The following is a 115,343-nucleotide window of genomic DNA, read 5'->3' as shown; positions in this document are numbered from 1 at the left end:
TACAGACCATGCCGTGGCTCAGTCTTTCCCAGAGGCGTATTCTGCGGGGAAGAAGGCTGGAGTTAAAGTTATATATGGTGTAGAAGCAAATCTAGTTAATGATGGTGTACCGATAGCATATAACGAAGCGCATCGTTTACTTGCAGAGGAAACGTATGTTGTTTTCGACGTTGAGACGACAGGTTTATCAGCTGTATACGATACAGTTATTGAGTTGGCTGCTGTAAAAGTAAAGGGTGGCGAAATTATTGACCGCTTTGAATCTTTTGCAAATCCGCATCAACCATTATCGGCGACGATCATTGAATTAACAGGTATTACAGATGATATGTTAACTGATGCACCTGAAGTGGACGAAGTGTTTAAAAAGTTTGAGGAATGGATGGGCGACCATACACTTGTTGCCCATAACGCGAGCTTTGATATGGGCTTTATTAACGTAGGTTTTAAAAAGGCTGGACTAGAAAAAACGAATAACCCCGTTATTGATACGTTAGAACTTGCACGATTCTTATTCCCAGAAATGAAAAATCATCGATTAAATACGATGTGTAAAAAACTTGATATTGAATTAACACAACATCACCGTGCGATTTATGATACAGAAGCGACGGGATATTTACTTGTGAAAATGTTGAAAGACGTAATTGAAAAGGGATTTGAATATCACGATCAATTAAATGATAGCATGGGACAAGGGGATGCGTATAAGCGTGGCCGTCCAAGTCATATGACGTTACTTGCCACATCAGATGTTGGATTGAAAAATTTATATAAACTTGTTTCATATTCTCACCTTAATTACTTTTACCGTGTACCACGTGTGCCGAGGTCACTATTAAAAAAATACCGTGAAGGAATTTTAGTAGGAACGGCTTGTGATAAAGGTGAAGTGTTCGAGGCAATGATGCAAAAGGCACCTGAAGAGGTAGAAGAAATTGCCCAGTTCTATGATTACATTGAAGTAATGCCTCCAGAGGTGTTGCGTCATTTAGTAGAACGTGAACTTGTTCGAGACGAAGGTCAATTAAAAACAATTATTTCTAACTTAGTAAAACTAGGTGAGACGTTAGATAAACCAGTTGTTGCTACAGGAAACGTGCATTATTTAGACCCTGAGGATGCAATGTATCGTAAAATTTTAGTCAGTTCGCAGGGCGGAGCCAATCCGTTAAATCGACATTCATTACCGCCAGTACATTTCCGGACAACTGATGAAATGTTAGAATGTTTTTCATTCTTAGGTGAAGACAAAGCGAAAGAAGTTGTTGTAACAAATACACAAAAGATTGCGTCATTAATTGGTGATGTGCATCCAGTAAAAGACGATCTATACACACCGAAAATTGAAGGTGCTGATGATGAAACGCGTGATATGAGTTATAAAATGGCGCGTAGCATTTATGGTGAAGAGCTACCGGAAATTGTAGAAGCACGTTTAGAAAAAGAATTAAAAAGTATTATTGGGCATGGATTCGCCGTAATTTATTTAATTTCACATAAGCTTGTGAAAAAATCGTTAGTAGACGGATATCTAGTAGGTTCGCGTGGATCGGTAGGATCATCATTTGTTGCAACGATGATGGAAATTACAGAAGTAAACCCATTACCACCACACTATGTATGTCCGAAGTGTAAGCAATCAGAATTCTTTAATGATGGTTCTGTAGGCTCTGGTTTTGACTTACCAGATAAAGAATGTCCTGCTTGTAATATTCCATATGTAAAAGATGGACATGACATTCCGTTCGAAACATTCCTTGGATTTAAAGGAGATAAGGTACCCGATATCGATTTGAACTTCTCCGGGGAATACCAACCACGTGCCCATAACTATACGAAAGTACTGTTCGGTGAAGACTATGTATATCGTGCGGGAACGATTGGTACAGTTGCGGAAAAAACTGCTTACGGATATGTAAAAGGTTATGCAAATGATCATAACTTAACGATTCGAAATGCAGAGATTGATCGCTTAGTAGCAGGGTGTACCGGTGTAAAACGTACAACAGGACAGCATCCAGGCGGTATTATCGTTGTGCCAGATTACATGGATATCTTTGATTTCTCACCAATACAGTATCCAGCTGATTCAATTGGTGCTGAATGGAGAACAACGCATTTTGATTTCCACTCGATTCATGATAATTTATTGAAACTTGATATACTAGGACACGATGATCCGACCGTTATTCGTATGTTACAAGATTTAAGTGGTATTGATCCGAAAACAATCCCAACGGATGATCCAGAAGTAATGAAAATTTTCTCTGGTCCAGAATCGTTAGGGGTAACGGAAGAACAAATTAACTGTAAAACAGGTACACTTGGTATACCAGAGTTTGGTACAAAATTCGTAAGACAGATGTTAGAAGAGACAAAACCGACGACATTCTCAGAGTTAGTCCAAATTTCTGGACTATCACATGGTACCGACGTATGGCTTGGTAATGCAAACGAGTTAATTTATAACGGTACATGTACGCTGAGCGAAGTTATCGGTTGTCGTGATGACATCATGGTATATTTAATCTATCAAGGTCTAGATCCATCATTAGCCTTCAAAATCATGGAGTCGGTTCGTAAAGGTAAAGGTGTACCGGAAGAATGGGAAGAAGACATGAAAAATAATAATGTACCAGGTTGGTATATTGATTCATGTAAGAAGATTAAATACATGTTCCCTAAAGCCCATGCGGCTGCTTACGTACTTATGGCTGTACGTATCGCATACTTTAAAGTACATTTTGCACTGTTATTCTATGCCGCATATTTTACAGTTCGTGCAGATGATTTTGATGTAGAGGCAATGGCGAAAGGTTCAGCATCTATACGTGCAAGAATTGATGAAATTGCTCAAAAGGGACTCGATGCTGCGCCGAAAGAGAAGAGTTTATTAACAGTACTAGAAATGACACTTGAAATGTGTGAGCGTGGATACTCATTCCAAAAGGTGGATTTATACCGCTCACATGCAACAGAATTTATTATTGATGGAGATACATTAATCCCTCCATTTAATGCAGTACCTGGTCTTGGCACAAACGCAGCTTTAAGTATTGTAGAAGCACGTAAAAATGGAGACTTCTTATCAAAAGAAGACTTGCAACAGCGAAGTAAGGTTTCGAAAACAATTATTGAGTATTTAGATAGCCAAGGTTGTTTAGGAGACTTACCAGATCAAAACCAGTTATCACTGTTCTAGTAGGTAGGAAAAGTCTTTGCAAATCAACATTTCCTATGATATACTATTAACCGAGATAACCATGTCATGTATATTGTGTAAAGAAAAGAGTGGGGAAACCCACTCTTTCGTGTTACTATCTATGTTTTATCTACGTAGATAGGTAAAAGATTTCTGTCGTATATACATATTTTGTTACAAGTTTTACTTCTTAAATTTGGTAATACTAAGACAGATAATCCCTGCTGAACAGCAGGGGCTTTTGTTAGCTAACGAGAAAGAATAAGATAGACCGTTTTTAAATTGGCGGGGTCTTCTTCTTTTAAATGGTACATGACGGCAGGAAGGAGGCTGTTTATGGATAAGAAAGTCACAGAAGTTGTAGAAGCATTTGCGCAGCCGATCGTTGAAGAGTTAAATCTTGAACTTGTAGATGTAGAGTATGTGAAAGAAGGACAAGACTGGTTCTTACGCGTATTCATCGATTCTGAAAAGGGAGTCGACATTGAAGAATGCGGAGCGGTAAGTGAACGTTTAAGCGAAGCTTTAGATAAAGAGGACCCAATTCCTCATCTTTACTTTTTGGATGTATCATCTCCTGGAGCGGAACGCCCATTAAAGAAAGAAAAAGACTTCCAGCAAGCGGTAGGAAAACAAGTGGCAATTAAAACATATGAGCCGATTGATGGTGAAAAGATGTTTGAAGGAAAACTGCTTTCTTACGATGGTACAACAATAACATTATTATTAACAATTAAAACACGTAAAAAAGAAATCCAAATTTCGATGGATAAAGTCGCAAATGCGCGACTTGCTGTTACGTTTTAGTTAGAAGGGGGATCTTCATGAGCACTGAGTTATTAGATGCTTTGCTCGTATTAGAATCTGAAAAAGGCATTAGCAAAGACATTATTATTGATGCGATTGAAGCAGCTTTAATCTCTGCTTATAAGCGCAATTTTAATCAAGCACAAAACGTTCGTGTGAGCTTTAACCCAGAAGTGGGAACAATTCAAGTTTTAGCACGTAAAGACGTAGTAGACAATGTGTTTGATCCACGTCTTGAAATTTCTGTAGAGGAAGCAAGACAAATTAATCCAAACTACCAAGATGGTGACGTACTAGAAATTGAAGTAACACCAAAAGATTTTGGTCGTATTGCAGCACAAACTGCAAAACAAGTTGTAACACAACGAGTGCGTGAAGCAGAGCGCGGTGTTATTTACTCTGAGTTTAGTGATCGTGAAGAAGATATTATGGTAGGTATTGTACAACGTCAAGATGCTCGTTTCATCTATGTAAGCTTAGGAAAAGTAGAAGCTTTATTACCTGTAAGTGAGCAAATGCCTAATGAGCAATACAAACCACATGATCGTATTCGCGTATTCATTACGAAAGTAGAAAAAACGACAAAAGGACCACAAATTTACGTATCACGTACACATCCTGGTCTTTTAAAACGTTTATTCGAAATGGAAGTTCCTGAAATCTATGATGGAACTGTAGAAATTCGTTCTGTAGCACGTGAAGCTGGCGATCGCTCTAAGATCTCTGTATATGCAGAGAACACTGATGTTGATCCAGTTGGTTCTTGTGTAGGACCAAAAGGGCAACGTGTACAACGCATTGTAGACGAATTAAAAGGTGAAAAAATTGACATCGTTCGCTGGTCAAATGATCCAGTTGAATATGTTGCAAATGCATTAAGCCCATCACAAGTTGTTAAAGTACTTGTAGATGAAGAAGAAAAAGCGACAACAGTAGTTGTTCCAGACCACCAGCTATCATTAGCTATCGGTAAGCGTGGACAAAATGCACGTCTTGCAGCTAAATTAACAGGCTGGAAAATTGACATTAAGAGTGAGTCTGATGCGAAACAACTGGGTATTGTAACAGAAGAAGATAGCGTAATCGCATTTGGATTCGATTCAGTGGAAGACGAAATCGAATAGAGGTGATGAGTATGAGCAATCGAAAAGTTCCGTTACGAAAATGTGTTGCAACGCAAGAAATGAAATCAAAACGAGAGCTCGTTCGCATTGTTCGTTCCAAAGAGGGAGAAGTGTCCATTGATTTAACTGGGAAAAAATCAGGACGAGGTGCTTACTTGTCGAAGGACAAGGAGAGCATTCTTCAAGCTCAAAAGAAAAATGTTTTGGAACATCATCTAAAAGCGAAAATCGACGGTTCTTTATATGAAGAGCTTCTTGAGCTTGTTGAGAAGGAGTCGAAATAAGTGTCCGATTGGAAATCGTTTTTAGGACTAGCAAACCGGGCTCGGAAAATTATTTCGGGTGAAGAACTCGTTTTAAAAGAAGTACGAAGTGGCAAAGCAAAACTTGTATTGCTATCTGAAGATGCGTCAGTAAATACTACAAAACGCATCACAGATAAAACTACGTACTACAACGTACCAATGAGAAAGGTCGAAAATCGACAACAATTAGGGCATGCGATTGGGAGAGATGAGCGAGTCGTTGTAGCTGTGTTAGATGAAGGCTTTGCGAAAAAGCTGCGTAGCATGCTCGATACAAATTACCGGGGGTGAAGGTATGAGTAAAATTCGAGTGCATGAATATGCAAAAAAACATAATATCTCAAGTAAAGATCTTATGACAAAACTAAAAGAAATGAATATCGAGGTTTCGAATCATATGACAATGTTAGACGATGAAGTAGTAAATAAATTAGATAATGAATATCAAACTGAAAAACCTTCTGTTGCAGATGAGTTTGAAGTAGAAGAAAAAGTTGTTCGCAGTAAAAAGAACAGCAATAAGAAAAAGAAAAAAGGCAAAGGAAACGAAGACAAACGTCAAGAGAACTTTGCTGGTAGACAACAAACTCAAATTGTAGAAACACCAGATAAAATTACTTTCTCTGGAAGCCTTACAGTAGGAGATCTTGCTAAAAAATTAAGCAAAGAGCCATCTGAAATTATTAAGAAGCTCTTCATGCTTGGAATTATGGCAACAATTAACCAAGACTTGGATAAAGATACAATTGAGTTAATTGCTAACGACTACGGTATTGAAGTAGAAGAAGAAGTAATTGTGAGCGAGACTGAGTTTGAAACATTCATTGATGAGCAAGATGATGAAGAGAACTTAAAAGAACGTCCAGCTGTAGTTACAATCATGGGACACGTTGACCACGGTAAAACAACATTACTGGATTCTATTCGTAACTCAAAAGTAACTGCAGGCGAAGCGGGTGGAATTACTCAGCATATCGGTGCATATCAAGTTGAAGTAAACGATAAGAAGATTACATTCTTAGATACACCTGGTCACGCAGCATTTACAACGATGCGTGCTCGTGGTGCACAAGTAACGGATATTACAATCCTTGTTGTTGCAGCGGATGACGGTGTTATGCCACAAACGGTTGAAGCAATTAACCATGCGAAGGCAGCAGGAGTACCAATTATTGTTGCTGTGAATAAAATGGATAAACCAGCTGCAAACCCTGATCGCGTAATGCAAGAACTAACAGAATATGAATTAGTTCCAGAAGCTTGGGGCGGAGATACTATTTTCGTACCAATTTCTGCAATTCAAGGCGAAGGCATTGACAACTTACTAGAAATGATCCTTCTTGTAAGTGAAGTAGAAGAATACAAAGCAAATCCAAACCGCTATGCAACTGGTACAGTAATCGAAGCACAGCTTGATAAAGGTAAAGGAACTATCGCGACATTACTTGTTCAAAACGGTACGCTTCGAGTTGGAGATCCAATCGTTGTTGGAACTTCATTCGGACGTGTTCGTGCAATGGTAAGTGATATTGGTCGTCGTGTAAAAGTTGCTGGTCCATCAACTCCTGTTGAAATTACTGGTTTAAACGAAGTACCACAGGCTGGAGATCGTTTCATGGCATTCGCTGATGAGAAGAAAGCTCGTCAAATTGGTGAATCACGTGCACAAGAAGCGTTAGTTGCACAACGTGGTGAGAAATCTAAATTAAGCCTTGAAGATTTATTCCAACAAATCCAAGAGGGCGATGTAAAAGAAATTAACTTAATCGTAAAAGCAGACGTACAAGGTTCTGTTGAAGCGATGGCAGCATCACTTCGTAAAATTGATGTTGAAGGCGTAAAAGTTAAAATCATTCACACTGGTGTAGGTGCGATTACAGAATCTGATATCATTTTAGCTTCTGCATCTAATGCAATTGTAATTGGATTTAACGTACGTCCAGATGTGAACGCGAAGCGTACAGCTGAATTAGAGAACGTTGATATTCGTTTACACCGTATTATTTATAAAGTAATCGAAGAGATTGAAGCAGCGATGCAAGGTATGCTTGATCCAGAATTCGAAGAAAAAGTAATCGGTCAAGCAGAAGTTCGTCAAACGTTTAAAGTAACAAAAGTTGGAACAATCGCAGGTTGTTATGTAACAGACGGTAAAATTACGCGTGATAGTGGCGTACGTATTATCCGTGACGGCGTAGTAATTTTCGAAGGACAACTTGATACGTTAAAACGTTTCAAAGACGACGTAAAAGAAGTTGCACAAAACTATGAGTGTGGTATTACAATTGAGAGATATAATGATCTTAAAGAAGGGGACATCATTGAAGCGTACATTATGGAAGAAGTGAAGCGATGATTATCGCTTCACTCTCATTCGAGTGTATGATTTACGATGTGCATTCTTTAAAAGAGAAACGTGCAATTTTACAACGTGTGTTAACTCGTGTGAAACAGCGCTATAATGTAGCTGTTTCTGAAGTTGGGCACCAAGATGTATGGCAACGTACAGAAATTGCAATTGTTTCCGTATCCTCAAATCGTGTTATCTGTGAAAAAGAAATGAATCGTGTACTTGAGTACATCGATTCATTTCCTGAAATTGAACGTACAATAACACATTTGGAATGGTATTGAATGAGGTGAAGAGTTATGAAATTACGTGCGAACCGTGTGGGCGAGCAAATGAAAAAAGAATTAGGCGATATTATCAGTCGTAAAATCAAAGACCCACGTATTGGATTTGTTACAGTAACAGATGTACAAGTGAGTGGTGATTTACAAATTGCTAAAGTATATATTTCTGTTTTAGGTGACGAAGAACAGAAAGAAAATACTTTAAAAGGTTTAGCGAAGGCAAAAGGCTTTATTCGTTCAGAAATTGGCCAACGTATTCGTCTTCGTAAAACACCGGAAATTACCTTTGAGTTTGATGAGTCTATCGGATATGGTCATCGAATTGATACACTTTTACATGAAATTAATAAAGACGGTAAACGTGAAGAATAATGGATAGACATTTGTCTATCCATTTTTTCAATGCAAAATAAGTTTTGGATATTTAATACGAAAGAATTATGATGAGGTGAACATATATGGAAGGTGTAGTATTATTACATAAGCCAAAAGGCATGACATCACATGATTGTGTATTTAAATTAAGAAAGATATTGCGAGAAAAGAGAATTGGTCATACGGGAACATTAGATCCAGATGTAACAGGAGTATTACCAATTTGCGTTGGAAGAGCAACGAAAATTGCACAATTTTTAACAAGTGAAACGAAAACATATGAAGGTGAAGTAACATTAGGGTTTTCAACGACAACTGAAGACGCTTCTGGTGAGGTTGTTGAAACGAAAAATGTAGATCGTACTATTACTCGTATGGAAGTAGAGAAAGTCCTTGCGGAATTAACAGGCACGATTGAACAAATGCCACCAATGTTCTCGGCTGTAAAAGTAAACGGGAAAAAATTATATGAATATGCAAGAGCAGGACAAGAGGTGGAACGTCCAGTTCGTACAATTACAATTCATGAATTCGTATTACTTGATGATCGTGAAGTTTTTGAAGGAGAAAATATTTCATTCCGTTTCCGTGTAACGTGTAGTAAAGGAACATATGTAAGAACGTTAGCTGTAATGATCGGGGAGAAACTTGGTTTCCCATCACATATGTCTCACCTTGTAAGAACGGCATCTGGTGAATTTTTATTAGAAGATTGCATATCATTTGAAGAAATTGAAGAAAACGTGCAAAATGGAACAGTAGAGTCTATCTTCATTTCAATTGATGAAGCATTAAGTAAGTTTCCAAAAATGGTTGTAGATGAAAAGCAAGCAGAGAAAATAAAGAATGGTATGTTCTTAAAGAATGAATTAGAAATAACAGCACCATTTATTACAGTGTTTGATAAAAATGATCGTTGCTTAGCAATTTATGAACATCATCCGAAACATCCTGGCATGTTAAAGCCGATGAAAGTACTTGTGAATAATCAAGAACTAAAGCTATAATGAATTATTGGAAGGATTATTACAGAAAAAGGTGAATTCAAGCGTGAAACTTATTCATTTAACTCATCCACATGAACAAAATAAATTAGAATTACCACCTACTGTAATGGCATTAGGATTTTTTGATGGCATTCATTTAGGACATCAATGTGTAATTCGAACTGCGAAAAAAATAGCGGACGAACGAGGATATAAAAGTGCAGTTATGACATTTCATCCTCATCCATCTGTTGTTTTAGGGAAAAAGGATGCGCATGTGGAGTATATTACACCAATGCGTGATAAAGAAAAAATAGTCGAAAGCTTAGGAATCGATATATTATATGTGATTAAATTTGATGAATCATTTGCAGGGTTATTACCGCAACAATTTGTAGATGATTATATTATTGGTTTAAATGTAAAGCATGTAGTAGCAGGGTTTGATTATTCATATGGACGTTTAGGAAAAGGAAAGATGGAGACTTTACCATTTCATGCAAGAGGGGAGTTTACACAGACTGTGATTGAAAAAGTTGAATTTCAAGAAGAGAAAGTAAGTTCTACAGCATTACGAAAGTTAATTCGAAATGGCGAAATGGAGCAAATTCCATCTATTTTAGGTAGAGCCTATACTGTAGCGGGAACAGTTATACACGGCGACAAACGTGGGCGTCAAATTGGTTTCCCGACAGCTAATGTAGGTTTAAGTGATGAGTATTTATTGCCACCTGTAGGTGTTTATGCAGTGAGATTAAAAGTTCACGATGAATGGTACGATGGTGTATGTAATATTGGATATAAACCGACTTTTAAAGAAGATGAGCGTCAATTATCAATTGAAGTGCACTTATTTGAATTTAACAAAGATATATACGATCAAAATGTTACAGTAGAGTGGCATATGCGTATAAGAGCAGAAAAGAAATTCAACGGTATTGATGAGTTAGTTGAACAAATCGCAAAAGATAAGAAAACAGCACAAGAATATTTTATGAGCGAAAAGAATATACTTGCTTTTTCAAATGAAAAGTAGTATTCTATGTTATGTACTTTATGACAACCATTGCTTGGCATTGCGACTCACCGACGCTTGCTAGGTAATTGGGGGTTTAATTAATAGGAGGTGAAATAGGATGGCTTTAACACAAGAACGTAAAAATGAAATCATTGCACAATTTAGAACTCATGAGACTGATACTGGTTCTCCAGAGGTTCAAATTGCTGTCCTAACGGAGCAAATTAACACTCTAAACGAGCACTTACGTACTCACAAGAAAGATCATCATTCACGTCGTGGTCTATTAAAGATGGTTGGTAAACGTCGTAACTTACTAACTTACCTTCGTAATAGCGATATCACACGTTACCGTGAATTAATCACAAAGCTTGGCTTACGTCGATAGTCAAAGAAGCGGGAATATTCCCGCTTTTTTGTTAGGTAAAAATATATCTTCTACGCTTTATAGCTTACTTAATTTTAGGCAATACTAGAGGTAGAATATTGTGATATACTATCCATTTACATAGAAGAATTGAATACTTTAAATTGAGAGGGGTACTTAAATGAGTCAAGAAAAGCAAGTCTTCTCGATAGATTTAGCTGGTCGCCAGCTAACAGTTGAAACTGGTCAGCTTGCAAAACAAGCGAACGGAGCAGTATTAGTAAGATATGGCGATACAGCGGTTCTATCTACAGCAACTGCATCAAAAGAAGCAAAAAATGTAGATTTCTTCCCACTTACAGTAAACTATGAAGAGCGTTTATATGCAGTCGGAAAAATTCCTGGCGGTTTTATTAAGCGTGAAGGTCGTCCAAGTGAAAAAGCAATTTTGGCAAGTCGTTTAATCGACCGTCCAATTCGTCCGCTATTCGCAGATGGCTTCCGTAACGAAGTACAAGTTGTCAGCATTGTAATGAGTGTTGATCAAGATTGTTCTTCTGAAATGGCAGCTATGCTTGGTTCTTCATTAGCGTTATCGATTTCAGATATTCCATTTGAAGGTCCAATCGCTGGTGCGACAGTTGGCCGTATTAATGGCGAATTCGTTATTAACCCAACAGTAGAACAGCAAGAACAAAGTGATATCCACTTAGTTGTAGCTGGTACGAAAGATGCGATTAACATGGTTGAAGCAGGAGCAGATCAAGTACCTGAAGAAACAATGTTAGAAGCAATTATGTTTGGTCATGACGAAATTAAACGTCTAATTGCATTCCAAGAAGAGATTGTACAAGCTGTAGGTAAAGAGAAATCAGAAGTGAAACTTTATGAAGTTGACGCTGATCTTAACCAAGCTGTACGTGAAATGGCTGAAGAAGATATGCATTCAGCAATTCAAGTACATGAGAAACATGCACGTGAAGATGCAATTAACGAAGTGAAAAAGCGTGTTATTGAGCATTACGAAGCGCAGGAAGCTGACGCTGATACATTAGGACAAGTAAATGAGATTTTATATAAAATTGTAAAAGAAGAAGTACGTCGTCTTATTACAGTTGAAAAAATCCGTCCAGATGGCCGTAAAGGTGACGAAATCCGTCCATTAGCATCAGAGGTTGGTATTTTATCTCGTACACACGGTTCTGGTTTGTTCACTCGTGGACAAACACAAGCATTAAGTATTTGTACATTAGGTGCATTAGGCGATGTGCAAATTTTAGATGGTCTTGGTGTAGAAGAATCAAAACGCTTTATGCACCATTACAATTTCCCATCATTTAGTGTTGGTGAAACAAGACCAATGCGTGGACCAGGTCGTCGTGAAATCGGTCACGGTGCACTAGGAGAACGCGCACTTGAGCCTGTAATTCCATCTGAAAAAGATTTCCCATACACAGTACGTCTTGTATCTGAAGTTTTAGAATCAAATGGTTCTACTTCACAAGCAAGTATTTGTGGTAGTACTTTAGCAATGATGGATGCTGGTGTTCCACTTAAAGCTCCAGTTGCAGGTATTGCAATGGGTCTAGTTAAAACTGGTGAGCATTACACAATTTTATCTGATATTCAAGGTATGGAAGATCATTTAGGTGATATGGACTTTAAAGTAGCAGGTACAGCACAAGGTGTAACTGCACTACAAATGGACATTAAAATCGATGGTCTATCTCGTGAAATTTTAGAAGAGGCATTACAACAAGCGAAAGTTGGTCGTGTGCACATTCTAAATCATATGTTATCTGTTATTCCAGAGCCACGCACTGAATTATCAGCGTACGCTCCAAAGATTATTACAATGACAATTAATCCAGATAAAATCCGTGACGTTATCGGACCGAGCGGTAAACAAATCAATAAAATTATTGAAGAAACTGGCGTTAAAATTGACATCGAGCAAGATGGCACAGTATTCATTTCTTCAATAAACCAAGAAATGAACGACAAAGCTAAGAAAATTATCGAAGATATCGTTCGCGAAGTACAAGTAGGTGAAATCTACGAAGGAAAAGTGAAACGTGTTGAGAAATTCGGTGCTTTCGTTGAATTATTCAGCGGTAAAGATGGATTAGTTCATATTTCTGAACTTGCACTTGAGCGTGTAGGTAAAGTAGAAGACGTTGTAAAAATCGGTGATGTAATTACAGTTAAAGTTATCGAGATTGACAAGCAAGGTCGCGTAAATCTATCTAGAAAAGTATTGCTAAAAGAAGAGCAAGAAAAAGAAGCTGCTAAAGAAGAAAACAAACAAGAGCAGCAATAAGTAAAAGCCAGTTTAACTGGCTTTTTTTGTTATGTAAAAATATGATTTATATATATTTTTATGTCAGCATAGGTATAGTTTTCATTATAACGCTCAAATTAACAAAGATAAGAAGAAAATGTTTTTATATAGTTAATTTGGGAGGGTTTATATGAAAGTTCGTATATTGGCATACATATGTATATTTTCTTTATATGTCAGTTTAGGCTCTTATTCTGTTTTTGCACAAGATAACTTGCATGAAGAAATTCAAAAGCATGCAAAAAAGTATGAGATTGCACCTCAAAATGCGATGATTGATAAAATATGGAAGGCAACACCTGGATATAATGGAAGACAAGTGGATATTGAAGCATCGTATAATAATATGAAGAAGCTAAAGGAATTTGATCAAAAATATCTTGAATTCAAAGAAGTCTCACCGAGTGTTCATTTAGAAGATTTATCACCCGCTCCAATTTATAGAGGCCATCCAAATAAAAAGATGGTAGGATTAACAATAAATGTGGCATGGGGAAATGAGTATTTGCCTCGCATATTAGAGATATTGAAAAAGCATGATGTGAAGGCCACTTTCTTTTTAGAAGGACGTTGGGTGAAAGAAAATTTACGATTTGCAAAAATGATTGTCGATGCAAATCAAGAAGTCGGAAATCATTCTTATACTCACCCTAATATGAAAACGCTATCGTCTGATGAAATACGAGAGCAGTTACAAAAAACAAATCGAATGATAGAAGTAGTAACGAATCAAAAAGTAAGATGGTTTGCCCCGCCGAGTGGAAGTTTTCGGGATGAAGTCGTGAAAATCGCTGATGATTTCCAAATGGGAACGATTATGTGGACTGTCGATACAATCGATTGGAAGCGACCTGAGCCAGATGTACTATTGCAGAGAGTAATGAGAAAAATACACCCAGGTGCTATCGTATTAATGCATCCTACTTCGTCAACGGCAGAAGCATTAGATACAATGATTAAAAAATTGAAGGAACAAGGATATAAAGTGGGGAATATAACAGAATTACTGGATGAAAAACGTGTGGATTAAATACATTTGCATGACATTCATCCTTAAACTTGTTATCATTAAATAATAGCACTTATTTAGAGAAACTGGCAGTAGGAGGAAAGTTTTTGATTAAAAAATATACTTGTAAAAATGGTGTAAGAATAGTTATGGAGAATATACCAACTGTAAGATCGGTTGCGATTGGTATTTGGATCCATGCGGGATCAAGAAATGAAAATGAAAAAAATAACGGGATTTCTCACTTTTTAGAGCATATGTTCTTTAAAGGGACAGAAACACGTAGTGCACGCGAAATTGCAGAATCATTTGATAGCATTGGTGGGCAAGTGAATGCTTTTACTTCAAAAGAATACACTTGTTACTATGCAAAAGTACTAGATGAACATGCTAAATATGCTTTAGATGTTTTAGCAGACATGTTCTTTAATTCAACATTTGATGAGGAAGAACTGAAAAAAGAGAAGAATGTCGTATGTGAAGAAATTAAAATGTACGAAGATGCTCCAGATGATATTGTGCATGATATGTTAACGAAAGCAACATATGAAACGCATCCACTTGGATATCCTATTTTAGGAACAGAAGAAACGCTTAATACGTTTACAGGTGATACGTTACGTCAATATATAAAAGATCATTACACACCTGAAAATGTAGTTGTATCAATCGCAGGAAATATTGATGAAGCATTTTTACAAACAGTGGAGCAATATTTCGGTAGTTATGAAGGAACAACAAACCGTGAACAAGTACATAGCCCAATTTTCCATTTCAATAAGGTAGCCCGTAAAAAAGAAACGGAACAAGCTCATTTATGTCTAGGATATAAAGGCTTACAAATGGGACACGAAGATATTTATAACTTAATTGTATTAAATAATGTTTTAGGCGGTAGCATGAGTAGCCGTTTATTCCAAGAAGTACGTGAGCAACGTGGATTAGCTTACTCAGTATTTTCTTACCACTCTTCTTATGAAGATACAGGCATGTTAACACTTTACGGTGGAACAGGTAGCCAACAATTAGATACATTGTATGAAACAATGCAAGAAACATTAGAGACATTGAAAAATACAGGTATTACAGAAAAAGAGCTTATGAATAGTAAAGAGCAATTAAAAGGAAACTTAATGTTAAGTTTAGAAAGTACAAATAGCCGTATGAGCCGTAACGGTAAAAATGAATTGCTTCTTCGTAAACATCGTTCACTTGATGAGATTATTGAAAGTGTAAACACTGTAACAAAAGAAAATGTGGACGGATTAATTCGCAATATGTTTACTGACGAGTTCTCTGCGGCACTTATTAGTCCAGACGGAAAACTTCCAAAAGGAATAAAACTATAATCAATTTTTACGATGTATCTGAAAATAACCTTCTTTCTTTTTAAATGAGAGAAGGTTATTTTTTTTATACATATAGAATAGGTACTAATTATAGACAATGCAAATGAAAAATTCATTAGGGGAGTGGAGTGTGTATGCGATTAAGTGAATTAAGTGGTAAAGAGGTTGTAGATATAGAAAAAGCGGAAAAAATGGGAGTCTTAGGTTATATGGATTTAGAGATTAATGAGAAAGACGGACAAATACAAACACTTATAATACCTGTAGGGAAGTGGGGAGGTTTTAAAAAGGAACCACAAGAAGTAAGGGTGGCATGGAGTCAAATAAAGAAAGTCGGACACGTGCTCCTTTGTGATAGTATAGATCGTTCAAATTCGGAGTGAAGGATGGCCATTTTGGTCATCTTTTTTTGTATCTACATAGAAACCTGATAAATCATATGTGCATTTGGATTTTCAATCACCATAAACTCGTACATTACATATGATGTGGAGGAAAAAGAAAAAGTAGGCACTTTTCTTATAAATGACAGAAAAAGAAGGTGAATTAGGGAATGTTGACTGAGATGCATATTGCTGTCATAGGAGGAGATGCAAGACAGCTAGAAGTAATTCGTAAGCTAGTTGAATTGGATGCGAAACTTTCTTTGATAGGTTTTGATCAGTTAGATCATGGTTTCACAGGGGCAGCAAAAGAAAGTATACAAAATTTAGATTTCACTTCTGTAGACGCAATTATTTTGCCGGTTGCCGGTACAAATGCCAAAGGAGAAGTAGATACTATTTTTTCAAATGAAAAAGTTTCAATAACGAAAGAACAAATTGAAAATACACCAGAACACTTTACTATATATTCAGGTATTGGTACACCTTACTTGGAAAATCTCGTATCTACTACGAACCGAAAACTTGTTAAATTATTTGATCGTGATGATGTAGCAATATACAATTCTATTCCAACGGTAGAAGGTACATTAATGATGGTAATTCAACATACCGACTATACAATTCATGGGTCCAATGTAATGGTTCTAGGATTTGGTAGAACAGGAATGAGTGTTGCGAGAGCATTTCAATCATTAGGAGCCCATGTCAAAGTTGGAGCAAGACGATCTGAACATATTGCACGTATTACAGAAATGATGTTTTCTCCTTTTCATATGCAAGACATAGAGAAAGAAGTAGGAAATATCGATATTGTAATTAATACGATTCCGCACCTCGTTGTAACAGCGAATGTTATTGCAAAAATGCCAGCTCATACGTTAGTGATTGATTTAGCTTCTAAACCAGGCGGTACCGACTTTAGATATGCAGAAAAAAGAGGAGTCAAAGCATTGCTAGCACCTGGATTACCAGGTATTGTTGCCCCAAAAACGGCTGGGCAAATCTTAGCAAATGTTCTTTCTCATTTATTAGCAGCAGATGCAATCGCAAAGGAGGAGGAAAAGAAATGAGTTTGAAGGGGAAACGAATTGGTTTCGGATTTACAGGTTCACATTGTACGTATGAGGAAGTTATGCCGCACTTAGAAAAATTAATTGCTGAAGGAGCAGAAGTACGTCCTGTTGTTTCATACACTGTTCAATCAACAAATACTAGATTTGGAGAAGGAGCAGAGTGGATTAAGAAGATTGAAGAAATAACAGGTTTTAAAGCAATTAATTCAATTGTTGGAGCAGAGCCACTTGGACCTAAAATTCCATTAGACTGCATGGTAATCGCTCCTTTAACAGGAAATTCTATGAGTAAATTTGCAAATGCAATGACAGACTCTCCAGTACTAATGGCAGCAAAAGCGACGCTAAGAAATGGCAAGCCTGTCGTATTGGCAGTTTCGACGAATGATGCTTTAGGATTAAATGGGGTAAATCTCATGCGCCTAATGGCCACAAAAAACATCTACTTCGTCCCATTCGGGCAAGATGCACCAGAGAAAAAACCGAACTCAATGGTAGCTCGTATGGAGTTGCTTGAAGATACAGTATTAGAAGCGCTGCAAGGGAAGCAATTGCAACCGGTGGTCGTAGAAAAATTCAGATATATGAATTAAAAAACGAAAAAAAACGGACAATTTTTGATGAAACCATCATTCTTACTGTAGAATATGATAAAATTAACGTTATTAAGATTAGAAGGGGTATTGTATACTCCTTCTGATTCTAAGTTATAGAAGGATTGGTATCTAGAAAGGGGCATAGTGATGGAAAAGCAAAAAACTTTTCATGTCGCTGTAGTTGGAGCAACCGGCGCAGTTGGTGAACAAATGTTAAATACTTTAGAGAAACGAGAATTTCCAATCGGGAAATTAACGTTACTTTCATCTAAACGATCTGCAGGTAAGAAACTTGTATTTAAAGGCGAAGAATTTACAGTTCAAGAGGCAACTCCTGAAAGCTTTGAAGGAGTAGATATTGCACTATTTAGTGCTGGTGGATCTGTATCGAAACAATTAGCGCCAGAAGCAGCAAAACGCGGTGCGATTGTTGTTGATAATACAAGTGCATTCCGTATGACAGAAAACGTGCCACTTGTTGTACCTGAAGTAAATGAAAACGACTTAAAAGAACATAATGGTATTATTGCAAATCCAAACTGTTCTACAATTCAAATGGTAGTAGCTCTTGAGCCAGTTCGTCAGCAATATGGTTTAAAACGAGTAATCGTTTCCACATATCAAGCTGTATCAGGTGCTGGTGCGGCAGCTATTGAAGAACTGCATGAACAATCACAAGCAATCTTAAATGGCGAAGAAGTTAAGGCAAATGTTCTTCCTGTATCAGGTGATAAGAAGCATTTCCCAATTGCTTTTAATGCGATTCCACAGATTGATAAATTCCAAGATAATGGATTTACGTTTGAAGAAATGAAAATGATTAACGAAACGAAAAAAATTATGCATATGCCTGAATTAGAAGTAGCGGCAACATGTGTACGTTTACCAGTTGTATCAGGACACTCTGAGTCTGTTTACATCGAAGTAGAAAAAGAAGGCGTAACAGTAGCAGAATTAAAGAGCTTACTTGCAAATGCGGAAGGTATTGTTCTACAAGATAATCCAGAAGAGCAGTTATATCCAATGCCAGCTACTGCAGTAGGTAAAAACGAAGTATTCGTTGGAAGAATCCGTAAAGATTTAAATAACGATAAAGGATTCCATCTTTGGGTCGTATCTGATAACTTATTAAAAGGCGCTGCATGGAATTCTGTTCAAATTGCAGAGCGCTTAGTAAAATTACAATTAGTGTAAACGGCTAAGAGAAGGTGCAAAATATGAAAATAATTGTTCAAAAATTTGGTGGCACATCAGTACGTGATGACAATGGACGTAAGCATGCGCTTCATCATATAAAAAAATCATTAGCTGCTGGTTATAAAGTAGTTACTGTCGTATCTGCTATGGGCCGTAAAGGTGAACCATATGCAACGGATACGTTATTAAGTCTTGTAAATCAAGAGGAATCTACTATTTCTAAGCGTGAGCAAGATTTATTATTATCGTGTGGAGAGTTAATCTCTGCAATTGTTTTCTCTAATATGTTGAATGAGAACGGTATAAAAGCAGCAGCATTAAATGGTGCACAAGCTGGTTTTGTAACGAATGATGACTTTACGAATGCAAAGATTATTGAAATGAATTGCGATCGTATACATGAAGAGTTAGAAAATGTAGATGTAATCGTCGTTACAGGATTCCAGGGACAAACGAAAAAAGGTGATACGACAACACTTGGACGCGGAGGTAGTGATACTTCAGCTTCAGCATTAGGTGTTGCACTTCATGCTGAATACATCGATATATTCACTGATGTAGAAGGTGTTATGACTGCGGATCCTCGTATTGTAAAAGATGCACGTCATCTTCAAACTGTAACGTATAACGAAATTTGTAACATGGCTTATCAAGGTGCGAAAGTCGTTCATCCACGTGCAGTTGAAATTGCGATGCATGCAAAAGTGCCACTTCGTGTACGTTCTACGTATTCTGATAGTGAAGGTACGCTTATTTCAGCATATGACGGTGCTACAAGAGGTCGTGATGTAGAAGAACGTCCTGTTACAGGCATTGCCCACGTATCAAACGTAACGCAAATTAAAGTGCTTGCAAAAGAAACGGCATATGATTTGCAACAACATGTGTTTAAAGAGATGGCGAACGAAGGAATAAGTGTTGATTTAATTAATATTTCACCTACTGGCGTAGCATATACAGTGAGTGATAATGTATCAAGTCATGCAGTTAAATTATTACAGAACCTTGGATATGAGCCAATTGTGACAGAACATTGTGCGAAAGTATCTATCGTTGGGGCTGGAATGGCAGGATACCCAGGGGTTACTGCGAAAATCGTTACAGCTTTAGCGGAAAAAGGTATTCAAATCCTGCAATCGGCAGATAGTCATACAACAATTTGGGTTCTTGTAAAAGAAACTGATTTAGTGGAGGCTGTAAATGCATTACATAGTGCGTTTGAGCTTTCAAAAGAAAAGCAACTGGAACAATAAGGAGTGAGACCATGATAGATTTTGGGACAATTGCAACCGCGATGGTAACACCGTTTGATATAAACGGGAATATCGATTTTGCAAAGACAACGAAATTGGTAAATTATTTAATTGATAACGGTACAACAGCAATCGTGGTAGGAGGAACGACAGGAGAATCTCCTACATTAACTTCAGAAGAGAAAGTAGCGTTATATCGCCATGTCGTATCTGTTGTCGATAAAAGAGTGCCCGTAATCGCTGGAACAGGTAGCAATAATACGCATGCTTCTATTGACTTAACTAAAAAGGCAACAGAAGTTGGTGTGGATGCAGTAATGCTAGTAGCACCGTATTATAACAAACCGAGTCAAGAAGGAATGTATCAGCATTTTAAAGCAATTGCTGAAAGCACGCCGCTTCCGGTTATGCTATATAACGTTCCAGGACGATCTATTGTACAAATCTCCGTTGATACAGTTGTTCGTTTATCAGAAATAGAAAACATTGTTGCTATTAAAGATGCCGGCGGCGATGTGTTAACAATGACAGAAATCATTGAAAAAACAGCGGACGACTTTGCGGTATACAGCGGTGATGACGGTTTAACGTTACCAGCTATGGCAGTTGGAGCGAAAGGTATCGTTTCGGTAGCCTCTCATGTTATCGGAAACGAAATGCAAGAAATGATTACAGCATTTCAAGCAGGAGAATTTAAGAAGGCACAAAAATTACATCAATTACTTGTAAGAGTAACTGATTCATTATTTATGGCGCCAAGTCCAACTCCAGTAAAAACAGCGTTACAAATGGTTGGATTAGATGTAGGTTCTGTACGTTTACCACTTCTTCCATTAACAGAAGAAGAAAGAGTAACGTTACAATCTGTAATGCAATCTATCCCTCGTTAATAAAAAATGACCTAGTGTAGAACTAGGTCATTTTTTATTATATGCAAATCTTTTCCTCTTTTTCTTACTTATATGTGTTCTTATAAGAATATTAATCGCTTCTTCATTATGTGTATAAGAAAATAATCGTACCCCTTTAACTGAGTCGAAAAATGATAGATATTATGGCATAAACGTAATAAACTACGGTGTCTGTTTTTAGAGAAATCCCCTCAAATGTGACGTAATTCATAAAAAAACTCCATTTTGTAAGTGTTTTTGTTGGATTCTAGAAAAATAAATCTTGAAACTCCCTATTATGAAATGAATTTAGCGTATGTATGGCTAGTTCTTCAAAATAATATGGAGTATAAAATCGGAGTAAATATAAAGGAAATACGTTCGATACTTTTGTTGTCATTCCGTTCTTTTCCTCTTTCTTTCGCACGATTTAACTTGTGTTCTATTTCTTGTATCAGGTATAATATGGCTAAGTAGCTTAGTACGGGTATGCTTAGCAAAATTGGGAAAAATTATAATTTAATTAAATTTTCATATCATATCGAATAAGATATTTGATTTATATAATGAAAGAGAGGTGAAACCTGGTTTAAAAAATAAACAAGGACATGATATCGCATAACGGTAAGGACATTCGTCTTGGACGGTGAAAATATGGTGGTTGTAGAGTTTCCCCTGGTGTCTCTGCAATTTTAGTGAAATCAGTGTTTGCAAGATTTTTAAACCAGGCAACAACATGAAGAGAAAAGAGAATGAGTCTGTTAAAGTATTTGCTCTTGGTGGAGTAGGTGAAATCGGGAAAAACATGTACTGTGTTGAAATTGATTCTGAAATCTTTATCGTAGATGCAGGGTTAATGTTCCCGGGAGATGAAATGTTTGGAATTGATATCGTTATTCCTGATATTACATATTTAGTGGAAAATCAAGAGCGAGTAAAAGGTTTATTTATTACTCACGGTCATGAAGATCATATTGGTGGAATTGTGTATGTACTTCGTAAATTATCTATTCCAGTCTATGCAACGAAATTAACAGTAGGACTTATACAAGAAAAACTTGGTGAAGCGGGCATGTTAGGCCGTGTAGACCTAAAAACAATCGATTCAAATTCAACAGTAGAATTTAACACTACAACGGTGTCATTCTTCGGAACGACACATAGTATTCCGGATTCTGTTGGCGTTTGTTTCCATACATCAAAAGGTGCAGTCGTATATACGGGAGACTTTAAATTCGATCAAACTCCAATTGGAAATAGTGGAGCAGACCTTGGTAAAATGGCACAAATCGGAAATGAAGGCGTACTTTGCTTATTATCTGATAGTACAAACGCAGAGCGCCCAGGCTATACAGGTTCAGAAAAAGAAGTTGGTGTAGAAATCTCTAAAGTGTTCTACGGCGCAGAAGGTCGCATTATCGTTGCTTCATTTGCATCGAATGTACATCGTATTCAACAAGTATTTGATGCAGCTGCTGAAACAGGGCGAAAAGTAGCAGTAGTAGGACGTAGTATGGTGAAAGTAGTAGACATTGCAAGACGTCTTGGTTATTTAGATGTTCCAGAAGGTATGGTTATTTCATTACAAGAAGTAGACAACTTCCCAGAGAAAAAGGTAGCTATTTTAACGACAGGTAGTCAAGGTGAACCGATGGCTGCTCTATCTAGAATGGCAAAACAAGCGCATAAACAAATTTCAATTCGTAAAGGTGATACTGTTATCATTGCTGCTTCGCCAATTCCGGGTAATGAAATATCTGTATCAAAAATTATTGATTTGTTATTTAGAGCTGGAGCTGAAGTTGTTTATTACGGTGAACGAAAAGTTCACGTGTCAGGTCACGGTAGCCAAGAAGAATTAAAATTAATGTTAAATTTAATGAAACCAAAGTACTTTGTACCCGTACATGGTGAGTTCCGTATGCAAAAAGCACATGCATATTTAGCTGAAGATGTAGGTATTACAAGAGAAAATATCTTTATCGTAGAAAAAGGCGATGTAATTGCTTTTGGTGACGATGAAGCAAACTTAGTCGGTAAAGTACAAGCTGGTAATGTTTTAATTGATGGATTAGGTGTAGGTGACGTTGGTAATATCGTTCTTCGAGATAGAAAGATGTTATCTCAAGATGGAATACTAGTAGTTGTTGTAACGCTTGGTAAAGATGAAAAGAAAATTATCTCTGGCCCAGAAATCATTTCACGTGGTTTCGTATATGTTCGTGAATCAGAAGCGTTAATTGAACGATCTACAGAGATTGTACGTATGATTGTTGAGCAGTCAATTAAAGAATATTCAATTGAATGGTCAATGTTAAAACAAAATATTCGTGAATTATTAGGACAGTTCTTGTACGAAGAGACAAAGAGAAAACCTATGATTTTACCGATTATTATGGAAGTATAAAAAGATCACCCTTATGGGTGATCTTTTTTCTTTTTAACCCTATCGAATGAAATTTATAACTTAAGAAATAATAGTTATATACGAGTGAAAGGGGATGCGAAATGACAGAACGTGATCGATATACAAATGAAGAAAAAGAAGCTGAGCCAAAAGAAGCTGGAAAAGAGGCTTCAATAGTTGAAAAAATTCAACAGCTTGGACAGACAAATGTACCACAGATGAATGAATCACGTATTCATTGTTTAACGATTATCGGACAAGTGGAAGGTCATGTTCAATTACCACCGCAAAATAAAACAACAAAATATGAGCATATCATTCCGCAAATTGTTGCGATTGAACAAAATCCGAAAATTGAAGGTTTGCTTTTAATATTAAATACAGTTGGAGGTGACGTTGAAGCTGGGCTAGCAATTTCTGAAATGGTAGCTTCACTTTCAAAACCAACAGTATCTCTAGTTTTAGGTGGGGGACATTCCATCGGTGTACCGATTGCTGTTTCTACTGACTATTCGTTTATTGCGGAAACTGCGACGATGACAATTCATCCAATTCGTTTAACAGGTCTTGTCATAGGTGTGCCACAAACATTTGAGTATTTGGATAAGATGCAAGAAAGAGTCATTCGTTTTGTGACGAAGCACTCGAAAGTAACAGAAGATCGTTTTAAAGAGCTTATGTTTGCGAAAGGAAATTTAACGCGAGATATTGGGACGAATGTAATTGGTGGGGATGCAGTAAAGTACGGTCTTATAGATGATGTCGGCGGTATTGGAAATGCGATTCGAAAATTAAACGAATTAATAGATGTTCGTGCGGAAGATAGTACAGAAGGGACAATGCTACAATGATTTTATATACAATTATGCCAGAGCAACTTGTGTATCCGGTCGATTATTCACAATGTGAAAGTCAAAAAGTTGTAAATATAAATGGTGTGGAATTAATGGTTTCTGAAGAGGAACATGGATGTTATTCTATTGTACGTGTGCTAAGTACGGACCCACTTCACTATTTAGAGTTTGAGCCCGGTCAGAAAATAACCTTTTAGCAAAAAGAAGGATTTTGTTTAGAAGCTATGGTATAATATAAAAAACAAGACGGTTGAGCAGCCATGAGTAGGCTGCTTTCTTCTGTTTATTTAGCATTTTACAAGAAGTGTAAAAATAGAAGATATAAAGACCAGAAAAATAGAGAAAACAGACATATAAATAGAGCGTTTTGAAGGGAGCTTTACTTATATGTAGAACACGAGGTGAAGAAATGGCAAAACAAAAGCAAAGAGGGACGAAGGCAAAGGCAAGACGTACGATAAAGCCAACTTTGTATTATGAAATCGTCGGTTTAACTCTTTTTGCACTTTCAATCATTACGATTTTACAGCTAGGCGTTGTAGGGAAATCGTTTGTGTTATTTTTTCGCTTCTTCTTTGGTGAGTGGTACATAATTGGTGTGTTAGGTGTAATAGCTTTATCGGTTTCCTTTGTTATAAAACGCGGATGGCCGAACCTTTTAAATAAACGATTAATTGGATTTTATTTAATTGTATTGGCGATATTAATGTTTAGTCATATTACATTATTTAACCTTCTTACAAAAGATGGAGCAGTGCAAAATACTTCTGTTATTGTGAGTACGAAAGATAACTTCTTTCTTGAAATGAAAAAGGGGCCAGATAGCGTTCATTTAGGTGGTGGTATGTTTGGTGCGCTTATGTTCGCAACATGTTACTTCTTATTTGACGAAGTAGGAGCTTATATCATTGGTATTATTCTAGTTATTCTCGGTATACTTTGTATAACAAATAAGCATATTGGAGAAGTGTTAGCTCCAGTTGGTAGAATTCTTAGAAGTCAGTTTCAAGTGATGCAAGGGGATTATAAAGATTGGAGAGCCAAAAGAACGGCTGAACAAACAGAAAAGAAAAAAACAACAAGAAGCACAAGAAGCAAACGTGCTGCAGAACAAGAAGAAATTATTGAGCCGATGGAAGAAATCTCAATTGATCCTCCGATTATTTCGAATTTCACTGAGAATTATCCTGTAAATGAAGAAGAGGATAAACGAATCGAAGTAGAGCAAGAAGAGTTGATCACTTCACCGTTTATTGAAGAGACTCCGCCAATTGAAGAACCAAAGAAAAAGCGTGGAGAAAAAATTGTTGAATCGTTAGAGAGTGAAGCGCAAGCACCTCCTATGCAATTTTCAAATGTAGAAAATAAAGATTACAAGCTTCCTTCACTTGATATATTAAAATTTCCAAAGAATAAGCAAGTTACAAATGAAAATGCGGAAATTTATGAGAATGCTCGTAAATTAGAACGTACATTCCAAAGTTTTGGAGTGAAAGCGAAAGTAACAAAAGTGCATAGAGGTCCTGCAGTTACAAAATATGAAGTGTATCCTGATATGGGGGTAAAGGTAAGCAAAATTGTCAGTTTAAGTGATGATTTAGCCCTTGCTTTAGCTGCAAAGGACATTCGTATTGAAGCGCCAATTCCCGGGAAATCAGCTGTAGGGATCGAAGTTCCAAACTCAGAGGTTTCGATGGTAACGCTGAGGGAAGTTCTTGACTCTAAGGCTAATAATCATCCGGAAGAGAAGTTGTTAATTGGTCTTGGCCGAGATATTACAGGTGAAGCTGTATTAGCCCGTCTAAATAAAATGCCTCATTTACTCGTAGCTGGTGCGACAGGTAGCGGGAAAAGTGTATGTATTAACGGTATTATTGTTAGTATTTTAATGCGTGCAAAACCACATGAAGTAAAATTAATGATGATTGACCCGAAAATGGTAGAGCTAAATGTATATAACGGTGTGCCTCATTTGTTAACGCCAGTTGTAACTGATCCGAAAAAAGCATCGCAAGCATTGAAAAAAGTTGTGAGTGAAATGGAACGTCGTTATGAATTGTTTGCTCATAGTGGTACACGTAACATTGAAGGATACAACGATTATATAAAAGAGCATAATAGTCAATCAGAAGCGAAACAACCCGAATTACCTTATATTGTAGTAATTGTGGACGAGTTAGCAGATTTAATGATGGTTGCTTCGTCTGATGTAGAGGATGCGATTATGCGTCTAGCGCAAATGGCTCGTGCTGCTGGTATTCATTTAATTATTGCAACGCAACGTCCGTCAGTTGACGTTATTACGGGTGTTATTAAAGCAAATATTCCATCACGTATTGCATTCGCTGTATCTTCTCAAACAGATTCTCGTACAATTCTTGACGGTGGTGGTGCAGAGAAGCTACTAGGTCGTGGAGACATGCTGTTTATACCTATTGGTGCATCGAAACCTGTACGTGTACAAGGCGCATTTCTATCAGATGATGAAGTTGAGAGAGTTGTAGAATATGTTATTGGACAGCAAAAAGCACAATATCAAGAAGATATGATTCCGCAAGATGTTCCTGATACGAAGCAGGAAGTAGAAGATGAATTATATGATGAAGCGGTTCAACTTGTAGTGGAAATGCAAACAGCATCTGTTTCTATGTTACAACGTAGGTTTAGAGTAGGTTATACGCGAGCTGCTCGCCTAATTGATGCAATGGAAATGAATGGTGTAGTAGGTCCGTATGAAGGGAGTAAACCGAGGGAAGTACTCATTAATGATGTACAAGAAAAAAGTTCTTAAAAAAAGCCTAATTGTTTTTACAATTAGGCTTTTTTATATAGTGTTTTTGTTATATACTATACTCAGTGATAAAGAAAGGGCTTACATTTAGGGGTGCCCTTTAGAATACGAATACTTTTAGTATGTTTTATGTAAATGTTCGATATTTAATGCAGAAAAATGTTAGATTTTGTTGACACGTATGAGAGCAAGTGGTAAGATTACTTCGAAAAGAATCACTGCCTCATATAATCTTGGAGATAAGGTCCATAAGTTTCTACCTGGCAACCATGAATTGCTAGACTATGAGGGGAAAAGTGTGTAACAAAGGATGTAAAGGATCTTTGTGCCGAACTTTTTCTCGAAATGAGGAATGTTTATGGTGCAAAGTTTTTTTTATGCAATAAAGAGTGAAAATTTTATTTTAAAAAATTATTATTATTTATTCGACAATTACACTTATTTTGGTGTTTAGTCATTTGTACTATGTTGTAAGTTGAAAAAAGAGAAAAGAAGTCTTACATCAGAGGTCGAATAATTGAAATGCGGGGGAGTCTTATGTCAGTAAAATCTGATAGTCGTCACCTATATCTACGGGTGATTGATCACATCAAAGAAAAAATTAAAGATGGCGCTTATAAAGAACGACAAAAGTTACCATCAGAGTTTGATTTAGCGAAAGAACTTGGCGTAAGTAGAGCGACTTTAAGGGAAGCGTTGCGTATTTTAGAAGAAGAAAATGTTGTCATTCGTAGACATGGTGTAGGGACATTTGTAAATGCAAAGCCATTATTTTCTTCTGGAATAGAACAACTTTCTAGTATTACAGATATGATTTCTAGTGTGGGGAAAACACCAGGAACAATCTTTTTATCATCATCTACTACAACTTTAACAGAAGAGGAAAAAGAGAAGTTTAATAGTGAAGATGGTTTTAATGCAGTGATGATTGAACGCGTGCGTACAGCAGATGGGGAACCTGTTGTGTATTGTATCGATAAACTTGCAAAAGAAATATTGCCAGACTTATCGGGTTACAATGAGGAATCATTATTAACGGTGATACATAATAACACGCATAAGCGCATAACATATGCGGTTGCTCACATTGAGCCAATTGGCTATCACCCTAAAATCTCACCAATTTTAGAATGTGAGCCTGAAACAGCACTGCTTGTATTAAAACAAATGCACTATGATCAAAATGATGAGCCAATCTTATATTCTATCAATTACTTTAGAGCTGATAAATTTAGCTTCCACGTATTAAGAAAGCGTATGTAGGTAAATTCCTTTTTAGGGAGGTGACAGCAAGAAGTAAGGAACAGCAGCGTAAGAATAAATAAATATATATCATTTTTGGAGGGGTTTCTAGTATGAAGAAAAAAGCAGGCCTTTTATTATCATTAACTTTAGCAGCAAGTACAGTTTTAGGTGCATGTGGTAACTCGGATAAGGCGAGCAGTGACAAGAAAGACACGAAAGACAATAAAGATTTCAAGGTTGGTCTTGTAACGGATGTTGGGGGCGTTGATGATAAGTCATTTAACCAATCTTCTTGGGAAGGGTTACAAAAGTTTGGTAAAGATAATGGTTTAAAAGAAAAGACAAATTATCGTTACCTTCAGTCTGAAAAAGAAGCTGATTATATTCCGAATTTAAAAAAATTCTCAAAAGATAAATATGATTTAACATTCGGAATTGGTTATAAATTAGAAGGTGCAATTAAAGAAGTAGCAAAAGAATCTTCAAAACAACAATTTGCAATCGTAGATACTGTTGTAGATGCACCGAACGTAACGAGCATTACGTTTAAAGATCATGAAGGATCATTCCTTGTAGGTGCGGTAGCAGCTATGTCAACAAAATCGAATAAAGTAGGATTTGTTGGTGGAATGAAAAGTGATTTAATTAGTAAATTTGAAAATGGATTTAAAGCTGGTGCAAAGGCAGTAAATCCAAACATTGAAATCGTATCTGAATATGCAGAAGCATTCGATAAGCCTGAAAAAGGTACAGTTCTTGCTTCAGCAATGTATGGTCAAGGCGTAGACGTAATTTATCATGCTGCTGGTGGTACAGGTAACGGTGTGTTCACAGAAGCGAAAAACCGTAAGAAAAAAGGTGAAAATGTTTGGGTAATCGGTGTTGACCGTGACCAACATCAAGAAGGTATGCCTGAAAATGTAACATTAACTTCAATGATTAAACGTGTTGATGTAGCTGTAGAAAAAGTAGCTAAAGAAGCAAAAGATGGGAATTTAAAAGGTGGGAAAATTGAAGAGTTTGGCTTAAAAGATGACGGTATTGGTATTTCAAAAACAACTGATAACGTGAAAAAAGTTAACCCTGAAATTTTAACAAAAGTAGAAGAGCTTGAAAAGAAAATTACAGCCGGTGAAATTAAAGTGCCAGCTACAGATAAAGAGTATAAAGAATACGAAGCTTCTCTAAAAAAATAAATAGAGAAATAGCAAAGGTTAGTTCATAGAACTAACCTTTGTATGTATAAAACTTCCGAATTGCTTAATAAGTTAATAGTGTAATAGGGAATGTTCCCTGTTAAAAGGAGGAACACAATGGAATACGTAATTGAGATGAATAACATTACGAAAGTATTCCCAGGCATTGTAGCGAATGATGATATTACGCTGCAAGTAAAGCAGGGTGAGATACATGCTTTACTTGGAGAAAATGGTGCAGGGAAATCCACATTGATGAATGTACTATTTGGTTTGTACCAACCAGAGCAGGGCGAAATTAAAATTAAAGGTAAACCTGTAAAAATCACAAATCCGAATATAGCAAATGACCTTGGTATTGGAATGGTCCATCAACACTTTATGCTTGTTCATAATTTTACAGTTACAGAGAATATTATTCTCGGAAATGAACCGAAGAAAAAAGGGAAAATTGCTGTTGAGGAAGCTGCTAAAGAAATTCAAAAACTGTCTGAACAATACGGTTTATCTGTAGATCCATATGCGAAAATACAGGATATTTCAGTTGGTATGCAGCAGCGTGTTGAGATTTTGAAAACTCTTTACCGCGGTGCAGAAATTTTAATATTTGATGAACCAACAGCTGTGTTAACACCGCAAGAAATTCATGAGCTAATTCAAATTATGAAAAAGCTTGTGCAAGAAGGAAAATCTATTGTTCTTATTACACATAAGTTGAAAGAAATTATGGAAGTTTGCGATCGTTGTACGATTATTCGTAAAGGAAAAGGGATTGGAACGGTTGACGTTGCAAATACGGATGAAAATAAACTTGCAGAATTAATGGTCGGACGTCAAGTGAATTTTAAAACAGAAAAAATAGACGCGAAGCCAAAAGAAGAGGTACTTTCAATTGCAAACCTTGTTGTTCACGATGCACGTCAACTACCTGCTGTAAAAGGCCTTGACTTAACTGTTCGTGCGGGGGAAATTGTTGGGATTGCAGGGATTGATGGAAACGGACAAAGTGAATTAATAGAAGCAATTACTGGTTTACGAAAAGTTGAGTCAGGTTCTATTGCAATTAAAGGAAAAGAAATAACAAATTGGCCTGTTAGAAGAATAACAGAAGAAGGAATTGGTCATATTCCAGAAGATCGTCATAAACACGGACTCGTTCTTGATTTTTCTGTTAGAGATAATATAGTTCTGCAAACGTATTATAAAAATCCATTTTCAAAGAAAGGGATTTTAAATTTCAGCAAAATTACAGAAAAAGCAAAGGCTCTTATTGAACAGTTTGATGTGCGTACACCTAGTGAGCAAACGTTAGCACGTGCTCTATCTGGGGGGAATCAACAAAAAGCAATTATTGCACGTGAAGTAGACCGAAATCCAGATTTATTAATTGCGGCACAGCCAACACGTGGTTTAGATGTAGGAGCAATTGAATTTATTCATAAGAGATTAATAGAGCAAAGGGATAAAGGAAAAGGTGTATTACTTTTATCATTAGAGTTAGATGAAATCTTAAATGTTAGCGATCGAATTGCTGTTATTTATGAAGGGGAAATTGTAGCAATAGTTGATGCGAAAGAAACGAATGAACAACAGCTTGGATTGTTAATGGCTGGAGGAACAAAGAAGGAGCAGGTGGGTACAAATGGCTAAAAAGCTTTTAACAGAACGAACGATAAATATTTTAGTCCCAGTACTATCCGTTATTTTCGGCTTACTTGTAGGAGCGATTGTAATGCTAGTTAGTGGCTATGATCCAATTGTTGGTTATAGTGCACTTTGGACAGGAATGTTCGGCAGCGCAAGTGCGATTGGTGAAACGCTTCGTACAATGATACCGCTTATTCTTGCTGGCTTATCGGTGGCGTTTGCATTTCGTACAGGTTTATTTAATATCGGGGTAGAGGGTCAATTGTTAGTTGGTTGGCTTGCAGCGGTTTGGTTCGGTTATGCAGTCTCACTACCAGCTTTCCTTCATATTCCATTATCTATTTTATTTGCAGCATTGGTGGGCGGAATTTGGGGCTTCATTCCGGGATATTTAAAAGGGAAGTTTCAAGTGAATGAAGTTATTGTAACTATTATGATGAACTATATCGCTTTGTATGTAACGTATGACATCATTAAGCGTTTCTTACATGCGGGTAATGACAAAACGTATGATATTAAAGAGAGTGCGTCACTATCTTCAGACTGGCTTGCTTCTATTACTGATGGTTCACGTCTACACTGGGGAATTATTGTAGCAATTTTAATCGCTATTTTAATGTGGTTCTTATTAGATCGAACAACTTTAGGTTACGAATTAAAGTCAGTAGGATTTAATCAGCATGCTTCTCAATATGCAGGTATGAAAGTTTCTCGTAATGTAGTATTCTCCATGACAATTGCTGGTGCATTTGCGGGGATTGGTGGAGCGATGGAAGGATTAGGGACATTCCAGAGTATGACAGCGATGTCTTCGTTTACAGGAGTAGGATTTGATGGGATTGCCGTAGCATTACTTGGAGGGAATAATCCGTTTGGTATAATCCTTTCAGCTTTATTATTTGGTGGTTTGAAAAGTGCTTCCCCTCAAATGAACTTTGAGGCAGATGTACCGTCAGAGCTTATTAATGTAATTATTGCATGTATCATCTTCTTTGTTGCATGTAGTTATGTGTTAAGATGGGCGCTTACACGCATGAGCAAGGAGGGGAAATAAATGAGTTTTTTAGATATATTAGCCATTCTTGTGACGGGTACGTTATATACATCGGCACCTATCATTTTCACAGCACTAGGTGGTGTATTTAGTGAACGATCGGGTGTTGTAAACATCGGATTAGAAGGACTAATGCTATTTGGTGCATTTATTGGAGTCGTTACAAACTTATTAATGGGTGATACTTGGGGAACGATGACTCCGTGGATTGCGTTACTATTTGCGGCAATTGGTAGTGGGTTATTTGCATTACTTCATGCGGTAGCTTCTATTACATTCCGAGCAGATCAAGTTGTAAGTGGTGTAGCCATTAACTTCTTATCTCTTGGTTTAACAGTATTTGCAATTAAGAAGATTTTTGATAAAGGGCAGACTGACTTTATTCAGTATCGTATTGAAAAGATTGATATTCCAGGCCTTTCGGATATTCCGGTTTTAGGGAAAATATTTTTCTCGAACGTACCAATAACGTCATATATTGCCATTATTTTAGCATTCGTTGTTTGGTATGTTATTTATAAAACACCGTTCGGTCTTCGTCTACGTGCTGTTGGTGAACACCCAATGGCAGCGGATACGATGGGGATTAACGTATATAAAATGCGCTATATTGGAGTCTGTATTTCAGGAGTGTTTGCTGGAATTGGTGGAGCGATTTTTGCAATGTCAATTTCTAATAACTTCTCAGGGGCAACTATTACAGGACAAGGTTTCTTAGCTTTAGCTGCTATGATTTTTGGAAAGTGGAATCCACTAGGCGCACTAGGTGCAGCTCTATTCTTTGGTTTTGCGCAATCTCTAAGTGTAACGGGCGGAACAATCCCTGTATTAGATCAAATTCCAAGTGTTTTATTAACGATATTACCATATATATTCACAATATTAGCGCTTGTCGGTTTTGTAGGTCGTTCTGAAGCTCCGAAAGCTTTAGGAACTCCTTATGAAAAAGGAAAACGATAAGTATTTTATAAGTATAAAAAAGCTCGCACATTAGTGTGGGCTTTTTTACATAGAATATATTTAATACGGAATTTTACTATGTTCCTTACATATTAAAGTTTTTAGAAAGAATCATATGTAAGCATAATAAGGGAGAAAAGTTGATTTTTTATTTCTAAAAACTGTATATTGAAGAGGAATATTCCTATATACGTAAAGGAGGGCTATAAATGAAACTAATGGAACAACAACTACATGAGTTAGGTGGTTTGCGCGTACATATTATTCCGACTGATAAATATAAAACGAATACCTTTGTATTTCGTTTTAAAGCGCCTTTAAATGAGGAGACGGTGACAGAGCGTGCCCTATTGCCATACGTATTGCAAAGTGCGACAGAAAAATTACCTTCTGTAATTCGTCTTCGTCAATATTTAGAAGAATTATACGGATCTTCTTTAGCGGTAGATGTAAGTAAAAAAGGGGAAGACCATATTATCTCCATTTATGTAGACATTGCAAATGAAGTTTATTTACATGATGCACCACCGTTATTTGAAAAAGCGCTTTCTATGTTGTCAGATATTGTGTTACATCCAGCAACGGAGGGGAACGGTTTCCTATCTTCTATCGTAGAAAGTGAAAAAAGAGCACTGTTACAGAGAATTGAAGCTACTTATGATGATAAAATGCGTTATGCAAACGAGCGTTTAATTGAAGAAATGTGCAAAGTAGAACCGTATCGTTTAAGTGCAAATGGAAAAAAAGAGAGTGTTATGTCTATTACAAATGAAAGTTTGTATCAATATTATCAAAAGGTGTTAGCGGAAGATGAAATGGATCTATATATTATTGGTGATATTTCAGAAAACGCCGTTGATCTTGTAAGTAAGTATTTTTCTATTTCAACTCGTCCAGTGAGAGAAAGAAATGTACTCCTTCATAGACGAAATAATGAAGAAAAAGAAGTTGTTGAAAAACAAGAATTAAAACAAAGTAAATTACACATCGGTTATCGTACATTTGTCACATATAAAGATGAAGATTATTTTGCATTGCAATTGTTCAATGGATTGTTTGGTGGCTTTTCTCATTCGAAGTTATTCGTAAATGTGCGTGAAAAAAATAGTTTAGCGTACTATGCAGCATCGCGCTTTGAAAGTCATAAAGGTTTATTATTTGTTATGTCAGGAATCGAAGCGAAAAATTATGAAAAAGCAGTTGAGATTATTAAAGAACAAATGCTTGCGATGCAAAACGGAGAGTTTTCTGAAGAAGAAATACATCAAACAAAAAGTGTCATCCAAAATCAAATATTAGAGGCAATTGATACACCACGTGGCTTTGTAGAAATGCTATATCATGGTATTATTTCAGATCGTACACGTCCAGTTGAAGAATGGCTTACAGGTATAGAAAGTGTGACGAAAGAAGAAATTGTAAAAGTTGCTAAAAATATTGAACTAGATACAATTTACTTTTTACAAGGAACGGAGGGAGAGTAAATGGAGAAAATTGTTTATGAGCAATTAAAAGAAACACTCTATTATGAAAAACTTCCTAATGGATTAGATGTATATGTTTTACCGAAACAAGGATTTAATAAAACATTTGCGACGTTTACGACGAAATATGGTTCTGTAGATAATACATTTGTACCATTAGGGAAAGAAGAAATGATTCGTGTGCCTGATGGAATTGCACATTTTCTTGAGCATAAATTATTTGAAAAAGAAGATCACGATGCTTTCCAATTGTTTAGTAAACAAGGAGCATCGGCAAATGCTTTTACATCCTTTACACGAACAGCTTACCTTTTTTCATGTACTTCAAACGTAGAACAAAATTTAAATACATTGCTAAACTTCGTGCAAGAGCCTTATTTCTCTGAAAAAACGGTTGAAAAAGAGAAGGGGATAATTGGGCAAGAAATTCAAATGTATCAAGATAACCCAGATTGGCGTTTGTACTTCGGGTTAATTGATAGCTTGTTTGTAAAACACCCAATTAAAATTGATATTGCAGGGACAATCGAATCTATTAGTAAAATTACGAAAGATTTATTGTATGAATGTTATGAAACATTTTATCATCCGAGCAATATGTTATTATTTGTTGTGGGTGCAATTGATCCAGAGAAAACAATGGATTTAGTACGTGAAAATCAAGCGAAAAAAGATTATAAAAACCAGCCAGAAATTGTGCGTTCATTTGAAGAAGAACCAAATGAGGTAAATGAAAAGAAAAAAATTATTTCAATGCCTGTGCAAACACCGAAATGTTTAGTTGGTATTAAAGCGACTAATTTAAAGGAAAAGGGGCAAGCGCTTTTAAAACAAGAAATTGCGCTTACGTTACTCTTAGATTATTTATTTGGGAAAAGTTCTGTTCATTACGAAACTTTATATAATGAAGGGCTTATTGATGATTCATTCTCGTATGACTATACAGAAGAAAATAACTTCGGTTTTGCAATGGTTGGCGGTGATACGAAACAACCTGATGAATTGGCAAATCGTTTAAAAGATATTTTATTAAAAACAGATTATGATCAATTAGATGCGGCGGCATTAGAACGAGTGAAGAAAAAGAAAATTGGTGGTTTTTTACGCTCGTTGAATTCACCAGAATATATTGCAAATCAATTTACACGATACGCGTTTAATGAATCTAGCCTATTTGACGCATTGACTGTATTAGAAGGACTAACCGTTCAAGACTTACAAGAAGTAGCGAAATTATTGTTATCAGAAGACAAAATGAGTATTTGTCAGGTGTTACCGAAAAAATAAAATTAAAAAGATACCCTCATCTTATCATTGAAAAATTGTAAGATGAGGGTATTATTTAGTTATGTGAAAATTGAACTTGTAGAGATAAGAGAGGGACTTTATGAAAAAGTATGCGTTAGTAACTGGAGGGAGCGGAGGAATTGGCTCTGCTATTTCGAAACAATTAATTCAAGATGGATATACAGTTTATGTTCATTACAATAACAGTGAAGAAAAGGTATTGGAATTGCAGAAGGCATGGGGAGAAGTTATCCCTGTTCAAGCGAATTTAGCTTCTAGTGATGGAGCAGAGCAATTGTGGGGACAAATTGAACATCCTATTGATGTTATTGTATACGCAGCTGGGAAGAGTATTTTTGGACTAGTAACAGATGTAACAAACGATGAATTGGATTATATGGTAGAACTTCAAGTGAAGAACGTATATAAATTACTTTCTATGGCACTTCCGCCTATGATCGGGAGAAGAAGTGGTAATATTGTAATTGTTTCATCTATATGGGGACAAATAGGGGCTTCTTGTGAAGTGCTTTATTCAATGGTAAAAGGGGCACAAAATTCATATGTGAAAGCTTTAGCGAAAGAAGTTTCTTTAAGTGGATTACGTGTGAATGCAGTAGCACCAGGAGCAATTGAAACGGAAATGTTAAGTGTTTTTTCTGAAGAAGATAAAATGGGAATTGCTGAAGATATACCATTAGGTAGAATAGGATTACCAGAAGAAGTAGCGAAAACAGTTTCATTCCTCGTATCACCAGGAGCGTCTTACATAACTGGACAAATTATCGGAGTGAATGGCGGTTGGCACTGCTAAAAAATTCTTACATAAAAAATGAATAGTTGCACAAATTAAGGATGATTTTATTACTCAATAGTGAGGTGCTTAATTATGTCAGTATTAGATAATTTTGATCAGTGGAAGAGCTTTTTAGGAGAACGTTTAGAGCAAGCGCAAGACAAAGGTTTAGATGGCGGTGCGGTATCAGATATGGCGTTTCGTGTTGGCGACTATCTTGCTAATGAGGTAGAAGGACGCAATGACCAAGAGAAATTATTAGCTGAGCTTTGGAAAGTTGCTGATGAACAGGAGCAACATACAATTGCAAATTTAATGGTTAAGTTCGTACAACATAAGTAAAAGTAGAGAGGAGATTCTCCTCTCTACTTTTTTTGTATAATAATTACACAGGGTAGATTATACATTTAGCTTCCCTATTAAGGTGAAATCATATAATATAGTACGTAGGTGTAAAGTAAGCAAGGGGAGTGATCTTGGATGATTGAATGGTATTTTGAATATGAAATACATAAAAACCGACCTGGCTTGCTTGGTGACGTTTCTTCGTTAATCGGTATGCTCGGCATTAATATTGTCACAATTAATGGTGTAGATAATGCACGACGTGGGTTACTTCTTATGTGTGATAATCAAGAGCAAATCTCTAGACTTGAATCAATTTTAAATACGATGGATAACATAACGGTAACGAAATATCGTCCGCCCAAGCTAAGAGATAAGCTAGCGGTTAGACATGGTAGGTACATACAACGAGATGCAGATGATAAGAAAACATTTCGATTTGTGCGTGATGAATTAGGCTTACTTGTAGACTTTATGGCAGAAATTATGAAAAAAGAAGGCCATAAACTAATTGGGATACGCGGAATGCCTCGTGTCGGAAAAACAGAATCCATTGTTGCTGCAAGTGTTTGTGCAAATAAAAGGTGGTTATTTGTATCATCTACTCTTATTAAGCAAACTGTTCGTAGTCAATTAATTGAAGATGAGTATAGCGATGACAATATTTTCATCCTAGATGGAATTGTGTCAACGAAGCGTGCTAACGAAAGACATTGGCAGCTCGTTCGTGAAATTATGAGATTGCCTGCAACGAAAGTTGTGGAACATCCTGATGTATTTGTGAGTCAGTCAGAATACACATTGGATGATTTTGATTATATTATCGAGTTGCGTAACGATTATGATGAAGAAATTCAATATAATTTAGTAGATGAAATTGAGCAAGGTACGCAAAATAATTTCTCTATGTTTGACTTTTAAAGAAATATTGAGGTGTTAGTAGTGACGGAATTGGGACAAAAGCTGAAAGAAGCAAGAGAAGCGAAAGGCTTGTCTATTGATCAGCTACATGAGATTACAAAAATTCAAAAACGCCATTTAGTGGCAATTGAAGAAGGCAATTATGATGTATTGCCAGGAGCTTTTTATGCGCGTGCATTCATTAAACAATACGCAGATGCGGTTGGATTAAATGGAGAGGAACTGCTCGTAGAACATCAGAGTACGATACCACAATCTGAAAAGCGTGAAGTTCCACAAGTATCAACGGGACAAAAAACACAAGAAACAATGCAAAAATCTTCATCATGGCCAATTGCAGATCACATGCCGAAAATCTTAGTTGCGCTGTTAGTAATCGCAGTTGGAGTGGTAATCTGGTTTGTGTTTCAAGCGTTAACTGGAAAAGATGATGAAAAAGTTCCGAGTGCTCAAAGTGAGAAAATTGAAGTTCAAAAAGCGAAAGATTCTCCGTTAGATACGAAGAAAGATGAAGTGAAAGCGGAAGAGCCAAAAAAAGAGGAACCAAAGAAAGAAGAACCAAAGAAAGAGGAGCAACCAGCACAACCAACTGGACAGCAAGAAGTGAAAGTAGTTGGAACAACTGGAAAGGTATCTACTTTGGAAATTCATAATAATAAAACATTAGAACTGGAATTATCGGGTAAAGGTGCGAGTTATGTAGATGTTAAAGATGATGCTGGGAATGTGATTCTAAACGCTACAGTACAAGAGGGCCAAATAGAAAAACGTGATGTATCAACATTAAAAGAAGTGCGACTTAATATTGGAAATGCAACGAATGTTGAAGTTAAACTGAATGGCCAAGTGGTCGCTTATCCATTGGATCCAGAAAAAGAACTTCACCAAAGATTGGTGATAAAAAACCAAGGGATAGAGCAACCTGCACAATAACAGTCATCGCTTCGATGACTTTTTTTCGATGAACAAATGTTTTTGATATGATGGAGGAATAGCTGTGAATTTACCAAATAAAATTACAATATCTAGAATCTTCTTAATTCCAATTTTTATGGTAATTATGTTAGCACCCTTTGATTGGGGTTCATACAAAATTGGTGATGTTGATTTACCGATTCAACATTTAGTGGGGGCACTTATCTTTATCATTGCTTCAGCTACAGATTGGATTGATGGACATTACGCAAGAAAATATAATCTTGTAACGAATTTAGGGAAGTTTCTTGACCCGTTAGCTGATAAATTACTTGTTTCGGCAGCACTTATTACATTGGTAGAGATGCAATATGTACCGGCTTGGATTGTTATTGTAATTATCAGTCGTGAGTTTGCGGTAACTGGTTTACGTCTTGTACTTGCTGGAACAGGGGAAGTAGTTGCAGCAAACCAGCTAGGAAAAATTAAGACATGGACACAAATTATTGCGATTGCAGCATATTTATTACACGATGTACCTTTAAATTTAATCCATATTCCAGTTGCGGATATCTTCATATGGATTGCATTAATCTTTACTGTTATTTCAGGATGGGATTATTTCTGGAAAAATAGAGCTGCTTTTGTAAACTCAAAATAGAAGTTTATGGGGGAATTGGGATGAATGCTGAGATTATTGCGGTTGGAACTGAATTATTACTTGGACAAATTGCAAATACAAATGCCCAGTTTTTATCTGAAAAGTTAGCTTCAATCGGAATTAACGTGTACTATCATACTGTTGTTGGTGATAATAATAAGCGATTGCAAAAGGCGATTGAAGCTGCGGAAGAACGTGCTGATATACTTATTTTTACAGGTGGATTAGGACCGACAAAAGATGATTTAACGAAAGAAACGATAGCTGCTAGTTTAGATGAAGAGCTTGTGTATGATGAAAAGGCATTAGCCTTAATAAGTAATTACTTTAAGCGTACAGGCCGTGAATTTACGGAGAATAATAAAAAGCAAGCGCTCGTTTTAAATGGAGCAACAGTATTTGCAAATGACCACGGTATGGCGCCGGGTATGGGGGTAAATAAGAACGGAAAAGTTTATATTTTATTACCAGGGCCGCCAAAAGAAATGAAACCAATGTATGTAAGTTACGTAGAGCCTTTTTTACGTAATTTTACAACAGGAGAAAACATTTATTCTCGTGTGCTTCGTTTCTTCGGCATTGGGGAGTCCCAATTAGAGGTGAAAGTTCAAGATTTAATTGATGGACAAACAAACCCAACAATTGCCCCGTTAGCAAATGATGGAGAAGTGACATTACGTTTAACCGCTAAGCATCAAAATGTTAGCGAAGCGGAGAAACTAATTCAACATGTGGAAGATTTGATTTTAGAAAGAGTAGGAGAATTTTTCTACGGATATGACCAAGAATTTTTGCATTATAAGGCAATCGAGTTATTGAAGAGAAAAGGGTTAACTTTAGCGTGTGCAGAAAGTTTAACAGGTGGTCTTTTTGGAAATCAAGTAACTGAAAACGCTGGTGTTTCTTCTGTGTTTAAAGGCGGTGTCATTTGTTATCATAATGATGTGAAGCAATATGTTTTACGTGTGCCTGAAGAAGTGTTGCATACTGATGGTGCAGTTAGTAAAGAATGTGCTCGTTATCTTGCTGAAAATGTTAAGGATGTACTAAAAGCGGATATTGGAATTAGTTTCACTGGGGTAGCAGGGCCAGATGCTTCAGAACAGAAAGAACCAGGAACAGTATTTGTTGGGCTTTCGATTAAGGATGAACCAACTGTAGTCTTTCCTCTTAATTTAAGCGGAAGTCGTCAACAAATTAGAGAACGAACAGCAAAATATGGATTTTATCATTTATATAAAAAGCTAGAAGAGATATAAGTTTCTTCTAGTTTTTTTACGGTTAAATTTAGATATTATTTGATAGAAAATAAAAAAATCGAATAAATGTTCGATTTTTGTTGGCAAATTGAATTGAAAATAGGTATAATAAGATTAGCAATTCAGTTAAGGAGGAATTTTGAATGAGTGATCGTCAAGCAGCGTTAGATATGGCGTTAAAACAAATAGAGAAGCAATTCGGTAAAGGTTCAATTATGAAATTAGGAGAACAAGCGGAGCGTAGAGTTTCTACGGTTTCTAGTGGTTCTTTAGCACTTGATGTGGCACTAGGGGTAGGCGGATATCCACGTGGCCGTATTATCGAAATTTACGGACCTGAAAGTTCAGGTAAAACGACAGTTTCATTACATGCAATTGCAGAAGTACAACGTCAAGGTGGACAAGCAGCATTCATCGATGCGGAGCACGCAATGGATCCTGTATATGCACAAAAATTAGGCGTTAACATAGATGAATTACTATTATCACAGCCTGATACAGGGGAGCAAGGATTAGAAATCGCGGAAGCACTTGTACGAAGTGGTGCGGTTGACATTATCGTAATTGACTCTGTAGCAGCTCTTGTACCGAAAGCAGAGATTGAAGGCGACATGGGTGACTCACACGTAGGTTTACAAGCACGTTTAATGTCACAAGCACTTCGTAAGCTTTCAGGAGCAATCAACAAATCAAAAACAATTGCAATCTTTATTAACCAAATTCGTGAAAAAGTTGGGGTTATGTTCGGAAACCCAGAAACAACTCCAGGTGGTCGTGCGTTGAAATTCTATTCAACTGTTCGTCTTGAAGTGCGTCGTGCGGAGCAATTAAAGCAAGGTAACGACATCGTTGGTAATAAAACAAAAGTAAAAGTAGTGAAAAATAAAGTAGCACCACCATTCCGTGTTGCTGAAGTTGATATTATGTACGGAGAAGGTATTTCAAGAGAAGGTGAAATCTTGGATATGGCTTCTGAGCTTGATATCGTTCAAAAGAGCGGTGCTTGGTATTCTTATAATGAAGAACGCCTAGGACAAGGTCGTGAAAATTCGAAGCAGTTCTTAAAAGAAAATACAGATTTAAGAGAAGAAATTGCTTTCTTTATTCGTGAGCATCACGGAATTAGTGAAGATTCTGGTGCTGAGGGCGCAGAAGATTCAACTCTTCTTGATTAAAAAAATAAAAGACACGGCCTCGTGTCTTTTATTTTTTTATCTACTATTAAGGAGCATAATACTATAGATAAAAAATATTTTTTTACTTCAAATGCGTTGTGTAAAGAGGGATATATAAATATTTTAAGTAAAAGAAATGGGAATTACTAAGGTTTTCCAGTATAGTAGGCTCCTTACTTTTAAAATTTAGGTCACATTCAAGGCTGAAGGCAAAGAAAGTAAAAGTAGACAACGCTTGACAATGAAAATTACGATAGATACAATGAGAATGTATATTTTTTCTTATATACAATATACTCTTCTCAAGAAGAGAAGTAATATTCGGAGTAAGGTTTAAATCTTACCGAAATAATAATATGACATTTTAATTGTGAAATGAAGAAAGTCCCTTAAAAAAGCGGGACGACGGTCTTTGCTGTATGTTGTAATTCAATGTACATGCCGACAGTCTTTTTTCATTCATAGCAAGGGGAGGTGAAATCATGACGAGTACAGTTTGGATACTCATCTCCATTTTGCTTGCAACAGTCGGTGCAGTTGTTGGCTTTTTTGTTCGAAAGTCTATTGCTGAAGCGAAGATTAATGGTGCGGCTAATGAAGCGAGACGTATTTTAGACGAAGCGAATCGTGATGCTGAAGCACTTAAGAAAGAAGCGCTTTTAGAAGCAAAGGATGAAATTCATACACTTCGTACAGAAGCTGAATTAGAAATTCGTGACCGTAGAAGCGAATTACAAAAACAAGAAAATCGTTTAATGCAAAAAGAAGAGAACCTTGATCGTAAAGACGAAACGCTCGATAAACGCGAGCAACAGTTAGAGAAGAAAGAGGAATCTCTTGTAGCGAGACAACAACAGATTGAAGAGTTGGAAAGCAAAGTGGGAGAGTTAGTTCAAAAGCAACAAACAGAATTAGAGCGCATTTCCAATCTGACACGCGAACAAGCGAAAGCAATTATTCTTGGTAAAGTAGAAAGTGAAGTTTCTCATGAAATCGCTGTTATGGTAAAAGAGAGTGAAGTTCGCGCGAAAGAAGAAGCGGATAAGAAAGCAAAAGAGATTTTATCTCTTGCAATGCAAAGATGTGCAGCTGATCATGTTGCTGAAACAACCGTTTCGGTTGTAAATCTTCCAAATGACGAAATGAAGGGACGTATTATCGGGCGTGAAGGTCGTAATATTCGTACGTTAGAAACGTTAACGGGTATTGACTTAATTATCGATGATACACCAGAGGCAGTAATCCTTTCTGGATTCGACCCAATTCGTCGTGAAACAGCTCGTATCGCTCTTGATAAACTAGTACAGGACGGACGTATTCACCCAGCGCGTATTGAAGAGATGGTCGAAAAATCAAGACGTGAAGTGGACGAGTATATTCGCGAAGTCGGAGAGCAAACAACTTTTGAAGTGGGTGTTCATGGATTACATCCAGATTTAATTAAAATTTTAGGTCGTTTAAAATACCGTACAAGTTATGGTCAAAACGTCTTAAAACACTCTATGGAAGTTGCATATTTAACTGGACTTATGGCGGCAGAGCTTGGCGAGGATGAAAAACTAGCAAGACGTGCAGGTCTATTACATGATATCGGAAAAGCGATTGACCATGAAGTAGAAGGAAGCCACGTTGAAATTGGTGTTGAACTTGCAACGAAATATAAAGAGCATCCTGTAGTTATAAACAGTATCGCATCTCACCATGGTGACACAGAACCAACTTCTATCATTGCAGTTTTAGTTGCAGCAGCAGATGCTTTATCAGCTGCAAGACCGGGAGCTCGTAGTGAAACACTTGAAAACTATATTCGTCGTCTTGAAAAGTTAGAAGAGATTTCAGAGTCTTATGAAGGCGTTGAAAAGTCATTTGCAATTCAAGCAGGACGTGAAGTTCGTATTTTGGTAAAACCAGATACAATCGATGACTTAGAAGCTCATCGTTTAGCTCGTGATATCCGAAAACGTATTGAAAATGAACTGGATTACCCAGGACATATTAAAGTAACTGTTATTCGTGAAACACGTGCAGTGGAATACGCAAAATAAAGTGGTGAAACACCACTTTATTTTTTTGTGTTGGAATTGGATAAAATAAAGACAGTTAGTTATATAGTATAAAAGTGAAACAAACTTATAATAAACATATTATAAGGAATTTACTTGATGCTATAGCAATAAAAAATGCAGTACATAGAAAGGGTAAGACATATGAGAATATTATTTGTTGGGGATGTAGTAGGATCTCCTGGTAGAGGTATGATTCAACAATACGTACCGGCATTAAAGAAAAAATATACACCTACAGTAACAATCATTAATGGAGAAAACGCAGCAGGTGGCCGTGGGATTACAGAAAAAATATATCGAAACTTTTTAGAATGTGGGGCGCAAGCAGTTACACTTGGAAACCACGCTTGGGATAATCGTGAAGTATTTGAATTCATCGATGATGCAAAATATCTTGCAAGACCAGCTAACTTCCCAGAAGGAACTCCAGGAAAAGGACTTATCTTTGTGAACTGTAATGGAACAGAAGTTGCAGTTATTAACTTACAAGGACGTACTTTCCTTCCTCCGATTGATTGTCCATTCCGTAAAGTGGATGAATTAATTAATATTGCGAAAAAACGTACGAATATTATCTTTGTTGACTTCCATGCGGAAACTACAAGTGAAAAACAAGCGCTAGGTTGGTATGTAGATGGACGTGCTACAGCAGTAGTAGGTACGCATACGCATGTCCCTACAGCAGATAACCGTATTTTACCAAGCGGAACGGCATACATTACAGATGTTGGAATGACAGGGCCGTATGATGGAATATTAGGTATGGATAGAGAAGCAGTATTGAAGAAGTTTTTAACAAACTTACCAGTACGATTTGAAGTAACAAATGGTAGAACGCAATTAAGTGCAGTGTTAATTGATGTGGATCCAAATACAGGAAAAGCAAAGAAAATTGAACGTATTTTAATTAATGACGATCAACCATTTTTTGAGTAAATTCCCGTTAAATTTTAGATAAGTTATTATATTTTAATTTTTTAGAAAAATTACGAAAATTTAGCAGGAATACGTGCCATTCCTCGTGAATATAAGTTAAAGTGAAATAATTGCTAATACTTTTTAAAGAAACGAGGAGGAAACGCGGAATGGAAATATTAAAAGTTAAAGCAACGTCGGTCCCTAATTCTGTAGCTGGTGCACTTGCAGGTGTTATTCGCGAACGCGGAACAGCAGAAATTCAAGCTATTGGTGCAGGTGCATTGAACCAAGCGGTAAAGGCAGTAGCAATCGCAAGAGGATTTGTAGCGCCTAGTGGTTTGGACCTGATTTGTATCCCAGCGTTTACAGATATTATGATTGATGGCGAAGAGCGTACAGCAATAAAATTAATTGTAGAACCTCGTTAAGTTTTAAACAACCTGTTTGCAGTATGCAAACAGGTTGTTTTTATAATGGAGGAATGAAAATGAAAATTTTTGATGCTCATTGTGACGTGCTTCTTCAGTTATGGAGTGCACAAGGGAAAAGGAATTTTAACGATGATTCACAATTACATATTACATTTGAACAGTTAAAGAGAAGAAAAGGAAGTATACAATGTTTTGCTATATATGTACCAGAAACAGTGGCATATGAAAACCGATTTGAAGCAGCATTACAAATGGTAGATATTTTTTATAATGAAATTTTATCCCTACCAGGTGTAAAGTTTATTCAGACAAAAGATGATATTAACATGTTAAAACAGGACGAGGTTGGAGCGATATTAACACTAGAAGGATGCGAAGCAATTGGAAAAGAAGCAATGAAATTACGGTTGTTGTATCGCCTAGGAGTACGTTCTTTTGGACTAACATGGAATTATGCCAATCTCTTAGCTGATGGTGCGCTAGAGACACGTGGGGCGGGTTTAACGAATTTTGGTAAACAGGTTGTACAAGAACTGAATGCGCTACATGTATGGACTGATGTGTCTCATCTGAATGAAAGAAGTTTTTGGGATGTTATAGAGATTGCAAAAAATCCTATTGCTTCCCACTCAAATTGTATGAAACTTTGCGAGCACCCACGTAATTTAAACGATGAACAACTTAAAGCTCTTATAAAGAAAAATGGCATGATCGGTGTCACTTTTGTACCGCAGTTTCTAACGAATGAAAATGAAGCAAATATAACAGATATAGTAAGACATATCGAATATATTTGTTCATTAGGTGGAGAGTACAATATAGGATTTGGTTCAGATTTTGATGGGATTTTAGAAACAGTTGTAAATGTATCAGTTTATCGAGATTATGAAAATGTAATGAATGAGCTTTGTAAACACTATGCTGCATCTACTGTAGAACGATTTTTATATGATAATTTTGTAGAACATATGAGTTTTTAAGTTTTGGTTTAAAATTCAGAAAAATTAAAATTAATTCATTTGATTTTATTGCTTTTTTTAAGACCTAATACTAGAATGAAAAACAAAATAGCTTTATACTAAAGATTCAGGGAAATCAGAAGAGGCATAATTTGCGTCCGTTGTAGTTTATTTGCATAAAAAATGCTAAACTATTACTGTAAAAAAATACACTACAATGAATGCAGCCAAAAGGGGTGTAGGAGATGATTAGTCAACTTTCATGGAAAGTTGGAGGCCAACAAGGTGAAGGAATTGAAAGTACAGGAGAAATCTTCTGTATTGCATTAAACCGATTAGGATATTACCTATACGGTTACCGCCACTTCTCATCACGTATAAAAGGCGGCCATACAAATAATAAAATTCGTGTAAGTACAACAGAAGTACGAGCGATCTCAGATGATTTAGATATTTTAATTGCTTTTGACCAAGAAACAATTGATTTTAATTTCCACGAACTACGTCCAGGTGGAATTGTAGTTGCGGATGCGAAATTTAATCCAACAATACCTGACAATACAGATGTAAATCTATATGTGATACCGTTTACAGATATTGCTTCAGAATTAGGCACATCATTAATGAAAAACATGGTTGCTGTTGGAGCGTCAAGTGCAGTATTAGGATTAGATGAAACAGCTTATTTAGATGTTGTTGAAGAAATCTTTGGTCGTAAAGGAGAGCAAGTCGTTCAAAAGAATATGGACGCAATTAAACGTGGCTCTCAATATATGAAAGAATTACTAGGTGAGAAAGTAAACATGATGCAGCTTGAAAAAGCTGATGGTAAAAAACGCATGTTTATGATTGGGAACGATGCAATCGCATTTGGTGCGGTAGCTGGTGGTGCTCGTTTTATGTCAGCATACCCAATCACACCTGCATCAGAAATTATGGAATACTTAATTAAAAAATTACCGAAAGTCGGCGGAACAGTAATCCAAACTGAGGATGAAATCGCAGCTTGTACAATGGCAATCGGTGCAAACTATGCTGGTGTTCGTACATTAACGGCATCTGCTGGTCCAGGTCTTTCATTAATGATGGAAGCAATCGGTTTAGCAGGTATTACAGAAACTCCATTAGTAATTGTTGATACACAACGTGGCGGCCCAAGTACAGGATTACCAACTAAGCAAGAACAGTCTGACTTAATGGCGATGATTTACGGTACGCATGGTGAAATTCCAAAAATCGTAATGGCGCCAAGTACAGTTGAAGAAGCTTTCTATGACATTGTAGAAGCATTTAACTTATCTGAAGAATATCAAGTTCCTGTTATTTTCTTAACAGATTTACAGCTTTCTTTAGGAAAACAAACAGTAGAACCACTTAAATTAGATAAAGTGGAAATTCGTCGTGGTAAGCTTGATTTAGAAGTAGAATTACCAGAACGTGAAAATAAAGCATACTTCAAGCGTTATGAAGTAACAGAAGACGGCGTTTCACCACGTGTTTTACCTGGTATGAAAAATGGTGTTCACCATGTTACAGGTGTAGAACATGATGAAACTGGAAAACCATCGGAATCAGCAATAAACCGTAAAGATCAAATGGACAAACGTTTCCGTAAAATGGAGAACTTGAAGTTTAATACCCCTGTTTATAAAAATGTTAAGCATGAAGAAGCAGACGTATTGCTTGTTGGATTTAACTCAACTCGTGGTGCGATCGAAGAGGCAATGACGCGTTTAGAACAAGAGGGTATGAAAGTAAACCATGCTCATGTGCGTTTAATTCACCCGTTCCCAACAGCTGAAATCGATCCACTTGTGAAAAAGGCGAAGCGTGTTGTAGTAGTAGAAAACAATGCAACAGGTCAGCTTGCTAACATTATGAAAATGAATCTTGGTAATGGTGAGAAAATTTCTAGTCTTTTAAAATATGATGGAAACCCATTCTTGCCGAAAGAGATTTACAACGAATGCAAAAAAGGGGTTGTATTAAATGGCAACATTTAAGGACTTTCGTAACAGTGTAAAGCCAAACTGGTGCCCAGGTTGCGGAGACTTCTCAGTGCAAGCTGCAATTCAACGTGCGGCAGCTAACGTTGGCCTAAATCCAGATGAACTTGCTGTTATTTCTGGTATCGGCTGTTCAGGCCGTATTTCAGGTTATATTAATTCATATGGTGTGCATAGTATTCATGGTCGTGCCCTTCCAATTGCGCAAGGTGTGAAAATGGCAAATCGTGATTTAACAGTTATCGCTTCAGGTGGTGACGGTGATGGATTTGCGATTGGTATGGGTCATACAATCCATTCTATTCGTCGTAATATCGACATTACGTACATCGTAATGGATAACCAAATTTACGGATTAACAAAAGGGCAAACTTCACCACGTAGTGAAGCTGGATTTAAAACGAAAAGCACACCACAAGGTTCAATTGAACCATCACTAAATGTAATGGAAATGGCCTTAACAGCTGGTGCGACATTTGTGGCGCAAAGCTTTTCGAGTGATTTAAAAGAATTAACACAAATTATTGAAGCTGGTATTAACCATAAAGGATTTTCATTAATTAACGTATTTAGCCCATGTGTTACTTACAATAAAGTAAATACTTACGATTGGTTTAAAGAGAATTTAACGAAACTAAGCACAGTAGAGGGATATGATCCATCTAATCGCATGATGGCTATGCAAACTTTAATGGAAAATAACGGTTTAGTAACAGGGTTAATTTATCAAAATACTAAGCAACCATCATATCAAGAACTTGTTAAAGGCTATAGTGAAGAGCCTTTAGTGAAATCTGATTTAAATATGGATCAGAAAATGTTTGATGAGCTTGTTGCTGAATTTATGTAATGTAAGAAGAGGAGGTTGCCGATTTGGTAACCTTTTTTTATGTACAAAAATATAGGGTAGTCTTATTTACTTAGAAAATTCAGAATGATAAAATAATATATAAATCGTTGTATGAAAATGGCAAGTTCATTGCTTATGAAATGTAAGATAATAAAGGGCCTCTTTATTGTTAAAATTGGCGAAATACATCATACTATGGTAATGTTTATAGGGATAAAGCAATATGCTTTTTGGTAGGACAACAAGAAATGATAAAAAGGGAATGTCTATTTGCGTGGGGAAGACTTCATTCTTATGAATGATTAGATTGATTACTCAAGTTTCAAAGGACAAGTTATCTCTCAAGCTATCTAACCATTTTTGAGGTGAGTCTAGGCGCATTAAAATGGACTATAGAGTATGTATAGTTAAGGGTGAAAGGAGATTACCAATGAACGAGCAACAACGATTAGCAAGTCAACAAGCAAATTCCTCTACGAAAAAAGAAGAGAAAGATTATAGTAAATACTTTGAAAGTGTATATCAACCACCTTCCTTAAAGGATGCGAAAAAGCGCGGGAAAGAAGAAGTTAAAATTGAACGGGATTTTGGCTTACCTGAAGAGTTTCGCAATTTTGGTACAGGAAGAAAGTTCTATATTCGTACATATGGTTGTCAAATGAATGAGCATGATACGGAAGTAATGGCAGGCATTTTCACCGCACTTGGATATGAACCAACTTTTTCAACTGAGGATGCAGATGTAGTTTTATTAAACACTTGTGCAATTCGTGAAAATGCTGAAAATAAGGTGTTTGGTGAGCTAGGCCATTTAAAGTCACTCAAACGAAGAAATCCAGACCTTTTAATTGGTGTATGTGGTTGTATGTCTCAAGAGGAATCTGTTGTAAATAAAATTATGCAAAAAAATCAGCATGTAGATATGGTATTTGGAACGCATAATATTCATAGATTACCGTACATTCTAAAAGATGCGATGTTCTCGAAAGAGACGGTAGTTGAAGTATGGTCAAAAGAAGGTGACGTAATTGAAAACCTTCCGAAAGTACGTCGTGGTGATATTAAAGCTTGGGTAAATATTATGTATGGCTGTGATAAATTCTGTACGTATTGTATTGTACCGTATACACGCGGAAAAGAGCGAAGTAGACGTCCAGAAGATATTATCCAAGAGATTCGTCATTTAGCTGCAAATGGTTATAAAGAAATTACTTTACTTGGTCAAAACGTAAATGCATATGGTAAAGACTTTGAAGATATAGAATACGGTCTTGGCGATTTAATGGACGAACTTCGTAAAGTTGATATTGCCCGTATTCGTTTTACAACGAGCCATCCACGTGATTTCGATGATCACTTAATTGAAGTGCTTGGCAAAGGTGGCAACCTAGTAGAACATATCCATTTACCAGTTCAATCTGGAAGTACGGATATGCTGAAAATTATGGCACGTAAATATTCGCGTGAGCATTATTTAGAACTTGTAAGAAAAATTAAAGAAGCAATTCCAGATGCAGTATTAACAACAGATATTATCGTTGGTTTTCCAAATGAAACAGATGAGCAATTTGAAGAAACGATGTCGTTATATCGTGAAGTAGGGTTTGATACTGCCTTTACATTCATTTACTCTCCTCGCGAAGGTACACCAGCTGCAAAAATGAAAGATAATGTACCGATGGAAGTAAAGAAAGAACGTCTTCAACGCTTAAATACACTAGTAAATACGTTGGCAATTGAAAAGAATAGTCGTTACAAAGGTCAAATTGTAGAAGTGTTAGTTGATGGGGAAAGTAAAAATAATCCGGAAGTACTTGCAGGTTATACTCGTACGAATAAACTTGTAAACTTCGTCGCTTCAAAATCTTTAATTGGTCAGCTTGTGAAAGTAAAAATAACGGAAGCAAAAACTTGGTCTCTTAACGGGGAATTAGTTGAAGAGCCGATTGAGGTGAAATAATAGATGAAAGTATATTCGAAAGATGACATTGTTGAACAAGCGAAAGAATTAGCAAAAATGATTTCTGAAACAGAAGAAGTTGATTTTTTTAAGAAAGCAGAGGCGCAAATTCATAAAAATGAAAATGTAAAGCGCGCAATCGATGAAATTAAAGCACTGCAAAAACAAGCAGTAAACTTGCAACATTACGGGAAATGGGAAGCTTTAAAAAAGGTAGAAGCTGAAATTGATGCATTGCAAGATAAGTTAGACAGTATTCCAGTCGTACAACAATTTAAATCTTCACAAACATACGTAAATGACTTATTACAGTTAGTTGCTAGTACAATTTCTAACAACGTAACAGATGAAATATTAATTTCAACTGGTGGCGATGTACTAAAGGGTGAAACTGGCGCAGCAGTAGAAAGTAAAAAAGGAAATTGTGGTTGTTAAAGAGATGTCATATTGACATCTCTTTTTTTGTGGATTAAACGTAAGGTCTTCTCAAAAAAAAGAATGACACATTCCGCTATTGTCACGCATATGATTAAGTGAATAGTGATTGAGGAGGGTTACGAATGTCCGAATTTAGAGAGATTATTACAAAAGCAGTGGTTGGAAAAGGACGTAAGTATACAAAGTCAACGCATACATGTGAATCGAATAATGAGCCAACAAGTATTTTAGGGTGCTGGGTAATTAACCACTCGTACGAAGCAAGAAAGAATGGAAAACATGTGGAAATTGAAGGTTTCTATGATGTGAACACTTGGTATTCATTTGATGGAAATACAAAGACTGAAGTTGTAACAGAACGTGTGAACTACACGGACGAAGTAAGTATTGGTTATCGTGATAAAAACTTTTCTGGTGACGATTTAGAAATTATTGCTCGTGTTATTCAGCCGCCAAATTGTTTAGAAGCACTTGTATCACCAAATGGTAATAAAATTGTTGTAACTGTAGAACGTGAATTTGTAACAGAAGTAGTTGGAGAAACGAAAATTTGTGTAAGTGTAAATCCTGAAGGTTGCGTAGAATCAGATGATGATTTCCAAATTGCTGATGATGAATTTGAAGAATTAGATCCGAACTTTATCGTTGATGCAGAAGAAGAGTAATAGAAAGCTAGGGAGAAGTTCTTCCTAGCTTTTTACTTTACATAAGTGGCGCTGAATGAACATGATTCTTTATGAAATATGTTATAATGAAGAAAGACTCCTGAAATAGGAGATAAGAGTGTCCGTGAAATGCGACATATATGAAAATAGATTATCATGTAAGAATTATGGAGGAAAAGTATGACTCAATATACGCCTATGATACAGCAATATTTAAAGGTTAAGGCAGATTATCAAGATGCCTTTTTATTTTTTCGCTTAGGCGATTTTTATGAAATGTTCTTTGAGGATGCTGTTAAAGCAGCCCATGAACTTGAAATTACATTAACGAGCCGAGATGGTGGTAGTAGTGAACGTATACCAATGTGCGGTGTACCATATCATGCGGCTAAAAACTATATTGAACAACTTGTTGAAAAAGGATATAAAGTAGCTGTTTGTGAGCAAGTAGAAGATCCGAAAACAGCTAAAGGTGTAGTACGTCGTGAAGTAGTACAATTAATTACGCCAGGAACGATGATGGAAGGGCGTACAATTGATGAGAAAGAAAACAACTTCTTAGCCGCATTAACACATTTTGAAGATGGATCATATGCATTAGCTTGTAACGACTTAACGACTGGACAAAATACAGTAACGTTACTGACTGGTTCAGTAGAAGATATTTTATTAGAAGTGTATGCAACTGGTTCGAAAGAAATTGTTGTTGATTCTTCATTTTCTAAAGATGAACTAAACAAGTTAACTGAAACATTGAAAATGACGATTTCGTATGAAGATGCAACGGCAATTCCGGAAGGATTAGAACATCTTGTGAAAAATGTTTCACAAGCAAAATTAATTAAAGCAGTTGGACGTTTATTTAACTATGTAATAAGAACGCAAAAACGTTCTTTAGATCATTTGCAACCAGTAGAAATTTATTATACGAATCAATTTATGAAAATTGATGTACATTCAAAGCGAAACTTAGAACTGACAGAAACACTTCGGACGAAAGAAAAAACAGGATCACTATTATGGTTATTGGACAAGACGAAAACAGCTATGGGTGGTCGTATGTTAAAACAGTGGATGGAACGTCCACTTATACAGAAAGAAAGAATTGAAGAGCGTTTAGAAATGGTTGAAACGTTTGTAAATGATTACTTCTTACGTGAAGATTTAAAAGAAAAGTTAAAAGAAGTATATGATTTAGAACGCTTAGCAGGAAAAGTTGCATTTGGTAACGTAAATGCAAGAGACTTATTACAATTAAGACGTTCATTACTTCAAGTGCCAGCTATTTTAGAAGCAATTAGTTTGTTAGATAACGCTTATGCATCGAGATTAATTCAAGGTGCAGATCCATGTGAAAGCTTAACAGAATTACTAGGAAGAAGTATTCAAGAAAACCCACCGCTTTCAATTAAAGATGGAGATATTATTAAAGATGGTTATAATGACAAGCTTGATCAATATCGTTACGTGAGTAAAAACGGGAAAACGTGGATTGCTGAGCTTGAAAAAAGAGAACGTGATATTACTGGAATTAAATCGTTAAAAATCGGATACAACCGTATTTTCGGTTACTACATTGAAGTAACGAAAGCGAATCTTGCAGCACTTCCAGAAGGTCGCTATGAACGTAAACAGACGCTTGCTAATGCTGAACGTTTCATTACAGATGAACTGAAAGAAAAAGAAACGTTAATTTTAGAAGCAGAAGAAAAAATTGTACAACTAGAATACGATTTATTTACAGCGCTTCGTGAAGAAGTAAAAGTATTTATTCCGAAATTACAACATTTAGCAAAAGTAATTAGTGAATTAGACGTACTGCAAAGTTTTGCGACAGTTAGTGAAGAAGAACAGTTTGTAAAACCTGTACTAACAACGAAGCGTGAAATCTTTATTAAAGATGGTCGTCATCCTGTCGTTGAAAAAGTATTGAACGGGAAATTGTATGTACCGAATGATTGTATTATGCCAGAGAAGATGGATGTCTTTTTAATTACAGGACCGAACATGTCTGGTAAAAGTACGTATATGAGACAATTAGCACTTGTAACTGTTATGTCGCAAATCGGTTGTTTCGTACCAGCAACAGAAGCAGTATTACCTGTATTTGATCAAATCTTTACGAGAATTGGTGCAGCGGATGATTTAATATCAGGTCAAAGTACATTTATGGTCGAAATGTTAGAAGCGAAAAATGCAATTGCAAACGCATCAGAAAGAAGTTTAATTTTATTCGATGAAATTGGACGAGGTACATCTACCTATGATGGTATGGCACTTGCACAAGCAATCATTGAACATATTCATGACCAAATTGGTGCAAAAACGTTATTCTCTACGCATTATCATGAATTGACTGTGTTAGAAGAGAGTTTAGATCAACTGAAAAATGTACACGTTTCAGCAATTGAAGAGAATGGAAAAGTAGTATTCCTTCATAAAATTCAAGACGGGGCAGCTGATAAAAGTTACGGAATTCACGTTGCGCAACTTGCAGAGCTTCCAGATAGCTTAATCGCCCGCGCGAAAGAAGTGTTAGCACAGCTAGAAGGACAGGAAGAAATTATTATTCCAAAACGAGTAGAAGTGAAAGTACAAGAAGCTGCTCCAGAACCTGTAGTTGTAAAAGAGGAAATAGCAGAAATACAGGAAACGAAAGTAGAGACTGAAGAAGAATCGCAACTATCTTTCTTTGGAGGAGAACAGTCTTCGAAGAAACAAGACAAACCTCTGCTAGATCAAAAAGAAACAGCAGTATTGGCGCAAATTAAAAAAATCGATTTACTTGATATGACACCTTTAGAAGCGATGAACGAATTGTATCGCTTACAGAAAAAGTTAAAGAAAGGATGAGTAAGTAGATGGGGAAAATTCGCAAACTCGATGACCAACTCTCTAACTTAATTGCGGCAGGGGAAGTAGTAGAGCGCCCTGCTTCAGTCGTAAAAGAACTTGTGGAAAATTCTATCGATGCGAATAGTACATCTATTGAAATCCACTTAGAAGAAGCTGGGTTATCGAAAATTCGTATCATTGATAACGGTGATGGTATTGCAGAAGAAGACTGTATCGTCGCTTTTGAACGCCATGCGACGAGTAAAATTAAAGATGAAAACGATCTGTTTCGCATAAGAACACTCGGTTTCCGCGGTGAGGCATTGCCGAGTATTGCCTCTGTTAGTGAATTAGAATTAATTACTAGCACAGGTGATGCGCCTGGTACACACCTCATAATTAAAGGTGGAGACATTATAAAACAAGAGAAAACTGCGAGCCGAAAAGGAACAGATATTACAGTACAAAACTTATTCTTTAATACACCAGCGCGTCTTAAATATATGAAAACCATTCATACGGAGCTCGGGAATATTACAGATATCGTGTATCGTATTGCAATGTCACATCCAGAAGTATCGTTAAAACTGTTTCATAATGAAAAGAAATTGCTTCATACATCAGGTAACGGTGATGTAAGACAAGTACTTGCATCGATTTACAGTATTCAAGTTGCGAAGAAGCTTGTTCCAATTGAAGCTGAATCTTTAGACTTTACAATTAAAGGCTATGTAACATTACCAGAAGTAACGAGAGCATCTCGTAATTATATGTCAACGATCGTAAATGGTCGTTACGTTCGAAACTTTGTACTAATGAAAGCAATTCAGCAAGGCTACCATACATTACTGCCAGTTGGCCGGTATCCAATTGGCTTCTTATCGATTGAAATGGATCCAATGCTAGTTGACGTTAACGTACATCCAGCGAAGTTAGAGGTTCGTTTTAGTAAAGAACAAGAATTGCTAAAGCTGATCGAAGAAACATTGCAAGCTGCATTTAAAAAAATACAGCTCATTCCAGATGCAGGCGTAACAACGAAGAAAAAAGAAAAAGACGAAAGTGTGCAAGAACAGTTCCAGTTTGAGCATGCGAAGCCGAAAGAACCATCTATGCCGGACATTGTTTTACCAACTGGCATGGATGCAAAACAAGAAGAACCGCAGGCTGTGAAACAGCCACCACAACTGTGGCAACCGCCGAAACAAGAATGGCAACCACCACAGTCGCTCATAAGAGAAGAACAAAGTTGGCAACCATCCACTAAACCGATAATCGAAGAACCAATTCAAGAAGAGAAATCGTGGGACAGTAATGAAGAGGATTTTGAACTAGAGGAATTAGAAGAAGAAGTTCGGGAAATAAAAGAGATTGAAATGAACGGGAATGACTTACCACCGCTTTATCCAATTGGACAAATGCATGGAACATATATTTTCGCTCAAAATGATAAAGGCTTATATATGATTGACCAGCATGCCGCGCAGGAACGTATTAATTATGAATACTTCCGTGATAAAGTAGGAAGGGTAGCGCAAGAAGTACAAGAGTTACTTGTACCGTACCGTATTGATCTATCTCTTACTGAATTTTTACGTGTCGAAGAACAGTTAGAAGAACTAAAAAAAGTTGGGCTATTTTTAGAACAATTCGGCCATCAATCCTTTATCGTCCGCTCGCATCCAACATGGTTCCCGAAAGGACAAGAAACAGAAATTATCGATGAAATGATGGAGCAAGTTGTCAAACTAAAAAAAGTGGATATTAAAAAGTTACGTGAAGAAGCAGCCATCATGATGAGCTGTAAAGCATCCATTAAAGCGAATCAATATTTAACGAACGATCAAATATTTGCCTTACTGGAAGAATTACGTACAACAACAAACCCATACACATGCCCACACGGAAGACCGATTCTTGTGCATCATTCTACTTATGAGTTGGAGAAGATGTTTAAGAGGGTTATGTAGAGTGAATAAATTATATTTCAAAAGGGAGCAACATTTACTGTTGCTCCCTTTTCATATGTAGATTTAATAGTTAAACGAGAATATGGTGGAGTAATTTTACCGTTTATTTCTTGGTTGTGTTAGCTTAAATTTATCTATGTATAAAAAAGCGCTGTATACAGCACTTTTTAAAATGTGCATGAATTGTATCATTACTAACTAAATAACTATGCATGGTTGAATGTTGCTTCTTATTTAGCTAATTGTTATAAAGATCTATACAATTACTTATTTTTATTATTATTAATTTTTTCAGTGTATAGAACTTGCTCTTTATAGTGCTTCTTAATTGGGAAGTTATGTGTACCTGTGCCGTTCTTGAATTTTTTATCAATGGGGTTCTTTAGAGGAACTGTTGTAGTTTCAGTAAATTCATATGGGTAATTTATTTTAGATTTATCTTCAAACATGAAAATGCCTCCTTTTAGGATCTCCTAAATTCTTTACTATAACATGATATGCATATAGATATTTTTTGGACTAGTTATTTATATAGGTTAATGGAATTTAATTACATAACTACTGAAACATTTTAAAGGAAAACAATTTGAGAAAGAAATGGTATGAATAGCTGTTGGCTCCTATTGTTGTTTTTTTTGTTTGACAGCACAGTTAATTATGTATATAAATTCAATATAGATTGTTTTTATAATATGGTTTATATGGGGTTTTCTTGATAATATAATGTGGAATATTATAGTGTTATTAGGTTATTAGGAACATTTAATGCTGTTTCATAACTGAAAGGTAATTGAAAAAAAACTGAAACTTTTCTCATAAAAATTCAATCTAACTTGAAAAATGAAAGGAAAATGAAATTTTCCAAAAGATATTCTTTGTTAAGATAAAAAGCATACATACAAAAAGTATTGACATATCTTAAAAATGTATTTTCAAGATATAGTGGGGGAAAAGATGAGATTAGAAAAACAATTAATAAAAAAGATGTATTATGAAACATTCCTAATGGAGAATGAAACAAAACCAACTCTTGACGTACTTGGACAAGCTTATGTAAACGAAGAAAAAAATGAGATTTCTGATGGGTCTTATATTCGTTTTGCACAAGGTGAATTTTATTATCGTCATCAAGATTTTGAAGCAGCTATTTTTAAATGGGAGAAGGTTAGTAATGAATTAGCACCATGGGCACAAAAAAATATTGCGGATGCTTATTTCGAACTGAATCAGTTATCATTTGCTGAAAATATTTATACTTCTATTACTACTGATAATAAAATATTGATGACCGAAATTAGACTACAATTACTTTCTCTTTACATTGAGCAAAATAATTTTGACTCAGCTTTCGGTGTTATTAAAGAAGCAGTTTCTTTAAATCCTGATTATCCGAATGTCACAAAAATTGCCCGTTCCTTTTATGAGGAACAGCAAGATTTTGATAGTGCAGTAGAGCTTGCTGTGAATGAGTTAATTCGCATAGAATCGTATCCTTGGTTTGAGGTGTTAAAAGGATATATCGATAAAGGGTTTACTAAACATATTTCACCAGACTATTTTTATGATGCATTAGCTACATTAAATAATGTAGATCAAGTACAATTTACGCAAATGGTTTCATCACTCTGGAACAGTTATAAAAATGAAAAAAATTACTTATTGTGGCTTAACACAATAAATGAATTTTTCTTACATATTGAAATACATTCGTCCGATATATGGAACAAAGTTTCTGCTCTTTACGAAGAAACGTACTTTGCATTAATTCAAGGTCAATATACGCTTAGACAATTAAACGATATCATACCAAATCTGTTAGCAAATTGGTTAAAGGTAGTCAATCCATCTTATGCTGTATTTCCATCTGCAGCTGTATTGGCATGGGATGAGATTTTCCCTTCCAAAATAGATTCAGCAAATATAGAACATGCGGAAAACTTACTGTCACATTCTATTAATCATGTAAATGGCTTAGAGTACAGCTTACACCTTTTTGAATCTATTACACAGTGGGCACAAAAGCAGAATATAGAAATAGGTCACCGATTTAAATGGTTAGTTGACGAGCTCGCAGATTTAAGAACAAATCGTATTTTAGTAACGGGAACTTCAGGGAACGGAAAAACTACATTTATTAACTCTATATTAGGAGAAAATATATTAGAAAAATCAATTTCAAATGTAGTAGTTTTAAAAAATGATGCTCATATAGAAATAAACGCTATAACAGACTCAGCAATTACAACAACGGAAGATGTCTCTGATTACCATAATATGATGTCTCAGCACCATCAAACATATAGAGATAGAGCGTGTGTTGAATTTAAATTACCATGCAGATTTTTAAATGAAAATAAACTTACATTTGTAGTGACACCTGGCTTTAATAGGAATAACGACACTAGAGATGAGATATTCGAATATTTAAATTCTGTAGACGAATTACTGTTCGTATTGAATGCGGATTCACCTTTTACTGATAAAGAACGTGACATTCTATTAAGTATTCAAGAACATACGCCAAATTTACAAATTCATTTCTTATTAAATAAAATCGATAACATTTACAGTGAAGCAGAAGTGAAAAGGGTATTACATGATACGGCAACGAGAATAAACACATATTTCCCGTATGCGAGAATTTTCCCTTATTCCTCGTTATATACAAGTAGTCAACAATTAAATGATTTAACTGAGTTTATTCATTTTAACTTTAATCATAAAAATATCGATGCAGAACGTACTGAAAAGTTATTATTTTTCATTCGAAAAACAATTACATATCTTTTGGATAAACGTGTTGAGAAAGAAAATAATCTGGTGGATGCTATTAATTGGAATGAAGATATGCTAGTGAAACTAAACGGTAGCATTAATAACCTTACTACATTTGAGAGGGAAAAAATTCATTTAATTACACAATCATATCGTTCAATGAAGACTGAAATTACAAATGATCTTACTGAAAATATTCCGAAGATATTAAAGAGCTGTTCTAATTTAATTAGTGAAGAAAGTGATTTCGGGCACATGGATACGGAACTAAATAAAGCAATGAATGAAAGAGTGCATAAATATTTAGAACAAACTGTGTTACCTAATCTGGCTCTTTCTATGCAAAATTGGATTGCAACTTCTAATAATGAGCTTCTTCAAAGTCAAACGTATTTAGAAGAACTTAGTGAAGGGCTTAATTCACTATTTGGAGAAAATAGAATACAGTTAGAATGTGACTTTAAAGTGCTTGATGACTGGCGCAGAGATACTGACAGGATGACGACTAGAATACAAATGGATGAAGTAAATATTTTACGTCGATTTACGCCAGCACAATTTTTACTGAAAAGTGCCGGTAAATTGTTTGGAGTTCTTCCTAAAAATAAATCTATGCTATATAACAAATACAAACAGTATGTAGAAAATGAAGATTATACTGAAGTAACGGCTTCTATTATGAAGAAATTTTTCTTGCAATTTGAGCTGTTTGAAAACACACAAGAGCGAGATATTAATATATTCTTTAGGAATCCATTTAACTCTTTAAAGCAAGCTGTAGAAAACACGCATTTAGAAATACAAGAAAAACAAGAGATATTACATAAGATGAAATCAAATCCTGAAATCTATCATGATTCTATCATGCTCTTTGAATTGAGATTGCGTCAATGTGAAGTAATTTTAAATATAGGTAATGATAATACCTATACGGATGTAGCTTTAGAAACAAGCGTAGAATAAAAGTAAAAGGGAGCAACTGTAATAAGTTGCTCCTTTTTCATATATAGATTATTTTTCTGTTTCTTTAATTTTAGTTTGTACTTCGCCAGTTTTAATTTTATTGCTTTCTGAGAAGCGTAATAAATCGCCTTCAATAATTTTGTCAGACATTCGTAATTCATTTTGGGCACGTTTAATGAGGGCTTGAGCTTCTTTTTTTGGTAAATCTACAATTTCACCTGTTATACGGTCGTAGAAAGTGTTGTTTTTGTATGCATACTTATCTGTAACGAAGCTACCATCACGTAAAACAACAAAGCCAGTATATTCATCTGAAAACATATCATGGCCAAAACGAATATCATTCGTAGAATCAACACCTAATAAATTTAGAATAGTAGGTTTCATATCGATTTGTCCAGTAGGCTTTGAAATAGTTTGACCTTCTGTTTGTCCAGGAATATGAATATATAAAGGTGTACGTTGTAAATTTAAAGTATCAAATTCTGTTATTTGATCTTTTTCTAAAAACTGTGCCATTGCACGATTATGTTTTTCGGAAATACCATAATGATCACCGTATAACACAATAATAGAATCATCGTAAAGCCCCTCGGCCTTTAGACGTTCAATAAATTTTTTAATTGATTCGTCTAAGTAACGTGCTGTTACGATGTAACGATCAAATACGCCATTACCAGAGTTGTATGGTTCAATGAATTTTGTATCTTCATCATACGTAAATGGATAATGGTTTGTTAAAGTAAGGAAACGAGCATAGAATGGTTGATTAACAGTTTTTAATATATCTACTGATTGATCAAAGTATTCGATATCTTTTAATCCCCAATTTAAATTTGTTTCTGGTGTAATTTTGTAATCAAGCTCATTATAGTAACGATCATAACCAAGAGCAGAGTACATGATATTACGATTCCAAAATGTTGCGTTATTCGCATGAAATACAGAAGTGAAATAACCTTGCTGACGTAAAATTTCTGGAGTTGCAGTATAATCATTGTTACCGTGTGTAAAGAATACAGCTCCTCGATTTAATGGATACAACGACGTATCGATTAGAAATTCAGAATCAGATGTTTTCCCTTGACCAGTTTGATGGAAAAAGTTATCAAAGTAATAACTTTCATTTATGAATTCATTTAGGAATGGTGTAACTTCTTGCCCGTTCACTGATGCGCCTATTAAGAAGGTCTGCAAGGATTCAAGAGTGACGACAATTACGTTTTTTCCTTTCGCTGCACCAAACATATTAGGGTTTGGCTCGCTTTGATTTGCTTTTACGTAGTTTTCAGTTTCTTGTAATTTACTACTATCAGCAAGTGCTTTTTGTGACCCAGCTTTTACTTGCAGTGTTAAGTCATATACTTGGTGAGTATATAAGCCTAAATTTTTGACAAGCATGACTCGGTCGAATGATCTTGTTAATAATTCAGGGCGCTCTTTTTCTGCAAGATGTAGATTCGCAAAGAATACACCAATCGTTAAAAGAAAGTATAACAAGCGCGTAGAATGAGTTACACGTTCTGTTTTAAAGACCAATGATTTCTTTTTTAATAAAATAAAGAAGAAAACAATGTCTACGAATGCGAGTATAATTTTGTAGTTTAATATTTCTATAATACTGCCGCCTAATTGGCCGAAGTTTGAGGTTTGTCCAAGTACTGGTAATGTAACGAAATCACTATAAAAATCATAGAACATTACATTTCCAACAAGCACGATTGTTAATAAGAAATTAATACAGAGCGCTATATAATTTCGCTTTTCACCAGTTGCAAATAATGCTAATCCAACAAATGCTAATGATGCGGCTAGAGGGCTAATAAACAAAATGAGCTCTTGCGTTGAAGACTCGATTTTTAAATCAAAACTGAATCGCGTAATAAGATATGTTTTTAACCATACCGCTAAAGCCATTATTATAACAAAACTTATATTTTGCATTTGTAAATTTATTTTGTTCTTCATTTTTACACCTTCTTTATATAATTTATTTAACTAAAGTTATATATTATATTTTTATAACTATTAGAGTGTAATGAACCATTTAGACTTTGTTTTCTAAAGGGAATAATTTGAAGTATTCATATATATACAATGGGGATTTTTAAAGCGTAGTAGCATAAATATAACTCTTTTTGAGAAACGGGCAGAACAAGTCATAGTTGTAGTGAAATTGACTTATAGACATCCTACCATATTAAACACTATGATGATGTTACAAAATATCGAACAAATAAAAGTGAAAATGGATAGAGACTTTTAAAACTGTTGACATTCAATTTATTAGAATTGAATGTCAATCGTTTTAAATATACAGTTATATTACATATGTATTTTGTAAAATCCCGATTTTTTGTCGGTTAATTATTAGCAGGGAAGGATAGGGGGTTTATTAATATAATTTTACTATATGTAAGTAAAGTGTTTTGAAATTGAAAATATTTGACTGACATTTTAATGATAGAAATTAAATGTCAGATAAGTACTTTCCAACATACAGACCACTTGCAGCTGCTTGAGATAATGAATGCGTAACGCCTGAACAATCTCCAATTAAAAATAGCCCATGTATACTAGTTTCAAAATGATTATTAATTTTTATCGTAGGAGCATAGAACTTTCCATCAATTCCATATAGTAAAGTATGTTGATCAATAGGTTCTTGTATAAATTGTTCTAAACGTAATAAAAATTCTTTGAGCCCTTCAATATATAATTGAGGAATTTCTTGATTCAAATCTCCATAATCCCCCTGTAGTGTAGGCTGTATACGGCTATGTTCCATGCTGTTTTCCGCCGTAGGTTGTTTCTTTAGTAAGTCCTCTAAGCGCTGTATAACAATCCGATCTCGTCCTTGGTTAATGCCTTTAATAATTGAACCTGCGTATACATTTGCTTCTTTGAGAGTTGGAAAATAGCTAGGAATAAATAAAGTGAAATTTAAATTAGAAGTGCCAGTTCCTTGCTCTCGAAAATTTTGACCGTCAGGCATAACTAAACCTTCTTCGTACTTTCGAATGATGCGTCCTTTTGGATTCATACAGTAAGTAGTTGCTGTGAAATGCTCACCTTGATAAGAAAGTTTTGTTTCAAAAGTATCTTTTAATATAGAACGTAATTGATGTTCTTTCATTTCTACTCTAATTCCTAAATCTACACGTGTTTGCTCCTGAGAAATATTTAGGGAACTGCACATTTCTTTTAACCAATCGGCCCCAGAGCGCCCAGTTGCAAATACTAGTTGCTTAGTTTGAACTGTTCCTTGATTTGTATCTATTGTAAAATGATCTTCCTGTTTCAGAATATGTTGTACATCTATATGAAATTGGATCTTTATTTTCGTCAGTAAAAATTCATAGAGCTGCTGAAAAATGTTACTGGAAAGTGTAGTACCAAGATGTCTTACTTCTGTTGTTAGCATTTGTAAACCACACGCTTCAGCTCTCTTAGTGAGACTTGAATTTTCAGTAGAATATTTTGAAACCGAACTTCCACCAAACTGACATAGAATTTCATCTACTTCAGCCATGAGTTGTAAAAAAACCTCTTTACCGACTTTTTTCTCAAGTTCTCCGCCAAATCCGTTTGTATAATTAAATTTCCCTTCAGATTTGCCTAAACCACCAAACCCGAAATATTTATCACATGTAGTACAATTACACACTTTTCCTTCGTCTAAAGGACAATGGCGATCTTCTAGCGCTTTACCTTTATCAAGAATTAAAACTTTTTTGTTACTTTTAGCTAGTGAATAAGCCATAAAAATGCTACTTACTCCAGCGCCGATAATCGTAACATCATACATATTCTTCCACCTGCTAACGAATAGTTTGTTTTTTATTTTTCTAGTGTATAACAATTTTATGAAGTTAAGAAATAGCTTTTATTAATAAAGTGGGAGTTTTTGAACTTGATGCTTTATTAATTTCTACGAGTGGTGGAGTAAATACAAAAATTTTTATTTGAAAGAAGAAACAGTTTAAAAAATAACTATGTCATATGATTAATAACATCTTACATAGAAAAAAACAGACCTTTTAAGTGAAGAGGTCTGTTAATGATTTTAAATCTTATTTAGCAAACACATGATTACCAATTACTGCTACTGTTTGACGTGTCGTAATCCACTTGTCCGTTGATGTTTTTGGATTGTAGAAATAAATCCAGTCTGAATCTACTCCATTTGTGGAGATAGCCTCTTCTACAGCCATTTTTGCTTCTGCACTTGCAGGTTGATTAATTCTTCCATCTGTAACAGGAGTAAATGCATATCCGTATTTAATAGGTTCATAAATAACGCCTGTTATTGTATTTGGAAAACCTTTTGCATTTACACGATTTAGTATAACTTTGGCTACTGCTACTTTTCCTTTATAGGATTCGCCACCTGCTTCAGCGGTAACTAAGCGTGCCATTAAGTCTTTTTCTTTTTGTGAAATACTTGAGTTGATTTTTAAATGTTGTCCTGTATAAAGCTTGTTTCCGACTGTATTGTTCATTTGTTTTATAGATTGGACAGTGACATTGTAACGCTTTGCTATCGTTTCTAATGAATCTCCCGGTTGTACTTGATAAATAATTTGTTCAGAAATGTTCGCAGGCTTGGCATTTTGAGGAACAGTGATTTCATTTGATTTCACGGACCCTGGAATATGTAACTGTTCGCCAATAAAGGTTTTATCGTTTCCTTTATTATTAGCCTGTTTAATGGATTGTATTGAAACTCCGTATTGTTTACTAATGCCCCAAAGTGTATCGTTCTTTTTTACTGTATGAATGGTAGAAGCTTCAGCTGTACTTTGACTACATACGAATGTAATTGCGGCCGCAGATAAAGGAATTATATGTTTTATTTTTAGTAATTTCATTGTAAATCCTCCTAAGAAAAAATTAAGGTGAAACGATTAAGTAATGTAGTTTGAAATGTGTATATGCGTAATATATTAATGTAAGTATATTAGCACATATAAAATAAATAATCACTATAAGTTTCATATTCGTTTAGTGTAGAGTCAGAATATGAAATATTGCATATGAAAATACATTGAAGTTCATATTTCTGATTACTATAATCTATTTAGTAGAAAGGGAATACGTTATAGAATTAATCATTATAGATTAATATAATGATTAATAATTATTAATAGGAGGATTGATGTAATGAAAATATTTCAAAAAATGTGTGCGTCAACTGTAATCATTACAACACTTTTAGGAACAGGAGGCACTATCAATAGTGTATATGCTGATTCTATAGAACAGCAGAGTAAATTAGGGATAGAACAAGAAACAGATAAGCAAATCATTGTAAAATTTAAAGCGGATTTGGATTTGCCATATGAAGATGGTATTGAAAAACAAATACAATCTCAAACGAATGATAAAATAATAAAAGATCTTTTGACAGAATATCCAGATGTAACATTTACTCGTTTATTCACATCTGTAAGCCCGGAACAAATACAAAACCTTGAAGTGAAAGCACCTAATCATGTATCTACAAGTCTATTAAACTACTATATTCTTCAAAATCAAAATAGTGGGTATGAAGAAGAAATAGTAGATAAGTTAAAGGCATCTTCTTTAATAGAAGATGCGTATATGAAGAAACAAGAGAAAATAATGCCACCTGAAGTGCAATCATCAAGTGTAGCTCTTAATCCTAATAACAATCCTAGATTTAAAAAACAAGGTTATCTTGAAGCAGCCCCATACGGTATTAATGCGCCTTTCGCCTGGGGAATTCAAGGCGGTAATGGAAATGGTATTACTTTTGTTGATATGGAATACGGATGGCTATTAAATCATGAGGATTTATTACATCAAAATATTGAATTAATGTCTGGAAGAAATATAGATCAGCATGTCGGTCATGGGACGTCTGTACTAGGAATTGTATCCTCTGAGGACAATGAAGTCGGGAATATTGGGATTGCGCCAAAAGCGAAAGCAAAGGTTATCTCTCAAATAAGAGATAACGGACAGTATAATACGGCTGATGCAATATTAAGCGCTGTAAATCAGTTAGAAGCTGGGGATGTTTTATTATTAGAGGCGCAAGCATCCTTTGATGGATATGGTGATAAATATTTACCTGTTGAAGTACAACCAGATATTTTTGATGCAATTCGTGCTGGTACAGATAAAGGGATTGTAATTATAGAGGCTGGAGCAAATGGGTGGAATGATTTAGACCAGTTCAAAGATAGAAAAGGTAAGCAAGTCTTAAATCGTAATAGTAAAGATTTTAAAGATTCGGGTGCAATTATGGTAGGCGCTGGCTCTTCATCTTTCCCTCATGAACGTATGTGGTTTTCGAATTATGGAAGCCGTATTGATGTGTACGGATGGGGAGAAAATGTAGATACAACTACAGCTGAACAAAGTAGAAGTGCTGTAAATCTATATACTTCAAGCTTTAGCGGAACATCTAGTGCCTCGCCAATTATTGCTGGGGCAGCGACTTTAGTACAAAGCATTGCTAAAGAAAATTTAGGACAACCATATAGACCTAGTGAACTAAGAGCAATATTAAGCAACCAGAGCACAGGAACAAAATCTAAAGATCCATATGCAGATAAAATTGGTGTTTTACCAGATTTGAAGTCTATACTATTAAACTTAGGCTATGAACAAAGAAAACCAAACGGTGGGAATGAATTACAAGTAACAGAAAATGAACCAAATAATGAGCCTAGACAGGCAAATAAAGTTAACTTTCATACACCGGTGAAAGGAATGCTACATAATAGTGATAGAGTAGATGTATTTACTTTCCAAATTGACTCGCCGGAAAATATTAATATTTCTCTACTAAATGAACAAAATATCGGAATGACATGGGTACTTCATCATGAATCAGATTTAAATAACTATGTAGCATATGGTGAAAATGAAGGCAATGTAGTTAAAGGAACTTATAATGCAAAGCCAGGTAAATATTATTTATACGTCTATAAATATGAGAATACAGATGGTTCATACGTATTGAACATAAAATAAGTAAAAGGAACTTCAGATGAAGTTCCTTTAAATTTTTCTAATTTAGTATATGTGAATGATTTTTTAACTTTACTTCTATGCAATATTTCATATTGATGAAATGTTATTTATTTTTTCTGAACTAGCTTATATTATATTCAATAAGTTTGATATAAAAACAGAAAAAGAGAGGGATAATAATGAGCAATAAGAAGTTAATTTTGAAATTATTCATATGTAGTACAATATTTATCACATTTGTATTTGCTTTACATGATAAGCAAGTAGTTGCAGCTAGCTCTGTTAATGAGCTTGAAAATTGGTCGAAATGGATGCAACCTATACCTGATAATATCCCGTTAGCACGAATTTCAATTCCAGGAACACACGATAGTGGGACGTTCAAGTTGCAAAATCCGATTAAGCAAGTATGGGGAATGACGCAAGAATATGATTTTCGCTATCAAATGGACCATGGAGCTCGCATTTTTGATATAAGAGGACGTTTAACAGATGATAATACGATAGTTCTTCATCATGGGCCATTATATCTTTATGTAACACTGCATGAATTCATAAACGAAGCGAAACAATTTTTAAGAGATAACCCGAGTGAAACGATTATTATGTCTTTAAAAAAAGAGTATGAGGATATGAAAGGGGCAGAAGATTCATTTAGTAGTACGTTTGAAAAAAATTATTTTGTTGATCCTATCTTTTTAAAAACAGAAGGAAATATAAAACTTGGAGATGCTCGTGGGAAAATTGTACTACTAAAAAGATATAGTGGTAGTAATGAATCTGGAGGATATAATAATTTTTATTGGCCAGATAATGAGACGTTTACCACAACTGTAAATCAAAATGTAAATGTAACAGTACAAGATAAATATAAAGTGAGTTATGATGAGAAAGTAAAATCTATTAAAGATACAATGAATGAAACGATGAACAATAGCGAGGATTTAAATCATCTATATATAAATTTTACAAGCTTGTCTTCTGGTGGTACAGCATGGAATAGTCCATATTACTATGCCTCTTATATAAATCCTGAAATTGCAAACCATATAAAACAAAAGAATCCTGCGAGAGTAGGCTGGGTAATTCAAGACTACATAAATGAAAAGTGGTCACCATTATTGTATCAAGAAGTTATAAGAGCGAATAAGTCATTAATAAAAGAATAAAGATGATGAGAGTGAGAAGCGATAAAATATATCGCTTCTTATTTCTTTTCCAATAACCAACAATATAAATTGTACTTTTATAATAGAAAAAAATAAAAACATAAGATATAATCATACATATAAAATTTGTACCTATAAATTTTATATGTATGATTGAATTTGATTTGTTGTAATGAAATGGAGGTATATACTATGAAGTTTCCACATGATTTTTTATTCGGAGCTGCTTCAGCTTCTTATCAAGTAGAAGGTGCATGGAATGAAGATGGAAAAGGTGTTACGAATTGGGACGAGTTTTCAAAAATTCCTGGCAAAACATACAATGGAACAAATGGTGATGTAGCTGTTGATCATTATCATCGATATAAGGAAGATGTTCGCTTAATGGCTGAGATGGGATTAGAATCGTATCGTTTTTCTATTTCTTGGGCGAGAATATTGCCGACTGGAGATGGAAAGGTAAATGAAAAAGGGATTGAATTTTATAACAACTTAATTGATGAATGTTTAAAATACGGGATTGTGCCGTTTGTCACTTTATATCATTGGGATTTACCATTACCGTTAGAAAAAGATGGTGGATGGACGAATAAAAGAACAGCAGAGACTTTCGTAAAATATGCAGAAACTTGTTTTAAGGCATTTGGTGACAGAGTTAAGCATTGGATTACTTTTAATGAGACCGTAATGTTTTGTGGATTAGGTTATTTAAAAGGTGCACATCCACCAGGAATACAAAATGATGTTCCAAAGTATTTTCAAGCGACTCATTATGTATTTTATGCACACGCGAAAACAGTTGCGGTGTACAAGCAGCTGAAACAATATGGTGAGATTGGGATTACACATGTTTTCTTACCAGCTTATAGTGTGGATGATCAAAAAGAAAATATACAAGCAGCAAATCATGCGAATGAATATGAAACGTATTGGTATTATGATCCAATTTTAAAAGGCGAGTATCCGTCTTATGTTGTACAACAATTAAAGGAAAAAGGATGGACTCCTAATTGGACGGTTGAAGAATTAGAAATCATTAAACAAAATGCAGAAGAAAATGATTTTATTGGCTTGAATTATTATCAACCAATACGAGTAGAAAGATACGATATGGATATAAAGAGTGAGGAACATTCTCGAGAAAACTCAACGCTTGCTCCAGGTAACCCTTCTTTTGATGGTTTTTATCGAACAGTTAAAATGGATGATAAAACATATACAAAATGGGGATGGGAAATATCTCCCGAAGGTTTCTTAGAGGGATTGCATATGTTGAAAGCGCGTTACGGTGACATAAAGATGTATGTAACGGAAAATGGACTTGGTGATGAAGATCCAATCATTGACGGAGAAATTGTAGATGTTCCGAGAATTAAATTTATTGAAGCGCATTTAAAAGTAATGAAGCGTGCAATTGAAGAGGGAATTAACTTAAAAGGTTATTATGCATGGTCAGTGATTGATCTTTTAAGTTGGTTAAATGGATATAAAAAGCAATATGGCTTTATTTTTGTCGATCATAATGATAACTTAAAACGTAAGAAGAAACTTTCGTTTCATTGGTATAAACGTGTGATCGAAACGAGAGGGGAAGAGTTATAACAGATAAAAGCGTATTTTAGGAGAAAGTGTATGAGTGCAAAGTATAAACAAATTGCAGATGTGTTAGAGCAAAACATTCGAGATGGGCTTTTTAATGAAACGAAAAAACTACCTACAGAAGAAGCGTTGATGAATCGATTTGAAGTAAGCCGTAATACGATACGTAAAGTAATTAGTCAGCTTGTGAATAGAGGTTATATTTTTCAAGTGCAAGGTAGTGGCATGTTTTTACGCGAAACTTCTGTAACAGATTACATTAATTTAGGAAGTTTACGTGGATTAACGAAAAATCTTGTTTCACAAAATATTGAAACGAAAGTGTTAGAGCTGGAAGTAATAGATGCGGACGAAGAGATAGCAAAGCGGATGCAATGCGAAGCTGGAACTAGGTTGTATTTTTTGAAGCGCTTAAGAATTGTAGATGCTAAACCATTCTCTATTGAAGTAAGTTATTTCAAAAAGGATATTATTCCATATTTGAACGAAGAAATAGCATTAAGCTCTGTATACAGTTATTTCATTGAAGATTTACGATTAAATATTGGTTTTGCTGATAAAGTTATTAGTTGTGAAAAAGTAAATAAAGAAAATGCACAGCTTTTAGAATTAAATGAAGGTGATCCGGCGCTTCTTATTGAAAATACAGTGTATCTTGTAAATGGAACAATTTTTGAGTTATCTCAGTCGATGTTTCATTATGAAAAGGCGAAACTTTTAAATCGAATTAATTTTAAATGAAAAATTATCGTTTGAAAAAAGCAACTGGTCCTAAGTGATCAGTTGCTTTTTATTTTTTAAGTGGATGAGCAAAAAAACATGAAAGTGGTTGGTCCGCTTTTTGCAAACATCTATTATGATAAGAGAAGAAAGGTAGTATGTTATCAACGTTTTAAAGAGGAAGGTTTTTATGTAAGTTCTTTAATTAAAATAGATGGGTCTTAGAGAGGTGAAAAGACAATGAATTTTGCAATTTCACTAGTCGTTATTATTGTAATTGTATCGCTATTTGGGACTGTACTAGTTGCAAGAAACGTGGAGGAGAATTACGGTAAGTCTACAAAAAGAAATGTGAAAAACTTATCTGCAATCTATATTCTTCTTCTTTTTGTTCTACTGGCCGGGGTAACATGGTACGCGGTAATGATTTAATAGTTTGTAAAAGAACTGAAATGAGAGTATGAAGTTGGAATTTCAGAAGCTATTGAGTAATCAGAAAGAGAACCATTTTGGATATATCCATTTACGGATAAGAAAATGTGACTAATTAATACTATTTTTACGGTGAATACTGTTAGTAAAAAATGAGGATAGTTCGTTTTGAAAGGAGGAAACTAGATGGAATGGAAACCAAATCGTGCAGATAAGACACCTGTATATAAACAAATTGCGGATTATATTGAAAGAGGCATTTCTTCAGGTGAATTTCCTTCTGATAGTAAGTTACCTTCTGAGCGTATGTTAGCAAAGGAATTACAGGTGAACCGGAGTACAATAGTAGCTGCGTATGAAGAATTAAAATCACTTGGAGTAGTAGAACGGCAAAAGGGAAGCGGAACACGGGTCAATACAGACATATGGGGTGTCTCACATAAACGAATACCGAACTGGGGTAGGTACGTGGAGGATGGATCGTTCTTACCTAACGTACCACTCGTTCAACAAATTCGAACGGAAACACAAAAAGATGATTTAATTAATTTAGCAAGCGGTGAACTGTCACCAGAATTAATTCCAAGTGATAGATTTCGAACAATTTTGTCGGAGAAAACATTTATGGAAAACCTCGGTTATGATCATCCACTTGGAAATGAGATGTTGAGAAAAACAATTGCAGCACATGTTCAGCAATATAAACAAATTGAAGCAGATTCAAGCTCTATTCTTATTACGTCAGGAGCACAACAGGCGCTTAATCTTATCGTTCAATGTTTATTAAAACCTGGTGATGCGATCGCGATTGAAGATCCTTCGTATTGTTTTTCGCTTCCAATGTTTAAATCGGCCGGTTTGAACATATTTCATTTACCTGTTGATGAGCATGGAATGAATCCAGATGACTTAATCGATTTGCACAAAAAGCATCGCATTCGTATGGTGTTTTTGAATCCAGATTATCAGAATCCGACGGGGACTGTGCTTTCATTAGCGAGACGTAAAAAAATTTTAGAACTGTCTTCTGAGTTCGGTATACCAATTGTAGAAGATGATCCGTATAGTTTAATCTCTTTTAATGGAGAAGTGAACCCGACATTAAAATCAATGGACCAAAATGGAAATGTTCTTTATATAAGTTCATTATCAAAAATTGTTGCATCAGGATTACGTATTGGATGGATAATTGGTCCTACACGTGTAATTGAGCGTTTAGCAGATGCAAAGCAACAAGTTGATTTTGGCCATAGTGTATTTACGCAGTGGGTAGCAAATCAATTTTTAGAATCAAAGGATTTCCATAAACATATTACGATACTTCGTGGACAATTGAAGCAAAGAAGAGATGTATTAATTGCAGAGCTTGAAGGAACATTGGGAGACCGAGTTGAATGTTTCGTGCCAGAGGGTGGAATACATGTATGGTGTAAAGTGAAAGGAAAGTTTGATGAATATCACTTATTAGGTGAATCTATACAGAATGGTGTCGCATTTGTTCCGGGCAGTGTTTTAGGTTCGAAAAATGAATATATACGATTTACGTTTGGTAGAGCGAATATAGAACAAATTCAACTTGGAATTAAACGGTTTGCCGACACGCTAAATGAGATTTCATAATATGGATGTGTGATAGTGAAATGAGGGAAAGAAATGAAGTACGTGACGCTTTTACTTCAAGTAGGCGTGCTATATGTATTTAGCCTAGTGGGTACGTGGATTCAAGGAGTATTCCATCTATCAATGCCAGGAAGTTTAATAGGGATGTTAATACTGTTCCTGCTCCTTTCCACTCGCGTTTTACCGTTAAAATGGTTTGAGTTAGGTGCGGAAAAGTTAATCGTATTTTTACCGTTATTTTTAATCCCTTCGACAACAGGGCTCATGGAATACGGGTCTTTTCTTTTCAGTAAGGAGAGTATTATATTCCTTTTAGTAGTTGCAAGTACTGTAGTAACTTTGATTGTTTCAGGGTATATAAGTCAATTATTAATAACAACAAAAAAATAAAATCGACAAGGTGCACGATTCAAATGGTCTTAATTATTATTACTGTAGCAATTTATTTCTTGGCGACAAAGCTATATAAAAAATTTACGTTTGCATTTACGTTACCGGTGTTAACAGTTACGGCAATTATGATTTGTTTATTTTTCATTTTTGGTATTTCTCATCATGAGTATAGGGAAAATGGAGGAGACATTCTTTCAAGCTTATTGAGCCCTGCAATTGTAGCATTAGCCATACCTCTATTTAAAGAGCGAAAGATACTTATGAAAAATTTTTTATCGATACTTATTGGAGTAGTGATAGGTATAGTGGCTGTAACGAGTATGAATGTAGTGATTGGCGGAATTTTAAATATAGATAAGGAACTTATATTAACTACTTTACCACAGTTAGCAACGATGCCTATTGCCCTGTCATTAGCGGATCAAATTGGTGGTATTCCATCTATGACTTCTAGTTTTGTAGTTGTTGCAGGAATAACAGGCGCTATTATCGGACCAACAGTACTTAAGTTTTTCAGTATAACAAGTACGATTGGAAAAGGAGTTGGAATGGGCTGTGCATCACATATTATCGGTGTGAGCCGTCTCGTGAAGGAAGGCGAGAAAGAGGCGACAATCGGTTCGGTAACGATGATTGTAACTGGAATACTCATTAGTATACTAATACCGTATGGAACGAAATTTATTTTTTAAATGTAATGGAGATGATAACAATGACAACATGGTTTATAGTTACATTATTTGTTTTTGGAGCTATTAAAGTATTAGTTTCTAGCATGCCCACTTCTGTTGTGGAATCAATTATTAGTAAATTTGAATTGCATCAAAAGCTTGAGGCGGAAAATACTTCTATATCGATAGATGGAAAAAATATAGAGGGAGAAATGAAACTACAAGTTATTCATGAATTTAATGAGGCTTTGTTTTTAGATAAACATTATTTCCCGCCGCACGGAGAAGGGACACCCATAGTCATTGATACGAAGAAAGGGAATAAAGAGATTAGATTTTCGCTATATAGCTATGAAGAACATGTTGATGTCATTAAGCAATATAAGAAGAAAGTCGTTGCCTATCGTTTACGCTCTAAAAGCCTTCAAACATTGGCACCATTAGCAATAACGGAAGAGTATGCTTAAGAAGGGACCTATAATGGTCTCTTTATTTTTTTATCCAATTATATACGTTCCAAATAAAAGAATGAAAAATCATATAACCAAATAAAGAATATGTATGGTTCCAATTCGCGTTATGTACAAATAAACCTAAACTTTCAGCAATCTGTTCAAAAAGGCTAGCACAAATACCGATTGAAATAATAAATAAAATTCTAGAAACTTTAGATAATTTTTTTGAAATGTGTATAAAGATAACTGTTAAAATCGGCAGTACGAACAATGTAAAAGCTATATTAACCGAAAATGTGGATGAGAAGGGCCTAGCCGGAAAGGAATATATTTGTTTATGAACAAAAAAGGCATCTAAGCAAGTTCCAATAATAGAAGAGAGAAAGATTGTAACTACTAATGCTAGAAACTCATTCTTCTTCTCGGAGGAGGACATTTTTCTTTGCGAGAATGGCGAGTTCAATTTTTTCGAGTGTTTTGCAGTAGTCTTCTGTAATTTGTCCATTTATATTTTCCTCCTTATCAACTAAGTAATTTACAACTTGCCAATCGGTAAACCAATCTTCACTGTCAACTTCTTCATGCTTCATATCTCGCCATGCATAGATGAGTGCAGGGCTGTATATGCGATAAGCGCCATTTCGTAACTGGCATTTCTTTATTCGGCGCTTATAAAACTCACGGGAAAAAGATTCATTTACACTTGAAAATAAATGGGGCCAGTAATCTTTCCTTGATCCTGTATGTGGATGGTGTTGAGCCCAGCTTATTATTTGAGATAAAACATGTGTATCTCGAAATAATAATGAGTACAATCTTTTTCCAATTAATATCCGTTCATGTAAGGAAGTGAAATGTTTCATTGTATCACCAAATAGTAATACTTTTTGTTTCTTATCATTTTCGTAGAATGGGAAAAGAATATGATTAAACTGAAAGAAATCAAAGAGTTTAAATCCAATACTATTTAGTACAGTCTTTTTAAATTGTACATTTTGAATCACTCTTTTTTCTAAGTAGTTTTGTTCATTAATAATAGTGGCAATCGCTAAAGTTTTTTTGTTACCTGTTTTCCAAAAATGGTGCCACATCGTTTCCATAAATGTAGAAACATTTAGGTGAGGGAGAAGGTGAAATAACTTTTGTGATCTCTTTACACTTTGTTCGTAAAGTAAAAATTGAGGGTATACATCTTGGAAAATAAGCCAATTCCCTTTTTCTAAAAAAGAAAAAAATATGAATTGATCTTTCTCTGATAAAATTCTCGTATATAAATCCCCCTTTAAATCAGTCATATTCCAACCGCCGTTACGTGATACCATATGTCCAAGCAGTGCCCAATGTATTTCTGGATATTGAATGTAAAATTGGTAGTATGCGCGTGTTCTTGTAACATTATTTTTATTTAGTTGTTCTGTTTGTATTTTAATTTTGTTGATGATGAGTTGTTCTTCTTTCGTTAATTTATACATGGTGTCAGAAGGAATAAGCTTGCTTTTTTGTTTTAATTCATTTTTTATGTCGAATAGGGAGAGAGGCAGTGCTTTGGAAGGTCCGTTATATGTATGATTTGAATTGCTTCGGTCCATTCCGTTACCTCCCTTTTTCATAAATTTAAACATGATTATTGGCTATGAATCATTCTATTTATTTTATTACGAGTATAAGAAATAAATGAGCGGTGTTTTTTTACAAGGAATTTATTTATCATGCAAACAGTATGGAAAATCTTACTGTTGTGAGGTGAAATGAAAAACAGAAACTAAGTTTAATAGTTTCTGTTTTTTTATTTTGTCAATTAAATGTAACAAACGACGATTATGATTTGAATCAATTGAAAATAATTCAATAAATATTATTTAAATTGAGATGTTTCGTAGGAGGAAAAGGAATGTTAAATAAAATAATTTTAATTACTGGTGGTACAGGTTCGTGGGGGCATGAACTTATAAAACAACTATTAGAAAAATCACCGAAAGAAATTAGAGTTTTTTCAAGAAATGAAACGGTTCAGTTTGAAATGCAGCAACAGTTTATAAATGATCATAGGCTAAAATTTATTATTGGAGATATTCGTGATAAAGATCAACTAGTCTATGCATGCCAAGGTGTACATTATGTATTCCATCTTGCAGCTTTAAAACACGTTCCAGTATGTGAGTATTATCCTTATGAAGCTATAAAAACTAACATACATGGTACGCAAAATGTAATTGAAGCCTCTACACAGATGCAAGTTGAAAAAGTTATATATGTTTCAACGGATAAAGCAGCTGATCCATCAAATACGTATGGGATGACAAAAGCAATTGGTGAAAAATTAATGGTTCATGCGAATATACAAACGAAGAAAACAAAATTCATTTGTGTTCGTGGTGGAAATGTTTTAGGAACGAGTGGAAGTGTAGTACCGCTTTTTAAACAACAAATTAAAAGATCTTCAGAAGTAGGGATTACCGATGCGAATATGACTAGATTTTTCTTAACAGTTGAAGATGCTGTTGGATTGTTATTTAAAGCCGTATCTCAAGGTAGAGGCGGGGAAATCTTTGTTATGAAAATGTCGGCATGTAAAATAACAGATTTAGCGGAAATATTAATTGAAGATTCAAAAAAAGAAAATATTAAGGTGAAAGAGGTAGGGATAAGACCGGGTGAAAAATTAAGTGAAATGCTTCTATCTGAGGTAGAGAGTAAAACAAGTATAAGTTTTGATCAAAATTATTTTGTGGTACTACCGACGATTCCTATCGAAGGACTTCAAGAATATTATTCTAGCTATCCGCTAGTGGATGTGAAGAGTTTTAGTTCTCAACAAGATTTACTTGCAAAACATGAGGTGAAACAAATGCTATTAAAAGGAGGGTTTTTGCGATGAAAAAAAATGCGAGCCTTTTAATAACTGGTGCAAATGGTTTCACAGGCCGCCATGCTTGCCACTATTTTTTAGAGCAGGGCTTTCATGTAATTCCTATGTTTCAAAATCGTGCACATAGAGAAAAAATTAGAAATGGTATTACGTGTAATTTAACTAATAAGAGCGAAGTAATGAAGGTAATGAAACAAATAAAGCCAGACTACGTATTGCATTTAGCGGGAAGGAATTCGGTTATAGAATCTTGGACAGCTGCTCTTGAGTATATAGAGATTAATGTAATAGGAACGTTATATTTATTAGAAGCAATTAAGCAAGAAGCCTCGCATTGTAGAACATTAGTTATAGGATCTGCTTTGCAAGCAGATAGTATGAACGAAATGAAAATTTCAAATCCATATAGTTTAAGTAAAACGATGCAAGTCATTATTGCAGAGGCTTGGGGAGGATTAATGGATTCAAATATTATCATTGCAAAGCCCTCAAACTTAATTGGTCCAGGGGTATCGAATGGTATTTGTTCGATTCTCGCAAAGAAAATAATAGATATAGAATCAGGTAGAAGTAAGGCTATTATCGAAGTAAACAGTTTGAAAGATAGTAGAGATTTTCTAGATGTACGTGATGCGGTCAAAGCGTATCATGTGTTATTACGAGATGGAATAAATGGAAAACAATATAATATCGGATCAGGAGTAAAACGATCTTTATTAGATGTACTAGAACAATATAAAGAATTAACACAGCTAAATTTTTTTATAGAGGAAACAGAGAAAAGTGGGAGCGACTCAAATGAGAGTTTAGCAACAGAGGAAATAAAAAATTTAGGTTGGATCCCAGAAATTGAATTTCATCAATCATTAAAAGATGTACTTGAGTATGCGAAGTGTAGTGACATCTGCGTGCAATGAAAAACAAAAAAGGGTGTAAGAAATATATGAATGGTTATGAAGTAATAGATAATCAAAATACGCTATTTCTTTCAATTGTTGATACGCTGGACTGGAGAGATGAAGAAGCGCATGTATTGCTTATTTATGAGGCAATACATAAATATCAAGCGTATGTAGAAGAAAAAAGGGTTAATCGAATAAAGTCAGCATTAGAGACGGAAACTAGATATGTGATTCAAATCTTTGCTCAATACGAGTGTAGTGAGTATGGAAATGATTTTTATGAACTCATTAACGATCTTTTACAAGATATAGAGGTGGAGTTAAAGATTTATATAAAAAATAATAAGTTTATTTACATTTAAAAGGTAAAGAGAAAGCTAGATTTTTAATAATAAAGGTGGGTATAAGTTATGAGCAAAACGATTCTTTTTACTGGGGGCGGTACAGCCGGACACGTTATGATTAATATTGTATTAATTCCTAAATTTATAGAGAAAGGCTGGAGAGTCGAGTATATTGGATCCAAAAATGGAATTGAAAAATCATTAGTGCAAAATGTTAAATACAATAGTGTTTCAACGGGAAAGCTTAGGAGATATTGGGATTGGGAGAATTTTAAAGATCCTTTTAAAATTATACGCGGTTGTTTACAAAGTTATAATTTAATTAAGAAAACAAAGCCTGACGTTATCTTTTCAGCAGGAGGATTTGTTTCAGTTCCTGTAGCTATAGGAGCATGGTTAAATCGTGTGCCTATAATTATACGTGAACCAGATAGCACATTAGGGCTTGCCAATAAAATAGCATTACCTTTTGCTACAAAGCTATGCACAACATTTCCTCAGACAGGAGAAAATGTAAGTAATGAGAAGAAGGTTTATGTAGGACCAATTGTAAGGGAAGAAATTGAGAAGGGTAACGTATTACGAGGAAGAAGATATTGTGAATTTCAGCAAGATAAACCAGTATTATTAATTATGGGTGGGAGTCAAGGTGCTAAGTGGATAAATGATATGGTAAGGGAATGTTTAGATACAATACTATTAAACTTTAATATTATTCATATATGTGGTAAAGGGAAGGTAGACCCATCTATTGGCATGGAGGGATATATGCAATTTGAATATATAGGCGACGAGTTGCCGCATATACTAAATATGGCAAGTGTTGTAGTTTCTAGAGCGGGTTCTACTGCTATTTCTGAATTGTTATTTTTGAAGAAACCGATGTTGCTTATCCCGTTAACTAACAGTTCCAGTAGGGGAGATCAAGTTTTAAATGCTGAATATTTTTCACGGCAAGGATATGCTGAAGTTATACTCCAAGACAGAGTAAGTACGAATACATTTATACATGCAGTAAATAAGTTGTATACAAATAAGGAGAAATATATTCAAAACATGAATGGATATAAGAAAACAAATGATGAGGGAATTCATCAAATAATAGATATAATAAATGAAGTGGTGAAGTAATAGAAATGTAAATAGAAAAACAAAAGGAAAGAAGGTATCTTCTTTCCTTTTTGCTATATTTGTTCTAATTAGTTATGTACTATGGGTGAATGCCGTTTTCTAATAGCTCAGTAAATGCATGAATATGAATAGGTTTACTGTAATAATAACCTTGAATAAACTGACATTTATTTTTTTGAAGGAAATTTACGTGCTCTTTCGTTTCTACACCTTCAGCAATGACAGACATTCCTAATGTATTTGCTAATGTGATGATCGTTTTAATAATTTCCATTCCATCATCACATGTTTCAGACATTGTAATAAATTCTCTCGGGATTTTTAACGTATCAATTGGATACAAAGGTAAGTAGGCTAGCGAAGAATAACCTGTACCAAAATCGTCGATAGAAATGTGAATCCCTAAACTTTTTAGTGTACGCAGTTTTATCAATGTTTCTCGCTCATCCATCATTGCAATTCGCTCTGTTAATTCAAGATCAAGAGAGCTTGCTGGTAAACCTGTATTTGTTAAAGTAGAAGAAATAGATTTTACAAAATCCTCTTGTTCAAATTCCTTAGCAGATAAATTTACACCTATTTTTAAATGTGAATATCCGAGTGCGTGCCAACGTTTCATTTGTTTACAAGCCTGCTCTAATGTCCATTTACCTATTGAAATAATTTGTAGTGTTTCTTCTGCAATCGGAATAAACTCGTATGGAGAAATAATACCTAATTCAGGATGATTCCACCTAATTAAAGCTTCTGCACCGATAATTTTATTAGATTCACTATCAACTTGAGGTTGATACAAAAGGAACAATTCTTCATTTTGTAGTGCGTTTGGTAAATCTTTTTCTAATCGCAATCGTCTTTCAATTTTTTTAGCGATTACATCGTCATAAATAGATACAGAGTTAAGTTCTTTTGCTTTTGCATCATACATTGCAACATTAGCGTTTTTCAGAAGTGTAGCGGTATCGATTCCGGAATGTGGATAAATAGCGATGCCGATACTCAGTGATAAAGTTAATTTATGCTCATGTATGATAAATGACTTTTTCATGCATTTAAATAATTGGTTACATAATTGGAATAAGTAATCTTCGTCAGTATAGTTTTCAATTATGATTGTAAATTCATCGCCACCGATTCTTGAAAGATGAGTATGTGATGGAAGACATGATTGGAAGCGCTTTGCTACTTCTTCTAATATGTAGTCTCCTGATGAATGTCCAAGTGTATCGTTAATTGCTTTAAAGCGATCTAAATCTAAATATAATAATGCAAACTCGCTTTCTGTTATTTCAGCATTTTTTATAACTCTCTTTAATTTCTTATGGAAAAAGGCACGGTTACCAATTTTCGTTACAGTGTCATGGAATGCTAAATATTTTATTTCTTCTTGCTGTTTTTTTAGTGCAGTAATATCTTTCACCATAATATAACTTCCTGAAATTTGTCCGTCTATTATAATAGGAATGATTGTAACGTATAAAAAATAAGTAAAGCCATCTTTATATTGAGAACTAAGTTGTAAGGATGCCGATTCTTGTTGTTTCACTTTCTCTAACGCCAATGCTAGCTTATGCTTATCTTCATCTAAAATAATCGAAAAACAAGTTTCACCGAGTAACTCATCTGTTGGTGCTCCAAGTAGTACACTCCCAGCCTTATTTACATTTAAGAATATTCCATTTAAATCAATGGTGAAAATAGGGTCAGGATGATATTCATATAATGATTTAAACTTTTGCTGTTTTTGAGAAAGAGCCTCTGATTTATGAACTAAATCAGAAGTCCGTAAAGTAACTTTTTCTTCTAGTTGGGCATTAAATGCCTGCAAACGTTTTGTTAAGGAATTGTTTTGCATACGTACGATAGAATGACGAATGAGTACGAAAATAAAAGTAATACAATTTCCTGTAATGAGAGTTGAAGATGATGTTTGTTCTTTTAATGTAAACCCGATTAGTATTGCAACAGCAAGATAGGGAAATACAACTAAAGCTTTTTTTCCTATTATAGGGTTTACAAGGAAATAATTTCTATGGCTATTATGATCTTCTGAAATAGAGCCAGCTATTGCAATAAGTAATATAGGTATTCTATATAAAAGACGTAATAATATTATCGTTTCAGTTGATAAGTGGTTATTTAAGTAAAAATAAATATAGTTAAAAGTTGCAGAACTTATTAATACAAAAATAAAGATATAAATTTTCCGTTTGGAATTAAAAATTGTTGGACGGAAAAAGAGACTAACACCTAGCAGTAGAAATAATAAATCTGCAATTGGGTATAAAAATGAAAGGAAAACATCTCCTAGTGAAAGAGCGAATATATTTAAATTTGGTTGATTAAATAAATACCATTCTAATGTAAATATGGAAGTAAGCACTATGCATATATCACAAATAAAGAACGCTTTTTCCCATTTATTGCATTCCTTTAAGATTTTATAGCAGAAAGCGATAAGACAGAAAAATAGAAAAAACATGTAAAATACATCAGAAACCGTAAAACGATGTATTGGAATTTCGAAGAAGCTATCTTGATATGTATATACTATTTTCCCTAATAAAAAACTACCAATTGCTATTGTAATACATATCCAAAACGGATTTGAACTGACTTTTTTAGAATATATAGAGTAAATCAGTGATACAAATGTAATGGCTTCAACGACAAGTGAAGCGAAGCGTACATCTGAATTTGAAAAATGAGTAGGGAACAGATAGAAAAACATAAAATAGATTGAATAGCATATTAATGTTCCGATTAATATACATAATTGTAAATTTTTATTTAATTTCAATGAAATCACCTTCTTTAATTATGCACTATGTTCGTTATATCTATACATAATAATATTATTTAAGAATTGTATCAGATTTCCTTATAAAAATCATGTTTATAAGGAAAGTGTTAAAGAGTGTAAGTATTCTTAAGGTTGAAAAAATATTGCGGTTGATAGTATAGACTGTATCAAGACTTTAAATAGAAATTGTATATTTAGTCATCCTTTGAATTGTAAAGTTTTTTTAGTGATTTGTAAGTGGAGATGCAAAATTGCATATAAAATGATGAGTATCTTTTTTTGGTGAGCTTTTTATTTTTAATCTGAAGATTAATATTTGTGAAAATGTTGAGAAAAGATATAAAATAAGAACGTGTATTCTTACAGAGTGGAATAGTATTGCCACTAAATAGGGAGGCTTTTTTATGATATATCGAATTAAAGATGCAGAAATATACTATGAAATTGTGGGAGAGGGTAAACCGGTCATTATCATACATGGCTGCGCCCCTGACCATAGGTTAATGATGAAATGTATGGAATCAGTATTTCAGAAATATGAAGGTTATAAGCGAATATATATTGATTTACCTGGAATGGGAAAATCGAATGCTCCAAATTGGATAAATAGTTCAGATCGTATAGTAGAAGTGCTTATCACATTTATTGAGGAAATCATTTCTACTGAAAAATTTTTATTGGTAGGAGAATCATATGGAGGCTATTTAGCCAAAGGTATACTTGCAAAGATGTTTGAGAGAGTTAGCGGATTACTATTAGTATGTCCTGTTGTTGTAGCGGAGCCAGAAAAAAGGATTCTTCCAGATAAACAGGTAATTGTACAAGATGAGGAATTTTTAAATACGCTCACTTCCACAGAAAGAGAGGAGTTTTGTGAGTTAGCTGTAATAGCAAATGAATATACATATAAGCGATTTAAAGAAGAAATTAAGCCTGGGTTAGATGTTGCTAATTATGAATTTATTGAAAGGTTGCAAAAGAATTACTCTCTTACTATGGATTTTCAGCATGAAAAATATGAAAATCCCGTTCTTTTACTGACTGGAAGACAAGATATATCAGTAGGTTATCAAAATATTATAGAAATTATTGAAGAATATCCAAGGGCAACATTAGCAGTGTTAGATATGGCAGGGCATAATTTGCAAATTGAGCAGCCTGAATTATTTGAGAGTTTAGTAGGAGAATGGATTAGACGAACAAATCAGCACAGTTTATAAAGTATTTTAGTATTACCCCTAAGTGTTGAAATGGGATAAATGAACGTGATTTATTAACTTATCTCGCTATTTGCCGGGCAGCCCGATTAGTGAGGGCTGATTAAAGTTTCACTTTATAAAAAATTTTAAGGAGAAATTATGAGCACATATATTTATATGGTTAGACATGGTGAATCACCAAAACTAGAAGGAAATGAAAGAATGCGTGGATTAACTGAGAGGGGACATATGGATGCCCGTAGAGTAACTGACATATTAAAAGCGGAGAGGATTGATACTTTTATTTCCAGTCCTTATAATCGGGCTATGCTAACGATAGAGGAGTCAGCTAATTTCCATGAAAAAGAAATAGTAGTATATGAAAATCTTAAAGAGTGTATGTTTTCAAGTGAGGATCAGGTTATATCAGACAAAGAGGTGTATCCACTTGTACAGAAGATGTTCTCTAATCCGGACTTTGCACGAACGGAAGGAGAGTCATATGCAGATTGCCAGAGAAGAGTAGTGAAAGTATTAAAAGAAATCTTAATGGATTTTCGAGGATGCAAAATTGTAATTGGTACACATGGGCTTGTCATGACATTAATGATGAACTATTTTGATAAACAATATGGTTTTGAATTTTTAATGAATACGTCAAAACCGGATATATATAAGATGGAATTTAAAGAAGAACAATTAATGAATGTAGAGAGATTATGGAAAGCTGAATAAAATTAGTTGCATGGATTTTGTTGTAAAAGTTACTTTTATAGCAAAGTCTTTTTTTGAATAGAAAGCATCTTTATCAACTATTGTTAGAATGTTAAATAAATAAGTAATTATTCAGTCTTTGAATAAATTATGGAGAAATTGGTTTAGGGAAACAATTTTAAATGTGTCAAAATTCCAAACGTTGGATTTATATTCAATAGGAGAAAAAGATGTAGAATTTTGTCTTACAGTCCCCGTTTACTTTTCATTTCATTACATATAGGCTTTGTGGTGTAAGGGAGGACATTGCCTTTACGTAAAATCTATAAGGAGGTCATTGTAATGAAACAGATTAAAAAGTTTGCGGGAGTTGCTTTAGCGGGGACGATTGGATTAAGTGGATTACTGTTTTTAGAACCAAGTGTAAGCGTTGCGGAAGCACAGCAAGTGAAAGTAGAAAATTTCAATACAATTGATGTAACGATGAATCTAAATGAATTGTATGTATTAAGTGGCAGAAGCATTGATATTCTTTCTGGAGATAAAGAAGCAATTCAGTTAAATAAATACACAATTAGTTTTAATAAACCTGGGAAGTATGTGATTAAAGTAAATGGCTGTATTTATGATGATGTATATACTTTTATTGTAAATGAGTAGTATATATTCTTAAATTGCGAGATAAAAACAGAAACACCCTATTTGCGATGAGAGTCGTAAATAGGGTGAATTTATTTGTATTAAGCTGTACTTTAAATATGTTCACTAATTTTCTTTTTGTTATGTAAAAGTGTTAACAATGTAAATGAAATATACATCTTCATAGTCAAAAAAGTTAAAATATTTCGTTTTAAGGATTATAATGGAGGGAGGAACATAAAAGGGAGTGAATGAACTTGAAACAAGAACTTATTGAAAGATTTACGAGATATGTAAAAATTGATACGCAATCAAATGAAGAAAGTCATACAGTACCAACAACACCAGGACAAATTGAGTTTGGTAAGTTATTAGTGGAAGAGCTAAAAGAAATTGGTTTAACAGAAGTAACGATGGATGATAATGGCTATGTAATGGCAACACTTCCAGCTAATACGGACAAGGATGTTCCTGTAATCGGATTTTTAGCCCATTTAGATACGGCAACAGACTTTACAGGGAAAAACGTCAAACCACAAATTCATGAAAATTTTGATGGTAATGCAATTACGTTAAATGAAGAGCTAAATGTTGTGTTAACACCAGAGCAGTTCCCGGAATTACCATCATATAAAGGACATACCATTATTACAACTGATGGTACAACACTTCTAGGAGCAGATGATAAAGCTGGTCTTACAGAAATTATGGTTGCAATGAACCATTTAATACATAATCCACAAATTAAGCACGGGAAAATAAGAGTAGCATTTACACCGGATGAAGAAATTGGTCGTGGGCCAGCGCATTTTGATGTAGAAGCGTTTGGTGCATCATTCGCTTATACGATGGATGGAGGTCCATTAGGTGGTTTAGAGTATGAAAGTTTTAATGCTGCAGGTGCTAAGTTAACGTTTAACGGAACGAATACACATCCTGGAACAGCAAAAAATAAAATGCGCAATGCTACTAAACTTGCTATGGAGTTTAATGGGTATTTACCAGTAGAAGATGCGCCAGAATATACAGAAGGCTATGAAGGATTCTATCATTTACTTTCTTTAAATGGTGATGTTGAGCAAAGTAAAGCATATTATATTATTCGAGACTTTGATCGTGAAAATTTTGAGGCACGTAAAAATAACGTTAAAAATATTGTGAAGACTATGCAAGAAAAATATGGCGAAGATGCAGTCGTTTTAGAAATGAATGATCAATACTATAACATGCTTGAAAAAATTGAACCGGTAAGAGAAATTGTTGATATTGCATATGAAGCAATGAAAAGTTTAGACATTGAACCAAATATTCATCCGATTCGCGGAGGCACAGATGGATCACAATTATCATATATGGGATTACCGACGCCGAATATTTTCACTGGTGGTGAAAACTATCACGGTAAATTTGAGTATGTTTCGGTAGATACTATGGAAAAAGCCGTTCAAGTTATTGTGGAAATTGCAAGACGTTTTGAGGAGCAAGCTTAAAAAAGAACCAAGTAGTACGAATGTGCTACTTGGTTCTTTTAATATAGTACTCGCCACAAATAAAAAGTCGCATAAGACTCCCAATTAGCCCAGTTTGCCGCGAAATCTTTTATTTCATTTTTTGTCGGTTTATTTTCGGAACCTGTTATAAATTTAATTGCATTATGCAGACCAACATCATCAATTGGAAAAGCCGAAGGAAATCTTAAACAACGCATTAAAACATAGTTGGCAGTCCATGGTCCTATACCATGGATAGCAGTTAATTGTTTCTCAGCAACCTTTACATCTTGTGTTTGCAGTAAATCCTCTTTTGATAATTTTCTCTCTGTAATAAGCTTCGCAATACCGATTAAATATTCACATTTTCTAGTCGTCATTTTTAATTGTTGAAGATTTTCTACATGTAGATTTGCAATTGTTTCAGGTGATGGGAATATCCAATGTTTTCTACCGTCCCATTCTACATAACTTCCAAATTGCTCAACTAATCTCCTTTTTAGTGTATAAGCATATGTTAGGTTAATTTGTTGACCGATAATTCCCCAGGAAAGTGCCTCAAATAAGTCTGGAATGCCTAAAGTACGAAGGCCATAATATTGTTCAATTGGTCCTTGAAGGAGTAAATCATGTTTAGCTAATGTATAAAATGGGGCTAAATCAGTAGTTAAATCAAACCATTCTTTTACATAGTTAACTACAGCTTCACGTATCGATTTTTCAGATGTATATGGTTCTTCTAAACAACGTATTTGAATATTCCCATCTGTATTCACACTAATTTCAACTAAAGGATTTACATCTTGAACAGGGATAACTTTATAAATTTTGTTATCTTCAATATGGAACATACATTCATTGTTAGAGCGTGATAGATAACGTAAATTTTCTTGGAAACAAAATTCTTTTGGAACTGCTATAGATAATACGCTATTATATTCTGCTGTCATATGAATTCCACCTGCAACTTTTCTAATGTAAGCAATTTTTTCTTCATTTCTAATCCACCCCTAAATCCGGTTAGTTTCCCATTCTTCCCAATAACGCGGTGACAAGGAATGGTGATAAGAAGAGGGTTAGCAGCAATAGCAGAAGCAACGGCGCGCACAGCTTTAGGTTTTTGAATTCTTTCAGCAATTTCTGTATAAGAATATGTCTTTCCATAAGGAATTTCACGTACCGTATTCCAAACAGATAATTGAAAATTAGTTCCATAAGCATCGATAGGAAATGTAAAAGTTTCTCGCTTGTTTTCTAAATACTCGATAACTTCTTGCGTATATATTTGCAAGTAATCTGGACTATGGGTCAATATATGTTGGGGCAGTTTTTTTCTAGCCCATATATTTAATTCTTCAAAGTTTTCGTCTTGTGATCCAATGAAACATAGTCCGTTTTCAGTTGCAGCAATATGAAATCGCCAATTTTTATGTGTAAGTAGCGTCCAATATATATAATTATTTTTGTAGGAATTCATTATCGTATCCCTCTTTCATTTCGTTCTTTTTTCGATATTCAGTAGGAGTAAATCCGGTTTTCTTTTTAAATAAAGTTGCGAAATACTCTGGGTTTTCTATCCCGACAGCAGTACTAATTTCTTTAATAGATTGATTTGTGTGTAAAAGGTATTCGGTTGCTTTAAGAACCCTGAATTGTTGTATATATTCTATAGGAGTTAACCCTATTATTCTTTTGAAAGTACGTTGTAAATGAAAAGGGCTACCGTGACACATTTCCGCAAGCATGTCGAGAGTTAAGGATTCGTCATAATGCTTTTCGATATAGTCTTTAATTTGTTCTACCCACTCTTCATTAGGTAAAGTGATCCCATTTGGCTTACAACGTTTGCACGGGCGAAAGTTCTCACTTAATGCTTGCTCTGCATGATGAAAAATTCGTACATTGTTTCTATTCGGTATTCTTGATTTGCATGATGGTCTGCAAAAGATTCCAGTTGATTTCACAGCATAAAAGAATTTGCTATCATAGGAAGAATCATTATGAATAATTGCTTGCCAATACTCATTTGTTAATGTAACTCCTTCATTGTGCATAGAACATCACCTCTGAAATTAGTATAACCTGAATAAAGTGCGTATGTATGTATTCATAAATGTAAGAGCAAGATTACAAAGGTGAAAATATGATTGTTTTCTATTTTGTGATAGCATGAAATTTGGAAATAAACATCAAGAGGAGGACTATAAATGAAGTTAATTTCATGGAATGTAAATGGTTTGCGAGCTGTTATCGCAAAAGGTGGATTTTTGGAATATCTTGAGGAATCAAGTGCTGACATATTTTGTCTACAAGAGATTAAATTACAAGAAGGGCAAATTGATTTAAATTTAGAGGGATATTATACATACTGGAATTATGCTGTGAAAAAAGGATATTCAGGAACTGCTATTTTTTCGAAAAAAGAACCGCTTTCAGTTACATATGGTTTAGGCATTGAAGAGCATGATCAAGAAGGGCGACTTATTACTTTAGAATTCGAAGATTTTTACATGATAACGTTATATATACCAAATTCAAAACGTGGATTAGAACGATTAGATTACAAAATGAAATGGGAAGATGATTTCAGGTCCTATATCAAACGATTAGATGAGAAGAAACCAGTTATTTTTTGTGGAGACTTAAATGTTGCTCATAAAGAAATCGATTTGAAAAATCCGAAAAGTAATCGTGAAAATCCTGGATTCTCTGATGAGGAACGAGAGAAATTTTCATGTATTTTAGAAGAAGGATTTATTGATACATATCGTTACCTTTATCCTAATCAAGAAGGTGCATACTCGTGGTGGTCGTATCGTATGGGCGCGAGAGCGAAAAATATCGGATGGCGTTTAGATTATTTTGTTGTTTCGGAAAGAATGAAAGACCAAATAACAGAAGCGAAAATTAATAGTGAAGTAATGGGGTCAGACCATTGTCCAGTTGAATTACATATAAATTTCTAAAAAAAAGAAGTATCTCCCTAATATTAGGGAGATACTTCTTTTTTTAATTCAGTTTGTTAAAATTTTTCAAATCATTCTTGAAATAATTTCATATTAAATATATACTTAGTAACGATAATCATTATCAGTGAAAATGATTATCAAGTGATGAAGGCGTAAAAGAATTATAGTCTAGGGGAAGTGAACGGGAATGAGTTCTGGATAAAATTATTAATCTAATGAAATATATATATGGGACAAGGTTCATATAGTTAAATTTTATTGAGAATATAGTTTGAAAATTCGAGAGGAGACATATAAAGATGAACAAGAAATTATTTACTTTAGGGATGGTTACAGTTTTAAGTGTAGGTTTAGCGGCATGTAATAGTGCGGATAAAACTTCAGGCGAGCAAAAACAACAGACAAAAGCTACGGAAACGAAAAAAGATGAAAAACGAAAAATCACATATTTAGGTAAAGAGTATACAGTGCCAGCAAAAGTAGATAAAATTGCGACAGCTAGTTTAGAGTCAATGGAAGATGCGGCAGTACTTGGAATTAAACCAGTTGGTGCCATTACTGTAGGTGGTAAATTACCAAAATATCTTGAAAAAGAGTTAGAAGGTGCTAAATCTGTTGGTGAGAAAATGCAACCCAATTTCGAAACATTACTACAATTAAAACCAGATGTTATTACATCGAGTACGAAATTCCCAGCAGAAACAGCTGAAAAGTTTACGAAAGTAGCTCCTACATTCCCGGTATCACACGTTTCAACAAATTGGGAAGATAACTTAAAGTTAATGGGAGAATTAACTGGTAAAAAAGATAAAGCCGAAAAAATTATTAAGGATTACAATTCGGACGCTGAAAAAGCAAAAGCAAAACTAGGAGATAAGTTAAAAGATAAAAAAGTACTTGTCATAAGACTAAGAGCAAACGAATTATTCCTATATCCAGAAGGAGTATACTTCAATCCTGTAATTTATAAAGATCTTGGACTAACTGCTCCAGAACAATTGAAAACTGTAAAAGCACAAGAGAAAATTTCATTTGAAAAACTTGCTGAACTTAACCCAGATTATATTTTCTTACAATATGAGGCAAGTGAAAATAAAAACCCGAAAGTGTTAGAAGAAATTGAAAGTAATCCAATTTGGCAAAGTATGAATGCTGCGAAGGAAAAGAAAGTATTTGTAAATGTTGTAGATCCAATGGCACAAGGTGGTACAGCTTGGAGTAAAACAGCATTCTTAAAAGAAGCCGTGAAAAATTTATCTAAATAATACAATAAGTAAGGTGCGTTGAATGATATGCAGAAAACAAATGCAGTACCAGTAACTATATTATGTATAGCACCCATACTCATCTTATTTACAATTATACTTTCGATTTTGTATGGGGCAAAAAGTATTGACGCTGAAACAGTGTGGAACGCATTATTTCATTTTGATTCAAGCGATGTAAATCATAATATTATTATTACTTCACGTTTACCAAGGGTAGTTGCAGCTCTTTTAGTCGGAGCATTTCTAGCCATATCAGGAGCACTTATGCAGGGGATGACAAGAAACTATCTTGCATCCCCTTCTATTATGGGTGTGACGGATGGCGCTGCCTTTGTTATTACACTTAGCATGATTTTTCTTCCGGGAATGTCATCAATTGGTATGGTTGTATGTTCAATGATTGGTTCTGCACTAGGAGCCGGTATCGTGTTTGGTTTTGGTTCGCTCCTTCAAAATGGCTTATCACCAGTTAGGTTAGCGATTATAGGAACAGTTATTGGAACATTTTTAAGTAGTGTATCGGCTGCAATGGCTTCGTATTTCCAAATTTCTCAAAATGTTAGTTTTTGGTTTAATGCAAAGTTAGAGCAAGTAGATCCTAATATCATTAAAATCACGATACCGTTTGGGATAATTGGAATAATTTTAGCATTGTTAATATCAAAATCTATTACCATTCTTTCATTAGGCGAAGAGGTTTCTATTAATTTAGGGCAACGTACAAAACTAGTTAAAGCGATGGCAATTTTATCGGTAATTTTCTTAACAGGAACAGCAGTTGCTTTAGTGGGGAAAGTTGGTTTTGTAGGTTTAATTATTCCGCACATTACGCGCTTTATAATTGGGGTAGATTATAAGTGGATTTTGCCATGTGCAGGTGTTATTGGTGGCGTTTTCTTAGCGTTATGTGACGTTTTGAGTAGATTTGTAAACTATCCATTTGAAACACCTATTGGAGTCGTTACCTCTTTAATTGGAATTCCTTTCTTCCTTTATTTAATCCGTACTAGAGGAGGAGAGAGACATGCTTAAAAGTTCAAGTCAACGTTTCGGAATGACGATGGGGATTATTATATTTTTAATACTATGTGCTATTTATATTAGTTTAACAAATGGTACGTTCGACATTACGATTACAGATGTATTTAAAACACTGTTTAGAATTGATCCAGTACCAGAACATGATTTAGTTATTTTTGAGTTTCGCCTTCCGCGCATCGTAATTGCTGGATTAGTAGGATTAGGCCTTGGTGTTGCGGGTGCCGTTATTCAAGGGATTACGAGAAATGGGTTGGCGGACCCAGGTATTTTAGGCGTAAATGCCGGAGCAGGAACAGCGATTGTCATTTTTATGTTTTTCTTTCAAGGGCAATTAAAAAGCACAGACTGGGTTTCTATTATGATGATGCCAATGTTTGGTTTAGTAGGCGGATTAGGTGCAGCTATCATCATTTATCTGTTTTCTTGGAAAAACGGTAAATTAGATTCGCAGCGACTTTTATTAACAGGGATTGCAATTGGATCAGGATTTGGAGCCTTTTCTATGTACTTATCACTCAAAATGAAGTCAACTGATTTTGAAATGGCCGCAGTGTGGGTGTCTGGAAGCATATATAGTGCAAACTGGAAGTATATTGTGGCTATGTTACCATGGCTTATTATCTTAATTCCGCTTATACAAAAGAAAGCTTATTTATTAGATTTATTTCAATTGGAAGAAACGAGTATTACAAGTTTAGGTGTTTCAGTAGAAAGAGAGAAATCGATTTTACTATTAAGTAGTATCGGGCTTGTGAGCGCATGTGTTGCTGTTTCAGGGAGTATCGGTTTTATTGGCTTAATGGCACCGCATATAGCGAAAAGGCTTGTCGGTATTCAACATAAGTATATAATTCCTACGTGCGGCGTAATCGGAATGTTTCTTGTAATTGCTTCAGACTTTATTGCGAAAACAGTTTTTACACCTGTAGAGCTACCAGTGGGAATCGTTATTTCTATTGTCGGTGTACCGTATTTCTTATATTTACTTTATAAGGCGAAAGCGTAAGAGGAGGAATAAAAGTGAGTATTTTAAGTGCAAAAAATTTAGAAACAAGTTATGAAAAGCTTACAGTGTTTCGCGATTTAAATGTGGAAATACAAGAAGGAAAAGTAACGACAATTATAGGTCCAAACGGTTGCGGTAAATCGACATTGTTAAAAACAATGGGAAGAATTTTAAAACAAAAAAGCGGTAAAGTATATTTGCAAGGACAGGATTTACATACAATTCCAACGAAAGAAATTGCGAAGCAGTTAGCTTTACTCCCGCAAACTCCAATTGCACCAGGTGAGCTTAAAGTGGAAGAATTAATTTCTTATGGACGCTATCCACATCGAAATAACGTAAATAAGTTAACGACAAAAGATAAAGAAATGATTGATTGGGCATTAGATATAACGAAAACTTCTGAATTTCGAACGAGACAAATTGCAAATTTATCAGGTGGTCAAAGACAAAAGGTATGGCTAGCGATGGCATTAGCACAAGAGACAGAAGTGTTGCTATTAGATGAGCCAACTACATACCTTGATATGTCTCATCAATTAGATGTATTACAAATTGTGGAGAAGTTAAATAAAGAACATAATTGTACGGTTGTTATGGTATTACATGATATTAACCATGCATCAAGGTTTTCAGATGAAATTATTGCAATGAAGGAAGGCGAAATTGTTACAACTGGTAGCCCAGAAGAAATCATTACAAATGAAGTGTTAAAAGAAGTATTTCATATTGATGCGCGTGTCATGATTGATCCGTATAACGGGGCTCCTGTTTGTTTCGGTTATGATAGCGTTGTATCTCAAGAAGAAAAAATCGAAATATATGTAACAAGTTAAAAAGGGGGGGATAGGGTGAATACTACAGTTGAAAAACAGCAGATTATAACATCTAATACAGAGCAGTGGAAAATGTATTCAAAATTAGAAGGTAAGGAATATCAAATTCATATTTCAAAGCCGAAGCAACCAGCACCGGATTCAGGATATCCTGTCATTTACGTATTAGATGGCAATGCCTTTTTTCAAACATTTCATGAAGCAGTTAAAATACAATCAGTAAGAGCGGAAAAAACCGGTGTTTCACCAGCTATTATAGTAGGAGTGGGTTATCCAATTGAAGGCGCATTTTCAGGGGAAGAAAGGTGCTATGATTTTACGCCTAGCGTAATTTCAAAAGATGCCCCTTTAAAACCAGACGGTAAACCGTGGCCTAAAACAGGAGGAGCACATAATTTCTTTACTTTTATTGAAGAAGAACTGAAACCACAAATTGAAAAGAATTTTGAGATTGATAAAGGTAAGCAAACTTTATTTGGGCATTCTTTAGGTGGCCTATTCGCTTTGCATATACTATTTACAAACTTGAATGCTTTTCAAAATTATTTTATTAGTAGTCCATCTATATGGTGGAATAATAAATCCGTTCTTGAAAAAGAAGAGAACCTTATAATTGAATTAAACAATGCTAAGTTTGAAACAGGAGTGTTCCTTACAGTTGGATCACTTGAACGAGAGCATATGGTTGTAGGTGCAAATGAATTATCAGAGCGCCTTCTCCAAGTAAACCACGATAAACTTAAATTTAAGTTTTATGAAGCTGAAGGGGAGAATCATGCATCTGTTGTGCCGACGTCTTTAAGTAAAGGATTGAGGTTTATTAGTTACGTATAGGAAAAAAGGTTATGGATGAAACATTCCATAACCTTTTTTAATGTGTAGAATTGTCCTTTTCGAAAGTTTTGTTTCAACTTTTCGTCTAAAGAGACAAAAAGTTGTCACAATTCGGTCACAATTAGCATAAACATAAAATAGACGAAATGAACTTATTTCCAAAAGGCTTGGTTTATTACAATCAGGATTCGTAGAGCTGAAAAAGCATGGATGAAAAGTTCACTATATTCCCAAGGAGGTAGATCGTATGAAAACAATTCTTGCTATCGCTGGACTTATTTGGGTTCTATCACATGGCATTCCAATTTATGAAGGAGAACAAATTCGCAGTGCTCTAAATAAAAATTTTAATGAATATCATATCATTGATCGGCAAGATAATGTTGTGACAGTTCGAGTAAATGACTGTTTTCATACGGTAACCGTTGAAGGAACTTCAGTAGTGAATGATACAAAAGTATGTGATCAGCAATAATTATATATGGAAAGAAAAAATTCTCGGGTTAAATATCTGAAAATTTAAATTAAAACATTATAGACGAAGAATAAGCGGGGGCGGGTAATCCCCGCTTATTCTTGTTTCACTTTATTGAATTTTGATGAGAGATATAATGATTTTTTGACAAAAAGGAAAGGGTATACTGAAAATTGAGATTAAGAAGCTAATGCGTTGTTAAGAATAATCATAAAGTGTAAATATACTCTTATGGGGTATCATGCGTAGATATTTAATGCTATAATTGGTATACTCATAAAAAACAATTGTTTTATTGGATGAAGAGAAACTTTAAGAAGGTGATAATATGGATCATAAAGAGCATGAAGCAGTAACACATAGATCAGAAAAAGAAAAAGAACAGATTATAAATAGATTAAAGAGAATTGAAGGACAGGTCCGCGGTATTCAAAACATGATTGAAAATGATCGTTATTGCGTAGATATTTTAGTGCAAATTTCAGCGATTAATGCAGCGATGAAAAAAGTAGGAATGGGCGTTCTCAAAAATCATACGAGTCATTGTGTTTCAGGAGCTATTAAAAATGGAAATGGTGACGAAGCAATTGAAGAATTAATGACAGTATTTGAACGTTTTTCAAAAGCGTAAAAACAAGCTAGTATTTAACTGGCTTGTTTTTTTGTTTACCCTCATATTGGATTTGGGTGTATTGTAGTGAAAAAGTGTGTGTAAAATAAACTTTTAGAAAATAATTGAAAAATCATGATACAAAACCATTGATTACCTTAGGGGGGTATGGTAAGATGTAATTGTGATTAACAAACAATGAATAAACAAGAGGAGGATTTTAAATGGAACAGTTAACATTACAGGTTGAAGGTATGTCTTGTGGACATTGTGTAAATGCTATCGAAAGCAGTGTGAAAGAGCTAAACGGTGTTGAACAAGTGAAGGTTCAATTAGCAGAAGGAACTGTTGAAGTTACTATCGACTCGTCTGCTGTCAAATTAAAAGATATCGTTGCTGTAATCGAAGATCAAGGATACGATGTTCAATAATTATTTTGCTAATCATTATACCTCATAAGGGTATATAGAGGTGAGAGACATGAATGAAAAAAAAGAGGCCAATCTTCAAATATCAGGAATGACATGTGCGGCATGTGCAAATAGAATTGAAAAAGGTCTAAAAAAAGTAGAAGGTGTTCATGAGGCAAATGTAAATTTTGCGCTTGAAAAAACAAAAATAATGTACGATCCAACTAAAACAAATCCGCAACAATTTAAAGAAAAAGTTGAATCATTAGGATATGGAATTGTAAGTGATAAAGCTGAATTTACTGTTTCAGGAATGACATGTGCAGCATGTGCAAATAGAGTTGAAAAGCGTTTAAATAAGTTAGATGGTGTGAACAAGGCGACAGTAAATTTTGCTTTAGAATCAGCCACAGTAGACTTTAACCCTGATGAAGTTAATGTAAATGAAATGAAGAGCGCGATTACGAAGCTAGGATATAAATTAGAAGTGAAACCAGATGATCAAGATGCATCAACTGATCATCGATTACAAGAAATTGAAAGACAAAAGAAGAAGTTTATTATTTCGTTTATTTTATCTTTCCCATTATTGTGGGCAATGGTTAGTCATTTCTCATTTACGTCATTTATTTATTTACCGGATATGTTAATGAACCCTTGGGTGCAACTAGCACTTGCAACTCCTGTTCAATTTATCATTGGTGGACAGTTTTATGTTGGGGCTTATAAAGCGTTACGCAATAAAAGTGCTAATATGGATGTTCTCGTGGCGCTTGGAACGTCGGCCGCGTACTTCTATAGTGTATATTTAAGTATTCAATCTATTGGTTCTTCGGAACATATGACAGATTTATATTTTGAAACGAGTGCGGTACTTATTACATTAATTATTTTAGGTAAATTATTTGAAGCGAAAGCAAAAGGGCGCTCATCAGAAGCAATTAAAAAATTGATGGGTTTACAAGCGAAGACAGCTACAGTTGTGCGAGATGGAACAGAAATAAAAATTTTGATTGAAGAAGTAGTAACTGGTGATATCGTCTATGTAAAGCCTGGTGAAAAAATACCAGTAGATGGTGAGATTGTAGAAGGAAAATCAGCAATTGATGAATCGATGTTAACGGGTGAAAGTATTCCTGTTGATAAGTCAATTGGGGATGTAGTAATAGGTTCGACAATAAATAAAAATGGATTTTTAAAAGTGAAAGCAACTAAGGTAGGAAGAGATACTGCATTAGCTCAAATTATTAAAGTAGTAGAAGAGGCACAAGGTTCAAAAGCTCCTATTCAAAGGGTAGCAGATCAAATTTCAGGTATTTTCGTACCGGTTGTAGTTGTGATTGCGATTATCACATTTGCAGTATGGATGATATTTGTTACACCTGGTGATTTTGGCGGAGCACTTGAGAAAATGATAGCAGTACTTGTTATTGCTTGTCCATGTGCATTAGGTCTTGCAACGCCTACATCTATTATGGCAGGATCAGGAAGATCGGCTGAGTATGGTATTTTATTTAAAGGTGGAGAGCATTTAGAAGCAACGCACCGATTAGATACGGTTATTCTAGATAAAACGGGTACAGTGACAAATGGGAAGCCGGTATTAACAGATGTAATTGTAGCAGATGGATTCAATGAAAATGAACTGCTTAGATTAGTAGGGGCAGCAGAAAGAAATTCTGAACATCCGCTTGCAGAAGCGATTGTAGAAGGAATTAAAGAAAAGAAAATTGATATCCCGAGTTCAGAAACGTTTGAAGCGATTCCGGGATTTGGTATCGAATCAGTTGTAGAAGGAAAACACTTATTAATTGGTACACGTCGATTAATGAAGAAATTCAATATTGATATTGAAGAAGTTTCTAAATCAATGGAAGCGCTAGAACGAGAAGGAAAAACAGCAATGCTTATTGCAATCGATAAAGAATATGCTGGTATAGTTGCCGTTGCAGATACTGTGAAAGATACTTCAAAAGCAGCTATCGCAAGACTGAAAAAAATGGGTCTAGACGTTGTGATGATTACAGGAGATAATACACAAACTGCTCAGGCAATTGCAAAGCAAGTTGGTATTGATCACGTAATTGCAGAAGTATTGCCAGAAGGAAAAGCAGAAGAAGTGAAAAAACTGCAAGCAAATGGTAAGAAAGTAGCGATGGTTGGAGACGGGATAAATGATGCTCCTGCTCTTGCTACAGCGAACATTGGTATGGCAATTGGAACGGGAACGGATGTAGCGATGGAAGCAGCGGATATAACGTTAATCCGCGGTGACTTAAATAGTATTGCTGATGCGATATTTATGAGTAAAATGACGATAAGAAATATTAAACAAAATTTATTCTGGGCATTAGCTTATAACGCGTTAGGAATTCCAATTGCGGCATTAGGTTTCTTAGCCCCTTGGGTTGCTGGAGCAGCGATGGCATTTAGTTCTGTATCCGTTGTATTAAATGCATTACGATTACAAAGAGTTAAATTAAAACCTTAAAAAGCTACATTAAGTAATTGAATAGAATTAAAAAACAATACTTGAATAAGTATTGTTTTTTTGTTCGTATAGAAATTAAAACGATATAATAAAGCAGAAATATAGAATCGTATGTAGTAGAAAAGTTAAGAGGTAGTTTGGTAAGGAGACTTATATATGTTAAAAGATATTATAATTAGAACATTCCAGAAAAAAGATTTAGATCAAGTATTACAATTGTTCTATGAAACAGTTCATACGGTTAATGCAAAAGATTATAATGAGTTACAGCTACAGGCGTGGGCACCGGAGCGACTAGATAGAGAAAATTGGTTACAGTCTTTAGAAAAGAATATTAGCTATGTAGCGGATCATAAAGGTATGATTGTGGGGTTTGGGGATTATAACGATGATCGTTACGTAGATCGTTTATTTACGCATAAAGATTATCAAGGGAAAAGAGTCGCTTCATACATACTACAGAAGTTAGAAAAAGAAGCAGTGAACTTGGGACATAGGGAGATATATACAGAGGCGAGCATTACCGCAAAACCTTTTTTTGAAAGTAAAGATTTTATTTGCATAAAAGAACAAAAGAAACAGCATAATGGTCAGATTTTTATTAATTATGTTATGAAAAAATATCCTTCTCATAAATGAGAAGGATATTTTTCATTATTTTACAGCTTCTTTTAGTTCTTTACCAGCTTTGAAAGCAGGTACTTTAGAAGCTGCGATTTGCATTTCTTCACCAGTTTGTGGGTTACGGCCTGTACGAGCAGCTCTTTCGCGAACTTCGAATGTACCGAATCCGATAAGTTGTACTTTTTCACCAGCAGCTAAAGTGTTAGTGATTGATTCTACTACAGTTTGTACAACTACAGTAGCTTCTTTTTGAGAAATCTCAGCATTTTGTGCTACGTTTTTAATTAATTCTGTTTTGTTCATGTTTTTCACCTCATATGTAAATAATGCTATTTAAGTTGTTATTATAACGTATAAAACATTCGAGAACAAGTGTACGTACATATATTCGCAAAAAAAATGAAATTTGTAATATTTTTAGGGTTCTTTATAGACATTCTATTTAAGCCGACAGAGATTTGTTCTTCATTTCAGTCTTCTCTTGATAAGAAGATAGTTTCTTATTATAAGATATGAAGTAAGGTAGTGCTACAAATAACATACCTCCTACTAAATTTCCAAAGAAAACAAAAATAAAGTTTGGAAAATATTCAGCCCAAGTGAAATGACCGGCAAAAATTGCGGCTGGGATGACAAACATATTTGCTACAACGTGTTGAAATCCAATCGCAACAAAAGTCATAACTGGGAACCAAATACCGATAATCTTTCCGATAAATTCTTTACTTCCCATACTGAGCCAAACAGCTAAACAAACGAGCCAATTACATCCGATTGCAGAAATAAATGCTTGCAATGGTGTATCTTGTAGTTTCGCTTGAGCGATAGAAATAGTTTTCGCTAAAAAAGCTCCTTCAGTTAAGCCAACGATATGGCCGAAAAAGTAGGCTACAAATACAGCCCCTATGAAATTGCTAAACGTAACAATAACTAAATTTCGTATGAAATGAAATAAAGTAATTTTCTTTTGAAGCCAAGCCATAGAAACTGTCATCATGTTACCAGTTACTAGTTCACCGCCTGCAAGAATAACGAGAATAAGACCGATAGGGAATACAGCAGCGCCTAGAAAACTAGTAAATGATCCCCAATATTTTGGCATTGTTCCGATAACATGAATATCGAGTAAATACCCTAATGCGATAAAAGCACCGCCAAAAAAACCGAGAATTAGCATAGGGAGTAATGATAAATGAGCTTTTTTCCTTCCGGAATTCGCAGCAAGTTCCGTAATTTCTTCTGGTGTAAATACAGACATGAATAACCCCTCCGTAATAAAATGATGGAATGAATAGAAAAAGATTCGAAAATATATATATTATAAAAATATGGTATGACTTCTGTATAAAATTGTCAAAGTGAATAGGGAGGAAATTACATATTAATAACATTGTTCATGTTGTCACATTAATGTAACAATAAGGATTTAAAGTGTTTCTAGAGGTGAAAACATGAATACGAATCATGTAAAAAAAGAACGAAAAAAATCAATCGTAAAGATATTTATTATTAGTTTTATAAGTATATTAATGATACTAGTAAGTTTGTATTATTATGCGACAGAAATAGAACGAAAACTAGTAACAGTTACATGGAATGAAATAGAAGCTTCTGCAATTCCTAAAGAATTTAATAATAAAAAAATATTACAGTTTTCAGATGTACATTTAGGGCCAGAGTTTACATTGAAGCAACTTGAACATTTGGTGGAGAAGATGAATGAATTACATCCAGATATAGTAGTTTTTACCGGAGATTTAATAGATAAATTTGGTTCTTATAGTGCAGAAAGAGAGGGAGCGAAGGCTATTTTGCAGAAAATTTATGCTCCCTTAGGGAAATATGCTGTGTTTGGGAATCATGATAGGGGCGGGGGCGGTAGTTTATTTTACAAAAAATATATCGAGGAAGCTGGTTTTTCTGTATTAGTAAATGAAGTGCAGAAAATTAAAGTGGAAAACGGCAAATATATTACAATATCAGGTTTGGATGATTTTCTATTAGGGAAGCCGAAAATAGATTCAACTTTAAAAAACTTGAAACAAAATGATTTCAACATGTTATTAGTACATGAGCCGGATGTTGTAACCAAAATAAATCGTTACCCAGTTGATCTTCAACTGTCAGGACATAGTCACGGGGGACAAGTCCAAATCCCTTTTGTAGGTCCGTTAATTACTACCAAACTAGCTGAGAGTTATGTTGAAGGTATGTATGAAGTGGAGGGGAAGAGTAAGCAGTTATATTTATATGTAAATCGTGGTATTGGGACTACTAGGATGCCTGTTAGATTTTGTAGTGTACCTGAACTTTCAGTTTTTGTGTTGAAGCAAAAGAGTGACTAGAATATTTAACAATATGATTCGGAGGAACGTGCGATGTTGGGCGATGGAAAACAGTTTCTTAAAACTTTAGATGTGACAAAGTAATTTTCATAAATAAAAAACAACAATAGGACCTATAAAGGGTCCTATTGCTGTTTTTATCCTGCATTGATTGCCCATAAATGTCCGATTGATGGGGGCTAATTATAGTTTTACTTTGTTATTTTTGCAAGGAAAGACCATCAAAATATGTTCTATAGTTATTTGAGAATTCGAAGTTGTTTTTTGCATCCCAATTAATAGACCAAGACATTAGGCCGCGGAATGCAGGATAGCCACTCTGGTTAGAAAGTTTATACTTTCCTCCGAACGGAACTCCTTTAATGATATAATTTAAAGCTTTTTTCATTTCAGTTGGCGAAATGTATCCACCACTTGGAGCTGCCGCTGGTGCTGCTGGAAGCCCAATCATGACTTGATCTGAACGAAGAGCTGGGAAAATGTTATTTGCATTACCACCTACAGGAAAACCATGTAAGAGCATATCTGCCATAGCGACCTCGTAGTCTGCAGTACCTTGATTGTAGTTATTACCGTCCATTCCAATCCCGCTACCAGCGTTGTAGTGTTGAACATGAATGTATGTTAGTTTATCTTTCACTCCGTAAATAATTGGTAAATATGCACCCCATATGCTTCCATATGCGCTATAACCGCCTTGAACATAAGCTGTTTCAGGAGCCATGCTTAATAGAAAATCTGGACCATAATGATCTGAGATTGTTCGAATAGCTGATATAAGATTTACGATTTGGGGAGTAGTTGGATTTTTGAAATTAGTATCATTTCCGTTTAAGTAAATACCTGATTCAAGGTCAATATCTATTCCATCAAAACCGTATTTATCGATTAGAGACTGTATGGAATTAATAAAACGATCCTTAGCGGCATTGTCAGGAAGTAAAACGACTCCATTTTGTCCACCTATTGAAAGAACTACTTTCTTTCCTTTACTTTTTAAATAAGAAATATCTGATTTGAAGTCTGCATCTGTACCATACACAGGAGAAAATTCAACAGTGGAACGATCACCACCAGTTTCACCAAAAGATACATTGATTACATCCCATTTTGGTGAAACGTCTTTTAATTTAATAATGCCAGTACCGTTATCAAAGTTATGCCAATATCCAACGAGTAATTTTGAACCTAAATTGTTTGCTGCTTGTGCTTGGAAAGGAGATAGCGGTAGAAGTAAGAACATTACTAAAATACAACAAAAAAATTTGAACTTGTTTAACATATCAACACTCCTATACAAAAAGTTGTCTAGATGTATAATCTTGTTTATTTAATAATATCTGAAAATTCTTTCTTTTGTAAAGGGACTATAATTTTCTCAACAATTGTGTATGGGAAAGTATTAAACCTAATGTAATAATTTTTGAAGAAGGTTGAATTGTAATTGTTAAATTCAGAATATTTTGATATATTTTAACGTATAGAACAAAATCTTTCGCACAGTACTCTTACATAAGTTTCAAAATTTAGTTTGGAAGGGGATGTACAAGATTTGGATAAAAATCTAAAGAAAGACCTCAAAATACGCCACATTACAATGATTTCAATTGGCGGCGTAATAGGGGCTGGTTTGTTTGTTGGAAGTGGTGCAGTTGTACATTCGGCAGGACCAGGTTCTATCGTTTCATATGCATTAGCAGGACTTCTAGTCATTTTCGTCATGAGAATGCTAGGAGAAATGGCAGCTGTTAATCCGACAAGTGGTTCATTTGCAACGTATGCAAGAGAAGCGATTGGTCCTTGGGCGGGTTATACAATAGGCTGGTTATACTGGTTTTTTTGGGTAATTGTTATTGCAATAGAAGCCACAGCAGGTGCTGGTATTATCCAATATTGGATTCCACAAATACCGCTTTGGTTATTAAGTTTAATATTAACAATTTTATTAACGCTGACGAACGTTTTTTCGGTGAAATCATTTGGAGAGTTTGAATATTGGTTTTCTTTTATTAAAGTAATAAGTATTGTTTTGTTCCTTTGTCTAGGTCTTGCTGTTATTTTAGGATTTGTTTCAGGAACAGAAGCACCCGGCACTTCGAATTTAATTGGACAAGGTGGATTTATGCCAAACGGTATAAGTTCGGTCCTGCTTGGAATTACTGTTGTTATATTTTCATTTATGGGATCAGAGATTGTAGCAGTAGCCGCAGGTGAATCTGCAGAACCTGTAAAAGCAGTAAAAACAGCAACAAACACTGTGATTTGGCGTATTCTTGTATTTTTTATTGGGTCTATAGCGGTAGTTGTTACGCTACTGCCATGGAATTCAGCAAACATATTAAAAAGTCCATTTGTAGCTGTACTTGAACATATAGGAATACCAGCGGCAGCACAAATTATGAATTTTATCGTTTTAACAGCTGTACTTTCTTGCTTAAATTCAGGCTTATATACAAATTCAAGAATGCTTTTTTCAATGGCAGAAAGAGGAGATGCTCCAAAGTCATTTTTAAAATTGAACAGTAGTGGTGTTCCCGTTCGAGCGGTTTTATTTGGAACTTTCTTCGCTTATATTGGAGTTGTGTTTAGTTACATTTCTCCAGATAAAGTCTTTTTGTTTTTAGTGAATGCATCTGGCGGGATTGCGTTACTAGTTTATCTCGTTATTGCAGTTTCGCATTTAAAGATGCGTAAAAAAATGGGGAAAGTAGAACAACAAAATTTGAAAGTGAAAATGTGGCTTTTTCCGTATGTAACGTATGTTACAATTGCTGCTATTATAGCAGTTTTAGTTGCGATGTTCGTAATTGATACTTTACGTTCACAAGCATTTTTAACAATGTTTGTTACTGTTCTTATCATACTTTCTTATTTTATTTTTAATAGAAATAAAAATATCACAGTTTTGCATCCTAAAAGTAAGAATGAGGAATCTGTTCGATTCTAATTTTCTTATTTTCGAAGAGAGTTACACCCAATCATTGCTATAAAAGAATCATATATAATCATAGAAACAAGTAATTACTATTGTCATAGTGAATATAAACTTTTTTCTTGACTTTTTATACGAAGGCGAGCAAAATGGTAAAAAAGGAAGGGGGGATGATGATGGAAGAGTACGTATTAGAGCTGTATAACCTGTTATATACGACAGAATGGCAAGATATTGTTTCGTTTCTAGGAATCGTATTTTGCATGAAAATTGTAATTGTATATATGGAAGAGCAAGGTATGTTCTATTCCTTCTCATCTCCGTTCGATGTGCAGCGCGAGCCGTTGCTAAACTATGCCAATGTGAATTACGAACAATTTCCTTTTGTAGTTTTCTTTATGATTCGATTTATTACAGCAATTGTAAGGAAAAAGGAAAGTGACGATGAAGAGTGCCACTCAACTTGTAATATAGCGAATGTTTTTTAAGCTAAATACAAGGAGGAGATTTATATGTGGTTTCGATTTCTTATGATTGGTTTCTTTTCATTAACAGCAATTTCATTAATGGGATATCAAGTGTCTGAAATTTTTCAAGCATATAGCGATACATTTTTTAACAAAAACTAATCGCATTGTTATTTGAATAATAAAGCGATAAAATCCTTCTTAAGAAGTTTTATTAAGAAGGATTTTTTTCTTTGTCTGGTCTTGCTGTGTCAAACTATTGTCACATTTACACTGTGAATAATATGTTAAAATAGTGAGGTTATGTATACATACTTGAAGGAAGAGGGAGTGACCATTTTGGTGGATCAATCAACAAATCAGAAAAGCTATGCTCCTATTGTGATAACGCTTTCTGTAATTGTAAATGCGATTATTTTATTTTTGTTCTTTGGACCTGTTGGCTATGAAGGAGAAGTACATTTTGATGTAACGATTTTACCAATGTTAAACGCGATTTTTAATAGCTTTACGTTCGTATTTTTATTAGCAGCGTTATTCTCTATCATTAAAAAGAATGTGAAAATGCATCGTGGTTTTATCCTTGCAGCATTTACGACAACTTTACTATTTTGTGTGTCGTATTTATCGTATCATTACTTAGCACCGGCAACACATTTTGGCGGAGAAGGATTCATTAAATATGTGTATTTCATCATTTTAATTACACATATTATCCTAGCAGCAATTATCGTACCACTTGCATTGTTTGCGCTTGTATTTGGTTTTACAAATCAATTAACACGTCACCGTAAAATTGTACGTTGGACGATGCCGATTTGGTTATATGTAAGTTTATCTGGTGTTATTGTTTACTTAATGATCTCACCTTATTACCAATAAAAAAATCTCAGCCTGTAGGCTGGGATTTTTTTATTAAGCAAATATTTTTGTGAAATGAAAAAAATATGGTATACAAAAGTATAGTTGCTTTTCATATAGAAGGGATGGTAAAGAAATATGCAAAATTTTGTATTTCGTAATCCAACGAAACTTATTTTCGGTAAAGGTCAATTAGAACAGTTAAAAACTGAAATTCCACAGTTCGGTAAAAAAGTTCTTCTCGTATACGGGGGAGGCAGCATTAAAAGAAACGGTATTTATGATAATGTAATTTCTATTTTAAAGGATATTAATGCAGAAGTATTTGAATTAACAGGTGTTGAACCGAATCCACGTGTATCAACTGTAAAGAAAGGGATTCAAATTTGTAAAGAGAATGGTGTTGAATTTATTTTAGCAGTTGGTGGAGGAAGTGTAATCGACTGTACGAAGGCAATTGCAGCTGGTAGTAAGTACGATGGAGATGTATGGGATATTGTAACGAAAAAAACATTTGCTAATGAGGCATTACCATTTGGTACTGTACTTACTCTTGCAGCAACAGGATCTGAAATGAATGCAGGCTCGGTAATTACAAACTGGGAAACGAATGAAAAGTATGGATGGGGTAGCCCGGTTACTTTCTCGCAGTTTTCGATTTTAGATCCAGTTCATACTACTTCTGTACCGAAAGATCAAACAATTTACGGTATGGTAGATATTATGTCGCACGTATTAGAACAATATTTCCATCATGGAACGAATACAGAACTACAAGATCGTTATTGTGAAGCTGTTTTAAAAACAGTAATTGAGACAGCTCCTAAGCTTTTAAGTGATTTAGAAAATTATGAGCATAGAGAAACTATTTTATATTGTGGTACTATGGCGTTAAACGGCATTTTAGCAATGGGAGTAAAAGGAGATTGGGCGACTCATAATATTGAGCATGCAGTTTCTGCTGTTCATGATATACCACACGGGGGTGGCCTTGCGATTTTATTCCCGAACTGGATGAAGCATGTTGTAGAGGGAAATGTAAGTCGTTTTAAACAGTTTGCTATTCGAGTATTCAATGTAGAAACAGATGGAAAGACTGATCGAGAAATTGCGTTAGAAGGAATTCAGGCGTTACGTCAATTTTGGACTTCAATTGAGGCGCCAGTAACATTATCTGATTACGCTATTGGAGAAAATGAAATTGATTTAATGGCGGATAAAGCGATGGCGTATGGTGAATTTGGTAACTTTAAAAAATTAAATAAAGATGATGTTTTAAGTATATATAAAGCTTCTTTATAAGTGAATTTAGAAAAGAAATCTATTTGATTGTTTGATCGAATAGGTTTCTTTTTTTGCTGTTTATAAATGTTTGTGGATGTTTTTGATTATTTTTGATTGTTTATGGTTGATTTTTGTGACCGTTTTCATTATACTGTAATCAAAGAAGAGGTGAATAAAATGTTAACTCCTGAACGTCATCAAATGATATTGCAACTTGTAAAAGAACAGAAAGTTGTAAAATTACAGCAATTAGTTGAAAGAACAGAAAGCTCTGAGTCGACAATTCGCCGTGATTTAGCACAATTGGAAAAGCAAAGGTTATTAAAAAGAGTTCATGGTGGTGCCGCTGTTTTAACAGGAAAAGGGCAAGAACCAACGATGGTCGAAAAATCATCCAAAAACATTCAAATAAAACAACAAATTGCTAAGTATGCGGCTAGCGTTATTGAACAAGGTGATTGTATTTATTTAGATGCAGGAAGTACAACATTTGAAATGATTCCATTTTTAATAAATAAAGATGTTACTGTCGTTACGAATGGACTTATGCATATTGAAGCTTTAGTTGAAAATAATATTCGTGCGTATTTACTAGGCGGAATGATGAAGAGTAGGACGAAAGCTTTAATCGGTGCTATGGCACAGGAAAGTATGCAGAAGTATCGTTTTGATAAATGTTTTTTAGGTGCAAATGGTGTACATGAACAGCTTGGCTTTACAACGCCAGATCCAGAAGAAGCGCTCTTAAAACAAATGGCATTAACATTAGCAAACGAAGGATATTTCTTAATTGATGAAAGTAAGTTTTCAGAAGTTGCGTTTGCGAAAATTGCAAATGTTGAAGATGCAAATATTATTACAAACCATTTAGAAATTGATTTAGAAAAATATAAACAACAAACCAATGTAATTGAGGCTGATAAACAATGATCTATACAGTTACTTTAAACCCATCTATTGATTATGTAGTGCAAGTTTCTTCCTTTGATTTAGGAACAATAAATCGAGCGGAAAAAGATATGAAGTTTCCTGGAGGAAAAGGAATTAATGTTTCTCGTGTTCTTCAGCGTTTAGGTGTTAAAAATATAGCACTTGGATTTACTGGTGGATTTACTGGTCAATTTATTAAAGAGGTATTACAGACGGAAGGTGTAACAACAAACTTCGTCCAAGTAGATGAAGATACTCGCATTAATGTGAAAATAAAAGGGGAAGAAGAAACAGAATTAAATGGCCAAGGTCCTATTGTAACAAAAGAGCAGTTCGAACAGTTAATGAAAAAAATTGAGAGTATGCAACCTGGAGATTGTGTTGTACTTGCTGGGAGTGTACCAGTTTCTATTCCAAGTACCTTTTACGAATCAATTGCTGCGTTTGGAGCTGAAAAAGGTATTCGTGTAGTAGTAGATGCAAGTGGAAGTGCACTGCAACATGTAATTAAAAATAAGCCATTTTTAATTAAGCCAAACCACCATGAACTTGGTGAGTTGTTTGGAGTGGAGCTTTCAACAGTAGAGGACGTTTTACCTTATGGAAGAAAATTAATTGAACAAGGTGTAAAACACGTTATCGTATCGATGGCTGGAGAGGGAGCTTTATTATTTACGGCAGAAGGTATATATGAAGCGACTGTTCCAAAAGGTGTTGTAATTAATTCAGTTGGGGCCGGGGATTCTCTTGTTGCAGGGTTTGTAGGCAAATATGAACAGACAAAAGATATTGAAAAGGCATTTCAATACGGCGTTGCAACAGGGAGTGCAACAGCATTTTCAGCTGATTTATGTAAGAAGGAAAAAGTAGAAGAATTATTGTCGCAAGTAATTGTAGCTAAGCGATAGGGGGAAGCAACATATGAAAATTACAGAACTATTAAAAAGGGATACAGTCATTATGGATTTGACAGCTTCAAATAAAGAAGCTGTCATAGATGAATTAGTTGAGAAATTAAGCGGGGCAAATCGTTTAAATAGTAAAACGGAATTTAAAGAAGCTATTTTAAAGCGGGAGGCCCAAAGTACGACTGGAATAGGGGAAGGTATTGCAATACCTCATGCGAAGACAAAGGCTGTTAAACAACCATCGATTTGTTTTGGTAGAAGTGTAAGCGGTATCAATTATGAGTCGCTTGACGGACAGCCAGCACACTTATTCTTTATGATTGCTGCAAGTGAAGGAGCGAATAATACTCATTTAGAAACGTTGTCTCGTTTATCGACATTATTAATGGATGAAGGATTTCGCAAGCAACTATTAGAAGCAAAGGATGAAAGTGAGCTTCTTCAACTATTTGATGAAAAAGAGAATGAAAAAGAAGAAGAGATTGAAGTCGCAAAACCAGAAGGAAATGAACCGTACGTACTTGCTGTTACAGCTTGTCCAACTGGAATCGCTCACACATATATGGCAGCGGATAGCTTAAAAGCAAAAGCGACAGAGTTAGGAATAGCGATTAAAGTTGAAACAAACGGATCAACAGGTATTAAAAACGGTTTAACGAAAGAGGATATTGAACGTGCAACAGCTATTATTGTTGCGGCGGATAAACAAGTAGAAATGAATCGTTTTGCTGGTAAACATGTCATTCAAGTGCCAGTTGCTGATGGGATTCGAAAAACGGAAAATCTGCTTAAGCGAGCTGTCAAACAAGATGCACCAATCTTTAAAGGTGTAAAAGAGGACGGGAAATCAGAAAGTATTGAGGGAGAAAAAGGATTAGGAATTTATAAGCATTTAATGAGCGGTGTAAGTAATATGCTTCCATTCGTTGTTGGTGGCGGGATTTTAATAGCGCTAGCGTTTTCGTTTGGTGGTATAAAGGCGGAAGGTCCTTTAGCTGAATTGTTCATGTCAATTGGTGGAGGAAAAACAGGTGCGTTTTTATTCCTTGTACCAATTTTAGCTGGATTTATTGCAAGTTCTATTGCTGATCGTCCTGGTTTTATGCCTGGTGTTGTAGGTGGATTTTTAGCGGCGAATGCGAATGCTGGATTTTTAGGTGGATTAATTGCTGGTTTCTTAGCTGGATATGTTGTTTTAGGGTTGAAAAGATTATTTTCAGGACTACCAGTACAATTAGAAGGAATTAAACCTGTATTGTTATATCCAGTCTTTGGATTATTGATTACAGGAGTTGTAATGCAAAAAGTAGTAATTCCGCCTGTAGTAGCATTAAATGAAATGTTGACAGGGTGGTTAAATGGTTTAAACGGTACGAATGCTATATTACTAGGTCTTATTTTAGGTGGTATGATGGCAATTGATATGGGGGGGCCAATTAATAAAGCGGCATTTACGTTTGGTATTGCTGCAATAGAAGCGCAGAATTTTGGAGTGCACTCAGCAGTTATGGCTGGTGGGATGGTACCACCACTTGCGATTGCATTCGCAACTACATTCTTTAAATCAAAGTTTACAGAAGCGGAACGTAAATCTGGTTTAACAAATTATATTATGGGAGCGTCGTTCATTACAGAAGGTGCGATTCCGTTTGCAGCTGCAGATCCGGTTCGAGTAATCGTAAGTTGTGTTGTTGGTTCAAGTATTGCAGGTGCGTTATCTATGTTATTCCAAATTACATTACCGGCACCGCATGGTGGATTATTTGTAATAGCGTTAGTAAATAAACCGTTACTATATATTTTCTCTATATTAATTGGAACAATTGTCTCGGCTGTTATGCTAGGTGTTTGGAAAAAGAAAGTTCAATAACAAATAAAAAGAGAGCAGTTTTTAGTAGCTGCTCTCTTTTTATTACAAAAAAAATAGGTTAACAATTGAATATTGATGTTTTTTGGTAAAAGATGTAACGAATTGTGAATTTTTTGTAACAAAAAAGTAACACTGTAATTTTTTCTGGAAAAAAGTTCTTGTGCTCGTATATGAAAAATATATGAAAACCACTGGAGATTGTATTAGAAATGCATTTTATTAATATGGAAATTTATGTTACAACTCGTTAATCGTATATTACGAATGCTTTGTAATTGTGTGATTTCTAAAAATTCTAAAAATCTGTTGCTATAATGAAAATACGAAAACAAAGCAAATGGAGGCTATTCATGAAAAAATTATTAGGTATAGCAACAGCAGCAGTTTTTGGTCTTGGGATTTTTGCGGGTTCTGCTAAAGCGGAAACAATTGTAACAACAGACGTATTAAATGTTAGAGAAAACCCAAATGTAGAGGCAAAGCTTGTAGGTAAAGTGTTCAGTGGGAATACACTAGATGTTATAAATACAGAAAATGGATGGACAAAAATTAAGTTGAACGGTAAGGAAGCGTTTGTAAGTGCCGATTTTACAAAGAGCACATATTATGTAACGGCGGGCGTATTAAATGTTCGTGCTGGAGCGAATACTGATTCTGAAATTTTAGGTAAACTTAATAAAAATGATGTGATTGAAACGACGAATCAAGTTCAAAATGAATGGTTACAATTCGACTACAATGGAAAAGTTGGATATGTTCACGTGCCATTTTTAACAGGAACAGCACCTGTAATCGAAAAGAAAGAGGTTGTAGCTCAAGAAGAAGCGCCAGCTAGAACAAATACGCCAGTTAAAAATAATACAGTAGTTAAGAATAAAGAGTCTGTTAAGAGTAACGATTCTATTAAGAATGTAGAATCAAGTAAACCTGTGGTAAAAGAAAAACCGGCTGCAAAACCAGTTGCAAAATCTACTGAAACAAGTGCGCCTACTGGTGGTCGTGAAATTACAGTAGAAGCGACGGCATATACAGCAGATCCGAGTGAGAATGGTTCGTATGGTGGTCGTGTATTAACTGCAATGGGGCATGATTTAACAGCAAATCCAAATATGAAAGTAATTGCTGTTGATCCGAAAGTAATTCCGCTTGGATCAAAAGTATGGGTAGAAGGATATGGAGAAGCGATTGCTGGAGACACCGGTGGTGCGATTAAAGGAAATCGTATTGATGTATTAGTCGGTTCAGATGGTAGTGCTAATAGCTGGGGGCGCAAATCTGTAAAAGTGAAAGTTATACAATAGGTTATCGATATTAATATAAAAAGCGGTTGCTTGAAACTATGTAAGCAGCCGCTTTTTATGGATTATTGAAATGGATAAATAGTTTTACCTGTAATAATTTTATATGCACTGCAAAATTGCGTTTGTATATATTCTGTATTTTTATTTTCTGGATGTAATGTTGTTTCATGGAGAGTAGAATGAAAAGCCCGTAGTAAACAATTTAGGGCGAAGTATAATTCCTCTTGTGAACAATTTTGTTCTTTTGTAGAAGTGGCTAAAATGAGTTCTTTTGTCAAAGATGAAAAATTGATGGTGGATTGTTTCATAGTTAACTCATCCTCTCGAAACTATTTTTATCATGTATATGCAGAATTGGACAAACTATGTTCTTTTTTCTGTATAATTTCATGTACCGAAATGAAAGAACTTGCAATCATGCCGTTAAAATTGGTAAGATTGGGTATAATCAATAGATGGAGTATATTACATAAAGAGAGTTGAATGATATGGGAGAAGTGCAACGTGAAAAAGTTGCTGTCATCATTGGACCAACTGCTGTTGGAAAGACGAAGTTAAGTATCGATCTTGCCAAAGCGTTGAACGGTGAAATTATTAGTGGTGATTCCATGCAGATCTATCGAACGATGGATATTGGAACCGCAAAGGTAACAAAAGCAGAGATGGACGGAATTCCACATTATATGATCGATATAAAAAATCCGGAAGATTCATTTTCTGTCGCGGAATTTCAAGAACGTGTTCGCAAGCATATTCGAGAAATTACAGAACGTGGTAAATTACCAATTATAGTTGGTGGGACCGGTCTTTATATACAATCTGTTTTATTCGATTATCAGTTTACAGATGATGCTGGTGATGTGATATACCGAGAGCAAATGGAAAAGTTAGCTTTAGAACGCGGTGTGGAATATGTACATAAAAAATTGCAAGAAGTAGATCCAGAAAGTGCGGAGCGTATTCATGCAAATAATGTACGACGTGTCATTCGGGCGTTAGAAATTTTCCACACGACGGGTGAAAAAATGAGTGAACAAATTGAGAAACAAGAAAAAGAGTTACTCTATGATGTTTCATTAATTGGCTTGACAATGGATCGAGAAATGCTATACGATCGCATTAACTTACGAGTGGATTTGATGATGGAACAAGGCCTATTAGAGGAAGTAGAAGGGCTGTATAATAGAGGGATACGAGATTGTCAATCTATTCAAGCGATTGGATATAAAGAAATCTATGATTATTTTGAGAATCGAGCCTCTTTAGAAGATGCGGTGTCACAATTAAAGACGAATTCGCGTCGTTATGCAAAACGTCAATTAACGTGGTTCCGTAATAAAATGGATGTCACGTGGTTTGATGTTACAGACGGTGAAAAAACGTCAGAAATTTTACGATACATAGAAGGAAAGTTACAAGTAAAGTCGAATAATAGTAAGTAGAGAAAAAGAGGAGGATTCGACATGAAGCAATCAATCAATATTCAAGATCAGTTTTTAAATCAACTCCGTAAAGAAAATACGTTTGTTACGCTGTACTTATTAAATGGTTTCCAGCTTCGTGGACTAATTAAAGGATTTGATAATTTTACAGTCCTGCTGGAAACAGAAGGTAAGCAGCAGCTTATTTATAAACATGCAATTTCCACATTTGTACCACAAAAAAATGTTTCAATTGAATTAGAATAGTAATGAATTATTGTACATAACAAAAAAAGAGCGAGTTTCCTCGCTCTTTTTTTATTTGTCATAAACAATATATCATGAAATTTAAGCGATTCTAAATACAGTAAGGCGGATGTTAGTATTTCCTGTCGCAGGGATCGTAATCTCATTAAGAGTAGATTGAACAGAAATTCTTGCACCAGCTGCTAATGTTTCGATTGTAGTAAATGAAAGTGAGTCGCCTATTAAATTTGAAGAGAAATTATCAGTTGCGACTGCTCCATTAATTGAAATTCCTACTCCGAGTGGAGCGCATCCTGGCGCAGTTGTAGAAATGGATACGCTAATTACATAAATACCACCGTTAATAACAGTAACTGTATCTGTGCCGTTGAAGATAATATTGTTTACGTTAATTGCAGTACTAAAAATAAAGTTATTAAATTGCAGTACTGTTTGCTGAATATTGTTTGTTACAACAATTGTTGCTATAGGGAAGCTAGGTCCAGTAGGCCCAGTAGGTCCGGTAGGTCCACCAGAAGGTCCAGTAGGTCCAGTAACTCCTATACCAGTAGCGCCGGTAGCACCCGTTGGTCCTTGAATGCCTTGAGGTCCGGTAGCACCCGTGTTACCTTGAACGCCTTGAGGTCCAGTAGCGCCAGTAGCACCTGTGTTGCCTTGAACACCTTGAGGTCCAGTGGCACCGGTAGCACCTGTGTTACCTTGAACACCTTGAGGTCCAGTAGCGCCAGTGACACCAGTAGCACCTGTGTTACCTTGAGCACCCTGAGGTCCAGTAGCGCCAGTGGCACCAGTAGCACCTGTGTTACCTTGAACACCTTGAGGTCCAGTAGCGCCAGTGGCACCAGTAGCACCTGTGTTGCCTTGAACACCTTGAGGTCCAGTGGCACCGGTAGCACCTGTGTTACCTTGAACACCTTGAGGTCCAGTAGCGCCAGTGGCACCAGTAGCACCTGTGTTACCTTGAGCACCTTGAGGTCCAGTAGCGCCAGTGGCACCAGTAGCACCTGTGTTACCTTGAACGCCTTGAGGTCCAGTAGCGCCAGTGGCACCAGTAGCACCTGTGTTACCTTGAACACCTTGAGGTCCAGTAGCGCCAGTGGCACCAGTAGCACCTGTGTTACCTTGAACACCTTGAGGTCCAGTAGCGCCAGTGGCACCAGTAGCACCTGTGTTACCTTGAACACCTTGAGGTCCAGTAGCGCCAGTGGCACCAGTAGCACCTGTGTTACCTTGAACGCCTTGAGGTCCAGTAGCGCCAGTGGCACCAGTAGCACCTGTGTTACCTTGAAC

Annotated in this window: 104 protein-coding genes and 1 riboswitch (1 of these 105 running past the window's edge); of the genes, 89 read left to right on the top strand and 15 right to left on the bottom strand. The window is 35.1% G+C overall.

Annotation, left to right across the window (positions count from 1 at the left end):
* The 49 genes from ACTFR3_RS10165 to mutL all read left to right on the top strand — a co-directional run.
* Positions 1–3,205, top strand: partial view of a PolC-type DNA polymerase III gene (locus tag ACTFR3_RS10165; RefSeq protein WP_440044397.1) — the 3' portion only. The gene continues 1,097 nt to the left of window position 1, outside the view; 3,205 of the gene's 4,302 nt are visible here — the last part of the coding sequence; its start codon lies beyond the left edge, outside the window; its stop codon occupies positions 3,203–3,205.
* Positions 3,206–3,541: 336 nt separating this feature from the next.
* Positions 3,542–4,012: a ribosome maturation factor RimP gene (gene rimP, locus ACTFR3_RS10160; RefSeq protein ID WP_000359096.1), complete on the top strand. Its 471-nt coding sequence runs from the start codon at positions 3,542–3,544 to the stop codon at positions 4,010–4,012.
* Positions 4,013–4,029: 17 nt separating this feature from the next.
* Positions 4,030–5,136: a transcription termination factor NusA gene (gene nusA / locus ACTFR3_RS10155; protein WP_000102604.1), complete on the top strand. Its 1,107-nt coding sequence runs from the start codon at positions 4,030–4,032 to the stop codon at positions 5,134–5,136.
* An 11-nt stretch (positions 5,137–5,147) separates the two neighbouring features.
* Positions 5,148–5,420: an RNase P modulator RnpM gene (gene rnpM / locus ACTFR3_RS10150; protein ID WP_000071127.1), complete on the top strand. Its 273-nt coding sequence runs from the start codon at positions 5,148–5,150 to the stop codon at positions 5,418–5,420.
* Positions 5,421–5,732, top strand: coding sequence for a YlxQ family RNA-binding protein (locus tag ACTFR3_RS10145; protein WP_001286523.1), 312 nt, complete (start codon positions 5,421–5,423; stop codon positions 5,730–5,732).
* A 4-nt stretch (positions 5,733–5,736) separates the two neighbouring features.
* Positions 5,737–7,797 carry a translation initiation factor IF-2 gene (gene infB / locus ACTFR3_RS10140; protein ID WP_000036343.1) on the top strand — a complete coding sequence of 687 codons (2,061 nt, stop codon included), beginning with the start codon at positions 5,737–5,739 and terminating at the stop codon, positions 7,795–7,797.
* Positions 7,794–8,075 carry a DUF503 domain-containing protein gene (locus ACTFR3_RS10135; RefSeq protein ID WP_000582363.1) on the top strand — a complete coding sequence of 94 codons (282 nt, stop codon included), beginning with the start codon at positions 7,794–7,796 and terminating at the stop codon, positions 8,073–8,075. The genes infB and ACTFR3_RS10135 overlap by 4 nt, the downstream gene beginning before the upstream one ends.
* A 15-nt stretch (positions 8,076–8,090) precedes the next feature.
* On the top strand, positions 8,091–8,447 hold the full coding sequence (gene rbfA / locus ACTFR3_RS10130) for a 30S ribosome-binding factor RbfA (protein WP_000776437.1): 357 nt from the start codon (positions 8,091–8,093) through the stop codon (positions 8,445–8,447).
* Between the two features lie 86 nt (positions 8,448–8,533).
* The gene (truB, locus tag ACTFR3_RS10125) at positions 8,534–9,457 is read left to right on the top strand and encodes a tRNA pseudouridine(55) synthase TruB (protein ID WP_000399352.1); all 924 of its coding nucleotides are present in this window, start codon (positions 8,534–8,536) and stop codon (positions 9,455–9,457) included.
* Between the two features lie 43 nt (positions 9,458–9,500).
* Positions 9,501–10,472: a bifunctional riboflavin kinase/FAD synthetase gene (gene ribF / locus ACTFR3_RS10120; protein ID WP_000766706.1), complete on the top strand. Its 972-nt coding sequence runs from the start codon at positions 9,501–9,503 to the stop codon at positions 10,470–10,472.
* 100 nt (positions 10,473–10,572) lie between these two features.
* Positions 10,573–10,842, top strand: a complete 270-nt coding sequence (rpsO, locus tag ACTFR3_RS10115; protein WP_001229392.1) for a 30S ribosomal protein S15 — start codon at positions 10,573–10,575, stop codon at positions 10,840–10,842.
* 160 nt (positions 10,843–11,002) lie between these two features.
* Positions 11,003–13,141: a polyribonucleotide nucleotidyltransferase gene (pnp, locus tag ACTFR3_RS10110; protein WP_000076737.1), complete on the top strand. Its 2,139-nt coding sequence runs from the start codon at positions 11,003–11,005 to the stop codon at positions 13,139–13,141.
* A 151-nt stretch (positions 13,142–13,292) separates the two neighbouring features.
* Positions 13,293–14,192: a polysaccharide deacetylase family protein gene (locus ACTFR3_RS10105; RefSeq protein ID WP_000868217.1), complete on the top strand. Its 900-nt coding sequence runs from the start codon at positions 13,293–13,295 to the stop codon at positions 14,190–14,192.
* Between the two features lie 86 nt (positions 14,193–14,278).
* Positions 14,279–15,520, top strand: coding sequence for a M16 family metallopeptidase (locus tag ACTFR3_RS10100; protein WP_000592996.1), 1,242 nt, complete (start codon positions 14,279–14,281; stop codon positions 15,518–15,520).
* A gap of 134 nt (positions 15,521–15,654) precedes the next feature.
* The gene (locus ACTFR3_RS10095; protein WP_017656595.1) at positions 15,655–15,903 is read left to right on the top strand and encodes a YlmC/YmxH family sporulation protein; all 249 of its coding nucleotides are present in this window, start codon (positions 15,655–15,657) and stop codon (positions 15,901–15,903) included.
* A 170-nt stretch (positions 15,904–16,073) separates the two neighbouring features.
* The gene (dpaA, locus tag ACTFR3_RS10090; protein WP_048538893.1) at positions 16,074–16,976 is read left to right on the top strand and encodes a dipicolinic acid synthetase subunit A; all 903 of its coding nucleotides are present in this window, start codon (positions 16,074–16,076) and stop codon (positions 16,974–16,976) included.
* Positions 16,973–17,572 (top strand): dipicolinate synthase subunit B, encoded by a 600-nt coding sequence (gene dpaB, locus ACTFR3_RS10085; protein ID WP_000053596.1) that lies wholly within the window; start codon positions 16,973–16,975, stop codon positions 17,570–17,572. The genes dpaA and dpaB overlap by 4 nt, the downstream gene beginning before the upstream one ends.
* A gap of 150 nt (positions 17,573–17,722) precedes the next feature.
* On the top strand, positions 17,723–18,769 hold the full coding sequence (gene asd / locus ACTFR3_RS10080; RefSeq protein WP_000414846.1) for an aspartate-semialdehyde dehydrogenase: 1,047 nt from the start codon (positions 17,723–17,725) through the stop codon (positions 18,767–18,769).
* 23 nt (positions 18,770–18,792) lie between these two features.
* Positions 18,793–20,025: an aspartate kinase gene (gene dapG / locus ACTFR3_RS10075; protein ID WP_000692451.1), complete on the top strand. Its 1,233-nt coding sequence runs from the start codon at positions 18,793–18,795 to the stop codon at positions 20,023–20,025.
* 11 nt (positions 20,026–20,036) lie between these two features.
* On the top strand, positions 20,037–20,915 hold the full coding sequence (gene dapA, locus ACTFR3_RS10070; RefSeq protein WP_000564763.1) for a 4-hydroxy-tetrahydrodipicolinate synthase: 879 nt from the start codon (positions 20,037–20,039) through the stop codon (positions 20,913–20,915).
* Positions 20,916–21,651: 736 nt separating this feature from the next.
* Positions 21,652–23,322 carry a ribonuclease J gene (locus tag ACTFR3_RS10065; protein ID WP_000823096.1) on the top strand — a complete coding sequence of 557 codons (1,671 nt, stop codon included), beginning with the start codon at positions 21,652–21,654 and terminating at the stop codon, positions 23,320–23,322.
* Positions 23,323–23,423: 101 nt separating this feature from the next.
* Positions 23,424–24,173: a translocation-enhancing protein TepA gene (tepA, locus tag ACTFR3_RS10060; RefSeq protein ID WP_000139806.1), complete on the top strand. Its 750-nt coding sequence runs from the start codon at positions 23,424–23,426 to the stop codon at positions 24,171–24,173.
* The gene (locus ACTFR3_RS10055) at positions 24,170–24,373 is read left to right on the top strand and encodes a YlzJ-like family protein (protein WP_000605036.1); all 204 of its coding nucleotides are present in this window, start codon (positions 24,170–24,172) and stop codon (positions 24,371–24,373) included. Before tepA ends, ACTFR3_RS10055 begins: the two co-directional genes overlap by 4 nt.
* 212 nt (positions 24,374–24,585) lie before the next feature.
* Positions 24,586–26,967, top strand: a complete 2,382-nt coding sequence (locus ACTFR3_RS10050) for a DNA translocase FtsK (RefSeq protein ID WP_001118782.1) — start codon at positions 24,586–24,588, stop codon at positions 26,965–26,967.
* Between the two features lie 203 nt (positions 26,968–27,170).
* Positions 27,171–27,272: riboswitch (purine riboswitch) on the top strand.
* 232 nt (positions 27,273–27,504) lie between these two features.
* A complete protein-coding gene (locus ACTFR3_RS10045) occupies positions 27,505–28,230 on the top strand; it encodes a GntR family transcriptional regulator (protein WP_000114182.1) in 726 nt (241 codons plus the stop codon).
* 92 nt (positions 28,231–28,322) lie between these two features.
* Positions 28,323–29,408 (top strand): BMP family lipoprotein, encoded by a 1,086-nt coding sequence (locus ACTFR3_RS10040; protein ID WP_000725771.1) that lies wholly within the window; start codon positions 28,323–28,325, stop codon positions 29,406–29,408.
* A gap of 117 nt (positions 29,409–29,525) precedes the next feature.
* A complete protein-coding gene (locus ACTFR3_RS10035) occupies positions 29,526–31,058 on the top strand; it encodes an ABC transporter ATP-binding protein (protein ID WP_000456914.1) in 1,533 nt (510 codons plus the stop codon).
* A complete protein-coding gene (locus ACTFR3_RS10030; protein WP_001085254.1) occupies positions 31,051–32,109 on the top strand; it encodes an ABC transporter permease in 1,059 nt (352 codons plus the stop codon). Before ACTFR3_RS10035 ends, ACTFR3_RS10030 begins: the two co-directional genes overlap by 8 nt.
* Entirely contained in the window at positions 32,110–33,069 is a 960-nt protein-coding gene (locus ACTFR3_RS10025; RefSeq protein ID WP_000008856.1) for an ABC transporter permease, read from the top strand.
* Positions 33,070–33,278: 209 nt separating this feature from the next.
* The gene (gene yfmF / locus ACTFR3_RS10020) at positions 33,279–34,553 is read left to right on the top strand and encodes an EF-P 5-aminopentanol modification-associated protein YfmF (RefSeq protein ID WP_000772418.1); all 1,275 of its coding nucleotides are present in this window, start codon (positions 33,279–33,281) and stop codon (positions 34,551–34,553) included.
* Positions 34,554–35,840, top strand: coding sequence for an EF-P 5-aminopentanol modification-associated protein YfmH (gene yfmH, locus ACTFR3_RS10015; RefSeq protein WP_000411976.1), 1,287 nt, complete (start codon positions 34,554–34,556; stop codon positions 35,838–35,840).
* Between the two features lie 100 nt (positions 35,841–35,940).
* The gene (ymfI, locus tag ACTFR3_RS10010; protein WP_000759604.1) at positions 35,941–36,654 is read left to right on the top strand and encodes an elongation factor P 5-aminopentanone reductase; all 714 of its coding nucleotides are present in this window, start codon (positions 35,941–35,943) and stop codon (positions 36,652–36,654) included.
* 75 nt (positions 36,655–36,729) lie between these two features.
* Complete coding sequence (locus ACTFR3_RS10005; protein WP_000114450.1) at positions 36,730–36,978, top strand: DUF3243 domain-containing protein; 249 nt, start codon at positions 36,730–36,732, stop codon at positions 36,976–36,978.
* A gap of 138 nt (positions 36,979–37,116) precedes the next feature.
* Positions 37,117–37,902, top strand: a complete 786-nt coding sequence (locus ACTFR3_RS10000) for a DUF3388 domain-containing protein (RefSeq protein WP_000574107.1) — start codon at positions 37,117–37,119, stop codon at positions 37,900–37,902.
* Positions 37,903–37,923: 21 nt separating this feature from the next.
* A complete protein-coding gene (locus tag ACTFR3_RS09995) occupies positions 37,924–38,835 on the top strand; it encodes a helix-turn-helix domain-containing protein (RefSeq protein ID WP_000137461.1) in 912 nt (303 codons plus the stop codon).
* A 64-nt stretch (positions 38,836–38,899) separates the two neighbouring features.
* Entirely contained in the window at positions 38,900–39,478 is a 579-nt protein-coding gene (gene pgsA / locus ACTFR3_RS09990; RefSeq protein ID WP_001052967.1) for a CDP-diacylglycerol--glycerol-3-phosphate 3-phosphatidyltransferase, read from the top strand.
* Positions 39,479–39,498: 20 nt separating this feature from the next.
* Entirely contained in the window at positions 39,499–40,737 is a 1,239-nt protein-coding gene (cinA, locus tag ACTFR3_RS09985; RefSeq protein ID WP_000990690.1) for a competence/damage-inducible protein CinA, read from the top strand.
* Between the two features lie 143 nt (positions 40,738–40,880).
* Positions 40,881–41,912 (top strand): recombinase RecA, encoded by a 1,032-nt coding sequence (gene recA / locus ACTFR3_RS09980; RefSeq protein WP_001283860.1) that lies wholly within the window; start codon positions 40,881–40,883, stop codon positions 41,910–41,912.
* A gap of 482 nt (positions 41,913–42,394) precedes the next feature.
* Complete coding sequence (gene rny, locus ACTFR3_RS09975; RefSeq protein ID WP_000204911.1) at positions 42,395–43,957, top strand: ribonuclease Y; 1,563 nt, start codon at positions 42,395–42,397, stop codon at positions 43,955–43,957.
* A 162-nt stretch (positions 43,958–44,119) separates the two neighbouring features.
* A complete protein-coding gene (locus ACTFR3_RS09970; protein ID WP_001221095.1) occupies positions 44,120–44,914 on the top strand; it encodes a TIGR00282 family metallophosphoesterase in 795 nt (264 codons plus the stop codon).
* Between the two features lie 149 nt (positions 44,915–45,063).
* A complete protein-coding gene (gene spoVS, locus ACTFR3_RS09965) occupies positions 45,064–45,324 on the top strand; it encodes a stage V sporulation protein SpoVS (RefSeq protein ID WP_000404341.1) in 261 nt (86 codons plus the stop codon).
* A gap of 59 nt (positions 45,325–45,383) precedes the next feature.
* Positions 45,384–46,307: a dipeptidase gene (locus ACTFR3_RS09960; protein ID WP_000688045.1), complete on the top strand. Its 924-nt coding sequence runs from the start codon at positions 45,384–45,386 to the stop codon at positions 46,305–46,307.
* A gap of 224 nt (positions 46,308–46,531) precedes the next feature.
* Complete coding sequence (locus ACTFR3_RS09955; protein ID WP_000625418.1) at positions 46,532–48,289, top strand: 2-oxoacid:acceptor oxidoreductase subunit alpha; 1,758 nt, start codon at positions 46,532–46,534, stop codon at positions 48,287–48,289.
* Positions 48,276–49,142 carry a 2-oxoacid:ferredoxin oxidoreductase subunit beta gene (locus ACTFR3_RS09950; protein ID WP_000190155.1) on the top strand — a complete coding sequence of 289 codons (867 nt, stop codon included), beginning with the start codon at positions 48,276–48,278 and terminating at the stop codon, positions 49,140–49,142. The genes ACTFR3_RS09955 and ACTFR3_RS09950 overlap by 14 nt, the downstream gene beginning before the upstream one ends.
* A 430-nt stretch (positions 49,143–49,572) precedes the next feature.
* Complete coding sequence (gene miaB / locus ACTFR3_RS09945; protein WP_001005386.1) at positions 49,573–51,102, top strand: tRNA (N6-isopentenyl adenosine(37)-C2)-methylthiotransferase MiaB; 1,530 nt, start codon at positions 49,573–49,575, stop codon at positions 51,100–51,102.
* A gap of 3 nt (positions 51,103–51,105) precedes the next feature.
* Positions 51,106–51,537: a RicAFT regulatory complex protein RicA family protein gene (locus tag ACTFR3_RS09940; protein WP_000870461.1), complete on the top strand. Its 432-nt coding sequence runs from the start codon at positions 51,106–51,108 to the stop codon at positions 51,535–51,537.
* 125 nt (positions 51,538–51,662) lie between these two features.
* The gene (gene cotE, locus ACTFR3_RS09935) at positions 51,663–52,205 is read left to right on the top strand and encodes an outer spore coat protein CotE (RefSeq protein WP_001288799.1); all 543 of its coding nucleotides are present in this window, start codon (positions 51,663–51,665) and stop codon (positions 52,203–52,205) included.
* A gap of 180 nt (positions 52,206–52,385) precedes the next feature.
* Entirely contained in the window at positions 52,386–55,058 is a 2,673-nt protein-coding gene (gene mutS / locus ACTFR3_RS09930) for a DNA mismatch repair protein MutS (protein WP_000196021.1), read from the top strand.
* Positions 55,059–55,066: 8 nt separating this feature from the next.
* A complete protein-coding gene (gene mutL, locus ACTFR3_RS09925) occupies positions 55,067–57,010 on the top strand; it encodes a DNA mismatch repair endonuclease MutL (RefSeq protein ID WP_000516465.1) in 1,944 nt (647 codons plus the stop codon).
* A gap of 263 nt (positions 57,011–57,273) precedes the next feature.
* Here the strand turns inward: mutL and ACTFR3_RS09920 are convergent, their stop codons facing one another.
* A complete protein-coding gene (locus ACTFR3_RS09920) occupies positions 57,274–57,459 on the bottom strand; it encodes a hypothetical protein (RefSeq protein ID WP_000461138.1) in 186 nt (61 codons plus the stop codon).
* 505 nt (positions 57,460–57,964) lie between these two features.
* Here ACTFR3_RS09920 and ACTFR3_RS09915 point away from each other — a divergent pair.
* Entirely contained in the window at positions 57,965–60,748 is a 2,784-nt protein-coding gene (locus tag ACTFR3_RS09915; protein WP_440044396.1) for a dynamin family protein, read from the top strand.
* Positions 60,749–60,796: 48 nt separating this feature from the next.
* Here the strand turns inward: ACTFR3_RS09915 and ACTFR3_RS09910 are convergent, their stop codons facing one another.
* From ACTFR3_RS09910 to ACTFR3_RS09900, 3 genes are all read right to left on the bottom strand, one after another.
* Positions 60,797–62,716 carry an LTA synthase family protein gene (locus tag ACTFR3_RS09910; protein WP_000791027.1) on the bottom strand — a complete coding sequence of 640 codons (1,920 nt, stop codon included), beginning with the start codon at positions 62,714–62,716 and terminating at the stop codon, positions 60,797–60,799.
* A 502-nt stretch (positions 62,717–63,218) separates the two neighbouring features.
* Positions 63,219–64,556: an NAD(P)/FAD-dependent oxidoreductase gene (locus tag ACTFR3_RS09905; protein WP_000272406.1), complete on the bottom strand. Its 1,338-nt coding sequence runs from the start codon at positions 64,554–64,556 to the stop codon at positions 63,219–63,221.
* Between the two features lie 265 nt (positions 64,557–64,821).
* The gene (locus ACTFR3_RS09900; RefSeq protein WP_000771005.1) at positions 64,822–65,619 is read right to left on the bottom strand and encodes a cell wall hydrolase; all 798 of its coding nucleotides are present in this window, start codon (positions 65,617–65,619) and stop codon (positions 64,822–64,824) included.
* Positions 65,620–65,911: 292 nt separating this feature from the next.
* On the opposite strand from ACTFR3_RS09900, the gene ACTFR3_RS09895 reads away from it, so the two are divergent.
* The 9 genes from ACTFR3_RS09895 to ACTFR3_RS09855 all read left to right on the top strand — a co-directional run bounded on the left by ACTFR3_RS09895 (position 65,912) and on the right by ACTFR3_RS09855 (position 74,824).
* Complete coding sequence (locus ACTFR3_RS09895) at positions 65,912–67,753, top strand: S8 family peptidase (RefSeq protein ID WP_000689194.1); 1,842 nt, start codon at positions 65,912–65,914, stop codon at positions 67,751–67,753.
* 179 nt (positions 67,754–67,932) lie between these two features.
* The gene (gene plcA, locus ACTFR3_RS09890) at positions 67,933–68,922 is read left to right on the top strand and encodes a phosphatidylinositol diacylglycerol-lyase (protein WP_000066288.1); all 990 of its coding nucleotides are present in this window, start codon (positions 67,933–67,935) and stop codon (positions 68,920–68,922) included.
* 192 nt (positions 68,923–69,114) lie between these two features.
* Positions 69,115–70,524 carry a glycoside hydrolase family 1 protein gene (locus ACTFR3_RS09885; RefSeq protein WP_440044395.1) on the top strand — a complete coding sequence of 470 codons (1,410 nt, stop codon included), beginning with the start codon at positions 69,115–69,117 and terminating at the stop codon, positions 70,522–70,524.
* Between the two features lie 30 nt (positions 70,525–70,554).
* Positions 70,555–71,262 carry a GntR family transcriptional regulator gene (locus tag ACTFR3_RS09880; protein ID WP_001274912.1) on the top strand — a complete coding sequence of 236 codons (708 nt, stop codon included), beginning with the start codon at positions 70,555–70,557 and terminating at the stop codon, positions 71,260–71,262.
* Between the two features lie 219 nt (positions 71,263–71,481).
* The gene (locus tag ACTFR3_RS09875) at positions 71,482–71,673 is read left to right on the top strand and encodes a hypothetical protein (RefSeq protein WP_001008261.1); all 192 of its coding nucleotides are present in this window, start codon (positions 71,482–71,484) and stop codon (positions 71,671–71,673) included.
* A gap of 186 nt (positions 71,674–71,859) precedes the next feature.
* The gene (gene pdxR / locus ACTFR3_RS09870; RefSeq protein WP_000454965.1) at positions 71,860–73,293 is read left to right on the top strand and encodes a MocR-like pyridoxine biosynthesis transcription factor PdxR; all 1,434 of its coding nucleotides are present in this window, start codon (positions 71,860–71,862) and stop codon (positions 73,291–73,293) included.
* A 33-nt stretch (positions 73,294–73,326) separates the two neighbouring features.
* Positions 73,327–73,683, top strand: coding sequence for a CidA/LrgA family holin-like protein (locus ACTFR3_RS09865; protein WP_000878488.1), 357 nt, complete (start codon positions 73,327–73,329; stop codon positions 73,681–73,683).
* A gap of 23 nt (positions 73,684–73,706) precedes the next feature.
* A complete protein-coding gene (locus ACTFR3_RS09860) occupies positions 73,707–74,378 on the top strand; it encodes an LrgB family protein (RefSeq protein ID WP_000242939.1) in 672 nt (223 codons plus the stop codon).
* 20 nt (positions 74,379–74,398) lie between these two features.
* Positions 74,399–74,824 carry a YfmQ family protein gene (locus ACTFR3_RS09855; protein ID WP_000214634.1) on the top strand — a complete coding sequence of 142 codons (426 nt, stop codon included), beginning with the start codon at positions 74,399–74,401 and terminating at the stop codon, positions 74,822–74,824.
* A gap of 22 nt (positions 74,825–74,846) precedes the next feature.
* On the opposite strand, the gene ACTFR3_RS09850 is transcribed toward ACTFR3_RS09855, so the two are convergent.
* Both ACTFR3_RS09850 and ACTFR3_RS09845 read right to left on the bottom strand, forming a co-directional pair.
* Positions 74,847–75,248 (bottom strand): CBO0543 family protein, encoded by a 402-nt coding sequence (locus tag ACTFR3_RS09850; protein ID WP_033687074.1) that lies wholly within the window; start codon positions 75,246–75,248, stop codon positions 74,847–74,849.
* The gene (locus ACTFR3_RS09845) at positions 75,223–76,401 is read right to left on the bottom strand and encodes a DUF2515 domain-containing protein (protein ID WP_440044394.1); all 1,179 of its coding nucleotides are present in this window, start codon (positions 76,399–76,401) and stop codon (positions 75,223–75,225) included. Before ACTFR3_RS09845 ends, ACTFR3_RS09850 begins: the two co-directional genes overlap by 26 nt.
* Positions 76,402–76,703: 302 nt before the next feature.
* Here ACTFR3_RS09845 and ACTFR3_RS09840 point away from each other — a divergent pair, with 302 nt between their 5' ends.
* From ACTFR3_RS09840 to ACTFR3_RS09825, 4 genes are read left to right on the top strand one after another with little or no spacing between them, the layout of a single operon-like run.
* Positions 76,704–77,690: a UDP-N-acetylglucosamine 4,6-dehydratase family protein gene (locus tag ACTFR3_RS09840; protein WP_440044393.1), complete on the top strand. Its 987-nt coding sequence runs from the start codon at positions 76,704–76,706 to the stop codon at positions 77,688–77,690.
* On the top strand, positions 77,687–78,598 hold the full coding sequence (locus ACTFR3_RS09835) for an NAD-dependent epimerase/dehydratase family protein (RefSeq protein ID WP_000739078.1): 912 nt from the start codon (positions 77,687–77,689) through the stop codon (positions 78,596–78,598). The genes ACTFR3_RS09840 and ACTFR3_RS09835 overlap by 4 nt, the downstream gene beginning before the upstream one ends.
* On the top strand, positions 78,595–78,945 hold the full coding sequence (locus tag ACTFR3_RS09830) for a DUF6572 domain-containing protein (RefSeq protein WP_002164458.1): 351 nt from the start codon (positions 78,595–78,597) through the stop codon (positions 78,943–78,945). The genes ACTFR3_RS09835 and ACTFR3_RS09830 overlap by 4 nt, the downstream gene beginning before the upstream one ends.
* A gap of 48 nt (positions 78,946–78,993) precedes the next feature.
* The gene (locus ACTFR3_RS09825; RefSeq protein ID WP_000047562.1) at positions 78,994–80,058 is read left to right on the top strand and encodes an undecaprenyldiphospho-muramoylpentapeptide beta-N-acetylglucosaminyltransferase; all 1,065 of its coding nucleotides are present in this window, start codon (positions 78,994–78,996) and stop codon (positions 80,056–80,058) included.
* 79 nt (positions 80,059–80,137) lie between these two features.
* On the opposite strand, the gene ACTFR3_RS09820 is transcribed toward ACTFR3_RS09825, so the two are convergent.
* The gene (locus tag ACTFR3_RS09820; protein ID WP_000773561.1) at positions 80,138–82,858 is read right to left on the bottom strand and encodes a sensor domain-containing protein; all 2,721 of its coding nucleotides are present in this window, start codon (positions 82,856–82,858) and stop codon (positions 80,138–80,140) included.
* Between the two features lie 407 nt (positions 82,859–83,265).
* On the opposite strand from ACTFR3_RS09820, the gene ACTFR3_RS09815 reads away from it, so the two are divergent.
* The 4 genes from ACTFR3_RS09815 to pepT all read left to right on the top strand — a co-directional run bounded on the left by ACTFR3_RS09815 (position 83,266) and on the right by pepT (position 86,903).
* Positions 83,266–84,081: an alpha/beta fold hydrolase gene (locus ACTFR3_RS09815; RefSeq protein WP_000640334.1), complete on the top strand. Its 816-nt coding sequence runs from the start codon at positions 83,266–83,268 to the stop codon at positions 84,079–84,081.
* A 138-nt stretch (positions 84,082–84,219) separates the two neighbouring features.
* Positions 84,220–84,795 (top strand): histidine phosphatase family protein, encoded by a 576-nt coding sequence (locus ACTFR3_RS09810; protein WP_000109179.1) that lies wholly within the window; start codon positions 84,220–84,222, stop codon positions 84,793–84,795.
* Positions 84,796–85,116: 321 nt separating this feature from the next.
* Positions 85,117–85,434 carry a hypothetical protein gene (locus ACTFR3_RS09805; RefSeq protein WP_000809495.1) on the top strand — a complete coding sequence of 106 codons (318 nt, stop codon included), beginning with the start codon at positions 85,117–85,119 and terminating at the stop codon, positions 85,432–85,434.
* Between the two features lie 236 nt (positions 85,435–85,670).
* Complete coding sequence (gene pepT, locus ACTFR3_RS09800; RefSeq protein ID WP_002164459.1) at positions 85,671–86,903, top strand: peptidase T; 1,233 nt, start codon at positions 85,671–85,673, stop codon at positions 86,901–86,903.
* Between the two features lie 38 nt (positions 86,904–86,941).
* Here the strand turns inward: pepT and ACTFR3_RS09795 are convergent, their stop codons facing one another.
* From ACTFR3_RS09795 to ACTFR3_RS09785, 3 genes are read right to left on the bottom strand one after another with little or no spacing between them, the layout of a single operon-like run.
* On the bottom strand, positions 86,942–87,853 hold the full coding sequence (locus ACTFR3_RS09795) for a DNA glycosylase (protein WP_000123521.1): 912 nt from the start codon (positions 87,851–87,853) through the stop codon (positions 86,942–86,944).
* On the bottom strand, positions 87,850–88,380 hold the full coding sequence (locus ACTFR3_RS09790) for a methylated-DNA--[protein]-cysteine S-methyltransferase (protein ID WP_001089840.1): 531 nt from the start codon (positions 88,378–88,380) through the stop codon (positions 87,850–87,852). Before ACTFR3_RS09790 ends, ACTFR3_RS09795 begins: the two co-directional genes overlap by 4 nt.
* Positions 88,361–88,957, bottom strand: coding sequence for a bifunctional transcriptional activator/DNA repair enzyme AdaA (locus tag ACTFR3_RS09785; RefSeq protein WP_000551322.1), 597 nt, complete (start codon positions 88,955–88,957; stop codon positions 88,361–88,363). The genes ACTFR3_RS09790 and ACTFR3_RS09785 overlap by 20 nt, the downstream gene beginning before the upstream one ends.
* A 153-nt stretch (positions 88,958–89,110) precedes the next feature.
* Here ACTFR3_RS09785 and ACTFR3_RS09780 point away from each other — a divergent pair, with 153 nt between their 5' ends.
* The 11 genes from ACTFR3_RS09780 (at position 89,111) to ACTFR3_RS09730 (ending at position 99,482) form a co-directional block, all read left to right on the top strand.
* Positions 89,111–89,869, top strand: coding sequence for an exodeoxyribonuclease III (locus ACTFR3_RS09780; RefSeq protein WP_440044392.1), 759 nt, complete (start codon positions 89,111–89,113; stop codon positions 89,867–89,869).
* Positions 89,870–90,171: 302 nt separating this feature from the next.
* Positions 90,172–91,137, top strand: a complete 966-nt coding sequence (locus ACTFR3_RS09775) for an iron-hydroxamate ABC transporter substrate-binding protein (protein ID WP_001035506.1) — start codon at positions 90,172–90,174, stop codon at positions 91,135–91,137.
* 27 nt (positions 91,138–91,164) lie between these two features.
* Entirely contained in the window at positions 91,165–92,172 is a 1,008-nt protein-coding gene (locus tag ACTFR3_RS09770) for a FecCD family ABC transporter permease (protein WP_440044391.1), read from the top strand.
* Positions 92,165–93,187, top strand: coding sequence for a FecCD family ABC transporter permease (locus ACTFR3_RS09765; protein ID WP_000920450.1), 1,023 nt, complete (start codon positions 92,165–92,167; stop codon positions 93,185–93,187). Before ACTFR3_RS09770 ends, ACTFR3_RS09765 begins: the two co-directional genes overlap by 8 nt.
* Positions 93,188–93,201: 14 nt before the next feature.
* The gene (locus tag ACTFR3_RS09760) at positions 93,202–94,023 is read left to right on the top strand and encodes an ABC transporter ATP-binding protein (RefSeq protein WP_000025766.1); all 822 of its coding nucleotides are present in this window, start codon (positions 93,202–93,204) and stop codon (positions 94,021–94,023) included.
* Positions 94,024–94,038: 15 nt separating this feature from the next.
* The gene (locus tag ACTFR3_RS09755) at positions 94,039–94,857 is read left to right on the top strand and encodes an alpha/beta hydrolase (RefSeq protein ID WP_001098699.1); all 819 of its coding nucleotides are present in this window, start codon (positions 94,039–94,041) and stop codon (positions 94,855–94,857) included.
* Positions 94,858–95,104: 247 nt separating this feature from the next.
* On the top strand, positions 95,105–95,332 hold the full coding sequence (locus ACTFR3_RS09750) for a hypothetical protein (RefSeq protein ID WP_000849103.1): 228 nt from the start codon (positions 95,105–95,107) through the stop codon (positions 95,330–95,332).
* A 328-nt stretch (positions 95,333–95,660) separates the two neighbouring features.
* A complete protein-coding gene (locus ACTFR3_RS09745) occupies positions 95,661–95,963 on the top strand; it encodes a metal-sensing transcriptional repressor (protein WP_000349637.1) in 303 nt (100 codons plus the stop codon).
* Positions 95,964–96,166: 203 nt separating this feature from the next.
* Entirely contained in the window at positions 96,167–96,373 is a 207-nt protein-coding gene (copZ, locus tag ACTFR3_RS09740; RefSeq protein ID WP_440044390.1) for a copper chaperone CopZ, read from the top strand.
* Positions 96,374–96,422: 49 nt separating this feature from the next.
* Entirely contained in the window at positions 96,423–98,843 is a 2,421-nt protein-coding gene (locus ACTFR3_RS09735; RefSeq protein ID WP_001003180.1) for a heavy metal translocating P-type ATPase, read from the top strand.
* Positions 98,844–98,999: 156 nt separating this feature from the next.
* Positions 99,000–99,482 (top strand): GNAT family N-acetyltransferase, encoded by a 483-nt coding sequence (locus ACTFR3_RS09730; RefSeq protein ID WP_000910167.1) that lies wholly within the window; start codon positions 99,000–99,002, stop codon positions 99,480–99,482.
* Positions 99,483–99,497: 15 nt separating this feature from the next.
* On the opposite strand, the gene ACTFR3_RS09725 is transcribed toward ACTFR3_RS09730, so the two are convergent.
* Both ACTFR3_RS09725 and ACTFR3_RS09720 read right to left on the bottom strand, forming a co-directional pair.
* Entirely contained in the window at positions 99,498–99,770 is a 273-nt protein-coding gene (locus ACTFR3_RS09725) for an HU family DNA-binding protein (protein WP_001043904.1), read from the bottom strand.
* Between the two features lie 139 nt (positions 99,771–99,909).
* The gene (locus ACTFR3_RS09720) at positions 99,910–100,725 is read right to left on the bottom strand and encodes a formate/nitrite transporter family protein (RefSeq protein ID WP_000110545.1); all 816 of its coding nucleotides are present in this window, start codon (positions 100,723–100,725) and stop codon (positions 99,910–99,912) included.
* 193 nt (positions 100,726–100,918) lie between these two features.
* Between ACTFR3_RS09720 and ACTFR3_RS09715 the strand changes: the two genes are divergently transcribed.
* Entirely contained in the window at positions 100,919–101,812 is an 894-nt protein-coding gene (locus tag ACTFR3_RS09715; protein WP_001095335.1) for a metallophosphoesterase, read from the top strand.
* A 199-nt stretch (positions 101,813–102,011) separates the two neighbouring features.
* On the opposite strand, the gene ACTFR3_RS09710 is transcribed toward ACTFR3_RS09715, so the two are convergent.
* Positions 102,012–103,094: a chitinase gene (locus ACTFR3_RS09710; RefSeq protein WP_000932436.1), complete on the bottom strand. Its 1,083-nt coding sequence runs from the start codon at positions 103,092–103,094 to the stop codon at positions 102,012–102,014.
* Between the two features lie 270 nt (positions 103,095–103,364).
* On the opposite strand from ACTFR3_RS09710, the gene gabP reads away from it, so the two are divergent.
* From gabP to entD, 8 genes are all read left to right on the top strand, one after another.
* Positions 103,365–104,759, top strand: coding sequence for a GABA permease (gene gabP, locus ACTFR3_RS09705; protein ID WP_440044389.1), 1,395 nt, complete (start codon positions 103,365–103,367; stop codon positions 104,757–104,759).
* A gap of 134 nt (positions 104,760–104,893) precedes the next feature.
* Positions 104,894–105,232 (top strand): hypothetical protein, encoded by a 339-nt coding sequence (locus tag ACTFR3_RS09700; protein ID WP_002026213.1) that lies wholly within the window; start codon positions 104,894–104,896, stop codon positions 105,230–105,232.
* 318 nt (positions 105,233–105,550) lie between these two features.
* Entirely contained in the window at positions 105,551–106,093 is a 543-nt protein-coding gene (locus tag ACTFR3_RS09695; protein WP_000228315.1) for a DUF420 domain-containing protein, read from the top strand.
* 117 nt (positions 106,094–106,210) lie between these two features.
* On the top strand, positions 106,211–107,374 hold the full coding sequence (locus ACTFR3_RS09690; protein ID WP_440044388.1) for an iron-containing alcohol dehydrogenase: 1,164 nt from the start codon (positions 106,211–106,213) through the stop codon (positions 107,372–107,374).
* 159 nt (positions 107,375–107,533) lie between these two features.
* The gene (locus tag ACTFR3_RS09685; RefSeq protein ID WP_000957279.1) at positions 107,534–108,286 is read left to right on the top strand and encodes a DeoR/GlpR family DNA-binding transcription regulator; all 753 of its coding nucleotides are present in this window, start codon (positions 107,534–107,536) and stop codon (positions 108,284–108,286) included.
* The gene (pfkB, locus tag ACTFR3_RS09680) at positions 108,283–109,194 is read left to right on the top strand and encodes a 1-phosphofructokinase (RefSeq protein WP_000640859.1); all 912 of its coding nucleotides are present in this window, start codon (positions 108,283–108,285) and stop codon (positions 109,192–109,194) included. Before ACTFR3_RS09685 ends, pfkB begins: the two co-directional genes overlap by 4 nt.
* A 13-nt stretch (positions 109,195–109,207) precedes the next feature.
* Positions 109,208–111,064 carry a PTS fructose transporter subunit IIABC gene (locus ACTFR3_RS09675; protein WP_017656572.1) on the top strand — a complete coding sequence of 619 codons (1,857 nt, stop codon included), beginning with the start codon at positions 109,208–109,210 and terminating at the stop codon, positions 111,062–111,064.
* Between the two features lie 350 nt (positions 111,065–111,414).
* Positions 111,415–112,365, top strand: coding sequence for a cell wall-binding protein EntD (gene entD, locus ACTFR3_RS09670; protein ID WP_017656571.1), 951 nt, complete (start codon positions 111,415–111,417; stop codon positions 112,363–112,365).
* A 62-nt stretch (positions 112,366–112,427) separates the two neighbouring features.
* Here entD and ACTFR3_RS09665 read toward each other — a convergent pair whose 3' ends face one another.
* A complete protein-coding gene (locus tag ACTFR3_RS09665; RefSeq protein ID WP_017656570.1) occupies positions 112,428–112,673 on the bottom strand; it encodes a hypothetical protein in 246 nt (81 codons plus the stop codon).
* Between the two features lie 180 nt (positions 112,674–112,853).
* Between ACTFR3_RS09665 and miaA the strand changes: the two genes are divergently transcribed.
* Entirely contained in the window at positions 112,854–113,807 is a 954-nt protein-coding gene (gene miaA / locus ACTFR3_RS09660) for a tRNA (adenosine(37)-N6)-dimethylallyltransferase MiaA (RefSeq protein ID WP_000504929.1), read from the top strand.
* A 21-nt stretch (positions 113,808–113,828) separates the two neighbouring features.
* Positions 113,829–114,053 (top strand): RNA chaperone Hfq, encoded by a 225-nt coding sequence (gene hfq, locus ACTFR3_RS09655; RefSeq protein WP_000813896.1) that lies wholly within the window; start codon positions 113,829–113,831, stop codon positions 114,051–114,053.
* Positions 114,054–114,134: 81 nt separating this feature from the next.
* On the opposite strand, the gene ACTFR3_RS09650 is transcribed toward hfq, so the two are convergent.
* On the bottom strand, positions 114,135–115,343 hold a 1,209-nt coding region (locus tag ACTFR3_RS09650; RefSeq protein WP_440044387.1), incomplete at its 5' end, for a Gly-Xaa-Xaa repeat protein.

The organism is Bacillus cereus group sp. MYBK14-1 (assembly GCF_051916885.1).
Lineage (GTDB): Bacteria > Bacillota > Bacilli > Bacillales > Bacillaceae_G > Bacillus_A > Bacillus_A cereus.
This window is presented reverse-complemented; position numbering and strand designations above follow the sequence as displayed.

Bases quoted from the DNA above. Each gene is read 5' to 3' on its own strand.
- rimP (WP_000359096.1), top strand. From the start codon at position 3,542: ATGGATAAGAAAGTCACAGAAGTTGTAGAAGCATTTGCGCAGCCGATC.
- nusA (WP_000102604.1), top strand. From the start codon at position 4,030: ATGAGCACTGAGTTATTAGATGCTTTGCTCGTATTAGAATCTGAAAAA.
- rnpM (WP_000071127.1), top strand. From the start codon at position 5,148: ATGAGCAATCGAAAAGTTCCGTTACGAAAATGTGTTGCAACGCAAGAA.
- infB (WP_000036343.1), top strand. From the start codon at position 5,737: ATGAGTAAAATTCGAGTGCATGAATATGCAAAAAAACATAATATCTCA.
- ACTFR3_RS10135 (WP_000582363.1), top strand. From the start codon at position 7,794: ATGATTATCGCTTCACTCTCATTCGAGTGTATGATTTACGATGTGCAT.
- rbfA (WP_000776437.1), top strand. From the start codon at position 8,091: ATGAAATTACGTGCGAACCGTGTGGGCGAGCAAATGAAAAAAGAATTA.
- truB (WP_000399352.1), top strand. From the start codon at position 8,534: ATGGAAGGTGTAGTATTATTACATAAGCCAAAAGGCATGACATCACAT.
- rpsO (WP_001229392.1), top strand. From the start codon at position 10,573: ATGGCTTTAACACAAGAACGTAAAAATGAAATCATTGCACAATTTAGA.
- pnp (WP_000076737.1), top strand. From the start codon at position 11,003: ATGAGTCAAGAAAAGCAAGTCTTCTCGATAGATTTAGCTGGTCGCCAG.
- ACTFR3_RS10105 (WP_000868217.1), top strand. From the start codon at position 13,293: ATGAAAGTTCGTATATTGGCATACATATGTATATTTTCTTTATATGTC.
- ACTFR3_RS10095 (WP_017656595.1), top strand. From the start codon at position 15,655: ATGCGATTAAGTGAATTAAGTGGTAAAGAGGTTGTAGATATAGAAAAA.
- dpaA (WP_048538893.1), top strand. From the start codon at position 16,074: ATGTTGACTGAGATGCATATTGCTGTCATAGGAGGAGATGCAAGACAG.
- dpaB (WP_000053596.1), top strand. From the start codon at position 16,973: ATGAGTTTGAAGGGGAAACGAATTGGTTTCGGATTTACAGGTTCACAT.
- asd (WP_000414846.1), top strand. From the start codon at position 17,723: ATGGAAAAGCAAAAAACTTTTCATGTCGCTGTAGTTGGAGCAACCGGC.
- dapG (WP_000692451.1), top strand. From the start codon at position 18,793: ATGAAAATAATTGTTCAAAAATTTGGTGGCACATCAGTACGTGATGAC.
- dapA (WP_000564763.1), top strand. From the start codon at position 20,037: ATGATAGATTTTGGGACAATTGCAACCGCGATGGTAACACCGTTTGAT.
- ACTFR3_RS10065 (WP_000823096.1), top strand. From the start codon at position 21,652: ATGAAGAGAAAAGAGAATGAGTCTGTTAAAGTATTTGCTCTTGGTGGA.
- tepA (WP_000139806.1), top strand. From the start codon at position 23,424: ATGACAGAACGTGATCGATATACAAATGAAGAAAAAGAAGCTGAGCCA.
- ACTFR3_RS10055 (WP_000605036.1), top strand. From the start codon at position 24,170: ATGATTTTATATACAATTATGCCAGAGCAACTTGTGTATCCGGTCGAT.
- ACTFR3_RS10050 (WP_001118782.1), top strand. From the start codon at position 24,586: ATGGCAAAACAAAAGCAAAGAGGGACGAAGGCAAAGGCAAGACGTACG.
- ACTFR3_RS10045 (WP_000114182.1), top strand. From the start codon at position 27,505: ATGTCAGTAAAATCTGATAGTCGTCACCTATATCTACGGGTGATTGAT.
- ACTFR3_RS10040 (WP_000725771.1), top strand. From the start codon at position 28,323: ATGAAGAAAAAAGCAGGCCTTTTATTATCATTAACTTTAGCAGCAAGT.
- ACTFR3_RS10035 (WP_000456914.1), top strand. From the start codon at position 29,526: ATGGAATACGTAATTGAGATGAATAACATTACGAAAGTATTCCCAGGC.
- ACTFR3_RS10030 (WP_001085254.1), top strand. From the start codon at position 31,051: ATGGCTAAAAAGCTTTTAACAGAACGAACGATAAATATTTTAGTCCCA.
- ACTFR3_RS10025 (WP_000008856.1), top strand. From the start codon at position 32,110: ATGAGTTTTTTAGATATATTAGCCATTCTTGTGACGGGTACGTTATAT.
- yfmF (WP_000772418.1), top strand. From the start codon at position 33,279: ATGAAACTAATGGAACAACAACTACATGAGTTAGGTGGTTTGCGCGTA.
- yfmH (WP_000411976.1), top strand. From the start codon at position 34,554: ATGGAGAAAATTGTTTATGAGCAATTAAAAGAAACACTCTATTATGAA.
- ymfI (WP_000759604.1), top strand. From the start codon at position 35,941: ATGAAAAAGTATGCGTTAGTAACTGGAGGGAGCGGAGGAATTGGCTCT.
- ACTFR3_RS10005 (WP_000114450.1), top strand. From the start codon at position 36,730: ATGTCAGTATTAGATAATTTTGATCAGTGGAAGAGCTTTTTAGGAGAA.
- ACTFR3_RS10000 (WP_000574107.1), top strand. From the start codon at position 37,117: ATGATTGAATGGTATTTTGAATATGAAATACATAAAAACCGACCTGGC.
- cinA (WP_000990690.1), top strand. From the start codon at position 39,499: ATGAATGCTGAGATTATTGCGGTTGGAACTGAATTATTACTTGGACAA.
- recA (WP_001283860.1), top strand. From the start codon at position 40,881: ATGAGTGATCGTCAAGCAGCGTTAGATATGGCGTTAAAACAAATAGAG.
- rny (WP_000204911.1), top strand. From the start codon at position 42,395: ATGACGAGTACAGTTTGGATACTCATCTCCATTTTGCTTGCAACAGTC.
- ACTFR3_RS09970 (WP_001221095.1), top strand. From the start codon at position 44,120: ATGAGAATATTATTTGTTGGGGATGTAGTAGGATCTCCTGGTAGAGGT.
- spoVS (WP_000404341.1), top strand. From the start codon at position 45,064: ATGGAAATATTAAAAGTTAAAGCAACGTCGGTCCCTAATTCTGTAGCT.
- ACTFR3_RS09960 (WP_000688045.1), top strand. From the start codon at position 45,384: ATGAAAATTTTTGATGCTCATTGTGACGTGCTTCTTCAGTTATGGAGT.
- ACTFR3_RS09955 (WP_000625418.1), top strand. From the start codon at position 46,532: ATGATTAGTCAACTTTCATGGAAAGTTGGAGGCCAACAAGGTGAAGGA.
- ACTFR3_RS09950 (WP_000190155.1), top strand. From the start codon at position 48,276: ATGGCAACATTTAAGGACTTTCGTAACAGTGTAAAGCCAAACTGGTGC.
- miaB (WP_001005386.1), top strand. From the start codon at position 49,573: ATGAACGAGCAACAACGATTAGCAAGTCAACAAGCAAATTCCTCTACG.
- ACTFR3_RS09940 (WP_000870461.1), top strand. From the start codon at position 51,106: ATGAAAGTATATTCGAAAGATGACATTGTTGAACAAGCGAAAGAATTA.
- cotE (WP_001288799.1), top strand. From the start codon at position 51,663: ATGTCCGAATTTAGAGAGATTATTACAAAAGCAGTGGTTGGAAAAGGA.
- mutS (WP_000196021.1), top strand. From the start codon at position 52,386: ATGACTCAATATACGCCTATGATACAGCAATATTTAAAGGTTAAGGCA.
- mutL (WP_000516465.1), top strand. From the start codon at position 55,067: ATGGGGAAAATTCGCAAACTCGATGACCAACTCTCTAACTTAATTGCG.
- ACTFR3_RS09920 (WP_000461138.1), bottom strand. From the start codon at position 57,459: ATGTTTGAAGATAAATCTAAAATAAATTACCCATATGAATTTACTGAA.
- ACTFR3_RS09915 (WP_440044396.1), top strand. From the start codon at position 57,965: ATGAGATTAGAAAAACAATTAATAAAAAAGATGTATTATGAAACATTC.
- ACTFR3_RS09910 (WP_000791027.1), bottom strand. From the start codon at position 62,716: ATGAAGAACAAAATAAATTTACAAATGCAAAATATAAGTTTTGTTATA.
- ACTFR3_RS09905 (WP_000272406.1), bottom strand. From the start codon at position 64,556: ATGTATGATGTTACGATTATCGGCGCTGGAGTAAGTAGCATTTTTATG.
- ACTFR3_RS09900 (WP_000771005.1), bottom strand. From the start codon at position 65,619: ATGAAATTACTAAAAATAAAACATATAATTCCTTTATCTGCGGCCGCA.
- ACTFR3_RS09895 (WP_000689194.1), top strand. From the start codon at position 65,912: ATGAAAATATTTCAAAAAATGTGTGCGTCAACTGTAATCATTACAACA.
- plcA (WP_000066288.1), top strand. From the start codon at position 67,933: ATGAGCAATAAGAAGTTAATTTTGAAATTATTCATATGTAGTACAATA.
- ACTFR3_RS09885 (WP_440044395.1), top strand. From the start codon at position 69,115: ATGAAGTTTCCACATGATTTTTTATTCGGAGCTGCTTCAGCTTCTTAT.
- ACTFR3_RS09880 (WP_001274912.1), top strand. From the start codon at position 70,555: ATGAGTGCAAAGTATAAACAAATTGCAGATGTGTTAGAGCAAAACATT.
- ACTFR3_RS09875 (WP_001008261.1), top strand. From the start codon at position 71,482: ATGAATTTTGCAATTTCACTAGTCGTTATTATTGTAATTGTATCGCTA.
- pdxR (WP_000454965.1), top strand. From the start codon at position 71,860: ATGGAATGGAAACCAAATCGTGCAGATAAGACACCTGTATATAAACAA.
- ACTFR3_RS09865 (WP_000878488.1), top strand. From the start codon at position 73,327: ATGAAGTACGTGACGCTTTTACTTCAAGTAGGCGTGCTATATGTATTT.
- ACTFR3_RS09860 (WP_000242939.1), top strand. From the start codon at position 73,707: ATGGTCTTAATTATTATTACTGTAGCAATTTATTTCTTGGCGACAAAG.
- ACTFR3_RS09855 (WP_000214634.1), top strand. From the start codon at position 74,399: ATGACAACATGGTTTATAGTTACATTATTTGTTTTTGGAGCTATTAAA.
- ACTFR3_RS09850 (WP_033687074.1), bottom strand. From the start codon at position 75,248: ATGTCCTCCTCCGAGAAGAAGAATGAGTTTCTAGCATTAGTAGTTACA.
- ACTFR3_RS09845 (WP_440044394.1), bottom strand. From the start codon at position 76,401: ATGGACCGAAGCAATTCAAATCATACATATAACGGACCTTCCAAAGCA.
- ACTFR3_RS09840 (WP_440044393.1), top strand. From the start codon at position 76,704: ATGTTAAATAAAATAATTTTAATTACTGGTGGTACAGGTTCGTGGGGG.
- ACTFR3_RS09835 (WP_000739078.1), top strand. From the start codon at position 77,687: ATGAAAAAAAATGCGAGCCTTTTAATAACTGGTGCAAATGGTTTCACA.
- ACTFR3_RS09830 (WP_002164458.1), top strand. From the start codon at position 78,595: ATGAAAAACAAAAAAGGGTGTAAGAAATATATGAATGGTTATGAAGTA.
- ACTFR3_RS09825 (WP_000047562.1), top strand. From the start codon at position 78,994: ATGAGCAAAACGATTCTTTTTACTGGGGGCGGTACAGCCGGACACGTT.
- ACTFR3_RS09815 (WP_000640334.1), top strand. From the start codon at position 83,266: ATGATATATCGAATTAAAGATGCAGAAATATACTATGAAATTGTGGGA.
- ACTFR3_RS09810 (WP_000109179.1), top strand. From the start codon at position 84,220: ATGAGCACATATATTTATATGGTTAGACATGGTGAATCACCAAAACTA.
- ACTFR3_RS09805 (WP_000809495.1), top strand. From the start codon at position 85,117: ATGAAACAGATTAAAAAGTTTGCGGGAGTTGCTTTAGCGGGGACGATT.
- ACTFR3_RS09795 (WP_000123521.1), bottom strand. From the start codon at position 87,853: ATGACAGCAGAATATAATAGCGTATTATCTATAGCAGTTCCAAAAGAA.
- ACTFR3_RS09790 (WP_001089840.1), bottom strand. From the start codon at position 88,380: ATGAATTCCTACAAAAATAATTATATATATTGGACGCTACTTACACAT.
- ACTFR3_RS09785 (WP_000551322.1), bottom strand. From the start codon at position 88,957: ATGCACAATGAAGGAGTTACATTAACAAATGAGTATTGGCAAGCAATT.
- ACTFR3_RS09780 (WP_440044392.1), top strand. From the start codon at position 89,111: ATGAAGTTAATTTCATGGAATGTAAATGGTTTGCGAGCTGTTATCGCA.
- ACTFR3_RS09775 (WP_001035506.1), top strand. From the start codon at position 90,172: ATGAACAAGAAATTATTTACTTTAGGGATGGTTACAGTTTTAAGTGTA.
- ACTFR3_RS09770 (WP_440044391.1), top strand. From the start codon at position 91,165: ATGCAGAAAACAAATGCAGTACCAGTAACTATATTATGTATAGCACCC.
- ACTFR3_RS09765 (WP_000920450.1), top strand. From the start codon at position 92,165: ATGCTTAAAAGTTCAAGTCAACGTTTCGGAATGACGATGGGGATTATT.
- ACTFR3_RS09750 (WP_000849103.1), top strand. From the start codon at position 95,105: ATGAAAACAATTCTTGCTATCGCTGGACTTATTTGGGTTCTATCACAT.
- ACTFR3_RS09745 (WP_000349637.1), top strand. From the start codon at position 95,661: ATGGATCATAAAGAGCATGAAGCAGTAACACATAGATCAGAAAAAGAA.
- copZ (WP_440044390.1), top strand. From the start codon at position 96,167: ATGGAACAGTTAACATTACAGGTTGAAGGTATGTCTTGTGGACATTGT.
- ACTFR3_RS09735 (WP_001003180.1), top strand. From the start codon at position 96,423: ATGAATGAAAAAAAAGAGGCCAATCTTCAAATATCAGGAATGACATGT.
- ACTFR3_RS09730 (WP_000910167.1), top strand. From the start codon at position 99,000: ATGTTAAAAGATATTATAATTAGAACATTCCAGAAAAAAGATTTAGAT.
- ACTFR3_RS09725 (WP_001043904.1), bottom strand. From the start codon at position 99,770: ATGAACAAAACAGAATTAATTAAAAACGTAGCACAAAATGCTGAGATT.
- ACTFR3_RS09720 (WP_000110545.1), bottom strand. From the start codon at position 100,725: ATGTCTGTATTTACACCAGAAGAAATTACGGAACTTGCTGCGAATTCC.
- ACTFR3_RS09715 (WP_001095335.1), top strand. From the start codon at position 100,919: ATGAATACGAATCATGTAAAAAAAGAACGAAAAAAATCAATCGTAAAG.
- ACTFR3_RS09710 (WP_000932436.1), bottom strand. From the start codon at position 103,094: ATGTTAAACAAGTTCAAATTTTTTTGTTGTATTTTAGTAATGTTCTTA.
- ACTFR3_RS09700 (WP_002026213.1), top strand. From the start codon at position 104,894: ATGGTAAAAAAGGAAGGGGGGATGATGATGGAAGAGTACGTATTAGAG.
- ACTFR3_RS09690 (WP_440044388.1), top strand. From the start codon at position 106,211: ATGCAAAATTTTGTATTTCGTAATCCAACGAAACTTATTTTCGGTAAA.
- ACTFR3_RS09685 (WP_000957279.1), top strand. From the start codon at position 107,534: ATGTTAACTCCTGAACGTCATCAAATGATATTGCAACTTGTAAAAGAA.
- pfkB (WP_000640859.1), top strand. From the start codon at position 108,283: ATGATCTATACAGTTACTTTAAACCCATCTATTGATTATGTAGTGCAA.
- ACTFR3_RS09675 (WP_017656572.1), top strand. From the start codon at position 109,208: ATGAAAATTACAGAACTATTAAAAAGGGATACAGTCATTATGGATTTG.
- entD (WP_017656571.1), top strand. From the start codon at position 111,415: ATGAAAAAATTATTAGGTATAGCAACAGCAGCAGTTTTTGGTCTTGGG.
- ACTFR3_RS09665 (WP_017656570.1), bottom strand. From the start codon at position 112,673: ATGAAACAATCCACCATCAATTTTTCATCTTTGACAAAAGAACTCATT.
- miaA (WP_000504929.1), top strand. From the start codon at position 112,854: ATGGGAGAAGTGCAACGTGAAAAAGTTGCTGTCATCATTGGACCAACT.
- hfq (WP_000813896.1), top strand. From the start codon at position 113,829: ATGAAGCAATCAATCAATATTCAAGATCAGTTTTTAAATCAACTCCGT.